This window comes from Demequina sp. NBRC 110057 (genome assembly GCF_002090175.1).
Taxonomy (GTDB): Bacteria; Actinomycetota; Actinomycetes; order Actinomycetales; family Demequinaceae; genus Demequina.
Genome location: NZ_BBRN01000003.1, coordinates 285265 through 397695, shown reverse-complemented (window position 1 = coordinate 397695; position 112431 = coordinate 285265). Strand labels below are relative to the sequence as shown.

The 112431-nt window shown below is 69.5% G+C and carries 105 protein-coding genes and 2 tRNA genes (2 of these 107 cut by a window edge); 56 read left to right on the top strand and 51 right to left on the bottom strand.

The features are described from left to right. Both ettA and B7K26_RS01825 read left to right on the top strand, forming a co-directional pair. Positions 1–263, top strand: the 3' portion of a protein-coding gene (gene ettA / locus B7K26_RS01830) for an energy-dependent translational throttle protein EttA (protein WP_084076977.1). It extends 1420 nt beyond the left edge of the window; the window shows 263 of its 1683 coding nt (coding positions 1421–1683); its start codon lies beyond the left edge, outside the window; it ends in the stop codon at positions 261–263. A 182-nt stretch (positions 264–445) separates the two neighbouring features. Then, positions 446–949 (top strand): thioesterase family protein, encoded by a 504-nt coding sequence (locus B7K26_RS01825; protein WP_084076976.1) that lies wholly within the window; start codon positions 446–448, stop codon positions 947–949. A gap of 148 nt (positions 950–1097) precedes the next feature. Here B7K26_RS01825 and B7K26_RS01820 read toward each other — a convergent pair whose 3' ends face one another. The 6 genes from B7K26_RS01820 to B7K26_RS01795 form a co-directional block, all read right to left on the bottom strand. Next, positions 1098–2015 carry a glycine betaine ABC transporter substrate-binding protein gene (locus B7K26_RS01820; protein ID WP_084076975.1) on the bottom strand — a complete coding sequence of 306 codons (918 nt, stop codon included), beginning with the start codon at positions 2013–2015 and terminating at the stop codon, positions 1098–1100. Between the two features lie 142 nt (positions 2016–2157). After that, entirely contained in the window at positions 2158–3102 is a 945-nt protein-coding gene (locus B7K26_RS01815; protein WP_084076974.1) for a proline/glycine betaine ABC transporter permease, read from the bottom strand. Beyond that, on the bottom strand, positions 3102–4373 hold the full coding sequence (locus B7K26_RS01810) for a glycine betaine/L-proline ABC transporter ATP-binding protein (RefSeq protein ID WP_084076973.1): 1272 nt from the start codon (positions 4371–4373) through the stop codon (positions 3102–3104). The genes B7K26_RS01815 and B7K26_RS01810 overlap by 1 nt, the downstream gene beginning before the upstream one ends. A gap of 377 nt (positions 4374–4750) precedes the next feature. After that, entirely contained in the window at positions 4751–5635 is an 885-nt protein-coding gene (locus B7K26_RS01805) for an acyl-CoA thioesterase II (protein ID WP_084076972.1), read from the bottom strand. Beyond that, the gene (locus B7K26_RS01800; protein ID WP_084076971.1) at positions 5635–6072 is read right to left on the bottom strand and encodes a globin; all 438 of its coding nucleotides are present in this window, start codon (positions 6070–6072) and stop codon (positions 5635–5637) included. The genes B7K26_RS01805 and B7K26_RS01800 overlap by 1 nt, the downstream gene beginning before the upstream one ends. Positions 6073–6088: 16 nt before the next feature. Then, a complete protein-coding gene (locus tag B7K26_RS01795) occupies positions 6089–7222 on the bottom strand; it encodes a mechanosensitive ion channel family protein (RefSeq protein WP_084076970.1) in 1134 nt (377 codons plus the stop codon). A gap of 83 nt (positions 7223–7305) precedes the next feature. On the opposite strand from B7K26_RS01795, the gene malQ reads away from it, so the two are divergent. Next, a complete protein-coding gene (gene malQ, locus B7K26_RS01790; protein WP_084076969.1) occupies positions 7306–9447 on the top strand; it encodes a 4-alpha-glucanotransferase in 2142 nt (713 codons plus the stop codon). 18 nt (positions 9448–9465) lie between these two features. Here malQ and pepN (B7K26_RS01785) read toward each other — a convergent pair whose 3' ends face one another. The 3 genes from pepN (B7K26_RS01785) to B7K26_RS12780 all read right to left on the bottom strand — a co-directional run bounded on the left by pepN (B7K26_RS01785) (position 9466) and on the right by B7K26_RS12780 (position 15380). Then, a complete protein-coding gene (gene pepN, locus B7K26_RS01785; RefSeq protein WP_084076968.1) occupies positions 9466–12009 on the bottom strand; it encodes an aminopeptidase N in 2544 nt (847 codons plus the stop codon). Between the two features lie 123 nt (positions 12010–12132). Beyond that, positions 12133–14721 (bottom strand): aminopeptidase N, encoded by a 2589-nt coding sequence (gene pepN / locus B7K26_RS01780; protein ID WP_084076967.1) that lies wholly within the window; start codon positions 14719–14721, stop codon positions 12133–12135. Positions 14722–14795: 74 nt separating this feature from the next. Continuing rightward, positions 14796–15380, bottom strand: coding sequence for a DUF3558 family protein (locus B7K26_RS12780; protein WP_143340412.1), 585 nt, complete (start codon positions 15378–15380; stop codon positions 14796–14798). Between the two features lie 146 nt (positions 15381–15526). Between B7K26_RS12780 and B7K26_RS01775 the strand changes: the two genes are divergently transcribed. Further along, a complete protein-coding gene (locus B7K26_RS01775; protein ID WP_084076966.1) occupies positions 15527–16909 on the top strand; it encodes an MFS transporter in 1383 nt (460 codons plus the stop codon). 13 nt (positions 16910–16922) lie between these two features. On the opposite strand, the gene B7K26_RS01770 is transcribed toward B7K26_RS01775, so the two are convergent. The 3 genes from B7K26_RS01770 to B7K26_RS01760 form a co-directional block, all read right to left on the bottom strand. Continuing rightward, a complete protein-coding gene (locus B7K26_RS01770; protein ID WP_084076965.1) occupies positions 16923–17408 on the bottom strand; it encodes a MarR family winged helix-turn-helix transcriptional regulator in 486 nt (161 codons plus the stop codon). A gap of 103 nt (positions 17409–17511) precedes the next feature. Then, positions 17512–17982, bottom strand: a complete 471-nt coding sequence (locus B7K26_RS01765; protein ID WP_084076964.1) for a tRNA (cytidine(34)-2'-O)-methyltransferase — start codon at positions 17980–17982, stop codon at positions 17512–17514. A gap of 4 nt (positions 17983–17986) precedes the next feature. Then, entirely contained in the window at positions 17987–18922 is a 936-nt protein-coding gene (locus B7K26_RS01760; RefSeq protein ID WP_143340411.1) for a hypothetical protein, read from the bottom strand. Positions 18923–18996: 74 nt separating this feature from the next. On the opposite strand from B7K26_RS01760, the gene B7K26_RS01755 reads away from it, so the two are divergent. Both B7K26_RS01755 and B7K26_RS01750 read left to right on the top strand, forming a co-directional pair. Continuing rightward, positions 18997–20922 (top strand): ABC transporter ATP-binding protein, encoded by a 1926-nt coding sequence (locus B7K26_RS01755; RefSeq protein WP_234998652.1) that lies wholly within the window; start codon positions 18997–18999, stop codon positions 20920–20922. Between the two features lie 3 nt (positions 20923–20925). Further along, the gene (locus tag B7K26_RS01750) at positions 20926–22641 is read left to right on the top strand and encodes an alpha-glucosidase (protein WP_084076961.1); all 1716 of its coding nucleotides are present in this window, start codon (positions 20926–20928) and stop codon (positions 22639–22641) included. Here the strand turns inward: B7K26_RS01750 and B7K26_RS01745 are convergent. Continuing rightward, on the bottom strand, positions 22638–24401 hold the full coding sequence (locus tag B7K26_RS01745) for a chloride channel protein (RefSeq protein WP_200810920.1): 1764 nt from the start codon (positions 24399–24401) through the stop codon (positions 22638–22640). The two genes, B7K26_RS01750 and B7K26_RS01745, sit on opposite strands and share 4 nt — an antisense overlap. A gap of 70 nt (positions 24402–24471) precedes the next feature. Here B7K26_RS01745 and B7K26_RS01740 point away from each other — a divergent pair, with 70 nt between their 5' ends. Beyond that, positions 24472–24924, top strand: coding sequence for a MarR family winged helix-turn-helix transcriptional regulator (locus B7K26_RS01740; protein WP_159449576.1), 453 nt, complete (start codon positions 24472–24474; stop codon positions 24922–24924). Between the two features lie 285 nt (positions 24925–25209). Here B7K26_RS01740 and B7K26_RS01735 read toward each other — a convergent pair whose 3' ends face one another. Then, positions 25210–27147: a M13 family metallopeptidase gene (locus tag B7K26_RS01735; protein ID WP_084076959.1), complete on the bottom strand. Its 1938-nt coding sequence runs from the start codon at positions 27145–27147 to the stop codon at positions 25210–25212. Positions 27148–27225: 78 nt separating this feature from the next. Here B7K26_RS01735 and B7K26_RS01730 point away from each other — a divergent pair, with 78 nt between their 5' ends. Next, positions 27226–27675, top strand: coding sequence for a ribose-5-phosphate isomerase (locus B7K26_RS01730; RefSeq protein ID WP_084076958.1), 450 nt, complete (start codon positions 27226–27228; stop codon positions 27673–27675). Positions 27676–27760: 85 nt separating this feature from the next. Here B7K26_RS01730 and eis read toward each other — a convergent pair whose 3' ends face one another. The 3 genes from eis to B7K26_RS01715 all read right to left on the bottom strand — a co-directional run bounded on the left by eis (position 27761) and on the right by B7K26_RS01715 (position 30927). Next, a complete protein-coding gene (eis, locus tag B7K26_RS01725; RefSeq protein WP_159449575.1) occupies positions 27761–29032 on the bottom strand; it encodes an enhanced intracellular survival protein Eis in 1272 nt (423 codons plus the stop codon). Between the two features lie 82 nt (positions 29033–29114). Continuing rightward, complete coding sequence (locus tag B7K26_RS01720; protein WP_084076956.1) at positions 29115–30380, bottom strand: GNAT family N-acetyltransferase; 1266 nt, start codon at positions 30378–30380, stop codon at positions 29115–29117. 37 nt (positions 30381–30417) lie between these two features. Continuing rightward, positions 30418–30927 carry a CoA-binding protein gene (locus B7K26_RS01715; RefSeq protein WP_084076955.1) on the bottom strand — a complete coding sequence of 170 codons (510 nt, stop codon included), beginning with the start codon at positions 30925–30927 and terminating at the stop codon, positions 30418–30420. Between the two features lie 122 nt (positions 30928–31049). Between B7K26_RS01715 and B7K26_RS01710 the strand changes: the two genes are divergently transcribed. Continuing rightward, on the top strand, positions 31050–31529 hold the full coding sequence (locus B7K26_RS01710) for a Dps family protein (RefSeq protein WP_143340410.1): 480 nt from the start codon (positions 31050–31052) through the stop codon (positions 31527–31529). A 210-nt stretch (positions 31530–31739) separates the two neighbouring features. Here the strand turns inward: B7K26_RS01710 and cysE are convergent, their stop codons facing one another. Together cysE and cysK are read right to left on the bottom strand one after the other, a co-directional pair. After that, positions 31740–32393: a serine O-acetyltransferase gene (cysE, locus tag B7K26_RS01705; protein WP_084076953.1), complete on the bottom strand. Its 654-nt coding sequence runs from the start codon at positions 32391–32393 to the stop codon at positions 31740–31742. Positions 32394–32411: 18 nt separating this feature from the next. Continuing rightward, on the bottom strand, positions 32412–33347 hold the full coding sequence (cysK, locus tag B7K26_RS01700; protein WP_084076952.1) for a cysteine synthase A: 936 nt from the start codon (positions 33345–33347) through the stop codon (positions 32412–32414). 408 nt (positions 33348–33755) lie between these two features. Between cysK and B7K26_RS01695 the strand changes: the two genes are divergently transcribed. The 3 genes from B7K26_RS01695 (at position 33756) to B7K26_RS01685 (ending at position 35661) form a co-directional block, all read left to right on the top strand. Next, positions 33756–34220 (top strand): SRPBCC family protein, encoded by a 465-nt coding sequence (locus B7K26_RS01695; protein ID WP_084076951.1) that lies wholly within the window; start codon positions 33756–33758, stop codon positions 34218–34220. Positions 34221–34222: 2 nt separating this feature from the next. Continuing rightward, complete coding sequence (locus B7K26_RS01690) at positions 34223–34642, top strand: DUF1761 domain-containing protein (RefSeq protein WP_084076950.1); 420 nt, start codon at positions 34223–34225, stop codon at positions 34640–34642. Between the two features lie 68 nt (positions 34643–34710). Beyond that, entirely contained in the window at positions 34711–35661 is a 951-nt protein-coding gene (locus tag B7K26_RS01685) for an aldo/keto reductase (protein WP_084076949.1), read from the top strand. A 132-nt stretch (positions 35662–35793) separates the two neighbouring features. Here the strand turns inward: B7K26_RS01685 and B7K26_RS01680 are convergent. Beyond that, positions 35794–35864 (bottom strand) — tRNA-Gly (locus B7K26_RS01680). Between the two features lie 67 nt (positions 35865–35931). Then, on the bottom strand, positions 35932–36315 hold the full coding sequence (locus B7K26_RS01675) for a DUF1304 domain-containing protein (RefSeq protein ID WP_159449574.1): 384 nt from the start codon (positions 36313–36315) through the stop codon (positions 35932–35934). 57 nt (positions 36316–36372) lie between these two features. On the opposite strand from B7K26_RS01675, the gene B7K26_RS01670 reads away from it, so the two are divergent. Beyond that, positions 36373–36446 (top strand) — tRNA-Pro (locus tag B7K26_RS01670). Positions 36447–36662: 216 nt separating this feature from the next. After that, positions 36663–37358, top strand: a complete 696-nt coding sequence (locus B7K26_RS01665) for a hypothetical protein (RefSeq protein ID WP_143340409.1) — start codon at positions 36663–36665, stop codon at positions 37356–37358. 97 nt (positions 37359–37455) lie between these two features. Here B7K26_RS01665 and B7K26_RS01660 read toward each other — a convergent pair whose 3' ends face one another. The 3 genes from B7K26_RS01660 to B7K26_RS01650 form a co-directional block, all read right to left on the bottom strand. After that, the gene (locus tag B7K26_RS01660) at positions 37456–37833 is read right to left on the bottom strand and encodes a tyrosine-type recombinase/integrase (RefSeq protein WP_234998651.1); all 378 of its coding nucleotides are present in this window, start codon (positions 37831–37833) and stop codon (positions 37456–37458) included. A gap of 50 nt (positions 37834–37883) precedes the next feature. Continuing rightward, positions 37884–39139 (bottom strand): IS3 family transposase gene (locus B7K26_RS01655; protein WP_143340408.1). Its coding sequence is split into 2 segments (ribosomal slippage): positions 37884–38869 and positions 38869–39139, totalling 1257 coding nucleotides; the frame shifts between segments, so codons are not numbered across the junction. A 189-nt stretch (positions 39140–39328) separates the two neighbouring features. Then, positions 39329–40336 carry a tetratricopeptide repeat protein gene (locus B7K26_RS01650; RefSeq protein ID WP_084076945.1) on the bottom strand — a complete coding sequence of 336 codons (1008 nt, stop codon included), beginning with the start codon at positions 40334–40336 and terminating at the stop codon, positions 39329–39331. 691 nt (positions 40337–41027) lie between these two features. Here B7K26_RS01650 and B7K26_RS12905 point away from each other — a divergent pair. Continuing rightward, positions 41028–41435 carry a winged helix-turn-helix domain-containing protein gene (locus tag B7K26_RS12905; protein WP_159449573.1) on the top strand — a complete coding sequence of 136 codons (408 nt, stop codon included), beginning with the start codon at positions 41028–41030 and terminating at the stop codon, positions 41433–41435. 138 nt (positions 41436–41573) lie between these two features. Here the strand turns inward: B7K26_RS12905 and B7K26_RS01640 are convergent, their stop codons facing one another. Then, positions 41574–42287 carry a TIGR02391 family protein gene (locus B7K26_RS01640; RefSeq protein WP_084076943.1) on the bottom strand — a complete coding sequence of 238 codons (714 nt, stop codon included), beginning with the start codon at positions 42285–42287 and terminating at the stop codon, positions 41574–41576. Positions 42288–42506: 219 nt separating this feature from the next. Between B7K26_RS01640 and B7K26_RS13215 the strand changes: the two genes are divergently transcribed. The 10 genes from B7K26_RS13215 (at position 42507) to B7K26_RS01595 (ending at position 52263) form a co-directional block, all read left to right on the top strand. Continuing rightward, positions 42507–42788, top strand: coding sequence for a CFI-box-CTERM domain-containing protein (locus B7K26_RS13215; protein WP_375537570.1), 282 nt, complete (start codon positions 42507–42509; stop codon positions 42786–42788). A gap of 518 nt (positions 42789–43306) precedes the next feature. Further along, the gene (locus B7K26_RS01635; RefSeq protein ID WP_200810919.1) at positions 43307–44044 is read left to right on the top strand and encodes a tyrosine-type recombinase/integrase; all 738 of its coding nucleotides are present in this window, start codon (positions 43307–43309) and stop codon (positions 44042–44044) included. Between the two features lie 109 nt (positions 44045–44153). After that, complete coding sequence (locus B7K26_RS01630) at positions 44154–44690, top strand: hypothetical protein (protein WP_084076941.1); 537 nt, start codon at positions 44154–44156, stop codon at positions 44688–44690. Beyond that, positions 44687–45550 carry a nucleotidyl transferase AbiEii/AbiGii toxin family protein gene (locus B7K26_RS01625; RefSeq protein ID WP_084076940.1) on the top strand — a complete coding sequence of 288 codons (864 nt, stop codon included), beginning with the start codon at positions 44687–44689 and terminating at the stop codon, positions 45548–45550. Before B7K26_RS01630 ends, B7K26_RS01625 begins: the two co-directional genes overlap by 4 nt. Positions 45551–45674: 124 nt before the next feature. After that, positions 45675–46625, top strand: coding sequence for a toll/interleukin-1 receptor domain-containing protein (locus B7K26_RS01620; RefSeq protein ID WP_084076939.1), 951 nt, complete (start codon positions 45675–45677; stop codon positions 46623–46625). A gap of 216 nt (positions 46626–46841) precedes the next feature. Then, entirely contained in the window at positions 46842–47534 is a 693-nt protein-coding gene (locus B7K26_RS01615; RefSeq protein WP_143340406.1) for a DUF6338 family protein, read from the top strand. Between the two features lie 313 nt (positions 47535–47847). Beyond that, the gene (locus B7K26_RS01610) at positions 47848–48585 is read left to right on the top strand and encodes a hypothetical protein (RefSeq protein WP_084076937.1); all 738 of its coding nucleotides are present in this window, start codon (positions 47848–47850) and stop codon (positions 48583–48585) included. Between the two features lie 88 nt (positions 48586–48673). Then, on the top strand, positions 48674–49612 hold the full coding sequence (locus tag B7K26_RS01605; RefSeq protein ID WP_143340404.1) for a hypothetical protein: 939 nt from the start codon (positions 48674–48676) through the stop codon (positions 49610–49612). A 141-nt stretch (positions 49613–49753) separates the two neighbouring features. Next, positions 49754–51028: a hypothetical protein gene (locus B7K26_RS01600; protein WP_084076935.1), complete on the top strand. Its 1275-nt coding sequence runs from the start codon at positions 49754–49756 to the stop codon at positions 51026–51028. Next, complete coding sequence (locus tag B7K26_RS01595; protein WP_143340403.1) at positions 51025–52263, top strand: hypothetical protein; 1239 nt, start codon at positions 51025–51027, stop codon at positions 52261–52263. The genes B7K26_RS01600 and B7K26_RS01595 overlap by 4 nt, the downstream gene beginning before the upstream one ends. Before the next feature lie 304 nt (positions 52264–52567). On the opposite strand, the gene B7K26_RS01590 is transcribed toward B7K26_RS01595, so the two are convergent. Beyond that, positions 52568–53500 (bottom strand): aldo/keto reductase family oxidoreductase, encoded by a 933-nt coding sequence (locus tag B7K26_RS01590; RefSeq protein ID WP_084076933.1) that lies wholly within the window; start codon positions 53498–53500, stop codon positions 52568–52570. A 130-nt stretch (positions 53501–53630) separates the two neighbouring features. Between B7K26_RS01590 and B7K26_RS01585 the strand changes: the two genes are divergently transcribed. Continuing rightward, positions 53631–54149, top strand: coding sequence for a universal stress protein (locus tag B7K26_RS01585; RefSeq protein WP_084077523.1), 519 nt, complete (start codon positions 53631–53633; stop codon positions 54147–54149). Here the strand turns inward: B7K26_RS01585 and B7K26_RS01580 are convergent. From B7K26_RS01580 to B7K26_RS01570, 3 genes are read right to left on the bottom strand one after another with little or no spacing between them, the layout of a single operon-like run. Then, entirely contained in the window at positions 54146–54571 is a 426-nt protein-coding gene (locus B7K26_RS01580) for a hypothetical protein (RefSeq protein ID WP_084076932.1), read from the bottom strand. The genes B7K26_RS01585 and B7K26_RS01580 overlap by 4 nt on opposite strands. Before the next feature lie 24 nt (positions 54572–54595). Then, the gene (locus B7K26_RS01575; protein ID WP_084076931.1) at positions 54596–56008 is read right to left on the bottom strand and encodes an FAD-dependent oxidoreductase; all 1413 of its coding nucleotides are present in this window, start codon (positions 56006–56008) and stop codon (positions 54596–54598) included. Beyond that, positions 56001–57176: an MFS transporter gene (locus B7K26_RS01570; RefSeq protein ID WP_084076930.1), complete on the bottom strand. Its 1176-nt coding sequence runs from the start codon at positions 57174–57176 to the stop codon at positions 56001–56003. Before B7K26_RS01570 ends, B7K26_RS01575 begins: the two co-directional genes overlap by 8 nt. 165 nt (positions 57177–57341) lie before the next feature. Here B7K26_RS01570 and B7K26_RS01565 point away from each other — a divergent pair, with 165 nt between their 5' ends. Beyond that, a complete protein-coding gene (locus B7K26_RS01565; RefSeq protein ID WP_084076929.1) occupies positions 57342–57941 on the top strand; it encodes a TetR/AcrR family transcriptional regulator in 600 nt (199 codons plus the stop codon). Positions 57942–58023: 82 nt separating this feature from the next. Here B7K26_RS01565 and B7K26_RS01560 read toward each other — a convergent pair whose 3' ends face one another. Then, positions 58024–59625, bottom strand: coding sequence for a xylulokinase (locus B7K26_RS01560; RefSeq protein WP_084076928.1), 1602 nt, complete (start codon positions 59623–59625; stop codon positions 58024–58026). Positions 59626–59867: 242 nt separating this feature from the next. Here B7K26_RS01560 and tig point away from each other — a divergent pair, with 242 nt between their 5' ends. Next, positions 59868–61184, top strand: coding sequence for a trigger factor (tig, locus tag B7K26_RS01555; protein WP_084076927.1), 1317 nt, complete (start codon positions 59868–59870; stop codon positions 61182–61184). Between the two features lie 142 nt (positions 61185–61326). Here the strand turns inward: tig and B7K26_RS01550 are convergent, their stop codons facing one another. From B7K26_RS01550 to B7K26_RS01540, 3 genes are all read right to left on the bottom strand, one after another. After that, a complete protein-coding gene (locus B7K26_RS01550; protein ID WP_084076926.1) occupies positions 61327–61788 on the bottom strand; it encodes a DUF4190 domain-containing protein in 462 nt (153 codons plus the stop codon). Positions 61789–61903: 115 nt separating this feature from the next. Further along, positions 61904–62194, bottom strand: a complete 291-nt coding sequence (locus B7K26_RS01545; RefSeq protein WP_143340402.1) for a hypothetical protein — start codon at positions 62192–62194, stop codon at positions 61904–61906. Positions 62195–62247: 53 nt separating this feature from the next. Beyond that, a complete protein-coding gene (locus B7K26_RS01540) occupies positions 62248–62511 on the bottom strand; it encodes a hypothetical protein (RefSeq protein WP_143340401.1) in 264 nt (87 codons plus the stop codon). Positions 62512–62660: 149 nt separating this feature from the next. On the opposite strand from B7K26_RS01540, the gene B7K26_RS01535 reads away from it, so the two are divergent. The 4 genes from B7K26_RS01535 to B7K26_RS01520 all read left to right on the top strand — a co-directional run bounded on the left by B7K26_RS01535 (position 62661) and on the right by B7K26_RS01520 (position 66333). Further along, complete coding sequence (locus tag B7K26_RS01535) at positions 62661–63239, top strand: ATP-dependent Clp protease proteolytic subunit (protein ID WP_084102878.1); 579 nt, start codon at positions 62661–62663, stop codon at positions 63237–63239. Next, positions 63236–63958, top strand: coding sequence for an ATP-dependent Clp protease proteolytic subunit (locus tag B7K26_RS01530; RefSeq protein ID WP_084076922.1), 723 nt, complete (start codon positions 63236–63238; stop codon positions 63956–63958). Before B7K26_RS01535 ends, B7K26_RS01530 begins: the two co-directional genes overlap by 4 nt. 155 nt (positions 63959–64113) lie before the next feature. After that, complete coding sequence (clpX, locus tag B7K26_RS01525) at positions 64114–65373, top strand: ATP-dependent Clp protease ATP-binding subunit ClpX (protein ID WP_084076921.1); 1260 nt, start codon at positions 64114–64116, stop codon at positions 65371–65373. Positions 65374–65382: 9 nt separating this feature from the next. Next, a complete protein-coding gene (locus B7K26_RS01520; RefSeq protein WP_084076920.1) occupies positions 65383–66333 on the top strand; it encodes a hypothetical protein in 951 nt (316 codons plus the stop codon). An 89-nt stretch (positions 66334–66422) separates the two neighbouring features. Here the strand turns inward: B7K26_RS01520 and B7K26_RS01515 are convergent, their stop codons facing one another. Continuing rightward, positions 66423–67358 (bottom strand): hypothetical protein, encoded by a 936-nt coding sequence (locus B7K26_RS01515; RefSeq protein ID WP_084076919.1) that lies wholly within the window; start codon positions 67356–67358, stop codon positions 66423–66425. A 201-nt stretch (positions 67359–67559) separates the two neighbouring features. Further along, positions 67560–70373, bottom strand: coding sequence for a valine--tRNA ligase (valS, locus tag B7K26_RS01510; protein ID WP_307188074.1), 2814 nt, complete (start codon positions 70371–70373; stop codon positions 67560–67562). A 130-nt stretch (positions 70374–70503) separates the two neighbouring features. Here valS and B7K26_RS01505 point away from each other — a divergent pair, with 130 nt between their 5' ends. After that, complete coding sequence (locus tag B7K26_RS01505; protein WP_159449571.1) at positions 70504–70920, top strand: carboxymuconolactone decarboxylase family protein; 417 nt, start codon at positions 70504–70506, stop codon at positions 70918–70920. Between the two features lie 87 nt (positions 70921–71007). Next, the gene (locus tag B7K26_RS01500) at positions 71008–71802 is read left to right on the top strand and encodes a CPBP family intramembrane glutamic endopeptidase (protein ID WP_084076917.1); all 795 of its coding nucleotides are present in this window, start codon (positions 71008–71010) and stop codon (positions 71800–71802) included. A 3-nt stretch (positions 71803–71805) separates the two neighbouring features. Here the strand turns inward: B7K26_RS01500 and B7K26_RS01495 are convergent, their stop codons facing one another. Together B7K26_RS01495 and B7K26_RS01490 are read right to left on the bottom strand one after the other, a co-directional pair. Next, the gene (locus tag B7K26_RS01495; protein WP_084076916.1) at positions 71806–72759 is read right to left on the bottom strand and encodes a hypothetical protein; all 954 of its coding nucleotides are present in this window, start codon (positions 72757–72759) and stop codon (positions 71806–71808) included. Continuing rightward, positions 72756–73091, bottom strand: coding sequence for a PadR family transcriptional regulator (locus B7K26_RS01490; RefSeq protein ID WP_084076915.1), 336 nt, complete (start codon positions 73089–73091; stop codon positions 72756–72758). The genes B7K26_RS01495 and B7K26_RS01490 overlap by 4 nt, the downstream gene beginning before the upstream one ends. Positions 73092–73250: 159 nt before the next feature. Here B7K26_RS01490 and B7K26_RS01485 point away from each other — a divergent pair, with 159 nt between their 5' ends. Next, positions 73251–73637: a phage holin family protein gene (locus B7K26_RS01485; protein ID WP_084076914.1), complete on the top strand. Its 387-nt coding sequence runs from the start codon at positions 73251–73253 to the stop codon at positions 73635–73637. Between the two features lie 81 nt (positions 73638–73718). On the opposite strand, the gene B7K26_RS01480 is transcribed toward B7K26_RS01485, so the two are convergent. Next, complete coding sequence (locus tag B7K26_RS01480) at positions 73719–74132, bottom strand: hypothetical protein (protein WP_084076913.1); 414 nt, start codon at positions 74130–74132, stop codon at positions 73719–73721. Positions 74133–74180: 48 nt separating this feature from the next. Continuing rightward, complete coding sequence (ybaL, locus tag B7K26_RS01475) at positions 74181–75821, bottom strand: YbaL family putative K(+) efflux transporter (RefSeq protein ID WP_084076912.1); 1641 nt, start codon at positions 75819–75821, stop codon at positions 74181–74183. Positions 75822–75934: 113 nt separating this feature from the next. On the opposite strand from ybaL, the gene B7K26_RS01470 reads away from it, so the two are divergent. The 4 genes from B7K26_RS01470 to B7K26_RS01455 are packed head-to-tail and all read left to right on the top strand — an operon-like array spanning position 75935 to position 79588. Further along, positions 75935–76591 carry a heme oxygenase (biliverdin-producing) gene (locus B7K26_RS01470; protein ID WP_084076911.1) on the top strand — a complete coding sequence of 219 codons (657 nt, stop codon included), beginning with the start codon at positions 75935–75937 and terminating at the stop codon, positions 76589–76591. Between the two features lie 2 nt (positions 76592–76593). Next, entirely contained in the window at positions 76594–77733 is a 1140-nt protein-coding gene (locus B7K26_RS01465; protein WP_084076910.1) for a hemin ABC transporter substrate-binding protein, read from the top strand. Beyond that, entirely contained in the window at positions 77733–78812 is a 1080-nt protein-coding gene (locus B7K26_RS01460; RefSeq protein WP_084076909.1) for an iron ABC transporter permease, read from the top strand. The genes B7K26_RS01465 and B7K26_RS01460 overlap by 1 nt, the downstream gene beginning before the upstream one ends. Then, positions 78809–79588 carry a heme ABC transporter ATP-binding protein gene (locus B7K26_RS01455; protein ID WP_084076908.1) on the top strand — a complete coding sequence of 260 codons (780 nt, stop codon included), beginning with the start codon at positions 78809–78811 and terminating at the stop codon, positions 79586–79588. Before B7K26_RS01460 ends, B7K26_RS01455 begins: the two co-directional genes overlap by 4 nt. Before the next feature lie 160 nt (positions 79589–79748). Here the strand turns inward: B7K26_RS01455 and B7K26_RS13185 are convergent, their stop codons facing one another. Together B7K26_RS13185 and B7K26_RS01445 are read right to left on the bottom strand one after the other, a co-directional pair. Continuing rightward, positions 79749–85379 (bottom strand): HtaA domain-containing protein, encoded by a 5631-nt coding sequence (locus tag B7K26_RS13185; RefSeq protein ID WP_084076907.1) that lies wholly within the window; start codon positions 85377–85379, stop codon positions 79749–79751. Positions 85380–85927: 548 nt separating this feature from the next. Next, a complete protein-coding gene (locus B7K26_RS01445) occupies positions 85928–87664 on the bottom strand; it encodes an alpha/beta-hydrolase family protein (RefSeq protein WP_159449570.1) in 1737 nt (578 codons plus the stop codon). 181 nt (positions 87665–87845) lie between these two features. On the opposite strand from B7K26_RS01445, the gene B7K26_RS01440 reads away from it, so the two are divergent. From B7K26_RS01440 to B7K26_RS01420, 5 genes are read left to right on the top strand one after another with little or no spacing between them, the layout of a single operon-like run. Then, complete coding sequence (locus B7K26_RS01440) at positions 87846–88913, top strand: sulfate ABC transporter substrate-binding protein (RefSeq protein ID WP_084076905.1); 1068 nt, start codon at positions 87846–87848, stop codon at positions 88911–88913. Then, positions 88910–89773 carry a sulfate ABC transporter permease subunit CysT gene (gene cysT / locus B7K26_RS01435; RefSeq protein ID WP_084076904.1) on the top strand — a complete coding sequence of 288 codons (864 nt, stop codon included), beginning with the start codon at positions 88910–88912 and terminating at the stop codon, positions 89771–89773. Before B7K26_RS01440 ends, cysT begins: the two co-directional genes overlap by 4 nt. Beyond that, positions 89766–90656 (top strand): sulfate ABC transporter permease, encoded by an 891-nt coding sequence (locus B7K26_RS01430; protein ID WP_084076903.1) that lies wholly within the window; start codon positions 89766–89768, stop codon positions 90654–90656. Before cysT ends, B7K26_RS01430 begins: the two co-directional genes overlap by 8 nt. After that, entirely contained in the window at positions 90653–91660 is a 1008-nt protein-coding gene (locus tag B7K26_RS01425) for a sulfate/molybdate ABC transporter ATP-binding protein (protein WP_084076902.1), read from the top strand. The genes B7K26_RS01430 and B7K26_RS01425 overlap by 4 nt, the downstream gene beginning before the upstream one ends. Before the next feature lies 1 nt (position 91661). Continuing rightward, entirely contained in the window at positions 91662–92153 is a 492-nt protein-coding gene (locus B7K26_RS01420) for an Rrf2 family transcriptional regulator (RefSeq protein WP_307188073.1), read from the top strand. 18 nt (positions 92154–92171) lie between these two features. On the opposite strand, the gene B7K26_RS01415 is transcribed toward B7K26_RS01420, so the two are convergent. Then, positions 92172–92558 carry a VOC family protein gene (locus B7K26_RS01415; RefSeq protein ID WP_084076901.1) on the bottom strand — a complete coding sequence of 129 codons (387 nt, stop codon included), beginning with the start codon at positions 92556–92558 and terminating at the stop codon, positions 92172–92174. A gap of 40 nt (positions 92559–92598) precedes the next feature. Continuing rightward, positions 92599–93855, bottom strand: a complete 1257-nt coding sequence (locus B7K26_RS01410; protein WP_200810917.1) for an arginine deiminase — start codon at positions 93853–93855, stop codon at positions 92599–92601. Positions 93856–94031: 176 nt separating this feature from the next. On the opposite strand from B7K26_RS01410, the gene B7K26_RS01405 reads away from it, so the two are divergent. The 3 genes from B7K26_RS01405 to B7K26_RS01395 are packed head-to-tail and all read left to right on the top strand — an operon-like array spanning position 94032 to position 98099. Then, complete coding sequence (locus B7K26_RS01405) at positions 94032–95072, top strand: pyridoxal-phosphate dependent enzyme (protein WP_200810915.1); 1041 nt, start codon at positions 94032–94034, stop codon at positions 95070–95072. Next, on the top strand, positions 95069–96685 hold the full coding sequence (locus B7K26_RS01400; protein ID WP_159449569.1) for an FAD/NAD(P)-binding protein: 1617 nt from the start codon (positions 95069–95071) through the stop codon (positions 96683–96685). Before B7K26_RS01405 ends, B7K26_RS01400 begins: the two co-directional genes overlap by 4 nt. Next, positions 96678–98099: an alanine racemase gene (locus B7K26_RS01395; protein WP_234998650.1), complete on the top strand. Its 1422-nt coding sequence runs from the start codon at positions 96678–96680 to the stop codon at positions 98097–98099. The genes B7K26_RS01400 and B7K26_RS01395 overlap by 8 nt, the downstream gene beginning before the upstream one ends. On the opposite strand, the gene B7K26_RS01390 is transcribed toward B7K26_RS01395, so the two are convergent. Continuing rightward, complete coding sequence (locus B7K26_RS01390) at positions 98084–98461, bottom strand: PH domain-containing protein (protein ID WP_084076899.1); 378 nt, start codon at positions 98459–98461, stop codon at positions 98084–98086. The two genes, B7K26_RS01395 and B7K26_RS01390, sit on opposite strands and share 16 nt — an antisense overlap. Positions 98462–98544: 83 nt before the next feature. Between B7K26_RS01390 and B7K26_RS01385 the strand changes: the two genes are divergently transcribed. Together B7K26_RS01385 and B7K26_RS01380 are read left to right on the top strand one after the other, a co-directional pair. After that, on the top strand, positions 98545–98940 hold the full coding sequence (locus tag B7K26_RS01385) for a ribonuclease E inhibitor RraB (protein ID WP_084076898.1): 396 nt from the start codon (positions 98545–98547) through the stop codon (positions 98938–98940). After that, positions 98919–99449: a GNAT family N-acetyltransferase gene (locus B7K26_RS01380; RefSeq protein ID WP_159449568.1), complete on the top strand. Its 531-nt coding sequence runs from the start codon at positions 98919–98921 to the stop codon at positions 99447–99449. The genes B7K26_RS01385 and B7K26_RS01380 overlap by 22 nt, the downstream gene beginning before the upstream one ends. A 244-nt stretch (positions 99450–99693) precedes the next feature. On the opposite strand, the gene B7K26_RS01375 is transcribed toward B7K26_RS01380, so the two are convergent. The 6 genes from B7K26_RS01375 to B7K26_RS01350 all read right to left on the bottom strand — a co-directional run bounded on the left by B7K26_RS01375 (position 99694) and on the right by B7K26_RS01350 (position 104354). Then, positions 99694–99927 (bottom strand): TM2 domain-containing protein, encoded by a 234-nt coding sequence (locus B7K26_RS01375; RefSeq protein WP_084077516.1) that lies wholly within the window; start codon positions 99925–99927, stop codon positions 99694–99696. Between the two features lie 40 nt (positions 99928–99967). Beyond that, positions 99968–101344, bottom strand: a complete 1377-nt coding sequence (locus tag B7K26_RS01370) for an MFS transporter (RefSeq protein WP_234998649.1) — start codon at positions 101342–101344, stop codon at positions 99968–99970. Between the two features lie 16 nt (positions 101345–101360). Next, the gene (locus B7K26_RS01365; RefSeq protein ID WP_084076897.1) at positions 101361–101951 is read right to left on the bottom strand and encodes a short chain dehydrogenase; all 591 of its coding nucleotides are present in this window, start codon (positions 101949–101951) and stop codon (positions 101361–101363) included. 84 nt (positions 101952–102035) lie between these two features. Then, positions 102036–102653, bottom strand: a complete 618-nt coding sequence (locus tag B7K26_RS01360; RefSeq protein WP_084076896.1) for a hypothetical protein — start codon at positions 102651–102653, stop codon at positions 102036–102038. Positions 102654–102669: 16 nt separating this feature from the next. Continuing rightward, positions 102670–103323 carry a hypothetical protein gene (locus B7K26_RS01355; protein ID WP_084076895.1) on the bottom strand — a complete coding sequence of 218 codons (654 nt, stop codon included), beginning with the start codon at positions 103321–103323 and terminating at the stop codon, positions 102670–102672. 380 nt (positions 103324–103703) lie between these two features. Beyond that, entirely contained in the window at positions 103704–104354 is a 651-nt protein-coding gene (locus B7K26_RS01350) for a DUF6318 family protein (RefSeq protein ID WP_084076894.1), read from the bottom strand. A 134-nt stretch (positions 104355–104488) separates the two neighbouring features. On the opposite strand from B7K26_RS01350, the gene B7K26_RS01345 reads away from it, so the two are divergent. Both B7K26_RS01345 and B7K26_RS01340 read left to right on the top strand, forming a co-directional pair. Further along, entirely contained in the window at positions 104489–105733 is a 1245-nt protein-coding gene (locus tag B7K26_RS01345; RefSeq protein WP_159449567.1) for a DUF2254 domain-containing protein, read from the top strand. Positions 105734–105760: 27 nt separating this feature from the next. Beyond that, entirely contained in the window at positions 105761–106120 is a 360-nt protein-coding gene (locus tag B7K26_RS01340) for a hypothetical protein (protein ID WP_084076892.1), read from the top strand. A gap of 42 nt (positions 106121–106162) precedes the next feature. Here B7K26_RS01340 and B7K26_RS12900 read toward each other — a convergent pair whose 3' ends face one another. Continuing rightward, entirely contained in the window at positions 106163–106717 is a 555-nt protein-coding gene (locus B7K26_RS12900; protein ID WP_159449566.1) for a nucleoside 2-deoxyribosyltransferase, read from the bottom strand. A 553-nt stretch (positions 106718–107270) separates the two neighbouring features. On the opposite strand from B7K26_RS12900, the gene B7K26_RS01330 reads away from it, so the two are divergent. The 5 genes from B7K26_RS01330 to B7K26_RS01310 form a co-directional block, all read left to right on the top strand. Beyond that, positions 107271–108290 carry an ABC transporter substrate-binding protein gene (locus B7K26_RS01330; protein WP_084076890.1) on the top strand — a complete coding sequence of 340 codons (1020 nt, stop codon included), beginning with the start codon at positions 107271–107273 and terminating at the stop codon, positions 108288–108290. A gap of 72 nt (positions 108291–108362) precedes the next feature. Continuing rightward, complete coding sequence (locus B7K26_RS01325) at positions 108363–108950, top strand: hypothetical protein (RefSeq protein WP_084076889.1); 588 nt, start codon at positions 108363–108365, stop codon at positions 108948–108950. Then, on the top strand, positions 108947–109759 hold the full coding sequence (locus B7K26_RS01320; RefSeq protein WP_084076888.1) for an ABC transporter ATP-binding protein: 813 nt from the start codon (positions 108947–108949) through the stop codon (positions 109757–109759). The genes B7K26_RS01325 and B7K26_RS01320 overlap by 4 nt, the downstream gene beginning before the upstream one ends. Beyond that, positions 109756–111369: an ABC transporter permease gene (locus tag B7K26_RS01315; protein WP_084076887.1), complete on the top strand. Its 1614-nt coding sequence runs from the start codon at positions 109756–109758 to the stop codon at positions 111367–111369. Before B7K26_RS01320 ends, B7K26_RS01315 begins: the two co-directional genes overlap by 4 nt. Positions 111370–111444: 75 nt before the next feature. Beyond that, positions 111445–112431, top strand: the 5' portion of a protein-coding gene (locus tag B7K26_RS01310) for a mechanosensitive ion channel family protein (RefSeq protein ID WP_084076886.1). The gene runs 183 nt beyond the window's last position; the window shows 987 of its 1170 coding nt (coding positions 1–987); it begins with the start codon at positions 111445–111447; its stop codon lies off the right edge, out of view.

The following is a 112431-nucleotide window of genomic DNA, read 5'->3' as shown; positions in this document are numbered from 1 at the left end:
ACCTCGACGTCGAGACCCTCGGCTCGCTCGAGAACGCGCTGCTCGAGTTCCCCGGCTGCGCCGTGGTGGTCAGCCACGACCGCTGGTTCCTCGACCGCGTCGCGACGCACATCCTCGCCTACGAGGGCACGGAGGAGAACCCCGCGAACTGGTACTGGTTCGAGGGCAACTTCGAGTCGTACGAGAAGAACAAGGTGGAGCGTCTGGGCGCCGACGCCGCTCGCCCCAGCCGCCAGACGTACCGCAAGCTCACGCGCGACTAAGCGCCGCCGCTTCCTCAGGAGCCCTCGCCGTCCCGCGGCGGGGGCTCCTGTGCGTGTGGCCGATCGCGGCCCACCCACTCAACCCTCCCCCCAACTCCTGGCGGTAGATACACGGCGGGGCTGAGGCGACGTCGCAATCCTGGCGGTCGCTCAGCGGTGAAACGCGACGCTAGCGTGAGGCTATGAGCCGACTCCACGTTCCCATCTCGCTGCGCTGGTCCGACATCGACGCCTACGGGCACGTCAATAACGCCGAGATGCTGCGGCTTCTCGAGGAGGCACGCATCCGCGTGTTCTGGGCGGACGATGCCGGGGTCGAGGAGTCGGCTGACGCTGAGGCGCCGACGGCCTCACCCGCCGCGGTGCTCGCCGGCGGCCCCGGCGCCGAGACCCATACGCTGATCGCGAGCCAGCAGATCGAGTACCTGGCACCGGCCCCGTTCCAGCGGCGTCCCCTCGACGTCCAGCTGTGGATCGGACGGCTCGGGGGAGCGAGCCTGGAGATCTGCTACGAGGTGCGCTCACCTGGTCGGCCCGAGGGTCAGGAGCAGACGGTCTACGCGCGAGCGGCGACCACGCTGGTGCTGGTGGACGCCGCATCGGGCCGTCCTCGGAGGCTCACCGACGAGCAGAAGGCGGCGTGGCAGCCGTACGTGGACGCCCCGGTGGAGTTCCGTCGGCGGTGACCGCGAGTCTGCGCCGTGGCGGGACATGGGGGCCGCTTTCGGCCCGGCATCGACCCCCATGTCCCGCCAGGATGCGTTGACATCCCAGAGACGCGACAGCGCCGGCCGCCCCGCGAGGGGACGGCCGGCGCCGTGAGTGAGGAGAGTCTTACGCGGTGAGCGAGTCGACCCACTCCTGGTTCGCGGCGACCCAGTCGCTCACGACCTGCTCGTAGTCGCCCTCGGACGCCTCGTTGAGCTGGTTCTCAAGGTCGTAGAGGTGGTCGGAGTCCATCGTGAAGCCACCGAACCACTCGGCGACCTCGGGGAACTCCTCGGTGAGGCCGGTGCGGCCGTAGGTGACGATCTCCTCGGCCTCTCCCATGACGCCCTGGGGGTCCTCAAGGTTCTTGAGGTCGTAGGCGCCGTAGGCCCAGTGGGGCTCCCACAGAGTGACGATGATGTTCTCGCCGTCCGACGTCGCGGAGTCGAGCTCCGAGAGCATCGCCGGGGTGGAGGACGTCACGAACTCGAAGTCCGACAGGCCGTAGGCCTCGATGGCGTTCTCGGTCGCGGTGGTGAGGCCGGCGCCGGGCTCGATGCCGACGATCTTGCCGCCCATCTCGTCGACGTACTCGGGGAGGTCCTCGAGCGAGTCGACGGGGGCGTCGGCGTTCACGGCGATGGTGAGCGCGGCGGAGTCGAACCAGGCGCCGAGCTCCTCCATGTCGTCGCCGTACTGGTCGATGTAGTCCGCGTGCGTGAGGGGCAGCCACACGTCGGTGACGATGTCGTAGTCACCGTCGGCGACGCCCTGGAAGGCGACGGCGGCATCGGCGTACTCGAGCGAGACGTCGTAGCCCTTGCCCTCGAGGACGTGCTGCCACAGCAGCGACGAGGCGAGCGACTCGTCCCAGCCGTTGAACACGGCCAGCGTGAGCTCGCCGCCAGCGGCCTCTTCGGTGGACTCGGCGCCGGTGGTGACGGCGTCGGTGGTCTCCTCGGTGTCGTCCGCGGACGAGCAGCCCGCGAGGACGATGCCCGCGGTCGCGGCGACCGCGAAGGCGGAAGCAGTGCGCTTGAACATGTGTCTTTCCTTTCTCGGCATGGGGATCTCCTCACGCCGGGGAAGCACCCGCCCGCTTTGTGGGGCGGGATGCCCACGGCCGCTCAGCGCAGCCGCGAAGTCTTGCGATCGGGCATCGGCGAGGGCCGATGCGGTGGTCGGGTTAGGACGGGGCGCCCGCGGAACGGATGGGGTGGCCGACCTCGAGGTGCTCGGCGTCGACGCGTGCCTGCTCCACGTCGGACTTCTTGGCGCGGCGCTTCTTGGCCCACGTGGCGTACAGGCCCATGCCCTGGCCGAACGAGGCGGTGAAGCGGTCCAGCAGGATCGCGAGGATCACCACGGAGATGCCGGCCTCTGCACCGATGGCGATGTCGAGGGCGGAGACCGCGCGGGTCACCTGACCACCCAGGCCACCGGCGCCGACCATTCCCGCGATGACGACCATCGACAGCGACAGCATGATGACCTGGTTGACGCCCGCCATGATGGAGGGCATCGCGAGCGGCAGCTGAATCTGGCGCAGGATGCGGCGCGGGGAGGCGCCGAACGCCTGACCGGCCTCGACGACCTCCTGGTCGACGCTGCGGATGCCCAGTTCCGTGAGGCGCACGCCGGGGGCGATGGCGAACAGCACGGTGGCGAAGATGCCGGGGGCGACGCCGACGCCGAAGAACGCGATGGCCGGGATCAGGTACACGAACGCGGGCATGGTCTGCAGGAAGTCCATGATGGGCTTCACGATGTTGGACACCGTCTGGTTGCGCGCGGCCCAGATACCCAGCGGGATTCCCGCGAGCAGCGCGAGGAAGGCCGCGACGAGGACGAGCGAGAGGGAATCCATCGAGTTTTCCCACTGGTCCACGCCGATGATGAACACGAGGCCCACCACGGCGCCGACGGCAAACTTCCAGCCGCGGGCGAGCAGTGCCGCGAGGGCGAGCGCGATGATGATCGCGATCGCCGGCGGGGTGGCAAAGATCCAGTTGACAGCGTCGTACAGGCCGGTCCACAGGTTGCCGAGGAACTCCAGCAGCCAGTCGAGGTTGTCCTCGATCCAGTCCTTGCCGGTCTCGACCCAATCGCCGAAGGGAATGCGGAACTCCATTACAGGTCTCCCTTCGTCGCGGCGGCGTCAAGCACCTTGTCCACGACCTCGGTCGGAAGCGGCTCGATGACGGGTTCGGCGGAGGTGGCGGCCTCGGGCTCGCCGCCGAGGGTGGCGAGCAACGTGACGCGCGGGATGACTCCCACGAGCCGGTCGCGCTCATCGGTCACGGCCAGCGCGAGGGCCGCCTCGAGCGAGGGGATGAACAGGTCTACGAGCGGCGTGTCCTGGGACACCGCGCCGTGGTCGGTCTGGATGGCGGGCGCAAGCGACTTCTCGCCCTTGCGCACGAGGTCCATGACGTCGCGGTCGCGCACCCATCCGACGATGGTGCGGTCGCGCTTGGTGACGTAGAGCGCCGAGATCTCGTTCTCGCGCATCGCGGCGAGCGCCGCATGCGGGCCCGAGCCCTCGTGAACCGTGACGCGCGGCTTGCGCATGACGGAGTCCGCCGTGAGCACGCGCGACCGGTCGACGTCCTGCACGAACTGTTCGACGTAGTCGTTGGCGGGGTTGGTGAGGATGTCCTCGGGCGAGCCGATCTGGACGATGCGGCCGTCACGCATCACGGCGATGCGGTCGCCGATGTACATGGCCTCGTTGAGGTCGTGCGTGATGAAGATGATGGTCTTGCCCAGCTCCTGCTGGAGCTCGAGCAGCTGGTCCTGCATCTCGCGGCGGATCAGCGGGTCGAGCGCGGAGAACGCCTCGTCCATGAGCAGCACGTCGGTGTCGGCCGCGAGGGCACGGGCGAGGCCCACGCGCTGCTGCATGCCACCCGAGAGCTCGGAGGGGTACTTCTCCTCCCAGCCGCCCAGGCCCACGATGTCCGTGACCTTCGCGGCGCGCTGCAGGCGCTCGGCCTTGCTCACCCCCTGGATCTCGAGCCCGTACGCGACGTTGTCGATCACGGTGCGGTGGGGGAGCAGGGCGAAGTGCTGGAACACCATGGAGACGCGCTTGCGGCGGATGTCGCGCAGCTTGGTGGGGGAGACGCCGGTGATGGAGTCGCCGCCGACCTCGACGGTTCCCGCGGTCTGCGGGTGGAGGCCGTTGAGCATGCGGATGAGCGTCGACTTGCCCGAGCCGGACAGGCCCATGACGACGAAGATCTCACCCTTCTTGACCTCGAACGAGGCGTCGATGACGGCGGCGGTGGCGCCGCCGAGCTCGTCGCGAGAAGCGCCCTTGCGAAGCTTCTTCACGGCGTCGTCCGCTCCGCGGCCGAAGACCTTATACAGGCCCTCCGCCTTCAAAACGATGTCGTTCACTGAATTCCTCAGCTGCCCCCGCGTCGGTGGGGCTCAGTTGCGGCCTCGAACAGGCGAGGGGGCTCGCAGCCGTCGGACGGCAGTCACGGGCCCACGGGCACCCTCATCGGGAGGGGTCCACGCTCGCCTGGGGCGCTGCCGGGGAACGGCGCAGCCACGAGGCCTGGGCTGGTCATTGGCGACTCGGTCGTGACTGACGCGGACCCCGAGACGGCCCGATGACGCTATCCAGGCGTGGCCATGGATTTCAAGCGAGCGTGCGGGAATAACGTCCCGACACGCCATGAGGCGTTGGACGTTATCCCTGGTAAATGCGTGACATCGGAAATCGTGTCACGATTTGGTAAAGGCGGGGTCTTGACTTGTCCTGATCATGCTCAGTCGTCGAGCGGGAGCCGGAACATGCCCTCCTGGGCGGCCGACGCGACAAGTCTGCCATCCTCGGAGAAGATCCACGTGCCGCCGAGGCCGCGGCCGCCCTGAGCGGTCGGCGCGTCCTGCAGATACAGCAGCCACTCGTCGGCTCGCGCCGGACGATGCCACCACATGGCGTGGTCGAGGCTGGCGAAGTTGAGGCCGGGGGTCATCCAGGACGCGCCGTGGCGGCGCAGCAGCGGCTCGAGCATCACCTGGTCGCAGCCGAACGCGAGCAGCGCCCGGTGGGTGAGGTCGGAGGCCTCGATGGGCTCGCGCAGCCTGACCCAGGTGGTCTGATACTGCTTGGGACTCTTATCCGGCCTGAACAGGAGCGAGCCCTCGATGTGGCGCAGGTCGAAGGGAGTGCGCTTCAGCCAGTAGTCGGCGCGCGCGTCGCCCTCGAAGGGCGCGAGGATGTCGAGGCCGGAAACCACCTCGTCCGGGCGCGGCACCTCCGGCATGGTGACCTGGTGCTCGGGCCCCTCCTGGGGCAGCTGGAACGACGCGATCATCGACAGGATGGGCTTACCGTCCTGGAAGGCGTGGGTGCGCCGCGCGGAGAAGGAGCGTCCGTCGCGCAGCACCTCGACCTCGAAGGTGATGGGGCGCGAGGCGTCGCCCGGGCGCAGGAAGTACCCGTGCATCGAGTGCATGTGGCGCTCGTCGTCGACGGTGTGCCCCGCGGCCAGCAGCGCCTGCGCGAGCACCTGCCCGCCGTAGGCGCGCCCGCCCGGCATCGGCAGGGAGTCGGCCTCGAAGGACGTATCGCCCAGGCGCCGCAGGTCAAGCACCTGCATGCCCGATGCGACGGCCTCGCTGGCCCAGATGTCCTCGGCGTGCTGCATTAGGCCTCCTCGGCCGTGGAGCCAGGCGTGGGCTCGAACGTGTTGATCATCGAATGCGCGGCGCGCTCGAGGTAGTCCATGAGCGTCACCGCGTGCAGCGGCGACAGGTTCTCCGCGGCGACGGCGTCGCGCATGAGCTCAACCCAGTGGTCGCGCGCCTCGGGGTTCACGTGGAAGCCGTGGTGGCGCATCCGCAGGCGCGGGTGGCCGCGCTGATCGGAATAGGTGGTGGGCCCACCCCAGTACTGCTCGAGGAACGCGGTGAGGCGCCACTCGGCGCCCTCCATGTCGTGACTCGGGTACATGGGGCCAAGGATGGGGTCGCTCGCGACGCCCTGGTAGAAGCGGTGGACGATGCGGGCGAACGTGTCGTGGCCACCGATCGCCTCGAAGAAGGACTGGCCCTCCTCCTGCGTGGGCCCGGAGCCCACGTTCATGCCGGGAGTCGTCACGTCAGTCCGACTCTCCGTCACCGTCGACATCGTCCGACGGGGGAGGCAACGGCTTGCCGTCGGCGTCCGTGGGCTGTTCGGCCCCGCGCTTGCGCGGCGAGTCGGGCGGTAGGAGGTCGTCGGTGTCGCGGGCGTGGCTGTCGACCACCATGGCGTCGCCCGGCACCGCGAGGCGGATGCCGCGCTCGGCGAAGATGCGGCGCATCTCGCGGCGCACCTCGCGCTGCACGTCCCATTGCATCGCAGGGTTGACCTGGCACATGAGGCGCAGCATTACGGCGTTGTACTCGAGCGATTCGATGCCCGCGACCTCGGCGTCGCCCAGCAGGGCGGCGGCGACGGACTCGGACTCGCCCGCGGCGGCCGTGACCGCGTCGATCATTGCGTCCTTGGCCGCCTCGACGTCAGTGTCGTAGGCGAAGCGCACCTCGATCATGACGCGGCTCCACAGGCGCGTCATGTTTCCCACGCGCGTGATCTCGCCGTTGGGGATGTACCAGACGGTGCCGTCGAGGGCGCGCAGCCTGGTGCAGCGCAGGCCCACCTCCTCGACAGTTCCAGCGGCCTCGCCCAGGTCGACGACGTCGCCCACGCCGTACTGGTCCTCGATGAGCATGAAGATGCCGGCCAGCACGTCCTTCACGAGCGACTGCGCGCCGAAACCGAGGGCGACACCGAGGATTCCGGCGGAGGCGAGCATCGGCCCCACCGGGACGCCCAGGACGCTCAGCACCGTCATCAGCAGCAGGATCACGATGACCAGGGCGAGCGCGGAGTCGAGCACGCGCTTGATGGTGTGCGCCCGCTGACGGCGGCGCTCGGCCTCGAGCCGCGCCTCGGTCTCGTCGGCCTCGGGGACGCGGATCCGCGCCTTCTTGAGTGCTGCGAGAGTCTTGGGGTCCGCGATTTGCGTGCCACGCTCGATCGAGGCCGCGAAGGCCTTGATGAGGTAGTGGCCCACGAGCCACACCACGATCGCGATGATCGCGGCGGCCCCGAGACCGGCGGCGCGCTCCTCGACCCCGTCGAACCAGGTCGAGATCTCGTCAGTGCTGGGGAGATCGACGGTTCCCGGCGTGGGGGTGGTCGACGGGTCGGGTGACGTGGACGCGAAGATGAGGTTCAGGGCAGTCACACCTCCCAGGGTAACCACGGATGCGGGAAGCGACGATGCCCGTGACGATCGTCACCGTTGAAAATGGGCCTGAACCTGGCAGGATGGACGCCGTGGAGACCACTGCTGAGGACGCCGCCCCGAGCGAGGCGCTTGCCGCGCTTGCCCGCGCGTGCGGCGTGGCGCTGACGTACACCGGCTGGGACGGCTCGCCTCGCTCCAGCTCGACGGCCGCCGTGCGGGCCGCGCTTGCCGCGATGGGCGTCGCCGCCGAGGACGACGAGCGCTGCCGCGGATCCCTCGCCGCGCTCGAGGACCTGCCGTGGGCCCGGGTGGTGCCTCCCGTGACGGTGCTGCGCGCGGGGCACAGCCGCCAGCTTCCCCTCCACGTCCCGCACGGCGAGCCGGCCGCCGCGACCCTGCTGCTCGAGGACGGGTCGACTCGCGGCCTGCGCCAGCTCGACATCCTCGTGGAGCCGCGCCAGGTCGGCACACGCCTGATCGGCCGCGCCACCTTCGAGATTCCCGCGGACCTGCCGCTCGGCTGGCACCGCGTCGAGGCCTCCACCACCGGGGTGAGGGCGCGCGGCTACGTGGTGGTCACCCCAGAGCGGGCCCCGCTTCCGGCCGACGTGCGCGCCCGCCGGCCGTGGGGCCTTGCCGCCCAGATTTACTCCGTGCGTTCCGAGCGCTCGTGGGGCATCGGCGACCTTGCCGACCTGGCGGACCTTGGCGCGCTGTCCGCCGCCGCCGGCGCCGACTTCCTCCAGATCAACCCGCTCCACGCGACCGAGCCCGCCACGCCCATCGAGCCGTCGCCGTACCTGCCGACGTCGCGGCGCTTCCTGTCGCCGCTGTACATCCGCGTCGAGGACATCCCCGAAGTGGCGTACCTGCCCTCGCAGCAGCGGGCCGTGCTCGAGTGGGAGGCGGAGAAGCCTCGCCGCATGAACGCGTCGACCGACAGGATCGACCGCGACACCGTGTGGCGCCTCAAGGCCGCCGCGCTCGAGAAGGTCTACGCCGCGCCGCGCTCCGCGGGACGCCAGGCAGCGTTCGAGGCCTTCTGCCTGCGCGAGGGCCGCTCCCTCGAGGACTTCGCCACCTGGTGCTCGATCGCGGAGGCCCACCGCGGCGTCCCGTGGCCAGACGAGCTGGCCAAGCGCCTTCCCACCGCCGTCGACGCGTGGCGAGAGGAGCACTCCGACCGGGTGCTCTATCACGCGTGGCTGCAGTGGGTCTGCGACGAGCAGCTGGGCGAGGCCCAGCGCGCCGCGACGGACGCCGGCATGAGCATCGGCCTCATGACGGACCTCGCGGTCGGCGTGCATCCCCAGGGGGCCGATGCCTGGGCGCTGGGCCGCGTGCTCGCCTCGGGCATCGCCGTGGGCGCGCCGCCGGACATGTACAACCAGCACGGCCAGTCGTGGTCGCAGCCTCCGTGGCAGCCGCGCGCCCTGGAGTCCGCGGCGTACCTGCCGTTCCGTGACGTGGTGAGGGCGGCCGTAAGGCACGCCGGCGCGCTGAGGATCGACCACATCCTGGGGCTGTTCCGGCAGTGGTGGGTGCCCGAGGGGCACTCGCCCGCGGACGGCGTGTACGTCCACTTCGACCACGAGGCGCTCATCGGGATCCTCGCGCTCGAGGCCGAGCGCGCGGGCACCATCGTCATCGGCGAGGACCTCGGCACCCTCGAGCCGTGGGTCTCCGACTACCTCAACGCTCGGGGGCTCCTGGGTACCGTCGTCGCGCTCTTCGAGAAGCAGCACGACGGTTCCCCCACGCCGCCCGAGCACTACCGTGCCGATGCGCTCGTGTCGGTCACGGTCCACGACCTGCCGCCCACGGCGGCCTACCTGGCAGGCGAGCACATCCCCGTACGCCAGGAGCTGGGCCTCATCGACGACGTCGAGGGGGAGGCGGCGAAGTCCGCCGCGGAGCGCGCGAGCATGGTCGCCTACCTACGGGAACGCGACTGGATGATCGAGGACTGGGAGGAGGAGGACCTCGTCGCCGGTGTCCACCGCCTCGCCATGCACACGCCCGCGCTGCTGACCGCCGTGGCTCTCACCGACGCGGTGGGGGAGCGACGCTCCCAGAACCACCCCGGCACGCACACCGAGTACCCCAACTGGCAGGTGCCGCTGGCCGACGCCAACGGGGTGGCGGTGCTGCTCGACGACATGTTCGACCACCCCCGCCTGAACCGCCTACTTGAGGCGGTGCGCGCCGCGCGCCAGTCCTGACGCGCGGCGCGCCCTCGCTTAGCCCGCCTGTTGGGCGCGCAGCGAACGACGGATCTCGTCGAGGCCCTCGGTGACCACCTTGATGAGGGTCGAGGGGGCGTCGGCGTTGTCCGCGAGCCAGCGCTCCACGCGCTGCTCGAGGCCGTCCACGCGGCCCGCGAGGACCGACGGGAAGGCATAGTTGGCGGTGCGCAGCGCCATGAAGGACGACATCGACTCGTACATGGGCCGGAGGCTCGCGAGGATGTCGTCCAGCAGCGGCTCGAGGTCCTCGGGGCGGTGCGAGCGGCCGAGGCCGAGGGCCGTGGCGAACGCGATCGCGTTCGGCGGCACCGCGCCCTGCGGGTGCGCGATGGAGTCCCACGCGCGGCGCTTGGCGTCCGCCCCGGCGAGCGCGGCCCGCGCGCCTGCCGCGCGGCGCTGACCCGCGGTCGAGTTGTCCACGGCGAGCCGCTCGTCGATGCCGGCGTCGTCGATCCGTCCGGTCTGGGCGAGCGCCGTCACGAGGTCCCACGCCAGCTCGGAGTCGATCTCGCGACCCTCGATCGCCGTGGTGCCGTCGAGGAGTTCCGCGGCGATCTGCGCCTGCGCGTCGGTCGTGGCAAGGGAGGCAAAGCCGCGCAGCAGGTGCAGCTGCGCGTCCGAGCCGGGCACCGCCTCGCCCAGCAGCTGCCACAGGCGCTGCGCGGTGGCCCCGGCGAGCTCCTCGCGGGCGGTCGGCGGAGCGTAGCGGCGGATCGCCGTGCCGATGGTGGTGAGGTGAGCGCCGAGGACCTCCGAGTTGGCGAGGGTGCCGGCGGCCTCGAGGACCACACCCACATAGCGACGCGCGGGCAGCACCCCGTCTCGGCACGCGTGCCACAGCGAGTCGAGCACGAGGTGCTGCGCCATCGGGTCCGCCAACTCTGCGATGTGCGCCTCGACAGTCGCCAGCGAGCGCGCGTCAAGGCGCACCTTCGCATAGGTGAGGTCGCCGTCGTTCACCAGGAGGAGGTCGGGGATGGGCTTGCCCACCGCCTCGGAGATGGCGGTGGACTCGCCAGCGACGTCGGCAGCGATCCGCCAGGCCCGCGTGAGGCCCTCGTCGCCCAGGACGTAGCCGCCGATGGCGAGCCGATGCGGGTGGTGGATGGCGCCCTCGGGCACCTCCTCGGTGACGATCAGCGAGGACACGGCGCCGGCATCGTCCGCCGTCACCTGCGCCGTGAGCGTCGTGACGCCCGGCGTCTCGAGCCAGGCCCGCGACCAGCCGGACAGGTCCCTGCCGGAGGCGGACTCGAGCTCGGCGAACAGGTCGGACAGTGTCGCGTTGCCGTGGTGGTGGGCGTGCACGTAGGCGGCGACGCCCGCGAAGAACACCGGCAGGTCGAGCGTGGCCGCGAGCTGACGCAGCGCCGACGCCCCCTTGGCGTAGGTGATCATGTCGAACGTGCCGGTGACGGCCTCGACGGTGGGCACGTCGCCCAGCACGGGGTGCGTGGTGGGCAGCTGGTCCTGGACGTAGCCCACGGACTTGCGGCCCGCGCCGAAGCTCACCCACGCGTCGGCGTATTCGGTCACCTGGGTCGCGGCGTGCGTGGCCACGAAGTCGGCGAAGGACTCGTTGAGCCACAGGTCGTCCCACCAGCGCATGGTGACGAGGTCGCCGAACCACATGTGAGCGAGCTCGTGCAGCACGGTGACGGTGCGGCCCTCGAGCTCCGACTCCGACACCTCGGTGCGGAACAGCAGCCGGTCCTCGGAGATGGTCACGCAGCCGGCGTTCTCCATGGCGCCCCAGTTGTACTGCGGCACGTAGATCTGGTCGTACGAGTCGTAGGGGAACTCGGTGGCGAAGATGCGCTCGAACAGCTCGATTCCCGCCTGCACGTCGGCAAAGAGGCGCTGCGCGGCGAGGTGGTCGCGCACCTCGGAGCGGCCGTAGACGCGCGCGGGGATGTCGCCCTTGGCCGACTGCAGCACCGTCTCCTCGAACACGTACGGGCCGGCGACCACGGCGGCCGCGTAGCACGGCAGCGGCACCGTGGGAGTGAACTCCCAGGTCAGCGCCCCGTCACCGGCATCGGCCGGCCGGGGCTGCACGGTGTTGGAGATGACCTGCCACGTCGCGGGAGCGGTGACGGTGAACTGAAAGGTGCCCTTGATGTCGGGCTGGTCGAAGACCGCGAAGGCGGCGCGGGCATCGTCCGTCGCGAACTGGCTGTAGAGGTACCACTCGTCGGTGACGGGGTCGATGAAGCGGTGGATGCCCTGGCCAGTGGTGCGGTAGTCGCACTCGGCCTCGACGGTGACCTCGGTGGGTCCGTGGAGGTCGCTCAGGTGGATGCGGTCGTCGACGTGCGCGGTCGCGGGGTCGAGCGCCTCGCCGTTGACGGTGATGCTGACCGCGCGGCCCACGAGGTCGAGGAACGTCGACGAGTCGCGCGCGGCGTCGAACATCACCGTCGACGTCGACCGGAACGTGTCACCCCCACCCGTGAAGTCGAAGGTGATGCGGTACTCGGCGGACGACAGCACGGCGGCCCGCGCCGTCGCCTCGTCCCTCGTCAGGGTGGTGGCCATGCGGGCCAGTCTTTCACGCCGGGGTGGGTCGCGCCGCGCGCGTGGCCGATGCGGGGGCCGGGGACGCGCGAAGGGGGCGGCCCGTGCGGGCCGCCCCCTTCGCGGTGGTGTGGGTCGCGTGACTTAGTAGTCGCGCTCCTGGTTCTTCAGGGCGCGGCGCACGCCGTCGCGGCCCTCGATGATGAGGCGCTTCAGCGCATCGTGCGCGTCAGCGTTGTCGGCGAGCCACGCATCGGCCTTGTCCTGCAGGTCGGCGACGCGGCCGGCGAGCTCGGCGGGGTAGAGGCCCTCGATGAGGTTGGTCGCGATCTCGTTGGTCTTGTCCGCGTAGATACGGCGGACGCACGCGAAGTACTCGTCGATGTACGGCTCGAGCAGCGCGGTGTCATGCACGTGCGCGAAGCCGGCCGTCGCCTCGTACTGCAGGGCGTTGGGCATGTCCTTCTCGGCGTTGACGAGCGAGTCCCACGCGGCGCGCTTGCCCTCGACCGTGGGGATCGCCGCCTTGGCGTGGGCGGCGCGGCGCTGGCCGGAGGCCGAGCCGTCCTTGGCGAGCTGCAGCTCGATCGCCACCTCGCCGGCGCGACCGCCGGCCACGAGGCCGGTGAGCAGGTCCCACTGCAGGTCCTTGTCGATCGCGAGGCCCTCGAGGTGGAGCTTCTCGTCGATGAGGCCCTGGAGGTTGTCCAGGTGCAGCTCGGACTGGGCGTGAGCGGCGAAGGCGCGCACGAACTGGAGCTGGCTGTCCGAGCCGGGCTCGGCCTCGATCGCGAGCTTCCACAGCTGCTCGGCGACGTGCTGCGCCGCGTCTGCCTCGTGCACGGGGTGGACGTACAGCGCGAGCGCCGTCGACAGCTGGCGCAGCAGCACCATGACGGTGGTGGACTCGGACTCGCGGCCGATGTTCTTCAGCACCAGGTCGATGTACTGACGGGCCGGCATCTCGCCGTCGCGCGTCATGTCCCACGCGGCGGTGAGGACCATCGAGCGGGCCAGCGGGTCGGCGAAACTTCCCACGTGCTCCACGGCGGTCGCGAGCGACTGCTCGTCGAGGCGCACCTTGGCGTAGGCGAGGTCGCCGTCGTTGATGAGCAGCAGCGCGGGGCGGTGCTTGCCCACCAGCTCGGAGACGTCGGTGCGCTCGCCGCGCACGTCGATCTCGACGTGCATCGACTGCTCGAGGCGAGTCACGCCCGTCTCGTCGACGATCACGTCGTAGCCGCCGATGCCGAGGCGGTGCGGGCGCTGCGTGGGCCACTCCTCAGGCACCTCCTGCAGCACCGCGAACGCCGCGATGTCGTCGTTCGAGTCGACCTCGATCTCGGGGCGCAGCGTGGTGATGCCGGCCTTCTGCAGCCACACCTCGGACCAGGCGGACAGGTCGCGGCCGGAGGTCTCCTCGAGCTCGACAAGCAGGTCGCGCAGCGTGGTGTTCGAGTGGTGGTGCTTGCGGAAGTACTCGGCGACGCCGGCGAAGAACTCGTCCTCGCCCACCCAGGCGGCGAGCTGGCGCAGTACGGAGGCGCCCTTCGCGTAGGTGATGCCGTCGAAGTTGACCTCGACGTCCTCGAGGTCCTTGATGTCGGCCATGATCGGGTGCGTGCTCGGCAGCTGGTCCTGACGCGCCGCCCACGTCTTTTCGAGGGCGTTGAAGGTGACCCAGTTGTTCTTCCACTTGGTGGTCTCGACCGTCGCGACCGTGGACGCGTACTCGGCGAACGACTCGTTGAGCCACAGGTCGTTCCACCACTTCATGGTGACGAGGTCGCCGAACCACATGTGGGCGAGCTCGTGCAGCACCGTCACAGTGCGGCGCTCGACGCGCGCCTGGGCGGGCTTGGAGCGGAACACGTAGTCCTCGAGGAACGTCACGCAGCCGGCGTTCTCCATCGCGCCAGCGTTGAACTCGGGGACGAAGATCTGGTCGTACTTCTCGAAGGGGTAGTCGTACTGGAACTTGTCCTCGTAGAACGTGAAGCCCTGCTGGGTGTCGTCAAGGATGACGTCGGCGTCAAGGTAGGGCGCGAGGGCCTTGCGGCAGTACACGTTGGCGCGCAGCTCGCCCTTGCGCGACGTGACGGTGCCCTCGACCTCGTGATACGGGCCGGCCACTAGCGCGGTGACGTAGCAGGGCAGCTTGACGGTCTCGGTGAAGTCCCAGCGCAGCTTGCCGCGCTCGGTGCCGGCGATCTCGATGGTGCCGTCGACCGGGGTCGACGCGCCGGGGTTGTTGGACAGCACGTGCCAGTGGTCGGGCGCGGTGACGGTGAAGGTGAACGCTGCCTTCAGGTCGGGCTGCTCGAACACGGCGTACATGCGGCGCGTGTCGGCCACCTCGAACTGGCTGTAGAGGTAGACCTCGCCGTCCTCGGGGTCCACGAAGCGGTGGAGGCCCTCGCCGGTGTTCATGTAGGCGCACTCGGCCTCGACGATGAGCTCGTTGCTCTCCGTGAGGTCGGGAAGCGAGATGCGGCTGTCAGCGAAGTGCTCCGCGGGGTCCAGTTCCACGCCGTTCAGCACGATGCGGTGCACGGTGGGCGCGATGAGGTCGATGAAGGTCGACTCGCCGGCCGTGGCGGCAAAGCGCGCCGTCGTCGTCGAGCGGAACGTCTCCTCGGAGGTGGTGAGGTCAAGCTCGACGGTGTACGTCTCGGTGGAGACGATGGCGGCGCGGGCCTCGGCCTCGGCGCGCGTGAGGTTGGTACCAGGCATGAGGGGATCCTCTCACGGGGTGGACGAATGGCGCGCATTGGGCGACTCGGCCCAAAGCGAACGGCGAGGAGGCCTCATTCGGCCTCAGCGGCGACGACGGCGCGGGCGAGTTCCTGGGCGGCGGCGAGGCGGTCGTCGTCGCTGGGGGCCGCGTAGAGGACCTGGTGCACCACGCCGGCGATGACGACGGCGACCGCGGCGAAGTCGTCGCTCTCACCGCCGAAGGCGAGGTCGGCTCCGTCGATGGCGAGCGCGGTCACCGGCTCGCCCGCGGCGTCGGCGTCCGCGCTGGCTTGCGCGTAGAACGCGTCGATGTCGGTGATGGTGGGGTCGATCATGACCGACACCTCGTGGCCGTCCTCGTCCGCCCACCGGCAGCCGGTGAGCCCGGCGGTGTGGGCATCGGCCGTGGGCAGGTCGAGCGGCGCGCGCTCGAGCGTCTCGCCCGTGGCCTGGGCGATGGTGTCCGCGTCGAGCAGGCCGCACGGGTCGATGTCGACGGTCGCCGCGCGCGCAGTGCCGACGGGTGCCGCGGTCGCGGAGGTGGGGGTGGCCGGCTCAAACTCTCCCGGGCCCTGGAGGCATCCGGCGAGGGCGCCGACGGCGACGACGGGCACGGCGAGACCCGCGACGCGGGTGCGCCACGACGAGCCGTGCATCGGCACCTCCCCCTCCGACCGTCATCGGCCGGTGCCACTCAGGGCTTCAGGCTAGGGCTGAACGCCCCGTTTGTCGCGCGCCGACGCGCGCCGCGGCCGGGCGGCCTCGGGGGAGGGGCGATTCATGCCTGCCATAGACTTCGCCGGTGAGAGCCGAGCAGCCCGGATCCGAGGACGCAGGCTCGCCCGTACCGGCACGCAAGCGGCGGCTCGTCGACCTCGCCCCGCTGAAGCAGTCGCCCGCATTCGCACGCCTGTGGATCGGCGGCACCGTGTCGGGCATCGGCGCCCAGATGACCGTCGTCGCCGTCGGGCTGCAGATCTACGAGATCACCGAGTCGACCTTCGCCGTGGGGCTCGTGGGCGGCCTCGCGCTCGTGCCGATGATCGTCGCTGGCCTGTGGGGCGGCATGCTCGCGGACGTCTTCGACCGCCGGCGCCTCGCCATCGTGTCGTCGCTCGTGGCCTGGGCGTCGACGTTCACGCTGGTGGCGCTCGCGCTGTGGGACGTGTCGCGGCACGCCGACGGTGGCCACGCCCCGGTGTGGCCGTTCTACGTGGTGACGACGGTGAACGCCGTCGCCGCGACCATCTCGAGCACCACGCGCGGCTCGGTGGTGGCCCGCATCCTTCCCCCGCACCTCGTGTCCCGCGCGACCGCGCTGAACGGGATCGCCTTCGGGGCGAGCCTCACGCTGGGACCGGCGCTCGCGGGGGTGCTCGCGTCGTCGGCCGGGCTCGCGTGGACGTTCGCGATCGACGCGGTGTTGTTCACGGCGGGCTTCCTTGGCGTGTGGTCGCTGCCGCCGCTGCCGCGCCTCAGCGGCGGCGGGGTCGTCGGTTGGGGGATGCTGCGTGAGGGGGCGGGCTTCCTGCGTCGCAGCCCCAACATTCGGATGTCGTTCGTTGTCGACGTGGTCGCGATGACGTTTGGCCGTCCCTACGTCCTGTTCCCCGCGCTCGGGGCGACGGTGGTGGGCGGGGGATCGCTGACGGTCGGCGCGCTGACGGCGGCGGGGGCGGTGGGCACCATCCTCGTGTCGCTGTTCTCCGGCCCGGTGGCGCACGTGCATCGCCACGGCGTCGCGATCGGGCGCGCCATCACTGTGTTCGGCGGGTTCGCGGTGCTGTTCGGGGTGGTCGTGCTGGTCATGAGCGGGGTGGACCACGTCGCGGCGCCCGGCTGGGGAGGCATCTTCTGGCCGGCGATGGTGCCCCTCGCGATCGCGATGGCCGGGCTGGGCGCCTCGGACGAGGTGAGCTCGATCTTCCGTCAGACGATGATCATCCAGGCGTCTCCCGACGAGATGCGCGGCCGACTCCAGGGCATCTTCGTCGTGGTGGTCACGGGCGGGCCACGCATCGGCGACATGTATGCGGGCATCCTCGCGACAGCGGTGGGGCTGTGGTGCCCGCCGCTGCTCGGCGGGCTCGCCATCATCGGCCTCATCGCCGTGCTCACGCGCCTGCGGCGCTCGCGGACGGGGCAGACGTTCCGCGAGTACGACGACCGCCACCCGGTGCCCTGAGCACCCCGGTTGGCTACGGCATCGGACCCTTGCCTCGCTCCCACCGCCACAGCGCCATGCCGGACTCGACGTAGGTGTCGAGCGAGACGGTGCCCGCAGCGTCGGGGTTCCCGCCGCCGCGCCAGCGGCGGTCCTCGCTCGCGACCATGCGCAGCACCCAGTCGTAGTCGGCGAAGCCGCGCTCGGTCGGCACGACGAGCCGTGTGCGTTCGTTCAGCGGGTGCCGTTCGATCGTGACGAGTCGCTTGAGGACCATGCGCCCGACCATCTGGGAGACGGCGGGGGCACTGGTGTTCACCCGCTCGACGAGGGTCGCCTGGGGCAACCCGCCTGGCGCCCTCGCGAGGTGTTGAAAGAGGAACGCCTGGTGCAGCGTCATGAAGGAGAAAGGGTCGGGCGCCGCGATGGCGGCGACGTCCCGCATGCGCGCCTCGAGGAGCCGCACTGCCTCGACGAGCGGGGCGCGCTCGCTCAGGCTCGGAGCTCTCTCGTCGTCCATAGTGAAGACGTTAACGATGGGGCGAGAGAGAACGTCGATGCTGCCAGGCAGGGTGAAGACGGCCGATGCTGCGAAGGGCCTGGGGACGACGCCGCGCCCGGGGTTAGTCGGCGGCGAAGCCCGCCTGGCGCCATGCCTCGTAGACCACCAGGGCCGACGAGTTGGACAGGTTGAGCGAGCGCCGCCCCGGCAACATAGGAATCCTCACCCGGTCGGTGACGCGTGGGTGCGCCATCGCCTCCTCGGGAAGGCCCGTGGGCTCGGGGCCGAAGAGCAGCACGTCGTCGGGCCGGTAGGCGATGTCCGAGTAGAGGGTCTCAGCGTGCGCCGTGAACGCGAAGACCCGCGAGCCGGGCATCGCCTCGAGGAACGCGTCGAACGATGGATGCACGGTGACCGACGCGAGGTCGTGATAGTCCAGCCCCGCGCGCTTCAGCTTGGGCTCGCTCAGGTCAAACCCCAGGGGCTCGATGAGGTGCAGAGGCGAACCCGTCACTGCCGACTGGCGGATCGCCGCGCCAGTGTTCTCCGGGATGCGCGGCTCGTAATAGGCAATGTGCGGTGCGGCAGACATGTCTTCAGTGTCCCGCACGTCGCGACAGCGTCCGGCACACCGCCCACGTCACCACCGCCACCGCGACGGCAACGAGGAGTCGCTGGGGCGCCCCGCCGTCGGTCCCCAGCGCCAACCGAAACACCTGCGCCGCCGCCGGCACTAGCTCGGCCGGATTCTGCAGGTAAACGCGCGACCCCACCGCATACGACAGCGCTGTCGCGAAGGCAGGCAGCACCCACAATCCCAGCAGGGACGCCACGGCACCCAAGGCCCGCCGCACGGTAGACACGCCGCAGACCCCCACCGCGATCCCCGCGACGACGCTCGGGGTCCACGTCGCGACGGCGAACACCCACGCCGGCGGGCTGCTCGCGACCCCCGCGAGCGCCGACGCCAGCGCCGCCACCCACATCCCCAGCGCGATGCCGCCGGCCGTCGCCGCCATGGCCCCGGCCGCCGGACCGCCGCCGGCGATCCCGCGCTGCACCAGCACCGAGACGCCGACGCTGACGACGGCAGCGAGCGCCAGGCCCGCGAGGTACACCGACGCCCGGGAAGAGTCCTCGATCCCGGCCTGGGTCACCACCGTGGTCTGCGCGACGCACACCAGCTGAGTCGCCGCGAGCCCGACCGTCACCAGCGTGCGCCGGCCGAGGCCGCGCCGGGCGAGCAGCCACCGCTCGGCCGCCCCGGCGACGGCGCCACCCACGACGAGCATCGCCGCGATCGTCGTCAGCGAATACTGACTGAACGGCAGCAGTGCCAGCGGCATGTCCTCGGGCAACGCCTCGGTGGCCCACACGTTCTGCAGCGGAAGCCGGGCGCCCTCCACGAGCCAGGGAAGGATGCCGAGCGCCGCCGCGAGCACGCCGCAGAGTGCCGATGCGGTGGCGGTGGCGGTGGCGGAGGCGGTCGCCGAGGCCGGCGGACGTGCGGTGTCGGGATCGGCGTCGCTCACCCGGGCAGGCTAGCCGCAGCGCCGCCCGCGCGCAGGGGGAAGGCGGCCGCCGCCCGCCGAACTAGGCTCGGCGCATGAGCATGCCCGCCCCGCCAGGATCGCGCCGCGCCGCCCTCGGCGGCCACGGTCCCGGCCGCGGCGTTTCGGGCAGGGACGAGGCAGCGCAGCGTGCCGCCAACGCCGATGCCCCCGAGATCCCCGACCTGTGGCGCCGCGTCCTCGCGCTGTTCCGCCCGTACCGCGGGGCGCTCGCGCTGACGGCCGCGCTCGTGGTGGTCACCGCATCGGCCGGCGTGATCCCGCCGCTCATCATCGAGCGCATCTTCGACAACGCGCTGTTCCCGTCCGACGGCTCCGCTCCCCACCTCGCGCTGCTGGGCGAACTGGTGGCGCTCGTCATCGTCATCTTCATCGCGACCGCCGCACTCGGGGTGTGGCAGACCTACGTCACCTCGTCCGTGGGCAACCGCGTTACCGGCGACCTTCGTACCCGGCTGTTCGACAAGTTGCAGTCGATGGACCTGGCGTTCTTCACGCGCACCAAGACGGGTGTGATCCAGTCGCGCCTGCAGAACGACGTGGGCGGCGTCTCGGGCGTGCTCACCACGTTCGTGTCGTCCATCATCGGCAACTCCGTGACCGTCCTCGCGTCCCTGGTGGCGATGATCCTGCTCGACTGGCGACTGACCCTGGTGGCGGTGGTGCTGATGCCCGCCCTCGTCGCGGTGCAGCGGCGCGTGGGCCAGGTGCGGGCCCGCCTGGCGTCCCGGACACAGGAGTCGCTGTCCGAGATGACGGCGATCACGCAGGAGACACTGTCCGTGAGCGGCATCCTGCTGTCCAAGGTCTACAACCGGCAGCGCCTCGAGTCCGAGCGCTACCGCGCCGAGAACGCGAACCAGATCGACCTCCAGGTAAGGCTGTCGATGTCGGGCCAGTGGTTCTTCGGGCTCGTCACCGTCATCATGAGCTCTGTCCCCGCGGTGATCTACCTGGTCTCTGGCCTCCTCATCGCGCACGCCACCGGCCAGGGCCTTGAGCCGACTATCACCGCGGGCACTGTCGTCGCGTTCACCGCGATTCAGGGGCGGCTGCTGTTCCCCCTGATGGCGCTCATGCGGGTGGCGCTCGAGGTGCAGACCTCCAAGGCGCTGTTCGCGCGCATCTTCGAGTACCTCGACCTCACGCCGGCGATCCAGGACGCGGCCGATGCACGCGACGCCGCCGCCGCTCCGGGCCCCATGGGCCGGGTCGAGTTCCGCGACGTCACCTTCCGCTACCCCGATGCGGGTGCCGAGCGCCGCGCGACCCTCGACGGCGTCTCCTTCACCGCCGAGCCGGGCCAGACGGTGGCGTTCGTGGGGCCCTCCGGCGCGGGAAAGACCACCATCGTCTACCTCGCGGCGAGGCTCCACGAGGTGTCCGGCGGCGCGGTGCTGTTCGCCGGCGAGGACGTGCGCCGCCTCACCCACGAGTCGATCGTCGAGCGCGTGGGAGTGGTGAGCCAGGAGACCTACCTCTTCCACGCCTCCATCGCCGAGAACCTGCGCTATGCCCGCCCCGACGCGACCGACGCGGAACTCGTCGAGGCCTGCCGCGCGGCGAACATCCACGACCAGATCATGACCTTCGAGGACGGCTACGACACGGTGGTGGGCGAGCGGGGCTATCGCCTGTCCGGGGGCGAGAAGCAGCGCATCGCGATCGCGCGCGTCATCCTCAAGGACCCTCCCGTGCTGCTGCTCGACGAGGCCACGAGCGCCCTCGACACCGTCTCGGAGCGGGTGGTGCAGGCCGCCCTGGACCGCGCCGCCGAGGGGCGCACCACCCTCGTCGTCGCGCACCGGCTATCCACAGTGGCCGATGCCGACGTCATCCACGTCGTCGACGGCGGCCGCATCGTGGAGTCGGGCTCACACGCCTCGCTCCTCGCCGCCGGCGGGCTGTATGCGAGGCTGGCATCGGACCAGAAGGACAACGAGGACCTGCCGAGGAGGTAGCCGATGCCCACGATGCTGAGCGGGCCGCAGTGGTGGAAGAGCGCGGTCGTCTATCAGATCTATCCGCGCAGCTTTCAGGATTCCGACGGCGACGGCATCGGCGACCTGCCCGGCATCCGGCAGCGCCTCGATCACCTCGAGCGACTCGGTGTCGACGTCCTGTGGCTGTCGCCTATCTATGCGTCCCCGCAGGCCGACAACGGTTACGACATCTCCGACTACCGCGCCATCGACCCCGTCTTCGGCACGCTCGACGACCTCGACGCGCTCCTCGACGACGTGCATTCCCGCGGCATGCGCCTCGTCATGGACCTCGTGGTCAACCACACGAGCGACCAGCACCCGTGGTTCCTCGAGTCGCGCTCGAGCACCGACAACCCCAAGCGCGACTGGTACTGGTGGCGGCCAGCCCGTGACGGCTTCGCGGCCGGCGCGCGCGGCGCCGAGCCCACCAACTGGCGCTCGTTCTTCTCCGGTCCCACCTGGGAACTCGACGAGGCGACGGGGGAGTACTACCTGCACCTGTTCGACCGCTCGCAGCCGGACCTCAACTGGGAGAACCCCGAGGTGCGCGAGGCCGTCTATGACATGATGCGCTGGTGGCTCGACCGCGGCGTCGACGGCTTCCGCATGGACGTGATCAACCTCATCTCCAAGGACCTCGCGCTTCCCGACGCCGCGGTGGGCGAGGGGCCCGGCGGCCTGGGCGACGGCTCGCGCTTCTACACGTGCGGGCCGCGGATCCACGAGTTCCTCCAGGAGATGCACCGCGAGGTGTTCGCCGGACGCGACGCCGACCTCATCACGGTGGGCGAGATGCCCGGCGTCACGGTCGACGAGGCGCGCCTGTTCACCGACCCCGCGCGGCGCGAGGTCGACATGGTCTTCCAGTTCGACCACGTGGACCTCGACCACGGCCCGGGCGGCAAGTTCGATCCAGTGCCGCTGGACCTGCGCGACCTCAAGGCGGTGCTGGGCCGGTGGCAGGCCGGCCTGGGCGAGGTGGGCTGGAACTCGCTGTACTGGGACAACCACGACCAGCCCCGCGTCGTGTCGCGCTTTGGCGACGACGGCGAGCACTGGGCGGCTTCCGCGACGGCGCTCGCGCTCGTGCTTCACCTTCACCGCGGGACGCCCTACATCTATCAAGGCGAGGAGATCGGCATGACGAATGCCGGCCTCGCCTCCATCGCCGACTATCGCGACGTCGAGTCGCTGCGGTGGTGGGACGAGGCCGATGCCGCGGGCATCCCTGCTGAGCAGCGCCTCGCCGGGCTCGCGGCGATGAGCCGCGACAACGCGCGCACTCCCGTCCAGTGGGACGCCTCGCCCCATGCGGGTTTCACGACGGGGACGCCGTGGCTTCCCGCCACCGCGAATCACACGTGGCTGAACGCGGCGGCCCAGGGCGACGACGAGGGGTCGGTCCTCGCCTTCTACCGGCGCCTCATCGCGCTGCGCCACTCCGACCCGGTGGTGGTTCACGGCGACTTCACCATGCTCGACGAGGACAACCCGCAGGTCTACGCCTTCCGCCGCAGCCACGAGGGGCGCACGCTCACCGTGGTCGCGAATCTCTCGGGGGCCGATGCCGTGGCCAGGGTCGACGTGGGCGGCGAGGTGGCGCTGGAGAACATGCCGGCCGGGGAAGCGCCCGCGGACGGTGAAGTCAGGCTCGCGCCGTGGGAGGCGCGCGTCTACGCGGGCCGAGGCGCCTAGGTCGCGGCGCCCGTGGCGACGGCGCGCAGCACCACCTCGTGGCGCAGCCAGCCGACCACGCGCCCGTCGTCGTCCAGCACCGGGAGGCCGTCGGGTGCCGAGCCGTCCAGCATGGTGTCGAGCACGGAGTCGATCGTGTCGTCTGGACCGATGTGCTCGCGCCACTGGGACACGTCCGCCACCACGAGGTCATCGGCGTCGTCGTCATCGGCGAGCGCCCTGGCGGCCGCCGACGCGCTCACCACGCCCACGTAGTGGCCGTCGTCGCTCACCACGGGAAGGCTCGGCCGGCCGGCGTCGAGGATGAGCCGCGTCGCGGTGGTCGCGAGGACGCCTGTCGCCAGGGTCGGGGGAGCGGCCGCCATGAGCTCGCGCACCTGGACGTGTGCGAGGCCGGCGGTGCGCGACGTGTGCCGCGTGAGGTCGATGCCGCGGCGGCGCAGCTTCTCCGTGTAGATGGTGTCCCGGCTGAGGACGGAGGACGTGGCCGTGGCGACCACGACGGCGAGCATGAGCGGCAGGATGATCGAGTACTCGCCGGTGAGTTCGAACAGGATTAACACGGCCGTGATCGGGGCGCGCGACGAGCCGGCGAAGACGGCGGCCATTCCCACCACGGCGTACGCGCCCGGGCTGACGCCCAGCCCCGGCGCGACCGCATCGATCGCCTGGCCCGCGGCGGCGCCCAGCATCGCGCCGAGGAACAGCGAGGGCGCGAAGACGCCGCCCGAGCCGCCGATGGCGATGGTGAGGGAGGTGGCGATGACCTTCGCCACGAGCAGGAGCAGCAGGAACGGCACCAGGTAGTCGCCGACGACGGCGTTCTCGAGCACCGGGTAGCCCACGCCGTACATCTGCGGCAGCACCAGCAGCAGGAGGCCGAGGAGGAGTCCTCCGGCTGCGGGACGCAGCCACTCGGGCCCGCGCCACACCTTGTCGGCCATGTCTTCGAACCAGTACAGGACCTTGGAGAAGCCGATGCCGACGCAGCCGGCGAGCAGGCCGAGCGCCACGAACAGGCCGTACTCGGCGAGGTGGTGGACGCTTAGCTCGGGCAGGACGAGGAACGCCTCGTTGCCCAGGATGGCGCGCGCGATGACGGATGCCGTGACGGAGGCCAGAACCACCGCGGCGAAGGAGCCGACGGCAAAAGAGCCCAGCAGTAGCTCGAGCGCGAAGAACACTCCGGCGATGGGGGCGTTGAACGTCGCCGCGATGCCGCCCGCCGCGCCGCACGCGACAAGGAGCGGCAGCTGGGAGCCGGGGATCCTGGTGACGCGTCCGAGCGAGGACGACAGCGCCGAGCCGATCTGGACGATGGGCCCCTCGCGGCCCACGGAGCCACCCGAGCCGATCGTGACCGCGGACGCGATCGCCTTCACGAAGGCGACGCGTCCGGCGATCCTGCCGCCCTTGCGCTGGATCGCGTACATGACCTCGGGGACGCCGTGCCCGCGCGCCTCGCGGGCGAAGCGGTGCACCAGAGGTCCGTAGATGAGGCCGCCGACGACGGGCACGAGGACCACGAACCAGCCCCCGAGGCCCGGCAGCCACGGGTGGGCGGGGTGGTCGGTGGTGCCCGCGTAGTCGTCCTGCCCGGAAAACAGCAGGGTGGCGTGCTCGACGAGCCAGCGGAAGGCGACGGCGCCGAAGCCGGCCATGATGCCGGCGACGACGGCGAGGGCGAGCATCGTCGCGCGCTCGGAGCCGGCGATGAGGAGGGTGGGGCGCCACTGGAGCAGTCGGCGGGGAGGGGTCACGTCACGTCCGAAAGATTGGCTATAGACAACTGTTGCACCCTATCAGGGCGGCCTGCGTACGATGTTCCGCATGGAACCGCAGGCCGATGCGACGATGCGCGCCTCCCGCGCCCTCCTGGGCCATGTGGCCCGCTCCCTCCAAGGCGCCCTCGAGCACGTGACGCTCGGGCAGTACCGCGTGCTCGTGGTGCTCGCCTCGCGAGGCCCGCAGCGTATGGGGGAGCTGGCCGAGGCCGTCGGCGTCCACCCGTCGACGCTCACGAGGACCGTCGAGCGCCTCGTCGCCGGCGGCTACGTCAGCCGCGAAATCGCGGAGGCCAGCAGGCGCGAGGTCATCATCGGCCTCGACGAGGCCGGAACCGCGCTCGTGGAGGACGTCATGCGCCGCCGCCGCGACACCGTGACCGCGACTCTCGAACGCCTCACCGACGACGAGAGGGCCGCCGTGCTCACGGGCATGGAGCTGTACGCGCAGGCCGCCGACGAGCCCGCGGCCGCGGACCTGCTGACGCTCGGGATGTAACCCGGCGCCGGCATCGGCCGCCCGGAGGCTCCGCACGGGGCCGGAAACGCCGAAAGGCGGGACCGGATCTCAAGGATCCAGCCCCGCCTTCCGGGTCTCGAAGGTTGCGGGTCGACTAGTTACCGCAGCCGCAGCTTCCGCCGCAGCAGCCGCCGGTCTTCTCGGCGGCCGCGTCATCCGCGGTCACGTCGATCAGGTCGATGTTCGTCTTCTCAGCCATAGGTGGCCTCCCGTCTCGCGGCAACAGCCCCACCGCGGGGCCTGGCACCACTGTAAACCTGGTGGCTACCAGATGGACACCCGCTCCTCGGGGGCGAGGTAGAGCTCGTCGCCCTCGGCCACGCCGAATGCGTCGTACCAGGCGTTCATGTTGCGCACGATGCCGTTGACACGGAACTCGCTGGGGGAGTGCGGGTCCATCGCGATGCGCGTGATGAGCGCCTCGGAGCGCACCACCATGCGCTCGGTGAGCGCGTAGCCGATGAAGAAGCGCTGCTTGGCGGTGAGGCCGTCGACCTCGGGCGCCTCGTCGATGGGGTGACCCAGCTTGATCTCGTACGCCTTGAGGGCGATCTCCACGCCCGCGAGGTCACCGATGTTCTCGCCGACCGTGAGCGCGCCGTTGACGTGGTGCGAACCGTTCAGCTGCTTGGGCGAGTAGCCGTCGTACTGGGCGATGAGGGCGTTCGCGCGCTCCATGAACGCGCTCCTGTCGTCCTCGGTCCACCAGTCCTCGAGCGCGCCGCGGCCGTTGTACTTGGAGCCCTGGTCGTCGAAGCCGTGGCCGATCTCGTGGCCGATCACGGAGCCGATGCCGCCGTAGTTGATCGCGTCGTCCGCCTCGGGGTGGAAGAACGGCGGCTGCAGGATGGCCGCGGGGAACACGATCTCGTTGGCCATCGGTAGGTAGTAGGCGTTGACCGTCTGCGGCGTCATGAGCCACTCGGTGCGGTCCACAGGCTGGCCGATCTTCGACCACTCCCAGTCCTCCTCGAAGGCCGACGAGGCGCGCACGTTGCCCACGAGGTCGGTGGGGTCGGCGCTCAGTGCCGCGTAGTCGCGCCACTTTTCCGGGTAGCCGATCTTCGGGGTGAACTGCTGGAGCTTCTCGAGTGCGCGCTCGCGCGTGGCGGGCGTCATCCACTCGAGCGACTCGATCGACACGCGGTAGGCCTCGATGAGGTTGGCCACGAGGCGGTCCATGTGCTGCTTGTGGTCCGGGGGGAAGTGCTCCTTCACGTACTCCTGGCCCACCACCTCGCCGGCGACGGCCTCGACGAAGCCCACGCCGCGCTTCCAGCGCTCGCGCTGGGTGAGCGCGCCCGACAGCACGGTGCCATAGAACTCGAAGTTTGCCTTCGAGATCTCCTCCGTGAGGTACGCGGCGCGCGAGTTGACGATGCGCCACGCGAGGTAGCGCTTCCACGTGTCGAGGTCGGTGGCGCCCCACAGCTGGCCGATCGCCTCGACGTAACTGGGCTCGCCGACCACCAGCAGCTCGTGCGCCGAGGCCGGCATCTGGATCGCGTCGGCCCACGCCGCCCACGGGAAGCCCGGGGCATCGGCCGCGAGGCCGGTGAGGGTGGTGGGGTTGTGCGTCAGCTCCGCCTCGCGCGACTTCACGACGTCCCAGTGGTGCTTCGCGATGGCCGTCTCGAGCGCGAGCACGTCGGCGCCCGTGAACGACTGGCCGGTGAGCTCCGCCATGCGGTCGATGTGGGCGACGTACTTGTCGCGCACCTCGGCGTAGGAGTCCTCGCGGTAGTACGCCTCGTCGGGAAGGCCGATGCCGGACTGGCCAAGGTAGACCACGTTGCGGTCGGGGTCGATCTTGTCGGCGAACACGTAGTAGCCGACGAGGCCGGACACTCCCGCGCGCTGCAGGCGGCCGATGGACGCGGCGAGCGCGTCGTGGTCGGCGGCGCCGGACACCTCGTTGAGGTCGGCGGTCAGCGGCTGCGTGCCGAGCGCGCCCAGGCGGCCCACGTCCATGAACGACGCGTACAGGGCGCCCAGCAGCGAGTCCTTCGGCGCCGCCTCGATGATCGCGCGCGTGTGCTTCTCCGCCTCGTCGCGCAGCGTGTAGAAGCTGCCGTCGGCCGAGCGGTCGTCGGGGATGACGTGCGCCTCCTCCCACGGGCCGGAGACGTAGCGGAAGAAGTCGTCGCCCGGACGGACCGTCGGCGAAAACTCGTCAGTATCGATGCCGGAATGCAGTGCCATGACCTCACCCTAGGGGCGGGGCCCGACACCGGTGGGGCCGTTTCGCTCTGGGCGTGCGCCGTGCGGCATGATGGGCGCATGCGCATCCACATCGCCGCGGACCACGCCGGGTACGAGCTCAAGGAGCACCTGAAGAAGCACTTCGCCGACGGAGGCTACGAAGTGGTCGATCACGGCGCCCACGAGTACGACGCCCTCGACGACTACCCGTCGTTCTGCATCGACGCCGCGGAGGCGGTGCTGGCCTCGGCCGGCGACCTCGGCATCGTCATCGGCGGCTCGGGCAACGGCGAGCAGCTCGCCGCCAACCGCGTCGCGGGCATCCGCGCGGCGCTGATCTGGTCCGAGGAGACCGCGCGCCTTGCCCGCCAGCACAACGACGCGCAGATCGGCTCGATCGGCGCCCGCATGCACTCGCTGGACGAGGCAGCAGCGATCGCCGATGCCTTCATCCACGAGCCCTTCAGCGAGGACGAGCGCCACCAGCGCCGCATCGACGAGATGATGGCCTACCGCCCGCAGCAGTAGCGCCGCCGCGTCTCCTGGCGGGACATGAGGGCCGGAATCGGGCGATCGCCGACCCCCATGTCCCGCCAGGAGCGGGACGAGTCGCTTAGAAGTCCCAGTTGGTCAGCGGCGCGACGGGGGAGAGCATCGACACCGCGAGCTCGCGCGCCTGGCCCGGCGTGTGCTCGTGCACCAGGCCTGCGGCGGTGAGCGCCTCGACCGAGGTGCCGCCCAGGTAGACCGTCGACAGGTGACGCGCGTCCATGGACAGGTCCGCCTCGCCGTGCGGGTCGTCCGAGACCTTGGTGACCTCGGCATCGGCCCCCCGCACCTCGATGCGCCACACGCCGGCGTTGGCCGGCACGTGCTTGTCGGTGAGGGCGAACGTCACCGAGCAGTCGTGGAAGTACTCGCGCGCCTCGAGCGCCGTCTTCACGTCGAGCAGGCGCACCCACAGGTTGTCGATGACCTTGGAGCGGATGCCGCGCGAGTCCTTCAGCTGGTACAGCAGCGGGTCGTCGGTCGCGAGGTTCTCGGTGTAGGTGGTGCCCACGAGGTCGAAGTCGGTGAGGGTCGCCCACAGCTTCTGCGCGGCGGCCGGGGTGAGCGAGCCGTGCTCGCGCACCTGGCACACGCCGTCGTGGATGCCCAGCTCCGAGTCGGGCTTGCGGCGGAAGAACGCGTAGGCGACGGGCTCGCCGTGGTCCTCGACGATCGCGATGCGCCACTTCTCGTAGCCGTGGCGGTTGCCCACGGGGTCGGTGAAGCGGGCGTTGCGGCCCGAGCCGACGGGGTTGAGGATGGTGGCAGGGCGCGTGAGCTTGGCCTGGAGGTCGGCGACAAGCTGGTCGTGCGTGTCGAAGTCCGCGCGCTCGAGCCGGACCGTGAGGTCGTCGGCGCCGTCCACCGACCACATGCGCGAGCCGCGCGGGATGGACGCCTTCACGGTCTGCGAGGCCATGCCGTAGCCGAAGCGGGAGTAGATCTCCGCCTCCATCGCGTACAGGGCGCTCACTGCCTCGCCGCGCTCGAGGCAGCGGGCGAAGTGGTCGTGCATCATCGTCGTCATGAGGCCGCGGCGGCGGTGCGCGGGGTGCACGCCCAGCCACGACAGGCCGGCGGTCGGCACGCGGCGCCCGCCCGGCGTGACCATCTCGGTGCCGAAGCTTGCGTGTACGGCGGCGAGCTCGCCCACGGTGCCGCGGCGCTCGTCCGTGACCTCGAGGGCGCGGGCGCGGTCGCCGGGGATGGCGTCGACGTAATCCTGCCGGTCCTCGCGCAGCCATTCGCCGACGAAGGCCCACTGGACCACCTGGAAGAGATCGTCGAGTCGGTCCTCGGGGACGGAGATGGACTGGTAACCCTCTGCCTTCTTCATGCCTTCTACCATTTCAGGTTTTGGCTCGGTCAAGAAATCGTGTGGACTTTCCCGCGTTCGGGAATACGGCCGATGCTGTGGCTCAGAAGTCCAGATTGCACAGCGGTGCGCGGTCGGAGGCCATGGCGCGCGAGAGCTCGCCGGCCGCACCCGCGCGGCGCTCGGACACGAGCCCGGCGCTCGCCAGGGTGCTGACGCTCGTGCCCCCCAAATAGGCGGCCCCGAGCTCCTGAATATTCATCGCGAGGTCCGCCTCGCCGTTGCCCGTCACGCGAGTGATGGTCGCCTCTCCGTCCCGCACCGCCACGCGCCACACCCCGGCGTTGTCCGGCAACTGCGCGTCGGCAATGTCCACCGTGACGTCACAGTCGGCGGCGTACCCGCGGCCCTCGAGCGCCGCCTTCACGTCGAGGACGCGCACCCACAGGTTGTCGAGGATGGCTTGGCGTGCGCCGCGAGGGTTGGCGAGCAGGTGAAGGATCTCGTCGTCCACCGGTACATGGCCGATGGCCGCCTTCGACATGAGGTCGAAGCTGGTGAGCACCTTCATGAGGCGGGCCGTCGCCCGTGCCTCCACCGAGCCCCACGCCTTCACCGTCACCTTGCCGTTGGCGCCGAACAGTTCCCATGCGCCCTTGCGGCTCAACAGGGCCCACGCCAGCGGCTTGTCTTCGTCCCGCACCACGACGATGCGCAGCTCCTCAGCGCCCTCACGCTCGTACTCGAGGTCAAGGAAGGCCTCGGCGACCGTGACCTCCTCGAAGTCGACGATGGTGCCGGGGCGCGTCATGCGCGATTGGACGTCGCGGAGGATCCCCGCGTGCTTGTCGAACGATGCGGAGTCGATCTCGACGATGAGGTCATCGGAGCCGGCAATGTCGCGGAACGTGGTGCCGTTTGCCAACTCGATGACGCCTGACCGGGAGGCGAGGCCATAGCCGAAGCGCTGGTAGATCTCGGTTTCCGAGGCGTACAGCGCACTGATGGGCTCGCCGCGCTCGAGGGATCGCGAGAAGTGGTCGGCGATCATCGTCGTGAGCAGCCCACGTCGGCGGTGGCCGGGGTGGACCGAGACCCAGGTCAGCCCCGCGGTGGGAATCGCACGGTCGCCCGGCACGGCCAGGCGGAAGCGGAAGGACGTGTGCGCGGCGGCGAGGGTGCCCACGGAGCCGCGTGACGCATCGGCCACCTCGAGTGCCCGGCCTGCCTCGAACGGGTAGATCCGCGTGACGAAGTCGGCGTCCTTGACCGGGGGAGTGAAGGCGAAGGCGAACGACGTCACGTGCAGCACCTCGGCGGCGCGGGAGACGTCGGTGGAGACCAGGCGGTAGCCGGCGGGGATGCTCATGCGGCGATTCTCGCACCGCGGCGCCGGGTGCGGCGGCTCAGCCCGCCATCGTCTCCTCGATGTCCGCGCGCAGACGGTCGTATTCGACCTTGAGGCAGCGGTTCTGCACCACGGTGAGCCCGGCCTCGTGGGCGACGCGGCCGGCCTCGTCGTTGACGACGCCGAGCTGCATCCACAGCACCGATGCCTGGGCTGCCACGGCCTCGGCGGCGACGGGGCCCACGTGCTCCGAGCGGCGGAACACGTCGACGATGTCGGGCCGTACCGGCAGATCCTCAAGCGACGAGTAGAAGGCGTGACCCCTGATCTCCTCGCCGACGGCGACGGGATTGACCAGGTAGACCTCGTACGGGGTGTGCTCCATGAGCCACACCGCGATCGCGTACGACGTGCGGTGGTCGCTGGGAGAGGCGCCCACGACGGCAACGGTGCGGGCCTCCGCGAGGGCCGTCACCAGCGCCTCGTCGTCGGGCAGATGGCCGGGGGCGGGCGCGGGGCACGCGTCGGCGCCCTCGAAGGACACGGGTTCGATGCCGAAGGTGCTCATAACGCAAGAAACCGTACCCCGGCATCGGTCATTCCCGTCGTGTTGGCGCGGCCGGAATATCCCGCGGCCGTCCCATCGTTATGAGCCGTGACAGTGCCAGTGACACACGAAGGAGAGCTGACATGACTTCCGAGACCACCCCCGCCATCGGCATCGACGAGAAGGCGCTGAAGGACATCAACGCCGGGCTCGCCCAGACCCTCGCGGACACCTTCACCCTGTACCTGAAGACCCACGGCTACCACTGGAACGTCACCGGCCCGCACTTCCGGTCTCTGCACCTCATGCTCGAGGAGCAGTACCAGGCGCTCTTCGAGGCCACGGACGACCTCGCCGAGCGCATGCGCGCCCTCGGCGACAAGGCGCCCGGCTCCATGGCGGAGATGCTCGAACTCGCGACGATCACCGACCGCGAGCCCACCGACGACGCGATGCAGATGGTGAAGAACCTGCAGCGCGACCACGAGGCGATCGCCTCCACCATCCGCCCGCTGTCCGAGGCTGCCGACGAGGCCGGCGACGGCGCGACGGCCGATCTTTACAACGCCCGCCTCGACTTCCACGAGCAGACGGCGTGGATGCTGAGGTCCTTCGCCTCGTAGCGTCCCCGACACGACAACGGGCCCCTCGCCGCAAGGCGAGGGGCCCGTCGTCGTTGGCGCGGCTGAGGGGGCGCGCCACGGGTGCGTCCACGGCGGTCCTGCTGTGCCGTGTCCTGCCGTCACCCTAGCGATCGATGCCGCGGTTTGTCAGGGAGGATGCACTCCGGTGTGACGAATCCGTCTGGCGGCGCGGTGAACGACGCGTGAACGTCAGATGTAGTACATGGCGGGTTCGCGCTGCTCGGCGCGCTCCGGGACGGCGTCCGGGTCCGGGTGGACGTGCGAGTCGCCGGCGTCCACCGACGACGCCGCGGTGCCGGCCTCGCGCTCGTTGGGGTGCTCCCTGATCTTGGCGGGGATGCCGACGGCGGTGGCGCCGTCGGGGATGTCCTTGACCACGACGGCGTTGGCGCCGATGCGCGCGTCGCACCCCACGTGGACGGGACCCAGCACCTTGGCGCCGGCGCCCACCACCACGCGGTCACCCACGGTGGGGTGGCGCTTGCCGGGGCTCATCGTGGTGCCGCCGAGCGTCACGCCGTGGAACAGCAGGACGTCGTTGCCCACCACGGCGGTCTCGCCGATGACCACGCCCATGCCGTGGTCGATGAACAGGCGCCGCCCGAGCGTCGCACCGGGGTGGATCTCGATCCCGGTGCGACGCCTGGCGTGCTGCGACCACAGCCGGCCGTAGGTCTTCAGACCGTGGGTCCACAGCCAGTGGGCAATGCGGTGATGCCACACGGCGTGGACGCCCTGGTAGGACAGCGCGATGACGAGGGCCGAGCGCGCCGCGGGGTCGCGGTGGTGCGCCGTCCGCACGTCCTCGAGTGCCTGGGCCAGGGGGCCGATGCGATCAGTCATGGGGGACGGTGACTCCTCTTAGTCCATGAGGTCGGCGTACAGCACCGACGACAGGTAGCGCTCGCCGAACGACGGGATGATCGCGACGATGGTCTTGCCCTTGTTCTCGGGGCGCTTGGCGACCTCGATGGCGGCGTGCAGGGCGGCGCCGGACGAGATGCCGACCAGCAGGCCCTCCTTGCGGGCGGTGGCGCGGGCCGTGGCGATCGCGGTCTCGGAGTCGACGTCGAAGACCTCGTCGTAGATCTCGGTGTTGAGCACCTCGGGGACGAAGTTGGCGCCGATGCCCTGGATCTTGTGCGGGCCGGCCTCGCCGCCGTTGAGGATGGCCGACTCCTTCGGCTCAACCGCGATGATCTGCACCTCGGGCTTCTTGGCCTTGAGGACCTCGCCCACGCCGGTGATGGTGCCGCCGGTGCCGATGCCGGCGACCACGATGTCGACCTCGCCGTCGGTGTCGGCCCAGATCTCCTCGGCGGTGGTCTTGCGGTGGATCTCGGGGTTGGCCTCGTTGGCGAACTGGCGGGCGAGGATCGAGCCGGGGCGCTCCTCGGCGATCTTGTTGGCGGCCTCGACGGCGCCCTTCATTCCCTCCGGTCCGGGGGTGAGGACCAGCTCGGCGCCGAACGCGCGCAGCAGCGCGCGGCGCTCCTTCGACATGGTCTCGGGCATCGCGAGGACCACGTTGTAGCCGCGAGCCGCGCCCACCATGGCCAGGGCGATGCCGGTGTTGCCCGACGTGGCCTCGACGATGGTGCCGCCGGGCTTCAGGGAGCCGTCCGCCTCGGCGGCGTCGACGATGGCCACACCCAGGCGGTCCTTGACCGAGTTGGCTGGGTTGTAGAACTCGAGCTTGCCGAGCACGGTCGCCTCGACGCCCTCGGTGAGGGTGTTGATCTTGACGAGCGGGGTGTTGCCGATGAGGGCGGTGGCGTCCTCGTAGATCTTGGCCATGGATCTCTCTTCCTGGTGATGTGGCGGGCCCCACGGCGGGGCGGGCACAGGGTGGAAACGCGGTGAGAAGAATCTCGATTCCGCGCGGGGCGAGCGCTGGCGGCTTGTGAGCGTCCGGGGCCTTCGTGGCCGCGGCGCCGTTGCCAGCGCTCTACAGACAGCAGCCCTCGCAGCACATGCGGCAGCACATGCTCGAGGGCTGGGGGCACATCGGGGCGGCAGAGGACAGCGTCGAGGCGACGCCGCTGCCGTTGCTCATGGTGAGTTCCCTCCGAGTGCGTGTGCGGTCAGGCTAGCGCCGATGCGCGCCGCGCGGCAAGACCGGGGACGGCTCCCGCGTGCGCGTGGGCTCGCGCGCTAGGGTGGGCGCGACGACAATGGGGTCGTCTCATGAGGGGAAACACACGTATGAGTGACGAGAAGATCGAGGTCTCCAAGGAGATTCTCGCGGCGCCCGAGGCGGTCTGGCGCGTCATCACCGATCTTGACGCCGCTGCCAAGGTGATGCGCAAGATCGTGTCGGTCGAGCGGGTCGAGGGCGAGGGCTACGCGGAGGGCGTGCGGTGGCGCGAGACGCGCCGCATGTTCGGCAAGGACGAGACCGAGGAGATGTGGGTCGCCGCGGTCGACGAGCCGCGCAGCACCACCGTCCGCTCCCGTGCCGGCGGGGCGCTCTACACCACGGTGTTCACGCTCGAGCCGTCCGATCTTGGCGTCACCCTCGACGTGTCGTTCTCCGCAGCGACGGAGGACCCGGGGCTCGGACAGCGCCTCATGCTCGCGGTGTTCGGCAAGACGGCGATGAAGGCGACGAAGAAGGCCCTCGCCGAGGACCTCGACGACATCGCGAAGGTCGCGGAGGGAAGGGGCTAACCATGGAGTGGCTCTCGTTTGACGGTGTGCCGTGGTGGGGCGTGCTGGTGGCGTTCCTCGTGACGTTCGTGTTCGGGTGGTTCTACTACTCGCCCGCCGGCCTGTTCCCCCTGTGGAGCCGGCTGGGGCGGATCGAGCAGAAGGACGTCGAGAACGCGCCCATGGCCGTCGCCTTCGGCGGCACCATCGCCGCGAACGTGCTCGGCGTGATCCTGCTCGCCGTGCTCATGGTGGGACTCGGGATCGACGACTGGGGAGCGGGCCTCGCGTTCGGCGCCGTCGTCGGCCTGGTATTCCGCGGCGGCGCGCACGCGCTGCACAACGGCTTCGCCGCGCGCCACCCCGGCGTGACCGCGCTTGACGCGCTCCACGACACGGTCGCCCTGGGCCTGTCGGGACTGGTGCTCGCGCTCTTCATGTAGCGGACCCGACCCGCGGTCAGGTTGAGGATTCAAGGAATCCGGCGGGGGCATCGGCCGTTGAGACGGTCATGACAGCGATCACGCACACCTCGCCCGCGCTCGGATCCCTCGACCTCACCGGCGCACCGCTCGCGCTCGGCGGTAACGTCCTGGGCTGGACGGCCGGCCGTGACGACTCGTTCGCCGTGCTCGGCGCCTTCGCCGATGCCGGCGGCCGGCTGATCGACACCGCCGACGTGTACTCGGCGTGGGCGCCGGGCCACTCCGGCGGGGAGTCCGAGGAGATGATCGGCCAGTGGCTCGCCGCGAGCGGCAGGCGTGACGACGTGCTGATCGCGACCAAGGTGAGCCAGCACGCGGACTTCCCCGGCCTCTCGTCGGCGAACGTGCGTGCCGCGGCCGAGGCCTCGCTGAAGCGTCTCGGGACGGACCGCGTCGACCTGTACTACGCCCACTTCGACCACGACGAGGACATCGCGGAGACCGCCGCGGCCTTCTCCGCGCTCGTGGACGACGGCTTGGTGCGCGAGATCGGCATCTCGAACTTCTCCGCGGACCGCATCGACGCGTGGATGGACGCGGTGGCCGCCGACGGGCTGCACCGCCCCGTCGCGCTCCAGCCCCACTACAACCTCGTGGAGCGCGCCTACGAGGGCGAGCTGCGCGAGGTCGCCCAGCGGTACGGGCTTGGCGTGCTGCCGTACTGGGCGCTCGCGAGCGGCTTCCTCACCGGCAAATACCGCGACGCCGAGCAGGACACGCACAGCCCGCGCGCGCCCGAGGCGCTGAAGTACCTCGACGAGCGCGGCCGGCGGGTGCTGGGGGCGCTCGACGAGGTCGCCGCCGCGCACGACGTGCCCGTCGCGTCCGTGGCTCTCGCGTGGCTCAAGGCACAGCCCACCGTGGTGGCGCCGATCGCGTCGGCGCGTCACGCGGGACAGCTCGAGGCGCTCGTCACGGCCATGAGTCTCGACCTGACTGCCGACGAGGTGCGGGCGCTCACCGACGCGTCGGCGTAGTCCTCCGGCGCCCTGGCGGGACATGAGGGTCACTTTTGGGCGATTCGTGACCGCCATGTCCCGCCAGGGAACACGCTGCGAGAAACACGAGAGCCCGGGCCCCTTGGAGGGGCCCGGGCTCTCGTCGCGCGGAGCGGGTGACGGGAATCGAACCCGCGTAATCAGTTTGGAAGACTGAGGCTCTACCATTGAGCTACACCCGCATGCTGGCTGACCAGCGCACCTAGAGTAGCCGAGTCGGGGGCCGATGCGGTAACCGGCCCGCCGCCGTCACAGCATCGCGATGGCGAGGGCCACGAGCGCGAGCGCGGGGAGCGTTCCCTGCTTGAGCGCTGCCGAGACGTACTTCCTGTCCGAGGCCACCAGCACGAGCGCCGCCGCGGCCATCGACCCGCACCCGGCCGCCACAAGGGCGGCGCCCACGGTATCGGCGTCGCGCGCGAATGCCACGATGCCCGCGGCCGTCACGATCGCGAGGAACAGGTTGTAGAACCCCTGGTTGTAGGCCATGCCCCGGGTGGCGGCGGCCTCCTCCTCGGTGGTGCCGAACGCTGCCCGCGTGGCGGGACGCGTCCACGCCACGGACTCGAGGAAGAAGATATAGACGTGGATCGCGGCCGCAAGGCCGGCGAGGACGAGCGCGAGGGTGAGCATGGACCCGAGCGTAGCCCCGCGCATACTAGAGTGGGCAGGCCCCGAGAGGGGCAGTCGCGGGGTGTAGCGCAGCTTGGTAGCGCATCTGCTTTGGGAGCAGAGGGTCGCAGGTTCAAATCCTGTCACCCCGACTTTTACCAGGGGGTTTAACTCCCTGCATGTTCGGTGAAGTGTCCCTTGGGACATTTTGGGGACATTTTGGGGACATTGAAGTGGGCTAGCGCTGGCCCTGGAGCAAGTATTGCGTGCCGCGGAGCTGGGTCACTGGGAAGTTGCGTACCAGGCAATGCTGGGAATGTCACAGGTCATTGACGATGCTCCAGGAGGCTGGGACGGTATCAGCCATCATGGCTTTGGAATACAGGATCGGTTGCGTACTGCTGGCAGCTGTAGCGTGCGCGCTAGGACTCGCAGGCTGCGCCGGATACAGCTCCACTCCTCAATCGGGCGTCAATGACGCGGACCAGGCTCGCAGTAACACGGTGAGTTGTTCTCAACTCCTGGAGTCGGCTGTTGCCCTTAGTCGTTCGGACCTCAGCTCCAACCAGCTCAACAACGAGGTTGCTGCGCTTAGCGAGCAGTGCAGTCGTGAGTATGGGGTATTTACCGACTACGTCTCGTCGGTGGCCTCGACTGAAGCGGCGGGCGTGACCACATGCCGGTCGTGGACGCAGTACATCGTGGACGACGCCATCGCACTGCTCCGTGAAGACGGCTTGTGTACCGATGGTGATGGAAGCGGTGAGGTCGCTGCCTCCTGGCCCGACGGCGGCCTCGGTTGGGATGAGGCGAGCGACCATGTCGGGACAACCCAACGGGTATGTGGGCCGCTGAGGAGCCTTAGGAATACGGAGGACGGTGCGTTCCTCAACCTAGGCGTTGACTACCCGTCGCCCGAGCGATTTACCTTCATCATCTGGGGCTACTACGTGGATCCCATCGAGGTCGGCCTGACCGTTTGTGGCTCAGGCAGTATCTACCTCTATGACGGTGTGACTCAGATCGAGCTGAGTTCGCCAGAGACCATCGAGATCTGGCAGTAAAGCTCGGGCCACCACGCTGGGTTTAGAACGAGTCACAAAGTGGCACTATTTCGTCGGGCGAGGCGCAGATTGCGGTGCAGTCGAGCCTTCGCGACGGCTAATCGCGGCTGATCGCGTCTCTTCGTGCTACCTCGGCCCGCTGCAGGCTCGCCGAGCGTGCGGCATCGAGGGCATCGGCGATGGTGTCGAGTTTGTCGGGCCATAGGTGTGCGTAGGTGTTGAGCGTTTCTGACGCATCTGCATGTCCGAGCATCTGCTGGACGACTTTGACGTCGGCTCCTGCCGCGATGGCCATGCTGGCGGCGGTGTGCCGAAGCTTGTGCGGCGTCAATGTGCTGGGCACCTCGGCACCGGCGCGTGCGGGGTTGAATGCGCGGGCGCGCCAGTTGTGGTCAAGTATCGGGCCGCCACGGGCGGCGGTGAAGAGGTACTCGTCGGGGTCGCGCCCGCTCGTGATCGTCGTGAGGTCTGCCACGAGGAATCGCGGGACGGGGACTTTGAACCGTCCCCGGTTCCTTGCCGCTTCTATGCGGGTGCCAGCACCGGCGGTGCGGGCGTGGTGATGTCAGCGTAGTAGGCGGCCTCGAACTCGTCGGGCGGGACGTCGCCCAGGCGGGAGTGCAGGCGGTGCTGGTTGTACCAGTCGACCCACGCAAGCGTGACCCACTCGACGTCTTCCAGACGTCTCAGCGGGCCGTCACGGAATGGTGAGTCGTCGCGGATCGCTTCGTTCTTGAACAACCCGATTGAGGACTCTGCCAGGGCGTTATCGTAGGCATCGCCGATGGACCCGATCGAAGCTGCGATGCCTTCGAGAGCGAGAGTCTCGGCGAAGGACACGGACGTGAACTGGCTTCCGGCATCAGAATGATGCACCAGACCGTCGCCTGCAGGGTGGCCGGCGCGGTCGCGCCGCCACAGTCCCATGCGCAGCGCGGTCGTCACCAGCGGCGTCGTCTTCGACATCGACGCATGCCAGCCGACGATCGCCCGCGAGTAGCAGTCGATGACGAACGAGACGTAAGCGAAACCCGCCCAGGTGCGCACATAGGTGAAGTCCGCGACCCAGCGAATGTTCGGGGCCGGCGCGGTGAAGTCCCGATCGAGCAGATCCGGGGCACGCTCAGCATGGCGATCAGCGATCGTGGTGCGCACACCGCGGCCACGCACACGACCGTTGAGTCCCAGGTCTCGCATGAGGCGATCGACCTGTCGGGCCGAGGCCGGCAGGCCCTGGCGGCGCAGGTGGGAGACCATCTTGCGACGCCCGTACATGCCCTCGGGAGTGCCCGTCGTAGCCAGTAGCGCGTCGATCACGACCGCATCGCCGCGGTCCCGCAAAGACGCATCGCGCGTCTTGAGAGACCGGTAGGTTCGTGCGGCGATCTGGACTCCCTGGCCTCGCAGGACGGCGCAGATCGACTCGACCGCACGACCCTTGGTGCGCTGCTCGTCGATGAATGCGACGATCAGCGTCGACGGGGGTCGAGTTCCCCGGCGAAGAAAACCGCTGCGTCCTTGAGGATCGCGTTGGCCTCCCGCAGTTCGCGGTTCTCACGCTCGAGCTTGCGGATCTTCTCGGACTCGGACGTCGTCACGCCCTGACGCTCACCGGCATCGACCTGCGCTTGGCGCACCCATCGGCGCAGCGACTCGGCTCCGAAGCCGAGTCGTCCAGCGACCGTCTGGCACGCGACGGTGAGGTCCGGGTACTCATCGAGATGGTCCAGGACCAGCCGCACTGCACGCTGCTTGGTCTCCTCGGGAATCCTCTTCGGCATGGGCTCTATCTTCCTTCCAGACTCGAAAGGAAGCGGCATCAAACCGGGGACGGTTCATCGCGAGATACGCGGGCGCGGAGCCTGCGATGAGATGCGGCACAACTCGTCGCACGCGGGCAGATGCATCGGTCACTACTTCGTCCGTGGCCGGGATTGTCTATCAGATAGCACGGGCCAGTCCACGGGACGTCATCCCCAACGGATGTTGTAAGTTTCGCCGAGAAGCATGTTGACCTCGTCCTCCAGCGCCGCTTGTTCCTCCACCATGCCTTCGGTCTCGTAGAGTCGGTACAACTCGTTGACGGCGTCGGAAAGTCGGTCCCGCGCGGCACTCTTCGTCAGGGTGACGCCACTCTCCATCTCTTCCCGCGAGATGTGGCCCTCTTCTCGAAGCCTTGGCAGCAGTTCTTCGAGCGTGCTGATGCGGTCGAGTGAACCTGGGTTCGCGTTGGGGATCCGCCCAAGGAGCTCGAGCGTGTCGGTCAGCAGCGGCTGGAAGAAACCTGGATCTCGCATAACCAGCAAGCGGTACATTGCTTCTGCCTCGCGCAGCGGGGGCTCGGCTTCTACGAACCGAGATGCGTCGAGGTAGGTCTCCCCCAAAAGGTTGAGGCACAGTGCAAGCTTGCTCTGAAACTGGTCGCGGTCTGTCCTCACAAGCCTACGAAGGATCGGAATTGCCTCGTTGAGTGGGTCGAGCGCTTTAGCGGCCTGTTCCTCCGACATCAATGTCATGGTTCCAATAGGCCAAGCGCCGTTCCTCATGCGGTCAACCCGGTGTGCCCGCATCTCATCTGCATCAAGCAATGGCACTTGACCCGCCGGGGCGTATCCGACGGGGCCACGGTAGGCCTTGGCGAGTTGGAGCAACATGACGGGAAATTGTTCTTCAAGTGAGGGCTCCGTCGAAACGACTTGTCGCCCCATGTCGACAGCGACCTCCAGGTGGGGTATCGCCTCGGGTGCCGCGCTGAGCTTAAAGAGGGTGAGCCCGAGCTGGAAGCGCGCGACCGAGTGTGACCAAAGAGTGTCGGGGCGGGCCTGAATCTGGATCATCATTGCGCTGAGTTCAACGGCTTCTTCGAGCAACTGTTCGGCATCTGCTAGGCGATTCTGCGCAAATGCCCCTTGTGCACCCCTCAAGAGCTCGTTGAAGCGACGAAGAATCGCCGCGCCCCGTTCCATTGCCTCGTCCATGAGCCCACGTCCTGTAGTAGTTGCCATTCTCCTCGACGGCGTAGTCGATTGATCTCACCGTACCGGCGACCTGAACAACTCCCATGCCGAATCGCGACGATCAGTGCCGCATTTCATGCGCAACCTGGCTTAAGGCGGCCTTTGCTGTGAGCTAGCTCGGCACCTAGCGTCATAGGGGCGATAGACCCATGTCGGAATCGGGTACTTGGTGCCGTGTACCTCGTTAAGGGTCGTTAGTAGTGGTGTGACGTTGTCTCGGGCAGTTCGGAAAACGGCCGCTGCTTCGGTGACGTCTCCAACATCGAGGTGGTCACGTGCGCGGTCAAATAATTCTTCAAGCGTTGTGACCTGCGCGTAATAGGCAGATTCGTGACGCCCGGCGGCATCCCATGAGAATGCGCGTCGTCGAGTGCGCCAGATGCGCACCTATTGGACGCGTCAGATTCTCCAGCGCACAACAGATAGACGGTCCGTCCCTACAGACGTCAGATTCGTGGAGGCCTTCCTCCAGACTGCACAGGATCTGGGCCGGCTCTCGATAGGCATGTCGTATCGCCAGGTCGGGGAACTCCCTGGACTCGCTGGGCATGGCACCGTGGCCGCAAGCCTCCAACGCCTCCGAGACGCAGGATTTATCGCGCGTGGTCTGACTACGCGCGCTCACGACCGGAGGGAGGGAGTTCTCGACGACATGGCGATGGCGCGCCGCTACTTGCTGGACCCGGAAGGCCGCGCGAGCGAGTCAGAGCCAGAGGCCGAAAGGTGCCAGATCCTGCTCGGTGACACCTTCAGGAATGGCAGTGGCCTGGGAGGGGGTGCAGCCGTCGTGTATGAGGTGCTGGTCGCCCTCGGTGGTCGTGCCACCGTGGAGGACATCGCAGCAAACACCGGCATGTCTGTGAGTGCAACGCGTCGTCACCTCGAGCGGCTCTCGAACAAAGGCGGGCTCGTCGCCCGGAACGGTCGGCACTGGATGCTCACCGACAAGCGTCCACACGACGGGATGATCGAGACGGCTTCTGCCGCAGCTCGTAGAGATCGTGTTCGGCACGAAGTGGAGCGCGAGGCGTTCAATGAACACGTGAGGCGCAAGTCTTAGAGATCAGCGAGTGGTCGTGGTTCCGAGTAGCGGCGTCGAGTTCTTACCAGTCTTCTCCCACTCACTGGGGGGGGTGTACCCCGAATGGTACGAACTGCGTCGTTTAGTCGGTTGTGTGCCGAGTACTGGGTGAACTCTTCACGCACTCCGGCGCTCGACAACTCGAAGCAGTAGGTCTGCGAGTTGGATGATCTCTGCTACCTCCAGAGGATCGTCAAACGAAACGGTGCGGTGGCTCGACGGGTTCTTGAATGCTCCTATTGCGCCCGCGAACAGGTCCATAGTCGCTTGCTGTTCACCGGCCTCGGCCTCGGTATCAGTCAGCGCGCCTTTGCCTGAGACGCCAAAGGCGGTGCGCATCAGCGGAACGCCTACCAGCGAATTTGGCAGCCCCGCTGAATCGCGAACCGCCACTTCAACGGCCTTCATCGCGGAGAATGCGGCGGTCTCGTACTCGCCCATGGCTAGGTTGATCTTCGCGGTGGAGAGTGCTGGCGATGTGACCCCTAGTAGACGGTCCTCGGCCCAGACCTTTGCGACTGCTGCGTCGTCTTCCGCGAAGGCGATTCCGGACTGCGTCACGCGCACGTGAGGGTTCCCGCCCGGCGTTAGCTCCGGTCCTAGGAAGCCGTGGGCAGCGAGCCACGCCCACGCATCAGATAGCCTCGTCAACAAGACCTCGGTATCTGACGGCGCGTCGGGCTCGCTGGCGGCCACTTTCGCTCCCGCGAACACATTGTTGGCGATAATCGATCGTCCCCCTCCCTTAACGAGCTGTCGTACGAGGAGGTGTGCCAGGGCGTCGGTGCCCGCTGTGCGCAGGGTCTCCCAGGGAATCAAGGGCTTGTACATGGAGACGACAGTACGTCGGTGTGGAGTCCCGTGTGGAGATCGCTCTTGGCTGGGGCGGTTCTATCGCCGCCGAGGTGTATGTCGAACCGACCTCCTCGTGGACGGTGTCACACTGGCTCGACCGTTCCTGGCACGTTTCCCAGACTGGTTTGTTCGGGTGGGAAGCGTCGCCGACACTGCTGCGGCGTCTACGGGTTGCTGTGATGGGTCCACCGAAGTCTGCCGCCGGGGCACTTCCATCGTGCTCGGCGGGCATCGGCGACCACTCGGCAAGGCTGCTACATCGCCACCGCCGCCTATGGTTCATACGACGCACCGGAGGTGCGTGTCCGCAGGCGCTTCCGAGACGACCGGTTGCGGAAGAGTCCCGTGGGGCGGGCGTTGGTAAGTATGGACTACGCAGTGAGCCAGCCCGTGGCCGACCGCCTCCGTGGTGCGCGCCGGACTAACGCTGCACTGCGGCGCATCCTCGACGGTGTGGTTGCACACTTGTCCGTGTAGGCGTAGTACACCTCTCGTGGCGTCCGCCGTCCATGCCCTGATGTACATCGGGGATGGAAGGTGTTGAGCCGATCGTCAATGGGCAAGTCGAGCAAGTCACTTACCCAGATACAGAGTGCACCGGCGAGCCCAACGAGCTTCTCTACCCGAGGGTGAAGGCGTGGCGTCGAGACTTCTGGAACGCCCGCGCGGCGAGGCATACAACGTGGCGAAAGCACAGAAACGGGTCTTTGTGACGACTACCGTCGCCCTGCTGGCATGCCTGCATGACTCCATGGCTGACAGCAGACGAAGACTTCCCAAGAGCCCTCCCCGCAGGGCTGACTCCCGCGGACGTAGCACGGATCGACGCAGCGGTTGCGGCCCATCACGCGCCGTCGACGCTCACCACCTACGCCTCGGCGTGGCGAGGCTTCGCATCATGGTGCGAAGCGCGCGGCTCCACAGCGCTGCCCGCCGCACCTGAGGTCGTCTGCGCCTACATCACCTCCCAGGCAGAACGTGGGCTGACTAGCGGCATGGTCTCCTGCACGCTTGCCGCCATCTCCCACCGCCACCGAGTCGCAGGCCTGGACGACCCCACCGCCAGCGAGCTGGTCACGCGCGTCCGCCGCGGCCTGCGCCGCATCCTCGGCGTCGCACCCCGCCGCCGCGCACGACCGCTGCTGGTCGAGGACATCCGGGAGATCCTCGCCGCCATCGACCGCACTACCGCGATCGGCAAGCGCGACGCCGCGATCATCCTGCTCGGCTTCGCCTCGGCCATGCGCCGGTCCGAGCTCGCCGCACTCGAGGCGGCGGACATCGCGCGTGCGCAGGGCGGGCTGCTGATCACCGTGCGCCGCTCCAAGGGCGACCCCCACGGCCACGGCCAGACCGTCGCCATCGCCCACGGCCGGTCGCTCGAGACGGATCCGGTCGAAGCGCTGGACGCATGGCTGCGCACTCGCCCGAGCGGGGCCGGGCCCGTCTTCACCCAGGTCCGCGCCAACGGCACAGTCTCGAGCCACCCGATCAAAGCCGCATCGGTTGTGCGGATCGTCAAGACCCGCGCCCACGCAGTCGGATTCACCGGAGACCGCATCACGGCCCACTCCCTACGAGCCGGACACGCCACGTCCGCCGCGATGGCCGGTGTGTCGCTCGACCGCATCGCCGCACAGACCCGCCACCGCGATCTCGCGATACTGGTGAACTCGTATATCCGCCCGATCACGTCGATGCGCACCACCTCGAGCCAGCACCTGGGCCTATGAGCCGTGCACGTTTCTCGACGCCGGAGGGTGCCGGATGCCTGGTGTAACGAAACGCATACTGCTAATCTCATCTGTAGACATTTTGTTACTTCGAAAGGCGGAGGTAGCCATGGTTGGCGCGACGGGCGCAGCTCGCACCCGAACGCATCGTGCTCTCCAGCGTGGGCAGCTGCGCCGGATCGCGCGCGGCATCTACCTACCCGCCCATGCCTCCGCAGGCGACTGGGATCAGATCGAAGCAGTCACCCGCAGGCCCGAGGCGACCATCTGCCTCATCTCCGCACTGGCGCACCATGACCTGATCGACGACATCCCCGCCCAGATCGACATCGCGATCCACCGCGGCGCACGGATCCCCGCCGGCGACGGCGCGATCGCATGGCACACCTTCGATCGGGACACCTTCGACATGGGCCGCACCCAGATCGAGATCCCAGGCACCGACCTGACGATCGGCCTGTACTCCCCGGAGCGGTCCATCGCCGACGCGTTCCGCCTGCGCGGGCAGACCGGCTACGAGACGGCTCGCGACGCGCTCAAGGAGTGGCTGCGTCGTGGCGGCAAGCCAGCCGCACTGCTGCCATATGCGACGGCGCTTCCTCGCGCGAAGAAGCCGCTGCTCGACGCACTGGAGCTGCTCGCATGACCGGCGACCAGACCTACGACCGCCTCCAAGCCGAGGCCCGCAGGGCTGGCGGCGCGACAGGGAAGCAGCCGCCCACCGCGGAGTACGTCACGCGCCACGTCCTCGAGTCGTTCCTGCATCGGCTCACCCTCACCGAGCACGCCAACGACTTCGTCCTCAAAGGTGGAATCCTCCTCGCCGTCTACAGCGCACGTCGCCCCACCAAGGACGTCGACATGAACGCCGTCAGCAGCGACGTCACCGCGGACAGCCTCGCCGACGTGTTCGCGGCGATCGCAGCAGTGGAATCCGACGACGGCGTCGAGTTCGACCTCGCCACGCTCCGGGTCCAGGAGATCAGGGAAGGCGGCGACTATCCCGGACTACGGTTGAGAGTCGATGCGACGGTCGGACGCGCCCGCGCTGTCATGGCGCTGGACGTTTCGACAGGTGACCCGATCGTGCCCGCACCGCGCAGGATCGTGGTGCCACGCGTCATCGGTGAGCCGATCGAGATGCTGGGCTACGCCAAGGAGACCGCGATCGCCGAGAAGGGCGTCACCATCCTCGAACGCGGCATCACCAGCACCCGCTGGCGCGACTACGTCGACATCGTCCAACTCTGCGAAGGCGGGTACGACGCCGACGAACTCCTCCGCTCAGCGCGCGCCGTCGCCCGCTACCGGCAAGTGACCCTCGAACCCGTGACGCCACATCTCACGGACTACGGCGCGATCGCGCAGCCCAAGTGGGCCGCGTGGCGACGCAAGCAACAACTCGAAGAGATCTGCGAGGCCAACCTGGACCACCAGGTCGCGCGAGTCGCTGAGATCCTCGACCTGGTCTTCGCGCACGGCCCGGACAATCATGAGGAGTCCTGACCGTTCACAACGAGGTGCGGGTCGGGTGCGGTCCTAGTCTCGCGCCGCTCGATAGCACCCGATATCGAGACGAGACGCGGCGCGCCGGGCTCGTGCGTCGCCGCCCAGACGCGAAGATCGCGTCATGGAAGCCCCGCGCGTCTTCATCAGCCATGCATCGGAGGACAAGGAGCGCTTCGTGCTGCCGTTCGCGAAGCAGCTGCGCGAGCTCGGCATCGACGCGTGGGTCGATCAATGGGAGATCCAGGCCGGAGACTCGCTCGTGGCGAAGGTCTTCGACGATGGCGTCGACCGCGCCGATGCCTTCGTGGTGGTGCTGTCCCATGTCAGCGTGATGAAGCCCTGGGTTCGTGAAGAGCTCGACGCCGCCGTGATCCGGCGGATCCAGAGCGAGCGAGCCAAGCGGATTATGCCGATCCTGCTCGACGATGATGTCCGGGTTCCTGCCGCGCTGAAGCACTTGAAGTGGTCCTCGGTGCCGCGCGATGGTCTCGACAGTGTCGTCCACGACGTGACGGCTGCGGTCTACGGCGCCGTGTCCGCGCCGGCGCTCGGCATGAGGCCCAACTACGCGTCGACCCCGCTGAAGTGGACTGATGACCCTCAAGACGAGACGGTCTTCAGCCTCGTGGTCGACGAGATGCGAAACCACGACGGTCCCGGCCGGATGATCTTCTCCAACGACGTGCAGGCGCGCGCTGCGGCGACAGGTGTTTCCGCTGAGCAGTTCGCCGAGTCGATGACGGTGCTCTCCGAAACGCGCCGCATCAACGTCACGGCAATGGCCGGCGGCGTCCGCTGGATGCTGCACCCCTTCTCCGACCGGATCTGGCTCGACCTCGAGGCCGAGCGAGGGCTCGATGTCGATGCCGCCCGCCTCGATGTCCTCTCGGCCGTGGTGAACGGCGGGCAGAGCCAGTTCTCCGCCGGGGACTGCGGCCTCGGATGGCATGCCCTCGGCGCCGTACTGAGGAGCCTTCGCGCCGAAGGTATGTTCAGCACCTTCCATGAGGTGAGCGGCGGCTATTACATCGTCTCGGGAGTGAGCCCGCTGGCCCGCAGGGCCTTGCGGTAGAAGGCGCGTCCAACGAGCACGCCGCCGATCAGGGGAGGCACGCACCGGTTCATGCGCGTGGAAGTCTGCGCGGGGTGACGAGGCGCCCGAGTGCGCGCACCGCAGAAATCCACGCAGGTGCGAAATAGTTGGTGCGGGTACTTCAAAGTGGCTCGTATTCACGCGTGCTAGCGTCGTGCGCGTGGTGCCGGCGATGTCAGCGCGAGGGGGGGATAGGTGGGATTACCGACAAGCAGTCTTGCGATCGCGGTCTTCGTCGTAGTGGCTCTGCCGGGCTTCATTCAGGCCGGCGTCCGGCGCTGGGCACGTGGCGAGACCGCAAGTGATCGTGAACTAGGTCTGTCCATCGCTCGCGGTGCGGCTTTCGCAGTGGCTTTGACAGCCGTGTACTTGATGATTTGGGGCGAGCGGCTCGTCGCCGGGATCAGTGCGGGTGACGACGCCGACGCGCTCAAGATCACCGACCCTCGCCACGTCGGCACGACGGTCTTGGTGCTCTATCTCATGGTCCCGGTTGCACTCTCGGTGCTACTCCAGTGGCAGCACGTTAGGTGGGAGAAATCGGAGACGGTCGGCTGGTTTCGCGCTCCGCGTTCGAAGTACGGCTACACGCTGACGCCCACTGCGTGGGACCACGCTGTCCGCGATGTGCAGCCAGCGTGGATCAGGGTAAGGCGTGCCAACGGCGAATGGGTGGGCGGCTGGTTCACGAAGGGGTCGCAGGCGTCCACGTATCCCGAACCGCGGAGTCTTTACATCGCGCAACAATTCGAGATTGATCAAGACGGTCAGCTCGGCGACGCGGTTCCCTCGACCGGTGTTTACATCACGATCAACGACGACGACCTCGTGTTCTGGGGGCGTCCGCAGGCTCAACCGTACGAGAGCGCTTCTGAGGAGGGGCAATGAGCAAGGACAACGACCAGAGCGGGCGAACTTCGAAGGAGTCCTCCGCCTTCATCGAGCACTCCGCAGGTCCGACAAAATACGTTCCACCACCGGCGCCCCCGAAGACGCCGAAGAACGGTGGAGTTGGCAAACCACAGGATTCCAAGTAGGTGGCAGGTGGTGACGAGGTGAGCAAGGAGGCCGGCGGGGACAAGGGTGGTCGGCGCAAGTCTCTGACGGGCTCGGCGGGTCCGGCGAAGTTTGTGCCACCGCCGAAGCCGCCCAAGTCCCCGAAGAATGGCGGCATCGGCGAAGCTAGGAAGTCTAAGTAGCTATGGGAGAACTCGAAAGGGCTCTGCCTGAGACTTCCTTCAGGTCCGATGCGATTGGTGCACTAGCTCAGGGCGCGGTGGGGTCGATCCCTCTGGCGGGACCTATCGCTGCGGAGGCGTTGGGGCTTGCGCTGACTCGGAGGCGCGCCGCACGCGACCAGGAGTTCAACCGCCTGGTGGCCGAGGGCCTGGACCAGCTGCGCGAGCGGTTGGACGCGATGGAGCGGTCGATCGCCATCGATGCGGACGAGTTCGTGGCGCTCGCGACAAGGGCCCATCGTGAGGCCGCAGAGACAGCATCTGAAGCGAAGCGGAGGCGCCTGGCATCTGCAGTAGTAAACGGAGGCAGTTGGGCGCCCTTCAATGCATCCGAGCGGGAACAATTTGGGCGGCTCGTCGCGCAACTCGATGAGCTGCACGTCTTCCTGCTGCATTTCTTCGTCGACCCGCGAGCATGGCTGGAAGCTCATGGACTAATGGGTGCGCAATCGAACGTTCTGATGGGGGGCATCAGCGGGCCGTTGACCTCCGCTCTGGGCGTACCGGAGACAGTCTGGGGGGAACCGATTGCGCAGGCCGTTCGGGATCTCGAGGACGCGGGACTCGCCGCGATCCCGCTGCGGGTGACCATGACCGCGTCGGGCATCCTCCAGGAGCGAACCTCCCCCAAGGGCCGCCGCTTCCTGGAGTTCATCAACGAGGTTCACTCGGCCGACGTCGCCGCTCCGGAGCTCGACTGAGGTCCAGCGAAATGCAGGGTGACTTCGCATGCAGGCCCACAGTGCCCTCCGCGAAGCACCATGATTCGATTCCCTGAGGGCGGCCATGATGCCAGACAAGAAGACCGTAGAACTCGCGTATGCGGAGCGGGTGCGGGAAGCGATCGGCGGGATCCGAGTCAATCCACGCGAGAAGCCCGACTTCGAACTTGTCATGCCTGACTCGAGAACCTGGGGGCTCGAGGTAACCGAGGCATTCCTCTCGGAGACTCACGCGCGTTCCGTTAAGCACCGTGACTTCCTCCGCCGCACACACCACGGGCGACCGTTGAGCAAAGACGACCGAAAGCAAACAGAGGAAGTGGAAGTCGTTGTCACGAGTCCTACCGGCGGGCTACCCATGCACCAGGCTCGCGGCCTGGTAACTAGCAACTCGGCCAGCGCTGATCCGTTCCAGGTGACCGAGTCCGAGCACGCGCTCACGATCGCGCGGGCTATCGAAAAGAAGACGGACAAGGCTCCGAGCTACGACCACTATCCCGCCTATCTCCTCGGGGTGGCGACGCACCTGTCGTTCGGGCCGATGACTGGTGCAGCCTCGTTTCCACCGGCGCTTCGCGAGGCACTCGCTTCATCACCGTTCGCCGAGATCTACGTTATGGAACACGCCCGCGAGTCAGGATTCTCGCCCCTACGCCAACGCATGCTCGAGCTCGACTACCTCAATGTGCGTTCGCTGGTCCAGCGCGACCTACCGCCTCGTGCCCGAGGCCGCCGACCCGAGTGGTGGTGGGTTGAACGTGTACTCGAGGGCATCGGGCACCGGGGGGTTCACGTGGACAAGTCCTTGCGAGGCGCCTCAGTCATAGTTGGCGAGGCATCCGTGGGCACTGCGCCGCGTGGGGAATACCTCGCCTCGGCGCCGCCGAGTGACCGCGAGCAGGCGGTCCTCAACCAGTTGGTGGAGCAGGCGATGGAGACCATGATGTGGGTGGCCCTTAGAGATGGCAGGCGGGCACTGGCCCCCGTTTCCGTCCTGAACGAGTAGCGCTCGAGTTGGTGAAGCGTGTGGTGCACGAATAGTCGTCGTGACCACCCGATTCGACTCCACTTAGTCGGCAACGACGAGGGTCTCTACGGATTTTGGGGCGCATCACTCAGGTAGCATCAGGCCTGAACTGGGGGCTAAATGGATACGTTTACCGAGGGGCTTCGTTGTCAGGACGTTAATGCCGGACTGCGCAACCTCCATCCGAGTGACGCTGTCTTGGGCGATCTGAGCGAAACTCAGCGAGTCGGGATGGCCGCAGGTGTTGCGGCGCTCATTCGGGGCCGAGATGTCATCGAGGATGCACCGAATCTTCGCGCTATCGTTGCCGACCAGCTCGACATTCCGACGATCGCTTTCGACTCCGTAGTCGCGACGCTCGAAGAGGCTGGCCTTGTTAGCGACGTCAAGCGGTCTGGCTCCAGGATCACGTCCTTCAGCGAGAACGTGCCGTTCTATGGTGACTTGTACCCGAGACTCGGTAGGGCCTGGCGTGCGGCATCACCGAGCGAACTCGAACAACAGGTAGTGACGTTGGTCGACGGACTCGCCAAGGCACCGATCGCCCGCGACGAAGTCGTCGTTAAGCTCCAACTAGACGAAGCCGATCTCCCGATGCTTCTCGACATCGCGACTGAGGCCCAGCTCGTGCAGACGATCTCGCTGGGGAGCGACGATGTCCTCTACTCGCCGTTCCTTGGCTTCGAGCAGCCGCAACTCCTGGCGGATGCTGTCCGAGATCACGGCTCCCACGAACTGGCCGACGCATTCGAGCTTGTAAGAGGGGAACAGGGCATTCCGGTCTCGCGCGCGGGAGGCGTCATCGAAGATGCCGTCGCTCGAGGGCTCATCCTTGCACCTTCGGTGCAGTTGCCGGGCGGCAGGTTCGAGTCGTTCGCGGCCTTGCCTTACAGCGTCAACAGCGAACTACTGACAACGCGCAAACCGGTTCTCGACAAGGCCCTCGCTGTCATCGCATGCCTCAGGACTGGCCAGTACTTCGGCGGGTACTCGAGCCTGTCACCTGGGGCGCTGGTCCTCGCGATCGAGAAACTGCTACGCGAAGGATCCATCGCCCCCCACTCCTCGTCAGCGCGACAGTACCGACTTCTCAACCGCGCTGGCGTCATTCAGTTTGGCAACGACCCCATGCCAGGAGGAACCTGGGTGGTGCCCACCCTCATCGACACCGAGGACAACCGCGAAGCCCTCGCCTTGGCCCGGGACCTCCTCGTCCACGGCGAAGCGCTCTCCGCTCGCACCACCAATCAGCCGGAAGCGCTCAGGCTCCTCGAGAGTGACGATCGATTCGCCGCCCCACTCAGGACCGTGCACCGCCTGCGTGACAAGCGGCACATGAGTGACAAGAAGTGGCAGGCCGCGGTGGACAAAATGATGGGGCACAGGCACTCATGACTGAAAAGGACCTCGGGCAGAAGGTAGCCGCGCGCCGACTTCTATGGCGCATGGGGTACTCGACGCGCATTGACGTCGTGCTGCGTGCGGTCGAGTTGGCGAATCCCGGACGCGGGCACGCGTCCGCCACTCCGGCGTCATTCACAGACCTCGACGTGCTCGGAGTCGCGGTGACACCCTCTGGCGAAGTGCAGACGTGCATCGTCGACTGCAAAACAGGGAACAGCAGCATCATCGGGCGCATGTTCTGGGTGCGAGGGCTAGTCGAGTTGTTCGGGGCTCATGCCTCTTACATGGTGCGTGACCGCCCAATCAGTGCGGACGCGAAACAACTCGCTGCGAGGCTGGGAATCACGGCGCTGAACGAGGTAGACCTGACGCGCCTTGAGGAGCTGATGCCAACGGAAGTTCCGCTCGACTCACATCCACTGACGGGCTTGTTCGACGCTGCGACAGTCACTGAGTCCATGAGCAGATACACCACGATGGACCGTGGCCTGAAGCCGCTCCTCGACTTCCGACAGTTCAATTATTGGGTCTACCCCGACCACCGGAACCTCATCGAGCTGCCTGACACGCTGCTCTCCGTCGCATCCACACTGAAGGCCAACAACCCACAGCACGTCGGTCTTCTCCTGGACTGTGCGTGGTTGTACACATTGTCGCTTGCGCGTTGCGTAGGAGCGCTCCGTGGCAATCACATCGCCGACCTCAACTACGGTCTGAGCGAGTACCTGGTCGGCGGGCCCACACAGTTAAAGCAGCAGCACGAGATCGCTACACTCCTCGTTTCGCTCCAGGAGGCCGGGCAGATACCGACAAGCACGAAGGTGACTGTCAACCCGAGATTCTTCGAGCAACTCCTTGAACTCGTCGTGCGCCTGCTGCGTCGAGGGACATCGCTTAACGCCACGCTGCGACTACTGGAGTTCCAGTCGGAGTCGGCCATGCTTGGGAGGCGACACGCAGCTTCCACGGCCTTTGGCGCTGTGTACGATCGCACGGCAGCCAAGATCGCTGTTGACGTGGTCGAGTTCCTCGTGAGCGCCGCGAACCTCGACCCGCACTTCGTTGCGGTCGCCAGGGATGTGCTGACGAGCGTCGAAGGACCGGGATCTAAGACTTCGGCTCCGGCTGTCGCGGGAGCGACGACGGCGCCACTTGACGGTAACGGTGCACAGGCAACCGATGCGGCACCGGCAGGGCCGAGTGGCCTCAAGGAAGGCGAAAACTAACGAGTCTGGCGCACCGACAGCGCTCGCGCGTCGCGAGCTGTATGGCTCAGCTGCAGCGATTGGTGCCAGGCGGCGTCGCTTGAGAGCCCATCAGGAACCCATCAGATTCAGCCGTGACCAACCGTAAGCATCCGGGTACAGTCGGAATGAGCGAACCGCCAGCTTCCCTCACTTCACCAGGGAACTCGCGACTTCCCTGGACAACCGTGAAGGTCTGGAAATTGGCCGGATCCTACAGAGGGTCGCAGGTTCAAATCCTGTCACCCCGACTCTAGGTCGGGCCCGCGTGGCGACGCGCCGCGCCTTACGGCACGGTGTGCCCTGCCGCGCGGAACATCTCGTACCACTCGGCGCGCGTGAGCACCACGTCGGCGCCCTGCGCGGCGGCCTCCACCCGCGCCGGCGTCGTCGTTCCCAGCACCACCTGCATCTGCGCGGGGTGGCGCGTGAGCCACGCGACAGCGATCGCCTCGGGCGCCACGGAATACTGACCGGCCAGGCGGTCGATCACCGCGTTGAGCTCGCCGTAATTGGGGTTGCCCAGGAACGGCCCATCGAAGAACCGCGCCTGGAAGGGCGACCACGCCTGGAGGGTGATGTCGTTGAGGCGGCAGTAGTCGACCACGCCGTTGTCGCGGTCGATCGACTGGTCGAGGTCGCCCATGTTCGCGGCGATCCCGCTCGCGATCGAGGGCGCGTGGGTGACCGACAGCTGGATCTGGTTGGCCACCAGCGGCCGCTCGACGCTGCGCTTCAGGAGCTCGATCTGCCCGGGGGTGTGGTTCGAGACGCCGAAGTGGCGCACCTTGCCTGCCGCGTGAAGGTCGTCGAAGGCGCGGGCCACCTCGTCGGGCTCCACGAGGGCATCGGGCCGGTGCAGCAGCAGGATGTCGAGGTAGTCGGTGCCCAGCGCCTCGAGCGACGCGTTCGCCGACTCGACGATGTGCTCGTACGAGAAGTCGAAGTACGGCCCCGGCTGGCGGATGCCGCACTTGGTCTGGATGGTGAGGGCCTCGCGCTCGGCCGGCGACAGGCTCAGCGCCTCCGCGAACCTCCGCTCGCACCCGTGATACGGCGGGCCGTAGAGGTCGGCGTGATCCATGAAGTCGATGCCCGCGTCCATGGCGGTGCGCACCAGCGTGCGAACCTCCTCGTCGGACTTGTCCTGGATGCGCATGAGGCCCAGCACCACGGCGGGAGCGGTGATGTCGGTGCCTGGCAGCGTGAACGTCTTCATGGGTGGGCTCCTCGTCGAACTCGGGGGACTGGCACCACGGTAGTCCCGCCTCGCCGTGCGCCGCGACGCCGTCCGCGCGACACTGGAGGTGGACGCGCGAGCGTCGCGCGTCGTGTCGAAGGGGACCGCCATGACCGCCACCGCCCACGTCGTCGTCGGGGTCGTGCCCGGCCAGCCCGATGCCGTCGTCACCACGGCGGCCAGCCTCGCCAGGCTCCTGGGCGCCGAGGTCGCCTGCGCCTGGGTGGACTCGTCTCGCCTCGCCATCGAGCGCCGGCTCGACGGCTCCGTGGTCTCGGTCTCGATGAGCGTCGAGATCAACGACGCCATGGTCGAGACGATGGACCCCGAGCTCGAGCATCACCTGGGTGAACTCCTCGACGGCGCGGGCGCCCCCTGGACGGCGCACGCGCTCGCGGGCCTTCCCTCGCAGCAGCTGGGCGACCTCGCCGACGAGCTCGATGCCGCCATGATCGTGGTCGGCACCCGCGAGCCCGGGCTGAGGGGAAGCCTCCACGAGTTCTTCTCCGGCTCGGTGGCCGCGCAGCTGTCCCACCGGCAGCATCGGCCCGTCCTGGTGGTGCCGCTGGCGCCCGTGGGGCTCGACGCGCCGCTGCCGTGGGAGCCCGACGAGAACCCTTCGCCTTAGGCGTCCACGCTCTCCGCGAGCGCGTTGCCGACCACGAGGCCCATCACCTCGGGAAGCCCGGCGGCAATTTTGCGGCCCGCCACGAGCCAGTACAGCCAGCCGAGCGGGCCGGTGCCCTGGACTCCGTGCCTCACGCGCAGCCCCTCGGCGCTGGGGGCCATGTGGTGCGGGAAGCGCAGCGCCCCGAGGGGAAGCACGATCTCGAACGTCATCTCCTCGCACTCCTTGAGCTCGAGGAAGCGGATGCGTTGCGTGCCGCCCGAGACCAGGGTGCCGCGGGCGCCCACGGTCGGCGGCGTCGGGAAGTCGCAGGCGTCCACGCCCGGGTCGTCGGTCACCCAGTCGGCCGGCGTGGTCCAGCGCCTCCACACGGAGGCGGCCGATGCGGTGGTGAGGACGGTGTGGGAGCGGCTGAGTGCCATCGGGGTCTCCTTGGTGGCTAGGGGTCAGGCGGGGACGGCCGCCGGCGCGGCCTCGTGGCGGCGGGCGAGGGAGGCGCGCGCCTCACGGGCGGCCCGCTCTCCGGCGCGGACCGCGCCGTCCATGAAGCCGGTCATGGTCTGGGCGGTCTCGGTGCCCGCCCAGTGCAGCGGGCCGACGGGGGTGGCCACTGCCGCGCCCACCGTCGTCCACGCGCCGGGACCGGGCACTGCCGTGGGCCCGCCAAGGATCCAGTCCTCGCGCGCCCACCGCTGCTCCGCGTAGTCCAGCGGTGCGAGCGCGTCGGGCCCGAACACCTCGGCGAACGAGCCGAGCGCTCGCGCGCGCCGCTCGGCCGGGGGGAGCGCATCCCAGGCCCGCGCGTCGTCGCCGCCGATGAAGCCCAGCAGGACGCCGCGACCGTCGTTATCGGGGCTCGCGTCGAAAGTCGCGCACACCGGGCCGGACGAGGACTGGGACTGGCCAGACAGCGGCGTCCGCAGCCCGGCGCCGGAGGCGTCGCGCCAAAACGGGCGGTCGTAGACGGCGTAGGCCTTGGACAGGGTGCCCTGAGGCCACGCGTCGGCGAGCGAGGCCCACGGCTCGGGAAGCGCGGGGGAGAAGGCGAGGCGGCCGCGCGCGGCCGGCGGGACTGCCACGATCGCCGCGCGCGCCTCGACCACGAGGCCGTCGGCCCTCACCGACACTCCCTCGTCGCCCCAGGCGACCGAGTGCACTGGCGAGTCGAGCCTCACCCTGTCGCCCAGCGCATCGGCCATCCGCTCGCTGATCGCGGCCGCGCCGTCGTGGAAGTGGCGCTCCTGGAGGCCGCCGGTGGTGCCGAGCAGCGGCCACAGGCCCCCGGCCTGACGCGCGTAGTGGAGGACGTGAAGGAAGGAGATCTCGCGCGGCTCGCAGCCCCATGACGTGCGGGTGACGAAGGAGAACAGGGTGACGAGCAGGTCGCCGCCGCCGCGCGAGCGTAGCCAGTCCTCGAGGCTCAGCGCGTCCCACTGGGCGGCGCGCGGCGCCCTCCATGGCGCCCCGCTCGGGACGGTGGCGGCAAGCCTGTCGATCGTCGCCATCACCGCCCCGAGCTGGGCCAGGCGCAGGGGGCCGATCGGGAAGGCCGACCCCCGGTACTCGCGCCTGCGGGTGCCCACCGCCATCACCTGGGCGCCCTCGTCGTAGGTCGGAAACGTGGTGAGTCCGAGCTCCGCGGCGAGGGCGACCACGTGATCCTGGCCGGGCCCCACGAAGGTCCCGCCCAGGTCGACGTTGAGGCCGGCGACCTCGTGGTTGCGCGTGCGACCCCCGACGCGTGAGGTCGCCTCGAGCACGATGGTGTCGACGCCGGCCGCGGTAAGGCGACGCGCTGCCGTGAGCCCCGACAGGCCTGCGCCGATGATGACGACGTCGGTGGTGAGAGTGTCAGTCATGGTCTCCTCCAGGGATGGCGGGCGTGGGGCGCGGGGCGCGGTACGCGCGCACGGCGAGAAGGGCGGCGGCGACGAGGACGGCGGGCATGACGATCGCGGCGCGCAGCCCGAGGCCGTCGGCGATGACTCCCGTCGCGCCCGAGCCGATGAGGACGCCCAGGTAGTTGAAGAGGTTGAGGCGGGAGACCACCTCGTCCTGGTGGTCGGGGGAGAGGTCGCCGGCGGCCGAGAACGACAGGGGTGCCATCAGGCCGATGCCGAGTCCCGCCGCTCCGAAGGCGGCGACAGCGATCCACGGCACCGGGGCCGCGGCGGCCACACCGAGCGCGCTCGCGGCGAGGATCGTCGCGCCCGTGAGCACCGGCGCGCGGCCGAGCCTCGTCACCAGGCGGTCGCCCGTGAGCCGGCTCACGAGCGAACAGGCCTGGTAGGCGGCGTACCCGAGCGGCACCACCACGGCGAGCGCGTCGAGCTCGCGGTCGAGGAACACCGAGCTCCAGGTGCCGATGACGGAGTCGCCCACGTAGGACACGGCCACGACGGCGCCGAAGACGAGGATGCCCGACCACGGTAGCGGAGGCCGCTCGGTGGGCGCCTGCGCCGCCTCGGGGTCGGGAGCGAGGCGCCCGCGGATCGCGACCGCGATGGCCAGCCCCGTGACGGCGGCGACGCCATAGGCGACCTCGAAGGGCGCCTCGAGGCCCGCGACCGCGGAGACGAGCAGGGCGCCGGCGATCGCGGCGGTGGTCTGCACGGCGTAGAGCGACGAGATGAGGGAGCGTCCCGCGAGCCGCTGCAGGGTGAGGGCCTGCATGTTGTTGCCGGCGTCCGCGAGGCCCACGCCGAGCCCGAACAGGGCGAAGATCGGGAACAGGAGTGCCAGCGGGGCATCGGCCATCGCGAGGCCCACGGCGACCGACTGCACCGCGAACGCCGGCGGCAGCAGGGCGGCCGAGCCCCAGCGGGTGGCGAGCGCGCCAGCCCACACCGAGCCGACCCCGGCGAAGACCACCGTGCCGAGGATGACGAGGGAGACCTCGGTCTCGCCGATGCCCGTGCGCTCCTCGATGCCGGGAAGGCTCGTGAGGATCGCGGCCATGAGCAGGCCCTGGGCGAAGAAGCCGGCGGCCACCCAGGGGCGGGCGGCGGGTGTGGCGGTGGCGGTCATGCGTACCTCTCCTGAGGCGCCGGGGACGTTACTCAGGTTATGGAGCAACTGATCTAAAAAGGTTGCCGCCACGTAAAACCTGTGTTTCGCCCGTCCGGGCCTGCGTGCCGGACACCCGCCCCGTTGCGGGTGACTCGGATACCATCCTGGCCTCAGGGAGGTGTCATGCCGCGCATCGTCGACCACGCCGCGCGCCGCGCCGCGGTGCACGAGGCGCTGTGGCGCGTCATCGGCAGGGTGGGGCTGGAGAGCGCCTCCACGCGCGAGATCGCGCGGGAGGCGGGCCTCTCGCTCGGCGCGCTGAATCACTACTTCGCCAACAAGGACGAGCTGCTCATCTCCGCTCACGAGCTGGGCTTCAGGCGCGCCAGGGACCGCATCCTCGAGACGGGCAGGGGCAAGCGCGGCATGGCGGCGCTGCGCCACGCCCTCGTCGAGTCGTTGCCGCTGGACGAGGAGCGTCTCCTCGAGGCGCACGTCGACGTGTCCTTCTGCGCTCACGCGGTGACGAATCCGCGGCTCGCGCAGGCGCGCCGCGAGTCCCACGTGGAGCTCCGACGGCTGCTCTACGGGGTGATCGCCGAGGCCCGCGAGGACGGCGAACTGCGCGAGGGGCTGGTCGATGCGGAGATCGTGGACGACTGGGTGACCCTCGTCGACGGCGCCTCCGTGCAGGCGCTCATGGAGGGCGCGAGCGACGCGCTGCGCGCGCGCCAGGAGGCCCAGGCCGAGCGCTTCCTCGCGCGGCTCGCGCGGGGCGCTTAGGCGTTCCAGGGCTCGGGGCAGTCACGCAACGAGGCCGCCCCTCCCGGCAGGGAAGGACGGCCTCGCGGACGGGGGAGTGGTCCTAGTGGATCGCCTCGGTGGCGGCGTGCTCGATCGCGAGGCCGGCCTCGTACGTGGTGAGCCACGCCTCGTAGCCCGCGACGTCGGCGGCATCGGGCTCTGCGACGGTGAGGTCGGCCCCCGCAAAGACGCTCTCGGCGAGGTAGGCATCGAGCGCGCGACCCTCGCCGGCACGCACGTGCTCGGCGAGCACCGCGATGCCCCAGGCCCCGCCCTCGGAGGCCGTGTCGCCCACCGTGACGGGGGCGTCAATGGCCGCCGCGAGAAGGCGCTGCGCCACTCCAGCGGTGCGGAACATCCCGCCGTGCGCGAACATCGAGTCGAGCTCGACGCCCTCGCCGTGGAGCACCTTCATGCCCAGGCTCAGCGTGCCGAAGGCGGCGTAGAGCTGCGTGCGCATGAAGTTCGCGAGCGTGAGGCGGCTACCCGGGGTGCGCACCACGAGCGGGCGGCCCTCCTCGAGACCCGTGATGGGCTCGCCGGACAGGTAGTTGTACGCGAGCAGGCCGCCGCCGTCGGCCTCGCCCTCGAGCGCGGCGGCGAACAGGGCGCCGAACACGGACCCGGAGTCGTCCTTGCCGCCCACGGCCGTGGCGAACTCGGTGAAGACCTGCGCCCACGTGCCCAGCTCGGAGGCGCCGTTGTTGCAATGCACCATCGCGACAAGGTCGCCTGCGGGGGTGGTGACGATGTCCAGCTCCTCGTGCACCGACTCGAGCGGCTTCTCGAGCACCACCATCGCGAAGATGGACGTGCCTGCCGAGATGTTGCCGGTGCGCGGGGCCACGGCGTTGGTGGCGACCATGCCGGTGCCGGCGTCGCCCTCCGCGGGGGCCAGGGGAGCGCCGGCCTGGAGAGCGCCCGTCGGGTCGAGCAGCGCCGCGCCCTCGGCGGTCAGCGTGCCTGCCTCCTGCCCCGCGACGAGCACGCGCGGCAGCAGGCCCGCGACGTCGATGCCGGGGTGGCGCGCATCCACGAGGCCCTGGAAGCGGGCAAGCATGGCGGCGTCGTAGTCGCGCGTGGCGGGGTCGATGGGGAACATGCCGGACGCGTCGCCCACGCCGAGCACCTTCTCACCGGTGACCTTCCAGTGCACGTAGCCCGCGAGAGTGGTCACGAAGGCGAGGTCCTTGACGTGCGGCTCGTCGTCGAGGATGGCCTGGTACAGGTGCGACGCGGACCAGCGCAGCGGGAAGTTGAAGCCCAGCTCCTCGGTGAGGCGCGAGGCCGCGGCGCCGGTGTTGGTGTTGCGCCAGGTACGGAAGGGCACCAGCAGGCGGCCCTCGGAGTCGAAGGCGAGGTAGCCGTGCATCATCGCCGAGAATCCCAGCGCCCCCACGGCGGTGAGGTCGGCGCCGTGGCGCTCCTTGGCATCGGCCATGAGGGCGGCGACCGCGCCCTGCAGCCCCGCCCAGATGGCCTCCTCGGAGTAGGTCCACAGGCGGTCCACGAACTGGTTCTCCCACGCGTGCGAGCCGGTGGCGAGCACCTCGTGGTCCGGCCCGATCAGGCAGGCCTTGATGTTGGTGGACCCCAGCTCGATGCCGAGTGAGGTGGTGCCCGCGGCGATGGCCGCGGCGGCGGTGGTGGTCTGCTCCGTCACCGGTGCTCAACTCCCTTGCGATGGTGCGCCCGCGCCGATGCGGGCGTCGTCATGTGAACGTTCACCAACGAGTCTAGGTGGTGCCCTCCCGCCGCCGCGACCCCGAAGGTCCCGGCCCCGTGCATCGGCTGTGAGCGAACTGATTGGGCACACGGGGCACGCCGCACTAGACTCGTGGGGTTGCCCGACTGCGGTGTATCCGCATACGGCGAGGCCAGAACCCCAATCCAGGAGCACATCCAGTGACCAGCGCCCTCGAGAAGATCGACGCCACGACCGTCAAGCTGACGGTCACCCTCACCGAGGAGGACCTCAAGCCCTCCATGGACCACGCCTACGAGCACATCGCTCAGGAGGTCCAGATCCCCGGCTTCCGCAAGGGCAAGGTGCCGCCGCGCATCCTCGAGACCCGCGTGGGCAAGGGCGCCATCATCGAGCACGCCGTCAACGACGGCCTGCCCGGCTGGTACTCCGAGGCCGTCGAGGAGCAGGGCATCCGCCCCTTCGGCCAGCCCGAGGTCGAGGTCGTGAAGATCCCCGGTTCGGAGGAGGGCTTCGAGGGCCTCGAGTTCACCGCCGAGGTCGAGATCCGCCCCGAGGTGGAGCTCCCCGCCGCCGACTCGCTCACCCTCGAGGTGGACCCCATCGAGGTCTCCGACGAGGACGTCCAGGAGCGCCTGGACAACCTGCGTGAGCGCTTCGGCTCGCTGAAGACCGTCGAGCGCCCCGTCGCGGACGGCGACTTCACCACCATCGACCTCGCCGCCAAGCTCGACGGCGCGGACATCGACAACGTGCAGGGCACCTCCTACCAGGTGGGCTCGGGCAACATGCTCGAGGGCCTCGACGACGCGCTCATCGGCCTGTCCGCCGACGAGGAGACCACCTTCGAGGCGCCGCTGGCCGCCGGCGACAACGCCGGTCAGGTCGCGCAGATCACCGTCAAGGTGACCGCCGTCAAGGAGCGCGAGCTCCCCGAGGTGGACGACGACTTCGCCCAGCTCGCGAGCGAGTTCGACACCGTCGACGAGCTCAAGGAGGACCTGAAGGCTCAGGTCACCAAGATCAAGACCAACAACCAGGCCGTCCAGGCCCGCGAGAAGCTGATCGACGCCCTCAAGGACGCGACCGACTTCGAGCTGCCCAAGAAGGTCATCGAGAACGAGGTGCACTCGCACCTCGAGAACGAGAACCGTCTCGAGGACGACGAGCACCGTGCCGAGGTCACCGAGGAGGCGCACAACGCCCTGCGCGCGCAGATCCTCCTCGACCAGCTCGCCGAGGACCTCGACATCGAGGTCCAGCAGAACGAGCTCCTCGACTACCTGCTGAACCAGTCCCGCCAGTACGGCATGGACCCCAACACCTTCATCCAGCAGGTCGAGCAGGCCGGCCAGATCCCCGCGATCGTCGCCGAGGTTGCCCGCTCGAAGGCCACCGCCTTCGCGCTGCGCCGCACCACCGTCAAGGACACCGCGGGCAACGCGGTGGACCTGTCCCCGGTGATCGGCTCGGTCGAGGACGAGAAGACCGAGGAGTCGGAGGAGTCGGCCGAGTAAGGTCCTCCCCACCCACGACGAAGGCCCCGTCTCCCGTGAGGGAGGCGGGGCCTTCGCTTTGGCATCGGCGGATGATGGCGGTCGGCCGATGCCGCGGTGACCGCCGCGCCGGGGTACGGCCGATGCGGTGGTCGGGTCTGGGTTACAGGCCTGCGCCGGTCACGGCGGCCCAGGCGTCGGAGGTCGTGGAGTCCGTGCACCAGCTCGCGGGGGTGTCGCTCGTGCACTCCTCGACCACGCCGGTGAAGACGGTGGCGAAGAACACCACCGCGAGGATGGTCACGATGATGCCGAGGCCGATGATCACGTAGCCCGTGATGAGGCCCGCGAGTCCCAGCGAGCGGTTGTCCGCCTCGCCGCGCTTGACCGCGCTGAGGCCGAGGTGGCCGAACACGATGCCGGCGATCGCGGTGAGCCCACCCGTGACGAGCCCCCCAAGCGACAGCGCCAGCGACGTGATGTTCATCCAGTTCTTCTCGGTGCCGGGCCGCTGCCCCTGCGGGGCGCCCGGCTGCGCGTACTGGTACGGCGGCTGGTGCTGGGTCTGGTGCTGAGGAGCCGCGTACTGCGGCTGCTGCGGATCGTTCTGAGGCTGGTCGGTCATGGCGTCTCTCCCCGTGAATGCCTGATGTCTCGAGCCTAGGGACGGGGACTTCGCCGAGGCATCGGCCGTGGGGGCGAACCGCACCCCAGGGGAGTCCCCGAGCCCCGTCTCAGGGTCAGCCGCCCAGCCCCGAGTCGATGGCGGCGGCCAGGAACGGGATCGCCGCCCCGCCCACGATGCCCAACGCGAGGCCCACGGCGCCGATCCTGCGGTCGGAGGCGCGCTCACAGCGCGCGATCGCCATGCCGCCGAACGCCACTGCCGCGAGGTCGAGGCCGAGCAGGAGCGGCCAGGCGGCAAGGAGACCGAGCCCGAGCGTGGCGGTGCCCGCGACCCCGAGCGCCCCGGTGACGAGCGAGATCGACGCCCATCGCGCCACCCTGATCCGCTGTGCTGCTGTGCTCATGCCGCGAATGTAGCGGGGCGTGGGCGTCGCGGGGAGCCCACACTTGTGCGGGCTCAGTCGATCGTGCCGACGCTCTGGCGCCAGGAGTAGCCGAGCCATCCCCACACCAGCAGCGCCACGACCCCGAGCGCCCCTCCGACCCACGCCGCCGTCCGGCCCGGGCCGCGCGTATCGCGCCACAGCGCGGCGACAGCAAGCCCGAGCGGAAGGGGAGCCAAGATCGGCAGGATGAGTGCCGCGAGCCCCGTCCCCACAGCGACAAAGCCGAGCCACGAACGGTCGGTGACGGGCGCATCGGCCACGGGTTCTTCCGCCATGAGTGAACCGTAGCGCCGCGCCGTTCACCCCGTAGCGAAACGGGGCCGCAAACGGCAATGGCGCGTGGGGTGAGGGCGTTAGGGTCATGCAAGACGTTCGATCAGGAGGAAACGTGAACGACATCACGGCACGAGCCGACGGACCCGGCATGGGGCTGAGCGACTCGATCTTCAACCGGCTGCTGCGCGAGCGCATCATCTGGCTGGGCGACGAGGTTCGCGACGACAACGCCAACGCCATCTGCGCGCAGATGATGCTGCTGGCCGCCGAGGACCCGGACAAGGACATCTACCTGTACATCAACTCGCCCGGCGGCTCGATTACCGCGGGCATGGCGATCTACGACACGATGCAGTACATCAAGCCCGACGTCGCCACCGTGGCGATGGGCATGGCAGCGTCGATGGGGCAGTTCCTGCTCTCGTCCGGCGCGCAGGGCAAGCGGTTCGCGACCCCGCACGCCCGCGTCATGATGCACCAGCCCTCGGGCGGCATCTACGGCACGACGACGGACATCCGCATCAACGCCGAGCTCATCATGCACATGAAGAAGACGCTCGCGACGCTGACGGCCGAGCAGACGGGCAAGTCGCTCGAGCAGGTGACCAAGGACGCCGACCGCGACCGCTGGTTCACCGCCGAAGAGGCGCTCGAGTACGGGTTTGTCGACAAGGTCATCACGCACGCTGCCGAGACCGGCGACGCGTCGCAGGGAGGCAAGGCATGAGCGAGATCTACCAGGCCATGCAGGCCGGTGCGCGCACCGCGGGCTTCGGAGGAGCGGCGCCGACGGGTCCCTCGTCGCGCTACATCCTTCCGTCGTTCGAGGAGCGCACCGCCTACGGCTTCAAGCGTCAGGACCCCTACGCGAAGCTGTTCGAGGACCGCATCATCTTCCTCGGCGTGCAGATCGATGACGCCTCCGCGGACGACGTGATGGCGCAGCTGCTCGTGCTCGAGTCCCAGGACCCGGACCGCGACATCACGCTGTACATCAACTCGCCCGGTGGCTCGCAGACCGCGCTCACCGCGATCTACGACACGATGCAGTACATCAAGCCGCAGGTGCAGACAGTGTGCCTGGGCCAGGCGGCCTCCGCGGCTGCCGTGCTGCTCGCAGCCGGTTCGCCCGGCAAGCGCCTCGCACTTCCCAACGCCCGCGTGATGATTCACCAGCCCCGCATCGAGCAGGGTGCCCGCGCGCAGGCCTCGGACATCGAGATCTACGCGGAGGAAATGATCCGCATGCGCGAGTGGCTCGAGTACACGCTCGCCAAGCACACCGGCCAGACGGCGGAGAAGGTGCGCGAGGACATCGAGCGTGACCGCTTCCTGTCCGCGCAGGAGTCGCTCGAGTACGGCCTGGTGGACCAGGTGCTGGCGTCCCGCAAGGGAGTCGACACCGTGGCCCCCGAGGACCGCGCCCTGGGCAAGGCTGAGGGCTAAACCCACGCTGCCGAGCGGCCGTCTCCCCTCGGGGAGGCGGCCGCTTCGCTGTGCGCGGACTCGCGGTGTGTCGCTGAGCGCGTGTCAGGGGGCCTAGGTAGCCTGAATGAGTACGGCCCGCACAGATGGCGTGGGGGTGCGTGGAGGGAGATCCGATGACTCGACCGGCAGACAGCGGCGACCTGCTGAAGTGCTCGTTCTGTGGCAAGACGCAGAAGCAGGTGCGCAAGCTCATCGCCGGCCCCGGCGTGTACATCTGCGACGAGTGCATCGAGCTGTGCAACGAGATCATCGAGGAGGAGTTCGCGGAGGCGGCCGAAGCCGAACTCACCGAGCTGCCTCGCCCCCGTGAGATCTTTGACTTCCTCGGCCAGTACATCGTGGGCCAGGACTCCGCCAAGCGTGCCCTCGCGGTCGCCGTGTACAACCACTACAAGCGTGTGCGCGCAGGCGAGGCGTCGCCCAAGGCCGGCGAGGACCAGGTCGACATCGCGAAGTCGAACGTCCTGTTCATCGGCCCCACGGGTACCGGCAAGACCTACCTCGCGCAGACCCTCGCCCGCATGCTCAACGTGCCGTTCGCGATCGCCGACGCCACCGCGCTGACCGAGGCCGGCTACGTGGGCGAGGACGTCGAGAACATCCTCCTGAAGCTGTTGCAGGCCGCCGACTACGACGTCGAGAAGGCCCAGCGCGGCATCATCTACATCGACGAGATCGACAAGGTTGCCCGCAAGGCCGAGAACCCGTCGATCACGCGCGACGTGTCCGGCGAGGGGGTCCAGCAGGCGCTGCTCAAGATCCTCGAGGGCGCGCAGGCGTCGGTGCCCCCGCAGGGCGGGCGCAAGCACCCGCACCAGGAGTTCATCCAGATCGACACCACCAACGTGCTGTTCATCCTCGGCGGCGCCTTCGCGGGGCTCGAGGAGATCATCTCGTCGCGCGTGGGACGCAAGGGGATCGGCTTCGGTGCGCAGCTGAAGGAGGCCGACAACTCGGACCTCTTCGCGCAGGTGACGCCGTCCGACCTTCACAAGTTCGGGCTCATCCCCGAGTTCATCGGCCGCATGCCGATGATCGCCACGGTGTCGCCGCTCGACGTCGACGCGATGGTGTCGATCCTCACGGAGCCCAAGAACGCGCTCGTGAAGCAGTACCAGCGCATGTTCCAGATCGATGGCGTGGAGCTCGAGTTCGAGAAGGACGCCGTCGAGGCGATCGCCGAGCAGGCGCTTGAGCGCGGCACCGGTGCGCGCGGCCTGCGGGCCATCATGGAGGAGGTCCTCCAGGAGACCATGTTCGACGTGCCTGGGCGCGAGGACATCGGCCGCGTGATCGTGACCCGCGAGACCGTGATGGAGCGCGTGCTTCCCTCCTACGTCGCGCGCGAGGAACGCCAGGAGGGCGCGGCCTAACCTCCCGCGATGCAGCAGTTCTCCTACGCCGCGCTGAAGGGTGTGGTGTCGGTACTCCTCGCTGGGGTGCTGACCTCGGTGCTTGTGCTGTTGGCGGTCGTTGAGGATCAGCCGCTCGTGCTCTTCGCTGTCGCGCTGGTGTGGGCGATGGTCGCGCTCAGGCTCATCGCACCGTTCCGGAGGGCCTCTGCCAGCCGCCATGATGTGTGCGAGCCGGGCTGGGACTACGAGGTGTGGGGGCCCGCGGCTCGTGCGTACGACGCCGCGGTGCCGTTCGGGGGTGCTGCCGGAGCCGTCATGAGGCGGTCGACGATTCCGGTCGCCATCGACGACGAGACGGTCCTGTGTGAGCGCGTCGACCTGCCCTCAGGCGTCGTCGTGGGTGCGGACATCTTCGTCGAGTGCGTCCACCTGCCCTACCGCTTCCCGACGACGGTTTTCGACTGGGTGCCGCGACGCGCCTCCTCGAGCACCGATGATCTGGTGGCGCAACTGAGTGTGGGCCTCGAAGCCGCCGTGCGCGGCGAGGACGTGATGTTCGCCCACCAGTGGATGACATCCGAGGTGAAGGAGACGCTTACCGAGATCTTCGAGTTCGCCCCTCACGTGGCTCTCAGCGGGGCGACGCTGTCCGTCTGGGGGCACAAGCGCGGCGTCCCCGACCCGCGTCTCCAGGAGCTCCTGCTTCGCCTCGCGGTGACGCTGAGGCCTGGGCTCGTCAAGGAATACGGGAGTCCCGTGACCGCCCCGGTACCGCCGGCCGGTGCACGTCATCACGGTACGACTACCCTTCCTGCTGTCGCCGCGATGTCTCTCGTGGTCGCCCCAGTGGCGGCCGTCGTCCTGGGGCTCACGTCCATCCCTGCGTATCCCACTCGCCGGTGGGCGCAGGCATTGCTGGTGTTGGCCATCGTGGGTGGGACCGCCGGGACCGCACTGATGCTGGGCCTCGTCGGGTAGGTGCGCTCCGGCCTCCGCCCGCACCCGGCCACGGGAGCCAGTGGGCACTGAGGGCGCGATTCACGAGGTCGGCGCGTCCCAGTGGGCGCTCAGGGCGCGCGCGACTTCGACCGAGCCGCCAACACGAGCCCGACCACCTCGCGGCACCACTCCGGCCGGCCCACCACGTCCCAGTAACTCAGCCTCACCGTCTGGATCCCCACGCTCGCCAACGCGGCGTCTCGCCCGATGTCGGCCTGCCTCTGATCGGGCCCCGCATGAGTCGCGGACCCGTCGAGTTCGATCGCGGTACGTGTTTCCGGGTCGTACAGGTCCAGGCGGAATCGCCTCCCCGAGCACACCACGGTGTGCTGGCGGATCAGGCGCGCGAACTCCCGCGTATTGAACACCTGGAAGAGCCCCTGCTCCTCAAGCCAGCTCTCGGCCCCCTGGGTTGCGGCGGTGGCGATCCGGGTCAGCCGACGCCGGTCGGTCACGCGCGGCATCGTGGCGAGCGCCTGGCGCAGCTCGGTCACCCGTTGGGGTCCGCGGCGCAGGACGGAGTAGGCCGTCTCTGTCCTCCCGCGCGGCTCGAGGGTGCCGAAGGCCTGGGCCAGCGCGAAGCCTGCGCAGGCAACGGGCATGCCCGCGATCCGTGACGTCGGGAGATCGTAGGAGATCCGGGTGAGCGCTATCCAGGGCGGCGGGCGCAGGCGGGTGTCGCGCGGCACTGTCAGTGCGATGCGCGGTGGGGGCGTCTCGAGCATCCGATGCAAGCAGAGCGCAGACGTGCCGGCGATGACCGCGCCCGCGCCCGCCCAGGTGAGGGCGGCATCGGCCCTTGCCCAGAAGGACTCGGCGTGTGCCGCGGCGACGTAGCAGTCGGGCAGTAGCCGGACAACCTCGCCACTGTCGACGGCCCGGCGGAGCCGATCGCGTGACGCGACCGCGATCAACTCGCGCGAGGTGAATGCTCGGGGGCGTGCCGTGACGGCTTCGTGCAACGAGGTGGCGTTGCCGGCGGGAAGCGCGCGGAGGGGTCGCATGGCACCGAGACCACACCCTTGCGCGGTAGCGCTGGCGGCCCGAGCGGGCCCCAGGGGAGAGGCGGCGCATGGCGAGCGGGCTGGGGACGACGGTGCGAGACCTGCGTGAATGCCCACCAGGAGACCCCTGCGACCGAAAACGCGCCCTGAGCGTCCACAGGGACGCTCAGGGCGCGATGGCGGGTGCCGGGTGCCGGGTGCTTAGGCCTCGGCGAGCACCACGTTCTCGGTGCGCATGACGGTCGGGTCCGCGATCTCCGTGGCCGAGCCATCCGAGTCGCCGCCGTCCACCGACGCGTCGAGCGCCGCGACGGCGTCGACGATCTGCATCGCCTTCACGCGGCCCGCGGACATGATGTCGGCGCGCGCCGCGTGCACGGCAGCGACCTTGGCCTCGGGGACCAGCAGGTCGACGGTCTCGATCTCGGTGCGCTGCGACACCTTGGCCTCGGACTTGATCTTGCGGATCACGGCGAGCGCCTCGCCCGCGTCTCCCACGAGCGACGCGTCGGCGCCCGCGGCGGCCAGGCGCAGCGGCTCGGCCGAGGGCCACGCGGCACGGTGCACGGTGCCGGGACGGAACCAGGACCACACCTCCTCCGTGGCGAACGGCAGGAACGGCGCGAACAGGCGCAGGAACGAGTCGAGCGCGATGACCAGTGTCGCGCGCGCCGAGGCCGCTCCGGGGGAGCAGGGCGCCAGCGGGTCGATGTCGGCGCCGGGCGCCGCACCGTCGTACGCGCGGGCCTTCACGAGCTCGACGTAGTCGTCGCAGAACGTCCAGAACAGCGTCTCCGCCTGCTCGAGCGCACGGGTGTGGTCGTACGCCGCGAACGCGGCGGTCGCGGTGTCGACCACCTCCGCCAGGGCCGCGAGCAGCGCGCGGTCAAGCGGGTCCGTCACCACGGAGCCGGAGGCGTCCATCGCTGCGGGGTGGGAGTCGCCCGCGGCGCCTCCGCCCAGGCCGTCGAGCACGCCGCCCGTGACGTGGGCGGTCGCGGCGATGCCGGCCTCGAGCGACTCGTTGGCCGCGGTGCCGATGCCGGTGGCGCCCAGCGCGAACTTCGACGCGTTGAGGACCTTGTTGGCGAGGCGACGACCGATCTTCATCTGGCCCTCGTCGAAGGCGGCGTCGGTGCCCAGGCGAGCCGAGGCCGCCCAGTAGCGCACGGCATCGGACCCGTGCTGTTCGAGCAGACCCAGCGGGGTGACGACGTTGCCCTTGGACTTCGACATCTTCTTACGGTCGGGGTCGAGGATCCAGCCGGAGATGGCGGCGTGCTTCCACGGCAGCGCGTCGTGCTCCAGGTGCGAGCGCACCACGGTGGAGAACAGCCACGTGCGGATGATGTCCTGGCCCTGGGGGCGCAGGTCCATGGGGAAGGTCTTCGCGAACAGCGCCGCGTCATCGCGCCAGCCGCACACGATCTGCGGCGTGAGCGACGATGTCGCCCACGTGTCCATGATGTCCTTCTCGCCGGTGAAGCCGCCGGGCTGGTCGCGCTGCGACTCGTCGTAGCCCGGGGCGGCGTCCGCTGACGGGTCCACGGGAAGCGACTCCTCGGACGGCACGATGGGGGAGTCCCACACCACCTCGCCGGCCTCGTCGAGCGGGTACCAGACGGGGATCGGCACGCCGAAGAAGCGCTGGCGCGAGATCAGCCAGTCGCCGGTGAGGCCGTTGACCCAGTTCTCGTAGCGCTTGCCCATGTGCGAGGGCACGAACTCGAGCTCCTCGCCGCGGCTCAGCAGCGCGGTGCGCAGGTCGGCGTCGCGGCCACCGTTGGAGATGTACCACTGGCGCGACGTGACGATCTCGAGCGGCTTGTCGCCCTTCTCGAAGAACTTCACGGGGTGCTGGATGGGCTTGGGCTCGCCCTCCATGACGTCCGCCTCGCGCAGCATCTCGACGATGCGCTTCTGCGCGGAGAACACGGTCATGCCGGCGATCTCGGCGTAGGCCGCCTGCGCCGCCTCCGACTCGAGGCCGGCGGGGGCCTCGGGAAGCACGCGGCCGTCGCGGCCCAGGATGGAGCGCATCGGCAGGTTCAGCTCGCGCCACCAGATCACGTCGGTGACGTCACCGAACGTACAGATCATCGCGATGCCGGAGCCCTTGTCGGGCGAGGCGAGGCGGTGGGGAACCACGGGCACCTCGACGCCGAACAGCGGGGTGCGCACGTGCGTGCCGAACAGCGGCTGGTAGCGCTCGTCGTCGGGGTGCGCCACGAGCGCCACGCAGGCTGCGAGCAGCTCGGGGCGGGTGGTCTCGATCCACACCGACTCGAACGAACCGGTGACGGCCTCCATGTCGGCGCACGGCTCGAACGCGAGGCGGTGGTAGGCGCCGGGACGCTCGCGGTCCTCGAGCTCGGCCTGCGCCACGGCGGTGCGGAAGGTCACGTCCCACAGGGTGGGGGCCTCGGCCTGGTAGGCCTCGCCGCGGTTCAGCGAGCGCAGGAAGGCCTGCTGAGCGACGGCCTGCGAGGACGGCGCGATGGTCTGGTAAGTGCGCGACCAGTCGACGGACAGGCCGAGGCGACGCCACAGGTGCTCGAACTGCTGCTCGTCCTCGGCGGTGAGGCGCTCGCACAGCTCGATGAAGTTGCGGCGCGAGATGGGCTGCTGGTCGGCGGCCTTCGAGGACTTGCCGTCGCCACCCACGAAAGGCGGCTCATAGTTCTCGACGTAGGGGAGCGTCGGGTCACAGCGCACGCCGAAGTAGTTCTGCACGCGGCGCTCGGTGGGCAGGCCGTTGTCGTCCCAGCCCATCGGGTAGAACACCTCGCGGCCGGTCATGCGCTGGAAGCGCGCGACCACGTCGGTGTGCGTGTAGGAGAACACGTGGCCCACGTGCAGCGAGCCGGACACGGTGGGCGGAGGGGTGTCGATCGAGTACACCTGCTCACGCTCGACGGAGGCGTCGAAGCGGTACGTGCCCTGGTCCTCCCATACGGAGTTCCAGCGGTCCTCGAGTCCGTCGACGGTGGCCTTCTCCGGGATGCGCTGAGTCATGGGGGTCATTGTTCCAGAACACGCGGGTAGCGCCGCAATCCTGGGTGGCCGATGCCGGTGCGGGCTCCGTACGTCGCGCGCCCCGCGCGTCACGGCGGTCGCGTCGGCGCAGGTTGATAGCGTCCGTGACGTGAGTGAGGCGAGGCTGCGCCCGGAGTTCATGAGGGCGCTGGAGGACTTCGACGCCCAGGTGGGTGCGTCGCTGAAGCCGCGCTTGCGCGACATGATCCGGCTGCGGTGCTCCCACCTCAACGGCTGCGCCTTTTCGATCCGCCTGCACTCGGAGGCGCTCACGGCTCTCGGCGAGCGGCCGGAGGTGATCTCCGCCCTCGCGCGCCCGGTGCGGGCCATGCGGGAGGGCCTCGTCAGCGAGGGTGACGAGGCCGCGCTGCGCTTCGCCGAGATCCTCACGGACCCGCCGCGCGGGCTCGAGGGCGAGGCGCGCGACGCCGCCGCCCAGTACTTCACTCGCCAGCAGCTGGGCGCGATCGTCGAGACGGTCGCGGTGGTGAATGCCTGGAACCGGGTGCTGCGCGGAATCGACTGACCGCGGGTCGCGCGTTTCGCACCCGTGCCAGCCGCTAACGTGAGCGCCGAGGGCGGCGAAACCCTCCTTGGCGTAGGGGAGAACATCATGACGGACACGGCGACGCCGCGGGTGAAGCCCGCGCTCTGGATCGGCATGGCGGTCTTCGTCGCCTATGCCGCGATCATCTTCGTGATGTGGACGGTCAACGACGTCGACTACGCGGGGGTGCAGGACTCGACCGAGCAGGCCGTCGACGGCGTCGTCATCCCCGTCGGCATCGGCGCCGTGTTCCTCATCGCCGTGACCACCTGGCTCGGCTGGTGGCATCCCGTCCTGCGCGAGCGCCGCCGCAACGCTCCGCGCTGGATGCTGCTCGCGCCCCTGCTGTTCGGCCTGGGCGGCCTCCTCACGGTGGCGGGCTCGGACCTCGGCGCCATCCCGGCAAGTCAGATCACCGCGATCCTCGTGGGCGTCGCGCTCGTCGGCTTCGCCGAGGAGATGGCCGCCCGAGGCGTGCTGCTGACCGGCGTGCGCGGCGCGTACGGCGAGGTGATGGTGTGGTTCGTGACCTGCCTCATGTTCGGCCTGCTGCACGCGATGAACGCCGTCTTCGGCCAGGGCCTGGGGCAGACCGCGGTGCAGGTGCTGATGGCCTTCCTGTTCGGGTCCGTCTTCTACGTCGCCCGCCGCGCCACGGGGACCATCGTGGTCGGCATGGTGATTCACGCCCTGTGGGACGCGGGGTCACTGCTGTCCGATGCGACGGACAGCGCCGATGCCGTGGGTCCGTCGCTCGGCGGGATCCTGGGCCCGCTGGCCATGATCCTGGCCGTCGCCGCGCTGTTCACGATCTTCCGCTACGACCTGGACGGCAAGAAGAAGGACCTGGCGGCCGCCTAGGTCTTACCGGGCTCGCCGCGCCTTGCGGTAGGAGTCCACGATGTCCCACACGGCGACCGCGGCGACGATCGCCAGGGTTCCCCACTCGAGGTTGGCGATCGTCAGATCCGTCGCGGCATCGGGCCACCCGATCTCGGCGAACAGCTCGCGGTTGAGCCACTCGCCACCGACCACCGGAACCGCGACGAGGGCCACTCCGGCGACGTTCACGGCCACGTTCAGCCACCAGTCGCGCATGGTCCAGTGGCCCCGCATCTGGCGCGCGATGGCCGCCGCGAGCTCGATGCCCATGACGACGAGCAGCGCGGGAAGGACGAACGTCCACAGCGAGGGGTCGAGCAGCGGCAGGCCCTCGCCGTCGGCGGTGCGGGCCCACGGCCACAGCTGTTGCCACACCAGCGCCACCGTGGTGAGCGCGATGACCACCACGGTGCCGGCGGTGTCGCCCCACGTCACCGTGGCGTCCCGCTGCTCGGGCAGCCGGTCCACCGTCCACGGCTCGGTGACGTCGCTGGCCTTCACTCGACCCCGCTCGATCGCGGCGAACACGAGCGTCACCCAGAACACCAGGTGCACGCCGACGGTCAGGGTCCCGCCCACGGTGGTGCCGAGGATGGTTGCCCAGCCGTCGCCGTCGATCCACCCGCCGAGCGGGATCAGCACGGCCATGATGGGCAGCACGATCCACAGCAGCAGGACGGTCAGTCGCTTCCACGCGAGGAAGTATTCGGGGCCGATGAGGAACAGCGAGCGATCGGCGTAGGACGCCGCGAGCCGCTCGGGGTCGCCCATCTCATTCAGCACGTCCCGCTCGGCCTGGCCGGCCGGGACACCCGCGTCGATCCGGTCATCGACGGCGTCGCCGATGGCTTCCCTGAGCTGGGACTCGACATCGGAGCGCTGGTCCTCGGCGAGGCGGGAAAGCGTCGCGGTCACGTAGCGGTCGGTGAGCGTCATGGTCGGTCCATCCGGTCGAGAGCCTCGGTGAGGCGGTTCCAGTCGGCGCGCAGCAGCGAGACGAGCTCGATGCCGGCGGGGGCGGTCGCGTAGACCTTGCGGGGGCGGGCCTCGGAGGTGTCCCACTCGAAGCTCAGCAGGCCCTGCTTGTCGAGGCGGCGCAGGAGCGGATACAGGGTGTTGGCCTCGACCTCGAAGCCCAGGTCCGCCAGGCGGCCGATGAGCCGATAGCCGTAGTCGGGGGTCGCGGCGAGCAGCGCGAGGCACGCGAGCGAGGTGGTGCCGCGGCGCAGCTCCTGGCGGTGCTGCGCAATGAGGTCGGGGTCAAGCATGTCTCACACGATACTGTGCGTCGCACACTATGGCAATCGCGCGCAGTATCGACGTGCGCCGGCCGGGCCGCGTCGATCCCGCCCCGCCGTCCCCGCTTTCCCGCGTGTCGCAGGGGTTTTACCGTGCGTCGCGGTGCGCGGCGGAGTAGCGTCTGCCCCATGGTGCGATTCATGTGGAACCTGGTGGTCACCCTCATCGCCGCGGCGGTGGGCCTCTGGCTGACCTACTTCATCCTCGGTGCGGACGACTTCGACATGAACGTCAGCGGCTTCCTGCTGGCGCTCGTGATCTTCGTCGCGGCGCAGGCGATCCTCTCGCCGTTCATCCTCAAGCTCTCCGTCAAGTACGCGAACGCGCTCACCGGCGGTGTCGCGCTCGTCTCGACGTTCGTGGCCCTGCTGCTCGCCAACATCTTCTCGGACGGCCTGGACATCAAGACGCTCACCGGCTGGCTGGTGGGCACCGTCCTGGTGTGGCTGCTGAGCGCCATCGCCGGCTGGCTCGTGGGGGCGTTCGTCCTCAAGAGCAAGCTCGAGAAGGACTGACCGACTCCACGTACGACGAGGGCCCCGGCACCGTATGGTGCCGGGGCCCTCGTCGTCGGGGTGGCCGATGCCGCGGCCGGCTCACCGGCCCAGGTTGCCGATCATGCGGCGCAGCACGTCGGCGGCGATCGCGTAGTCCTCGTCGCTGACGCCCGCCACGGCGGCATCGTGCAGCGCGGCGACCTGGCCCTCCAGCTCGGCGTAGGCCTCGCGGCCCTCGTCCGTGGCGACGCGGCCGCCGTCCTCGTCCGCCACCCAGCCGCCAGCGGCGAGCCCCTCCCACGCGTCCGCCGCGGCGGCGGGAGAGGGGTGGCCGGGAAGCCTCGCCTCGAGGGTCTCCCACGGCATCGGCCCGTCGGCGTGGACGAGCAGCGATAACATGACGAACTCGCGCTCGGTGGTGGAGCGGTCGGCAAGCGCGTCGCGGAACGCGGCGCTCAGCGCCTGGTCGAGCATGCGGGCGAGGGCATCGATCCTGGTGGCGGCGTCGCTCATGCTCGCCACCCTACGCCCGGGCGCCGACGGGGCGCCCGGGCGATCGCGCTAGTGGGTGCCGGTGGTCTCGTCGAGCACGTCGGCCGCCATGAGGTCGGCGACCTCATTGACCCCCACGAGGACCCGGTCGGCGCCGAGCTCCGTGAGGTAGGCCACGTCGGTGTCGTTCTGGCCTCGCGTCAGCACGCGCACGTGGGGCGACAGGCGCTTGATCTTCGCCGTGATGGCCCCCGCGTTGAGGGGGTCGGGGATGGCGATGATGACGGTGGTGGCCTGGTCGATGCCCGCGGCGCGCAGCACCTTGGAGCGCACTGCGGAGCCAAGGATCGCCTCGCGGTCGTCCTCGCGCAGCGCCTTGACCTTGTTCTCGTCGTCGTCGATCACCACGGTGGGGACGTCGGCGTGCCACAGCGCCATCGCGGTGCGGGTTCCCACGCGCCCGAAGCCCACGAGGATCACGTGCTCGGAGCCTGTGTAGGTGACCGTCGCGTCGTCGTCCTGATCCTGCGGGTCCTCCGCGCCTTCGCGGTAGAAGCGCGACACGAAAGTGAACAGGAACGGGTTGATGACGATGGACAGGATCGCGCCGCCGAGCACCAGGTCCTGGGCCTCCTGCGAGAGGATCTCGAGGTCGCCTCCCAGGGTGACGAGGATGAAGGAGAACTCGCCGATCTGCGCGAGCGCCGCCGCGACCACCAGGGACATGCGCTTCGAGTAGCGCAGCGCGCGTACCAGGCCGAACGCGACCGCGGACTTGCCGACCACGATGACGAGGGTGGTGACGAGCAGGGCAAGCGGCGCCTCGATCACGACGTGCCAGTCGACGAGCATTCCCACGGAGACGAAGAACAGCACCGAGAAGGCGTCCCGCAGCGGCAGGGAGTCCTCCGCGGCGCGGTGCGACAGGTCCGACTCGCGCATGATCATGCCGGCGAAGAACGCGCCCAGGGCGAACGAGACGTCGAACAGGTACGCGGCGCCCACCGCGACGCCCATGGCGATCGCAAGGATGCTGATGGTGAAGAGCTCGCGCGAGCCGGTGTCGGCCACCTTGGCCAGCAGCCACGGGATGGCCCGCTTGCCCACGACGAGCATGAGCGCGACGAACACGGCGACGCGGACGATGGTCCACGCAAGCTCGCCGGCGATGGCCCCGGCGCCGCCCGCATCGGACGCGAGTACGGGGATGACGACGAGGGCGATCACCATCGCGAGGTCCTCGACGATGAGCCAGCCGACGGCGATGTGGCCGGCGCGGGTGTCGAGGAGCTGCTTGTCCTCGAGCGCGCGCAGCATGACCACGGTCGAGGCGACCGACAGGGCGAGGCCGAACAGCATGGACGCGCCGAGCGACCAGTCGAGCCACAGGCCCACGCCCGTGCCGAGCGCGGTGGCGGCGACCATCTGTAGGACGGCGCCGGGCAGCGCGACCTTCTTGACGGCGAGGAGGTCCTTGATGGAGAAGTGGAGGCCGACGCCGAACATCAGCAGGATGACGCCGATCTCGGACAGCTCGTAGGCCACGTCGGTGTCGCCGACGAATCCAGGGGTGAAGGGCCCGATGAGGAGGCCCGCGGCGAGGTACCCAACGATGGGGGACAGGCGCAGCTTCTGTGCGAGGAAGCCGAGCGCAAAGCCCATCACCAGACCCACGGCCATGGTCGTGAGGAGAGGTGCATGGTGCAGCATTCAGACATTCTACGTGGCGCTTTGTGACCAACAGGTGTCCGATGCCTTGAGTGGCGGTTCTCGGGCTCAGAATTTGTGTGACAGGCACCTTGCGTAATTGGTACGCTCTCGCCATGACTCACGCTGAGGAAGCCCCGGGCCTCGCCGCGCGACTGCGCGACGCCACCGCCGTCGAGCACAAGGACACCGAGAACCGGTCCTTCATCACGCGCCTCATGGGCGGAGAGCTGGACCTCGAGGCCTACACCCGCTACCTCGCTCAGTACGCGTACGTGTACCGCGCCCTCGAGGCCAGGACCACCCAGCCCGGCGACCCCGCCTTCCTCGCCGACCCCGCGCTCCCGCGCTACGCGTCGATCGTGTCGGACCTCGAGCACCTGGGCGCCGCCGACTGGGAGTCGCGTCACCCCGCGCACCCCGCCACGCAGGAGTACGTCGACCACCTGCTCGCGATCGCCCCGGCGGACGTGGCGCGCTACCTCGCGCACCACTACACGCGCTACCTGGGTGACCTCTCGGGAGGCCAGGCCATCGCCGCGCTCGTGGGCCGCCACTACGGCGCCACCGACGCGCAGCTCGCGTTCTACCGCTTCGAGGACATCGACTCGCCCGTGCGCTACAAGCGTGCCTACCGTGACCAGCTGGACGGACTGAGCTTCACCGAGGAGCAGGAGCAGGCGCTCTTCGCGGAGGCCAAGGGCGCGTTCCACTTCAACGCCGCGATCTTCGAGGCGCTGGGCGAGGCCGAGCCCGCGCCCGTGGCGTCCTGACCGTGTCGCGCCGTGGTGCCTGGGCGGGCGCCGCGGCGCTCGCGGCGGCGCTCGCCCTCACGGGCTGCGTGCCGCTGACGCCCGAGGCCTCGTCCTCGTCGCAGGCGGCGACCACGGCATCGGCCGCCGCCGTTGCCGGGCAGGAAGGGCAGGCGGCGGCGACCCGCGTGGCGCTCGCCGACCTCGACCTCGTGGATCCGCACACCTATGAGGGCCCGTCGACCGCGACCCTCGCGGACGCGACGGTCGAGGTGATGGACCCCGCACCCACTCCCGAGCTCCCCGCGACGGTGACCTCCCACGCCCGCGACGGCGACGTCGACGTCGAGGTGGCGGACACCTCCCGCGTGGTGGCGTTCGACATGTCCGGCTCGATCGCCGCGACGCTGTGGGCGCTGGGCCAGGGCGAGTCGCTCGTGGGCCGCGACGTGGCCGCCGAGTTCCCCGGCACCGAGGACATTCCCGTCGTCACCGGGTCCTCGCACACCATCAATCCCGAGGCGGTGCTCGAGCTCGAGCCGACGCTCGTCATCACCGACGGGTCAATCGGCCCCACGGACTCGGTGCAGCAGATCGCCGATGCCGGCGTGCCCGTCGTCTACGTCGACAACGAGTCCTCGTTCGAGGGCGCTGGCGAGCTCGCCCGTCAGGTCGCCGCGGCGCTCGGGGTGGCCGATGCCGGCGAGACCCTCGCGGAGCGCATCGCGAGCGAGGTAGACGCAACCGAGGCCGAGATCGCGGACATCGCTCCCGACGAGGGGCTGCGCATCATGATGCTTTACCTGCGCGGCGCCTCCGGCATCTACTACATGTTCGGCGAGGAGTCCGGCGCCGACCAGCTGGTGAATGGCCTGAGCGGCGTGGACGTGGCGGCCGAGATCGGCCTGGACGGCATGAAGCCGCTGACCGACGAGGCGATGCTCGCCGCCGACCCCGAGGTCATCCTGGTGATGAGCCACGGCATCGAGTCGGTGGGCGGCGTCGACGGCCTGCTTGAGGCCAAGCCCGCCATCGCGCTGACGACGGCTGGCCAGCATCGGCGCATCGTCGACATGGCCGACAACCAGCTGCTGGCCTTCGGGCCGCGCTCGGCAGACATTCTCGACGCGCTCGCGCGCGCCGTCTACGCCCCGGAGTCCTGATGGCCGATGCAGTGGCGGCGCCCGTGAGGGCTTCGGTGGCCCGGCCGCGGGTGCGCGCCGTCGTGCTGTTCGTGGCGCTCGCGGTGCTGCTCGTCGCGGGAGTCATCGCCTCCGCCGGCGTGGGCCAGCTGACGGTGTCTGTCTCGGAGGTGATCGGCGCGCTCCTGCGCGGCCTGGGCATCGACACCTCCTGGGCGCCCGCCTCCGACGTGACGTACGAGGCGCTGTGGCAGATCCGCTTCCCGCGCGTCGCCATGAGCATTCTCGTGGGGGCGGCCCTCGCCGTCGCGGGCGCCGTCATGCAGGCGATCTTCGGCAACCCGCTCGCCGAGCCCGGCGTGGTGGGGGTGTCCTCCGGTGCTGCCCTGGGCGCCGCGCTCGGCATCGTCTCCGGCGGCGTACTCGCGGGAGTGCTGGGTACGGCATCGATGGCCTTCATCGGCGGCGTGGGCGCCACGCTGCTGGTCTACTTCATGGCGCGCGCCGGGGGCCGGACGGAGGTCGTGACGCTGCTGCTCACGGGCATCGCCGTCAACGCCTTTGCGGGCGCCGGTCTCGCGCTCGTGATCTTCGTGGGGGACTCCGCCGCCCGCGAGCAGATCGTGTTCTGGCAGCTGGGGTCGCTCAACGGGTCGCGCTGGAACGAGGTCGCGGTGGTGGCGACGTTCACCGTCGTGGCCACGGCTGTCGCGTTCGCCTTCGCGCGCCGGTACGACCTGCTGGCGCTGGGGGAGCGCACCGCGGGGCACCTGGGCCTGCGCGTCGAGCGCCTGCGCGTCGTGTCGATCATCCTCGTCGCGGTCCTCACCGGTGCAGCAGTGGCGTTCGCCGGCATCATCTCCTTCGTGGGGCTGGTGATTCCGCACGCCGTCCGCATGGTGCTCGGCCCCGCCCACCGCATGCTCCTGGCAGGGTCGCTGCTGGGTGGGGCCGTGCTCATGGTGTGGGCCGACCTCTTCGCGCGCACGGTGGTCACCGGCGCCGAGCTGCCCATCGGCCTCCTGACATCGCTGATCGGCGGCCCGTTCTTCTTCTACCTGCTGCGCCGCGCGCGCTCGCGCCAGGGAGGCTGGGCATGACCGCCCCGCCGACGGCCGCCTTCCACGCCGACCGGGTGAGCGTGCGCATCGGCCCAGCGACGCTGGTGGCCGACGTGTCGCTTGACGTCGCTCACGGCGAGGTGGTGGCCCTGGTGGGCCCCAATGGCGCGGGAAAGTCCACGCTGCTCGGCGTACTCGCGGGCGACCGCGCGCCGTCCGCCGGCGTCGCGGCCTTCGATGGCCGCGACATCGCCGACTGGTCGCCGGGCGACCTCTCGCGCCGGCGTGCGGTCCTCACCCAGGACAACCAGGTCGCGTTCCCCTTTAGGGTGCGCGAGGTGGTCGAGATGGGGCGAGCGCCCTGGCAGGGCCGCGCCGAGCAGGACGCCGACGACGAGGCCGTCGACCAGGCGCTCGCCACGTGCGACGTCGCCCACCTCGCCGACCGCACCTTCACCTCGCTGTCCGGGGGAGAGCGCGCGAGGGTCTCCCTCGCGCGCGTGCTCGCGCAGCGCACCGCCGCGGTGCTCCTGGACGAGCCCACCGCCGCCCTCGACCTGAAGCACCAAGAGGACGTGCTGCGCGTCGCGCGGGGCCTCGCCCGCGATGGCGTGGCCGTCGCCGTGGTGCTTCACGACCTCTCTCTCGCGGCCGCCTACGCGGACCGCATCGCCGTCATGCGGCGGGGGAGTGTGGCGGCGGTGGGGGCTCCCGCCGAGGTGCTCACCGCCGCGCTCGTCGAGGACGTGTACGGCGTTCCGGTGCACGTGCTCGACGGCCCCGACGGCACGCCCCTCGTGGTCCCGCAGCGCTAACCCCCTGGCGCAAATGGCCGCATTTGCGGCTCGAAGCGCGTCGTCGTGCCGCAAAACGGGCCACCAGGAGAGTCGGAGTGCGACGGCGGGGAAAAACAGCCAGAGACGCCGAGGGGCGGCCGACCCGTAGGTCGACCGCCCCTCGGCGTCGGTCTGCCCTTTACCTGCGGCGGATGGCCACTACCGTGGCGCCACCCGCAGCGACCATCAGCAGGCCCAGGACGATCCACACCCACGTGGTGGACGAGGACTCCTCCACGGGAGCCTCGGCTTCCGTGGTGACTGCTTCCTCCGTGGGGGCCGCCGAGGGCTCCTCGGTGGGCTCCTCCGCGGCCGTGGTCGTTTCACCCGCGAGGACCGCGATGCAGCCGTCCTCCGAGGTCAGCGCCACCGTCACCGGGTCGAGCGCCTCGCCCTCGGGGTAGGTGCCGAACGCCGCGGCGCCGTCGGCCGTGAGGGTGGCAGGGATCGCCGCGAGCGTGACGACGTCACCCTCCGAGCTGATCTCAGCGGCCTCGAGGTCGAGCTCGGCGAAGCGGATGCCGGTCGAGTCGACCGAGGAGCCATCCTGCGTCTCGCCGGACACGTCCAGCAGCAGGTAGGCGCCGTCCGCGGACAGCTCGAGCACCGGGTTGGCGATGGTCGTGTCGAGCGCTCCGTCGTGGCCGGTGAACTCCACCGCTCCCGTGAAGCTCACGGTGCCGGTGGTGTCCGAGCCATCAATCGCGGCCTCGCCGTCCGCCCAGGTGAAGAGGCCACCCTCCTCGGTCGCGCCATCGAGCGTCCACTCGCCGTTGGCGATGGTCGACTCGATGTACGAGCGGAAGGACTCCTTGAAGCCCCAGGTGAGGGTGGCATCGGCCACACACACGCCCTCGACGGTCGCCGGGATGTCGAGCACGATGCCCACATCCTGCGAGCCCTGGAAGGTCAGCGTGTGCTCGCCCGTGAGCGACGCGGGAAGCGCGCCGGTCCACGTGGCGACGCCGTCGGCATCGGCCGAGATCTCGGCGAGCAGCGTGGGCGTCGAGTAGACGACCACCTTGATGCCCTCCTCGTTCGGCTCGAAGCCCGGCACGGAGACCGTGACGACCTCGCCGGCGAGCAGCGCCGCCAGCGTCTCGTCGTCCAGCTCGATGCCGGTGGTCGCGGGCGCGGTGGCAGGGATCTCGTCCTCGGTCGTCTCGACCTCGGACGCGGTCTGCACCACGCGAGTGCCGCCGGCCGATGCGCTCGACGACCCGACACCGAAGGTGACGGTCACGGGGTCGATGCCGAGGCTCTGTCCGCCGGGGCCCGTCAGCACGCCGCTGCCCGCGGAGGTGAGGGTCGCCGGCACGCCGGTGAAGCGGACCGCGTTGTCGAGGGACGTGCGCGTGCCGAACGCGAGGTTCAGCGTCGCGAAGTCCATCCGCGAGCCGTTGACGGACACGCTGAGCACGGCGGTGCTCGGCGAGGTGAGGCGGACCTGCGGGTTGGCGAACGTGTAGTCCAGCGCGCCGCCGTGGCCCGTGTAGCGAACCGATCCCGCGTAGGTGGCGGTGCCGGAGCCAGCCGCCACGTCGGGGTTACCGGCCGACTGCACGAAGGTGAAGGTGCTGCCGTTGGAGCTGGCGCCGGTCACCGAGATCTGGCCCTTCGAGATGGGGCCCGTCACGTAGGTGTTGAAGGCACTGCTGATGCCCCAGGTGAGGCGACCCACCACTGCGGTGCTGGTCTCGGGCTCGTCGGTGACGACGACTCCGCCGTTGCCCCCGTTCGAGCCGCTTCCGCCGGTGCTTCCACCGGTGGAGCCCGTGCCACCATTCGAGCCGCCGGCGTTGCCGCCGGTGGTGCCCGAACCGTCGCCGCCGCCCGAGGAGGGCTTCGAGGACCCGAGGGTGACCTTGAGGTTGTCCAGCGACTGGCCCGTCTCGTAGAACCCGCCGAAGGCCGCCGCGCCCGCCGTGGTGAGCGTGGCGGGGACGGAGGTGAGCGTCACCGAGCTCGCGTTGGCCGTGCGCGGGGAGGCGCCCAGGTTCAGCGAGGCGAAGTCGACGCGCTTGCCGTCGACCACCAGGGACAGGACCGCCTTCGTCTTCGAGGTCAGGCGGATCTGCGGGTTCGCCATCGTCATGTCGATGCCGTGGGCGGAGTACTCGAAGCGGACGGAGCCCTTGAACTTCGCCGTGCCGCTACCGGTGGCCATGTTGGCGTCACCGCCGTTCGCCTTGAAGGTGAACGCGGAGCCGTTGTTGACCGCGCCGCCCGACACCGAGATGCCGCTCGCGCCGATGTAGTTCAGCCACGAGGACTTGATTCCCCACACGAGGTCCCCGCTCTTGGGGTCGACGGGGGTCACCGGGTCGGTGGGGTCGGTGGGATCGGTGGGGTCCGTGGGATCCGTCGGGTCGACCGGGTCCACGCTCACCACGGCGCCCTCGTAGGACACCGTCGCGTCGTCGAGCGCGACGCCGTTGTAGTTGGTGAACACCGCCTGGGTGCCGGCGGTGCCGGTGGCGGGGATGTCGGCGATGGTCGAGAAGCCGTCCACCGTCGTCGCCGTGCCGCCCAGGACGTCGAGGTCCGCAATCACTACCTCGCCGAGCTCCTCGCCCTGCGACACGGAGGTGGCAGAGATCTCGCCGCTGCCGTCCTCGTGGACGGTGACGACGGGGTCCGAGATGGTGATCTCGATCCCGTGAGCGGGCTTGGCGAACGTCACCGCGCCGCTGTAGGTCACCGTTCCCACGCCGTTGTCGTCGAGGTCGACGCTGGCGACGGGGAAGGTCGTGGCGGCGCCGTCGTCCGTGGCTCCCTCGGTGGCGGTCACCGTGCCGACCGGGACCCCGGACGGGAACGGCGACGTGATGTAGCTGCGGAAGGACGACTTCACGCCCCACACCAGCGAGGCCGCCTGCGGCTCCACCGGCTCACCCTCGTAGGTGAACGTGGCGGGGTCGAGCGCGGTGCCGACGGCGTAGCTGGCGGAGAACACCGCGGGGGTGCCGGCCAGCGCTGTCGCGGGAGCTCCCGTGTACGTGGTGTAGCCGTCCTCGGTGGTGACCTCCGCGGCGGTGAGGTCGAGCTCGGCCAGGTCGACGGACTCGCCGCCGTAGGTCGCCGAGATGACCGCCGTCGAGGCGTCGGTGACGGTCACGACAGGGTTCGACAGGGTGATGTCGATGCCGTGGGCGTCCTTGAAGTACCGCACGGCGCCGTCGTAGGTGGCGGTCGTCGCGGTCGCGTTTGTCGTGGTGGTGGCGTACGGGAAGACCGTCACGGTGCCGTCGTCGGTCGCGCCACCGGTGGCCTCGATGCCGAAGGCGGAGGTGCCGTTCCAACCCGACAGGTACGTGCGCCACGACTGCTTGAAGCCCCACTCCAGGCCCACCGGCGTCGCCGGCGCGGTGAAGGTCACGGGGATGAACTGGTCGAGCGAGTAGTTGCCAGGGAAGGTGTGGGCAAGGCGGATGAACACTCCGCACTGGTCCGTCGCGTCCGCCGAGTCGGCGCACACGTGCTCACCGAAGGTGTCGGGCACCACGACGTCGCTGGAGAAGGTCCACACGCCGTCCTCGACGGTGCCGGTCGCGGGAACCATGCCCCCGTACTGCGAGACGGAGGACAGGAACTGCTGCGAGCCGCCGCAGTCGTCGCCGGTGAGGCGACCCTCGGCGGTGCCGACCTCGGCGTCACCCTCGGCGCACCACATGACGTACACCGACGTCGCGGTGCCATCGATGGTCGCCGGAAGGCTGGCGTTGACGGTGACAGTGTCACCGGCCGCCACGTCGGTGTCAGGGGTGACGGTCACGCCCAGCTCGGGCGCCGCGAAGGACACCGGGATGAACTGGTCGAGGCTGGTCGACGACTCTCCGGTGTGGGTGTGGTCAAGGCGGACGAACACACCGCACTGGTCCGTGGCATCGGCGCGGTCGTCGCAGAGGTGCGCGCCGAACGCGTCGGTGACGCTCATCTGCGCCTCAAACGTCCAGACGCCGTTCTCGACGGTGCCCGTCGCGGGGACCATGCCGCCGTACAGCGGGACCGAGCTGAGCGCGGCCTGGTAGTCGCCGCCGGCGCAGTCGGCGCCGGTGAGGCGGCCCTCGCCCTCGGCGCACCACATCGCGTAGATGGAGGTGGCCTTGCCGTCCACGGTGGCGGGAAGCACGCCGCTCACGGTGACGGTGTCGCCATCGGCCAGATCGGACGACGGCGAGACGACGATGCCGTAGTCGGGGGCGGCGAAGGTGACGGGGATGAACTGGTCGAGCGAGTAGTCGCCCGGGAAGGTGTGGGCCAGGCGGATGAACACACCGCACTGGTCCGTCGCGTCCGCGCGGTCGTTGCAGGCGTGGTCGCCGAAGCCGTCGGGCACCACCACGTCCGTCGAGAACGTCCAGGCGTTGCCGGACACGGTGCCGGTGGCGGGGACGGAGCCGCCGTACTGCGAGACGGAGGACAGGAACTGCTGCGAGCCGCCGCAGTCGTCGCCGGTGAGGCGGCCCTCGGCGGTGCCGACCTCGGCGTCACCCTCGGCGCACCACATGACGTAGACCGAGGTGGCGGTGCCGTTGACGAAGGCCGGCAGCGTCGCGTCGACGGTCACGGTGTCGCCCGCGGCCACGTCCGTGTTCGGGGTCACGGTGACGACCGGCTCCACCGGGGGAGCGGCGAACGTCACGGGGATGAACTGGTCAAGCGAGTAGTTGCTGCCGTGCGTGTGGTCCAGGCGGATGAAGATGCCGCACTGGTCGGTGCTGTCGGCGAGGTCGCCGCACACGTGGGTGCCGAACTCGCCGGGGACGGTCAGCGTGGTCTCGAAGGTCCACACGCCGTCGGTCACGGTGCCCGTGGCGGGCTGGCCAAACGAGGAGGTGTGCATGACCCAGGCCTGCGTGGTCCTGCCCGCGCAGGCATCGCCCGTGAGGCGGCCCTCGGCGGTGCCGGGCTCGACGTCACCCTCGGCGCACCACATAGCGTAGAAGGACGTGTTGGTGCCGTCGATCTGGGCGGGAAGCGTGCCGGAGATGGTGACGGTGTCGCCGGCCTCGAGGCCGGTGGTCGGGGAGACGGTGATCTCGGGCTCGACAGGCTCGGTCGGGTCGGTCGAGGGGTCCACGGACGGCTCCTCAGTCGGCGTCGCCGAGGGCTCGACGGACGGCTCGACCGACGGCTCCTCGGTGGGCTCCTCGGTAGACGTCACCGAGGGCTCGGGGGTCGGCTCGACGACGACGGGAGCGGGGTAGGACAGCGACAGGGTGTCCATCGCGGTGTTGGCGTAGTTGGTGAAGACCTGCTGCGCGCCGTCGGTGCCGGTCGTGGCGAGCCCCTCGGCCGACACGATGCCGTCGGCCTCGGTGGTCGCCCACGCCGCGATGGTCGCGATGTCCACGCGGCCAAGGTCACCGTCGGTGGTGACGGCCGCGAACGACAGCGTCGCGCCGCCGGCGCCGGTGATGGCCACCGCGGGGTCGGTCAGCGTGATCTCGATGTTGTGGCTCGGGACGGTGTAGGTGACGGATCCCGTGTACTGGACCGTGCCGGCGCCATCCTCGTCGACGTCGGCCGACGTCAGGGGGAAGGTGACGACGCCCGCGTTGACGGACGCGCCGCCCGCGACGGTGGTGGTGCCGCCGAAGCGCTCGACGTAGGACCGCCAGGTGTCCTTGACGCCCCAGGACAGGGACGAGGAGGAGGTCTCGGCTGCGACCGCGGCCGGCGCGACCAGCAGCGATCCTGACAACAAGAACAGAAGGACTGCCGCTATCCAGGCGGCGGGACGCACGGGTGTGCTTCGCAATGTCACGGGGACTCCATCGTGGTGGTGGCGCGAGTGAACAGGACTCGGCGGGCGCCTCAGCTGGCGAACCTACGGTGGAGACTATCGGCGAAGCGGCGATTTACGCAATTACGATGTTGCGTTGTTACGAAAATAAGAATGGCAGGTGAAATGCCAACGGGAAGCGGCCCATGTCCCGTAGGCCGCTTCCCGCCGAGCGATGGGTGTCGAGGTGACTCCCAGGGAATCCCGCCACACCGGAACGCGACGACGACCCGGGGCGCGAGGCGGGCCGCGGTGAGCGGCCCGTGGACAGCCTAGGGGCGCCGGGGCGTTTAACGCAATACCTTCGTTGCGAAAAGCGCTCCGATGCGCGCGCAGGGCCCGCGGGCAGCAAAAAGCCGGGCCGCGACGGCTCCCTCAGCTCGGCGTCGCGGCCCGGCAAGGTGCACCCGGCTGCGCGGTCGCGATGGCATCGGCCGCGCGCACGTGGCGCACCTCTTCACCATACCTCGGTGACCCGATTTGCCGGACTCTTGTGACCGTTTCGTGACGTGACCTGCGTTGCCGCACCTCTAGGAGGAGGACTCGAGCTCCGCCTCGATGGCATCGGCCCGCCGCTCGAGCGTGTCGGCCAGCGACGCCACGTCGCCATCATCCAGGGGCGAGCCGGTGACCGCGTTCCACGCCTGCAGGTTGGCGGTCACGGTGTAGAGGTGCCCGAATCCCTCGGGCACCGATCCCGCCGCCGGCATGTCGAGCAACACCTGCCACAGGGTGACGAGCGGGTACCAGGCCATGGTCGCTGACACGTCCGGCGCACGCTCGCCGTCGATGAGCCAGGCCGGCGACTCGAAGGCGAGCTGCTGGTTGAACCACACCACCGGGTCGGAGCCGTGCTGGAGGTAGAGGAGCCGGGTGGAGCCCCACGGTGCGGTGTTGCCCGCGACCACTCCCGACTCGTCGGCGAACCTCACGGTGCGGCCCGCGTTGAGCAGGGGGAGCGCCGCCGTCGATCCGTCGTCGCGGGCGCGCGTGATCTCGTAGTGCATCTCGTTGAGGAAGGGCGGGCCCGTCATGAGGGCTCCGTCGATGGGCTCGTTGAGGATGTCCACGCTCGACAGCACTGCCTCGACGCCCGTGGTGCCCAGCGACAGCCCGTACAGGTACAGCTGCGGGCGCGAGCCGTCGGGAAGCGTGGACCAGTAGTCGTGGATGGTCCGGAACACCACCCTGCTCGTCTCCTCCACCTCGGCCTGATCCGCGAGCAGCGAGATCCAGCTGGGCAGGTAGGAGTACTGGACGCCCGCGATGGCGGTGTCGCCGTTCCACAGGTACTCGAGGGAGTCCACGCCGTGGGGGTCGAGGTAGCCGGTGCCGGTCGTGGTGGCGACCACCAGGATCTCGCGGTCGAACGCGTCGGTGCGGACCAGCTCGTCGAGGAGCAGCTGGGCGCGCTCCTCGAGCGAGTCGGCGCTGCGCAGGCCCACGTACGCGCGGATGGGCTCGAGCGCCCCGCCCGGCCCCGCCTCGTCGAGGTCCGATGCGGTGGGCCCCGTGGACACGAAGGAGCGGCCCTGGCGGCCCAGGTCGTCCCATTCCACGGCCGATGCCGGCGAGCCCGATTTCTCGGCGAGCTCGGGCTGGGTGGCGCCGGGGTTTGTTTGAAGGTCGCGCCCCGAGAATGTCCAGTTGGAGAAGGTGAAGAAGGCGTTGACGAACGCGCCCGATGCGACCCACCAGATGAGGGCGGTGAGCACGACGCCGACGAGGGCGACCGCGAGCCGGCGCGGGAGGAAGCGGATGGCGAGGGCGTCGCCCCATCGGAAGAGGCGGCGCACCAGGCGCGCGATCACGAGCAGGAGCGCCGCCGTCGCCGCCGCGACAGCCACGATGACGGGCCACACCAAGGGCGACAGCGGGCTCATCCCGAAGCTCAGGCGTGTGGCGTTCTGCCAGCCCACATAGGCCCAGATGGTGAACGAGGCCTGGACGGCAATCGCGCCGAGTGAGACGACGAGCAGCGCCGCGCGCACGCGGCCCCGTGCCGGGGGGACGGTGAAGAAGCGGGCGACAGCGTAGAGCCCGGCGCCGATGCCGTAGCCGACCATGAAGCTCACGCCCGACTCGATGCCCTGCACCCAGCCCTCGCGGGGCAGGAGTGAGGGGGTGAGGGACAGTGCGAAGAACGACAGCCCCACCACGAGGCCCACGGCGGAGAACGAGAGTTCGACGATGCCGGGCGCGCGGCGTCGCGGTGGCCTGGGCTCGTAGAGCCGGTCCCGCGCACGGTCCAGCACTCCGGTTGTCATCATTCCCGCTCCGGTCGGTGTCGCGCCCCTCGCCTCGAGGTTATCTGACGGACCCGATGCGTCGGCCCAGGCTTCTGGCCGCGCCGCCCTTGACATCGGGCGCGCTCCATCCCTAATCTCTATCAAGCCGATAGGAAATAGGGCTGACGATCGGCGCGGCCCCTCGACGCAAGGAGACGACATGACCAGGACGACGTGGCTGAAGGCGGGTGGAGCGGTGATCGTGGCGATGGTGGTGGCCGCGTGCGCCCCCGCCGAGACGGCGTCCTCGCCGACCGCCAGCGCCGCGGCCGGTGGCGGCGACGCCGCCGCTGCCGAGGAGACCAACCTCTCGCTCGTGGGCTTCGCGGTTCCCAAGGCCGCCAACAATGCGATCCAGGAGCTGTGGTCGCAGACCCCCGAGGGCGAGGGAGTGACGTGGACCGAGTCCTACGGCGCCTCGGGCGACCAGAGCCGGGCCGTCGAGTCCGGGCTGGAGGCCGACTACGTGCATTTCTCCCTCGAGGGGGATGTGACGAGGCTCGTCGACGCCGGCCTGGTGGACGAGGACTGGAACCAGGGAGAGTACGGAGGCATCGTCTCGCAGTCCGTGGTCGTGTTCGCGGTACGCCCGGGCAACCCCAAGGGCATCGAGGACTGGGACGACCTCATCGCCGAGGGCGTCGAGATCGTGACCCCCAACCCCGGCTCCTCCGGATCTGCGCGGTGGAACATCCTCGCGGGATGGGGGCAGGCCATCGCGGAAGGCGGCTCGGAGGAGGACGCCAAGGAGTACACCACCGAGCTGTTCGAGCACGTGGTCGCCCTCCCCGGCTCCGGACGCGACGCGACCAGCGCCTTCCTCTCGGGCACTGGTGACGTGCTGCTGTCCTACGAGAACGAGGCGATCCTCGCCAAGCAGGAGGGCGAGGAGCTCGACTACGTGGTGCCCGACACGACGCTGAGGATCGACAACCCCGGCGCCGTGCTGAAGGACGCCGATCCCAAGGCCGCCGACTGGCTCGAGTTCCTCTACACGCCCGAGGCGCAGGGAGAGTTCGCGAAGCTGGGCTTCCGTCCCGTCGTTGACGGGGTCGAGGTCTCCGAGGTCGAGGGGGCCAACGACCCCGCGGACCCGTTCCCCACCCCGGGGACGCTCCTCACGATCGACGACGACTTCGGCGGCTGGGAGGTCGCGGGGCCCGAATTCTTCGACACCGAGGACGGCATCATCACGCAGATTCAGGTCGATACGGGGAAGTCGTCGTGACGTCCCTCACCGACACGGCCGCCCCGTCGCCCCTCACGGGGCGGCGGGCGGCCGCCCGGCCGCACCGCCCGCGATCCACCCTCACCAGGGGTGCGGGACTCGCGCTCGGCGTCTCCGTCCTGTGGCTGTCGATCCTCGTGCTCATCCCACTCGGGGCGGTGGTCGCGGCCGCGGCCTCGGGCGGCTGGGCGGGCTTCTGGGCGGTGCTGACCAACCCGCAGACCGTCGCCGCCATCACCCTAACGGTGTCCCAGGCGGCCCTCGTCACGGCGCTCAACGTCGTCATCGGCACCGCCATCGCGTGGGTGCTGGTGCGCGACTCGTTCCCCGGCAAGCGCGTCATCGAGGTCATCATCGACGTGCCGTTCGCGCTCCCCACCATCGTCGCGGGCCTCGTGCTGCTGGGCCTGTATGGCCCGCGCAGCCCCGTGGGGGTCGACGTCGCCAACACCAAGGCGGCGGTGTTCCTCGCGTTCGCGTTCGTCACCCTGCCGTTCGTGGTGCGCGCCGTCCAGCCCGTGCTCGAGCAGCTGGACCCCGACGTGGAGCGCGCCGCGCGCAGCCTCGGGGCGTCGGGCACCCAGACCTGGACGCGGGTGCTCCTGCCGGCGCTCGCCCCGGCGATCGCCGCCGGTGCCGCCATGTCCTTCGCCAGGGCGGTCTCCGAGTACGGAGCCCTCGTGCTGCTGTCGGGCAACCTCGCGCTGCGCACCGAGGTCACGAGCGTGCGCATCCTCACCTACGTCGAGAACGGCCAGCTCGCCCAGGCCGCCGCCGTCGCGACGGTGCTGCTGGTGATCGCGTTCCTCGTGCTCGTCGCGCTTGACCTCATCCAGCGACGGGTGGCCCGCCGTGGTTGACATCGCCTCGCCCCCCGTGGCGCCGCGGCGGCGCGAGCCCCGCGACGCGGCGACGCTCGGCCGCCCGGCCGGACGGCGCATCGGCCCCCTGATCCTGCGCGCCGTCGTGATCGTCTACGTGGGCCTGCTTGTAGCGTGGCCTGTGGCGCTGGTGTTCTGGAACACCTTCGCCGATGGCCTCGCACCGGTGATCGAGACCTTCACCGACCCGCTCGTGCTGGCATCGCTGCGGCTCACCGCCATCGCCGCGGCCGCGTCCGTGGTGCTGAACGTCGTCTTCGGCGTCACGGTATCCCTGGTGCTGGTGCGCTACGAGTTCCCCGGCAAGCGACTGCTCAATGCGATCCTCGACCTGCCGCTGTCGGTGTCGCCGGTGGTGGTGGGCCTGTCGATCGTGCTGGTCTACGAGTCGACCCGCGGGATCTTCGGCGTCCCCCTCGCGGCGGCCGGCATCCAGGTGCTGTTCTCTACGCCCGGCATCATCCTCGCCACGACGTTCATCGCGATGCCCCTCGTGATCCGCGAGATCGTGCCGGTCCTGACCGAGGTGGGAACCGAGCAGGAGCAGGCGGCGCGGTCGCTCGGCGCGAGCGGACCGCAGACGTTCTGGCGCATCACCATCCCCGCGATCCGGTGGGGCCTCACGTACGGCGTGGTGCTGTGCCTCGCCCGCTCGATCGGCGAATTCGGCGCGGTCAAGGTGGTCTCCGGCAACCTCATCGGCCAGACCCAGACCGCCACCCTGATGGTCGAGCAAATGTACTTCGACTTCGACCAGGAGCAGGCCTTCGCGGTCGCCGGGCTGCTCGCCTCCATCTCCATCATCGCGATCGTCGTGGTGAGCGTGCTGCGCTCCCGCGCCGAAAGGAAGGGCACCTCATGAGCATCGACATCCAGGCAGTGGGCAAGCGCTTCGGCAGCTTCGTCGCGCTCGACGACGTCAACCTGTCCCTACCCACCGGGCAGCTCACGGCGCTGCTGGGCCCCTCGGGCGGCGGCAAGTCCACGCTGCTGCGCATCATCGCGGGCCTCGAGACGGCCGATGCTGGACGCATCCGCATTGAGGGCCGGGACGCCACCGACCTGCCGGCGCAAAAGCGCGGGGTGGGATTCGTGTTCCAGCACTACGCGGCCTTCGCACACATGAGCGTCGCGAAGAACGTGGCCTTCGGGCTCGAGATCCGGCACCGTCCCAAGGAGGAGGTCCGCGCGCGCGTCGACGAGTTGCTCCGCCTGGTGCACCTCGAGCAGTTCGGACACCGGCTGCCGTCGCAGCTGAGCGGTGGCCAACGCCAGCGCATGGCACTAGCCCGCGCGCTCGCGGTGGAGCCCACCGTGCTGCTCCTCGACGAGCCGTTCGGGGCGCTCGACGCCCAGGTGCGCAAGGAGCTGCGCCAGTGGCTGCGGCGCCTTCACGACGAGGTCCACGTCACCACAGTGTTCGTCACCCACGACCAGGAGGAGGCGCTCGAAGTGGCCGACCAGATCGTCGTCATCAACGAGGGCCGCGTGGAGCAGGTCGGCACACCCGACGACCTGTACGACCGGCCCGCGAACGACTTCGTCATGAGGTTCCTCGGCCCCACCACGACCCTCGCGGGGCTGGTGGTGAGGCCCCACGACATCGGGGTGGTGGCGCTCCCCGTCGCGGGGGCCATCCCCGGCACGGTGCGCGTGGTGCAACGTGTGGGCTTCGAGGTGCGCCTCACGGTGCAGACCAGCGAGGCGCGCGACCCCGCCACTGTCACGCTCCCGCGCTCGCGCTACCTCGAGCTGGGCGTGGACGTGGGCGACCCCGTGTGGCTACGCCTTCCGGCCGATGCTGTGCGCGCCCCGGCGACCGCGGCATCGGCCGTGCTCGAGGAGGCGACGTCCGGCTCGCACTAGCATGACCACCATGCATGTGTCGGCGAAGGGTGACTACGCGGCCAGGGCCGTCACGGCCCTGGCCGCGCGCTACCCCGACCGCGCCTCGGCGCAGGCGCTCGCGGACGCGCACGACCTACCCCGCAAGTTCCTCGAGGCGGTGCTCGCGGACCTGAAGCGCGCCGCGATCGTCTCGTCTACCAGGGGAGCGGACGGCGGGTACGCGCTGCGCCGGCCGCCGGCGGAGATCACGCTGGGCGAGGTGCTACGCGCCATCGACGGACCGCTCGCCGACGTCCACGGGCTGCGGCCCGACGAGGTCACGTACCCCGACGCGTTTCAGCACCTCCAGGAGGTGTGGGTCGCGGCGCGCGCCTCGGTGAGGCTCGTGTTCGACGAGGTGACGCTGGACCAGTTGGTCTCGGGGGAGTTCCACGAGGACGTGTTGCGCATGCTCGCGATCACCGACGCGTGGGACCCGCGCACGGGGCCGCAGGCGCCGCGTACGCGCTGACGCCGGGGGGCGTGAGGCTCAGGCGCGTGGCGGCTCGATGAGGTCCCACGGCGCGCCGTAGAGGTCCTCGAAGATCGCGACGGTGCCGTAGGGCTCGTGCCGGGGTTCCTCGCGAAAGTGCACGCCGTGCGCGGTCATGCGCGCGTGCGCAGCGGCGAAGTCGTCGGTCTCCAGGAAGAACGCGACGTCCGCGCCCGCCTGGGAGCCGACCGGGGCATCGGCCGCCGCCCGCGCCAGCACCAGCACCAGACCAGTGTCGCCCTCCGCGGGGCCCACGACGACGCGGCGCCAGCCGCCGTCGAACGTCTGGTCCTGGCGCACCTCGAAGCCGAGGGCGTCGACGAAGAAGCGCAGCGCCTCGTCCTGGTCGCTTACCAGGTAGGTCACGTTCTGCAGGCGGATCATGGGGGAAGGCTAGCGGCCGATGCCGGGGCCGGGCGGGCGTTCAGGCGTCGCGCCGCAGGGGTTGCGTCATGCAGTGGGCTCCGCCGCGCCCGCGCCCCAGCTCGGCTCCCACGATCTCGAGCACCTCGATGCCCGCGGCGCGCAGGGCGGCGTTGGTGGTGGTGTTGCGGTCGTAGGCGACCACCACGCCCGGCTCGAGCGCGAGCACGTTGTTCGCGTCGTCCCACTGCTGGCGCTCGGCCGCGTAGCGATCGCCGCCGGTCTCGATGAGCCGCAGCGACTCGAGACCCATGGCTCGCGCGACCACCTCGGTGAACGGGCGCGTCTCGCGGCGCACGTCGAGGCCCAGTGGCTGAGGCGCCTCGTAGATGGAGAAGGTCTCGATGTCGTCGACGATCGCGGGGAAGATGGTCGCGATATCGCGGTCTGCCAGCGTGAACACCGTGTCAAGGTGCATCGCGGAGCGAAGCTTGGGAAGGCGCGCGACGATGACGCGTTGCGCCGCGCCGGCCGCGAACAGTTCCGCCGCCAGTTGCGAGATGGCCTGGCGGCTCGAGCGCTCGGACATTCCCACGAGCACCACGCCGTTGCCCAGCGGCATCACGTCGCCGCCCTCGAGGGTCGCTAGGCCGTGGTCAAGCTCGGGGTCGCCCCACCAGGTGGTGACCTCGCCGGCGAAGCGGGGATGGAACGTGTAGACGCACTTCATGACGAGCGTCTCGGCGTGGCGCGCGGGCCAGTACAGGGGGTTGAGGGTGACGCCGCCGTAGATCCAGCTGGTGGTGTCGCGTGTGTACAGCGTGTTGGGAAGCGGCGGCATCAGGTAGTCGCGCATGCCCGACTCCTCGCGGATGAGGTCCACCGTGGGAGGCGCGAAGTCGCGCGGGAGGTCGGCGACGGCGAGGCCGCCCAGCACGTCGCGCGCGAGCGACTCGCTGGGCAGCGAGTCGAGGTAGGCGCGGACGTCGTCGACGAGCCCGAGCCCCACCTCGTCCGGGGTGATCTTGCGGTCCAGGAGCCACGCGCGTGCCTCGGGGATCTCCAGCGTCTCCGCCAGCGTCTCGGTGAGTTCGACCACCTCGATGTCGCGGCCCGCCATGAGGGACACGAACTGGGCGTGGTCGCGGCGCGCGTTCTCGACCCACATGACGTCGTCGAACAGCAGCGCCTCCGCGTTGGAGGGCGTGAGCCGGTTGTGCGCGAGGCCGGGGGAGCACACCAGCACCGTGCGCAGGCGCCCCACCTCCGAGTGCACGCCGAAGCGGCGCGGTTCCGTGTCGACCAGGGTCTCGCTCACCGATGCCTCCTTGTCCCGGGTGGCTCGACGCTATCAAGCCAGCCGCCGCATCGGCCGCTGCGAAATCGCCGGAATGAGAAGGTGCGCGGCGCGGTTTGTCTCGACGTCGAGGGCGCCACCGCGCCCCAGACGGCGGCGGGCGCGGGCTCGCCGGCGGCGACCAAGGGAGGTGCGCAGTGACGACGACGAACCACGACGCTCGGATCCACACCATGCCGGGCCTGAGCGTGCACGAGGGTTATCTGCCGACGCCGATGACCCGGCTGACGCGGCTGTTCCCCGACAGCGACGTGGGACTGTACGCCAAGCTCGACCAGCTGCAGGTATCCGGCAGCACCAAGGAGCGCACCGCAAAGTTCCTTCTCGACGACCTTGAGCGCACGGGGGTGTTGCTGCCCGGCGGCGCCGTCGTGGAGTCGACCTCGGGAAACCTCGGCATGGCACTGGCCCGGCAGTGCGCGCTGCGCGGGTACACCTTCGTCGCCGTCGTGGACGAGCGCGCCAACGCGGCCGCCGTGCAGACGATGGCCGCGTTCGGGGCGCGCGTGGACCGCGTGCCCACCCCCGCGGACGGCAACCGGCTGCGCGCCCGCGTGGAACGTGTCGCCGAGCTGCTCGCGTCCCTCCCGGGCGCCGTCACGACCCACCAGTACGGCAACGGCGCCAACCCCGACGCCCACGCGAGCACCACGATGCCCGAGCTTGTCGCGTCCCTGGGCGCGGCTCCCGACCGCCTCTACGTGGCGATGAGTACGACAGGCACCCTGCTCGGATGCCAGCGCGCGATCAAGAAGCACGGCTGGCGCACGCGGCTGGTGGGCGTGGACTCCGCCGGCTCCGCGCTCTTCGGCGGCGAGGTGGGGGAGCGCAAGCTGCCGGGTCTCGGCGCCGGATTCGAGACCGAACTGTCCGAGGAGGCGCGCCCCGATGCTGTGGTGCGCGTGGCCGAGGCGGACATGGTCCGCGGTTGCCGGCTCCTGGCGCGCCGTGAGGGCATGCTCACGGGGGCGTCGACGGGGGCGATCGTCGCCGCCATCGGCGCCGACCTCGCGTCGATGCGACCGGGGGAGACCGTCGCCATGCTGGTGCACGACGGCGGCGGTGCCTACCTGCCGACGGTGTACGACGACGCGTGGGTGGAGCGCGAGTTGGACGGCGGCGCCGAGGCGCTGAGTTCCCTCGACGACGCCAACCCGTTCGCCGGCGGTCGGGCGTGAACGCCGCGAGGGTCGCTCCCGCCACGAGGCGGGACGACGCCGACCTCATCATCGTGGGCGCCGGGCCGCGTGCGCTCTACGCGCTCGCGGACCTCGAGGAGGCGCTCGCGGACCGTGGCCACGACAGGGGCGGGCCGGCGAGGCCGATGCGCGTGATGGTCGTGGATCCCGCCGCGCCGGGCGCGGGTGCGGTGTGGGACCGGGCCCAGGGTGAGCACCTGCTCATGAACGTGTCCTCGCACATCGTGGATGCCTCGAGCCCGTCGGTGCCGTGGACCTTCACGCAATGGCAGGAGCACGACGGCGAGGTAGAGACCTTCCCGGCGCGCGCCCGTGCCGGGCGCTACCTGTCGTGGGCTTTCGAGCGCCTGTCGGACTCGCCGTGGCTCGAGGTGCGTCACGTGGTCGGCTCCGTCGCCGACGTGACTCGTGACGGTGAGGCGTGGGTGTGCGCGGTGCGGGGCGAGGCGCCGGTCACTCTGCGCGCCACGCGGGTGCTGCTCGCCACGGGTCACGCGGGCGGCGCAGGCCTCGACCACGCCGCGATCGCCGATGCCTCGAGCGGGCCGGCGCCCGGCGAGCCCGTGACGGTGCACGGCGCCGCGCTCACCGCTTTCGACGTCGTCATGGACCTCACGGCCGCGCGCGGCGGCACCTGGGGCGAGGACGGCACCTACGCGCCGAGCGGCCGCGAGCCGTCGCTCATCACGCTCGTGAGTCGCACTGGCGAGCCGATGCTTCCCAAGCCCGTCTCCGCGCCCTCGTCCGTCATCGCCGCCGTGCGCGCGCGCACCGCGCGCTGGCTTCCCGACGCCGTCCCTCATGACGCGTGGTGGCAGGTCCTGGCCGATGCCGCCGTGGCCGCGGCGCTCGAGGCTGGGGTGCGCGTGACCCACGAGGAGTTGTGGGAACGGCTCGACTCGCCGACGCTCGACGGTGACCCGTCCGCGCGGTGGACGCGCGACATCGGCCGCGCCGAGGGCGACGTCGACGCCGATCCCGCCTGGTGGTGGGGCCGTGCCTGGTCGGCAGGGTACGCGGACGTGGTGCGCTCGCTCGAGCGCGGTCCTCGCGACGCCGACACCTGGCCTCGCTGGCGCCGGCGCGCCGCGATGCTGGAGCGGTGGGCCTTCGGGCCTCCGCTCGTCACCCATCGGCGCCTCGTGGCGTTGCGCGACGCCGGTCTGCTGCGCGTCGTGGCGGCGCCCGATGCCGTGGCCGGCGAGCCGGCCATCGACGCCTTCACTCGTGGCCCCGGCGTGCTTGAGGCGCCCCACCCGTGGGAGGGCGAGGCAGCCGCCGAGGCGACCGGCGCATCGGCCGACCGTGCGCCGTGGCAGGGGCTCATCGACGCTGGCGAGGTGACCGTCCGGGCGGGCGAGCGCGGCGTGCTCACCCGCGTCGACGGCGCGTGCCTGCGGCGCGACGGGAGCGTGGCGCACGGCCTTGCGGCGCTCGGGCGTCCTACTGAGGATCCGGTCATCGGCCACGACTCCCTGCAGCGCGGGCTCCACGACGATTCTCGTCGGTGGGCGCGGGCGCTCGCATGCGCGTGGGGAGAGGATGGGGACGCCGGCGAGCCGGCGTGCGAGGAGGTGCTCGCCCATGGCTGAGGTGCACGGAGTCTCGCCTCTCACCGGTCGCACGGAACCGTGGATGGAGGACCTTCTCGCGGACGCCGATGCCTGCGCCGCGCTGGTCGCCGAGTACGGGTCGCCGGTGAACGTGCTCGACTTCGGGCCGCTCGCGAGGAACGCCGCCGAGCTTGTCGACGCGGCCGCCTCGGAGGGCGTGCGGCTCGGCGTGTTCGTGGCGCGCAAGGCAAATAAGGCGCTGGGGTTGGTGCACGCCGCGCGCGAGGCGGGGCTCGGCGTCGATGTCGCCTCGCTCGCCGAGCTCACCCAAAGCCTCGACGCGGGGATGCCGGGGGAGCGGGTCATCGTCACTGCCGCGGTGAAGTCCAGGGCGCTCCTCGAGGCCGCCGTCCGCGCCGGGGCGACCGTGAGTCTCGACAACGCGGATGAACTTGCCGACGTGGTGGCCGTTGCCGCGTCCGTGGGCGCCCGGGCGCGCGTGGCGCTGCGCCTTGCCTCGAGCGATCCGGCGATCCCCCCGACCCGCTTCGGGATGGCGAGCAGGCAGTGGGACTCTGCCCTGGCATCGGCCCGCCTCACGGACGTGTCGATCGAGGGGATCCACTTCCATCTCAACGCCTACAGCGCCGAGGAACGCGCGGCGGTGCTGCGCGAGGCGCTGCCGTGGGCCGATGCCCTGCGTGAGGCGGGTCACGACGTCGGCTTCATCGACATCGGCGGCGGCATCCCCATGAGCTACCTCGAGGATCGTGCCCAGTGGCGGGCGTTCTGGGAGAGGCTCGCGCAGGACGCGCACGGGACGCTGACATGGCGCGGCGACCGGCTGGGCCTGACGGATCCGTCCGCGTCCAGGCCCTCGCCCTCGGTATATCCGTACTGGCAGCGCAAGGTCCGCGGGCCGTGGATGCTCGACGTGCTGCGCGCCCACGGCCTGGAGCGCAGGACCCTCGCGGAGGAGATCGCGGCGCGCGGGCTGGAGCTGCGGTGCGAGCCGGGCAGGTCGGTGCTCGACGGTTGCGGTTTGACGCTCGCGAGCGTGGCGTTCCGCAAGGCGACGAGCGACGGGATTCCCCTCGTGGGGCTGCACATGAACCGCACGCAGGTGAGGTCGACGTCGGCCGACTTCATGGTCGACCCGCGCTGGGTGCGGCCGTCCGGGGCGGGGGAGGCGAGCCCCGCCTTCGACGGGTTCCTGGTAGGCGCGTACTGCGTCGAGGACGAGCTCATCCTGCGCAGGCGCCTGCGTTTCCCCGACGGCGTGGCACGCGGTGACATCGCCGCGTTCGTCAACACGGGCGGTTACCTGATGCACATCCTCGAAAGCGCCTCCCACCAGCTGCCGCTCGCGGCCACCGTGGTGCGCGAGGGAGGCGACTGGGTGCGTGACGGGATCGACGGCGCGGTCGGGGCGGAGGATTACCGCAGCGCGTAGTGCGCGATCAGCTTGGAAATGTACGCAATGTTGACGTCACCTGCGAATTCGAATTTCACCTTGCCGATCGACGAGAAGTAGAGCTCCAACTCCGCGTCGCGGTCGAATGTGCCAGCAGTCTCGACCGACCAGGTCTGGATCTTCGAGTACGGCATCGAGGTGAAGTCCTGCTTGGAGCCCGTCAGGCCCTGCACGTTGCGGCTGATGATCCGCTTGGAGGTAAACACCACGCCGTCGCGCATGCCCTTGAACGCCAAGTAGATCTGCTCATCGTCTAGAAGGATGGCCGAGTAGCCAGCGTCGGCCGCCTCGGGGGTGATCTGGCGTAGTTTGACGAAGGTGCCGTTGGAGAAGTCGATCATGGTTGCCAGGGTAAAAGTGCTCCGACTCGTACTCGTGGAGCCTTGGTCCTAGGCGACCCCGGCGAGCGACTAGCGTGAGCCCCATGGGCCTGTTCTCACGCCGCCCCAAGAGGGTCGAGCCGTACCAGCTGTTCGCCGACGATCAGGAGCAGCTCGAGACGTTCCTCGCGCGTGGGGCCGATGTCGCTGCGCCCCGCGAGCTGGAGGTGTCCCTGACCTTCACACGCCAGGCGTCGGCGGAGGCCGCGGTCGAGACGCTCAAGGCGCGGCGCGCGTGGCACGAGCTCAGCGCCCCCAGCCACGACGTCCCCGAGTGGACCATCGTCGTGACGTCCCGTGGCGCGCTCGTGCCAGACCTGCTGAGGACCGCGATCGACCTGGGCCACGAGGTGGCCGACGAGCACGGCGGTGAGTTCGAGGCCTGGACCGCGATGTACACGGCCGAGGAAAAGGCCGCGTGGGGAGTCGAGCCGCTCTGAGCGCGCGCCTTGACCCCGCATCGGTCCGCCTGCGTCGCTGGACCGATGCCGACACGCCTATCCTCGAGGCTGCCAACTCGCCCGAGATGATGGCGCTGCTGGCCGGGCCCGAGGACGACTGGCAACTCCACCGGCGCCACGAGCGCTACCTGCGCGGCTGGGACGCCGGCACCCCGCGGATGTTCTCCGTGCGCGGGTCCCGCGGCGAGGCGATGGGCTCGGTGGGCTGGTGGGAGTCGCGCTTTGACGGCCGCGACGTGTACGAGCTGGGCTGGGTGACTCTTCCCGAGTTCCAGGGGCGAGGAGTCGCGTCGCAGGCGGCCAGGCTCGCGGTGGCCGATGCCATCGCACACGGCGACGGGCGTGACCTCATGGCGTGCCCGCCGGTGGAGAACAAGGCGTCCAACGGGGTGTGCGCGGCTGCTGGGTTCGAGATGGTCGCGTCGCAGGAGACGGAGTTCAGGGGCGTCGCGATGCTACTGAATTACTGGGTGCGGCCCGCGCACTGAGCGCCCACCAGGGTGCGTGGCGGTGCGAAAAGGCGCCCTGAGTGTCCATTGGCGAGCACCGGGCAGCCGGCGTCACCCAGTGGGCGCTGAGGGCGTCCCGGTGCGTCAGCGCTCGCAGGTGCAGCGGTTCTCGGTGGCGACGCCCGCGAGGGCCTCGTCGACGTGGAGGCCGCAGCCGGTCCAGGTGGTCTTGCCGCAGGAGGAGCACGCGATGGGGGAGCACATGGGTGTCAGTCTCTCACTCTCAACGGATGCCGACGGCGCGCTGCGCGTTCACGGTGCGCGTCTGCGAGGGAAGGGTGAACAGGTCGACCAGGAGGCCGATGCCGAAGATTCCCGCAGTGAACAGGTACAGCAGCCCGCGTCCGATCTTGCCCAGGTAGAAGTGGTGGATGCCGAAGACGCCGAGGAAGAACCACAGCACGTAGGCGACGAGCAGCGACTTGGGCGTGTAGACGTACACCGGTCCGTTGGTCATGGTCACAGCGTATGCCCGATGCCGCGGTCGCCGTGAGCGGTTAGTCCTCCGTGGGCGGGGCCGGGTTGCGGATGCCGAGCCAGGCGATGACGCCGCCACCGGCCATCAGCGCGGCGGTGGCGCCCATCGCCCGGTGGAAGCCTGCGAGGTCGAGCGCGCCGCCGACTATGGCCCCGACGAGGGCGATCGTGACGAGGCCGGCGACGCGGCTGATCGCGTTGTTGGTGGCGCTCGCGATGCCGGAGCGCTCGGTCTCGATGGCGCCGAGGATGGCGCTTGTGAGCGGCGACACGGTGACGGTGAGGCCCAGGCCGAACACGATGATGCCGGGGAGCAGCTGGGTCCAGTACGAGAAGTCGTCGGACACGGCGAGCATCATCAGGGAGCCCGCTGCCATCACGAGGGGCCCGGCTGTCATGAACAGGCGCGGTCCCAGCCGGCCGGCGAGGGAGCCCACCTTCGAGCTCAGCGCGATCATGATGAGCGTGAGCGGGAGGCTCGCGAGGCCCGCGGCCGTGGCGCTCAGGCCGGCGGTCTCCTGCAGGTAGACAGTGATGACGAAGCCGTTGAGCGACAGCGCGCCGTAGACCGTGAAGGTGGAAAGGTTGCCCCACGCGAAGTTGCGGGCGCGGAAAAGGCCCAGCGGGAGCATCGGCCGCTCGACGACCGCCTGCCGCCAGATGAAGGCGACGAACGCCGCGACCCCCAGCGTGCCGGTGAGCCAGACCTGGGGGTGACCCCAGCCGACGTTGGGCTCCTCGATGAGGGCGTAGACCATGCCGCCGAGGCCCGCCGCGCACAGGGCGGCGGAGATGGCGTCGATGTGGGCATCGGGCAGCCGGACGTCGCGCTGCGTGAGGCGAGTGAGCAGGTAGAGCGTGAGGGCGATGGGGATGACGTTGATGAGGAACACCAGGCGCCACGACCACAGGTCGATGAAGAGGCCGCCGATGACGGGTCCCGCGACCATCGCGCCACTCGTCGCCGCGGTCCAGGTGCCGATGGCGCGCCCCTGCGCCGGGCCGCGGAAGTTTGACGTGATGAGGGCGAGCGAACTGGGCACGAGCAGAGCGCCGGCGACGCCCTGGAGGAGGCGGGCGACGATCAGGACGCCCGCCGTGGGCGCCACGGCGATCGCGACCGAGGTGAGGCCGAAGCCGATCAGCCCCCAGCGGATGACGCGCAGCCTCCCGTACGTGTCGGAGACCGAGCCCGCCACGAGCATGAGCGCGCCGAGGGTGATGAGGTAGGCGTCGACCGTCCACTGCTGCGTGGTGATGCCGCCGCCGAGCTCCTCGACGATCGCGGGCAGCGCGACGTTCACGACCGTCCCGTCGAGGAAGCTGACGAAGCTCGCGAGTATCGCGATCCACAGGACGGTGCGCTGCTCGGGGGTGCTGGGCGCGATGGTGCTCACGCGCTCAGGCTACGACTCAGTCGACGATGTGGGTGCGTCCCGTCTGAACACCCTCGACGGCGCGGCGGTAGGCGTGGCCCACTGCCTCGTCGCTCACCGGCGGGAAGCCGGCGAACGCGCGGTGGTGCTGCGGCGACGACTCGAGGACCGAGGGGCTCACGGCGTTGAGGCGGATGCCGCGGGGCATCTCGGGTGCGGCGGCCATGACGTAGGTCTCGAGCGCGCCGTTGGCCATGGAGGCGGCCGCGCCGGTGCGGATGGGCTCGCGCGACAGGACGCCGCTCGTCACGGTGAACGATCCGCCGTCGGTGACGTACGGCAGGCCGATGCGCACCACGTCGATCTGCGACAGCACCTTGCCGGCGATGCCCGCGGCGAAGTCCTCGTGCGTGAGGTCGGCCAGCGGCCTAAAGGGGACCTTGCCGGCGGTGGTGATGACGGCGTCGACCGTCCCGACCTGCTCGAAGAGGGCGGCGATCGACGGGGGGTCGGTGATGTCCACCGCGGGGGACGTGGAGCGGCTCGCCACGATGACCTCGTGGTCCGCCTCGAGCGCGGCGCGGGCGGCGCCTCCGACGTGTCCGTTGCCGATGATCAGGATCCTCATGCGCCCAGGGTGTCACATGCGCCCTGGTGGGACCTCACGGCGCGTTTCGGGACTTCGCCGTCTCCCAGTGGGCTCTGTGGGTGCTCAGCGCGCGGCGAGCCAGGCGCTCCAGAAAGCCTTCCACGGCTCGCAAGCACCGAGCCCGGGGAGCTTCTCGTGGGTGACGGTGAGGCGTTGGCCCTTCGTGGTGGGGTCCACCGTGAACGTGACCTGGCCGAGCGGCGCGGCGCTCGCGGCATCGGCCAGCGTGAACCGCGGCGTCTTGACGCCGGCCTTGGACGTCCGGGTGATGCGAGCCTGGGGGAGCGAGGCCTCGAGGAGAGCCTGGTCCTCGTAGGTGAGGGACGCATCGGCCGACTGAAGGCTCCGCGAGCGCGAGACGGTGAAGGTGCCGTCCTTCATCTGTCCGGGCAGGCGCAGGCCGGTGATGCGCTCGTAGCCGACGGTCACGTTTTGCGCCCACCACCAGCTGACGATGTCGGTCTCGGCCTTGACCCAGTCCGCGATCTGGGTGTGGCCGAGACCGCGCGCAGGGCCCGCGTCGATGATCGCGACCCACTCGTCCCAGCCGCGGCCGGTGGCCTCGCGCAGGGTGTCGTCGCTCGTCTCCGGCTCGCTGACCCAGCCAGGGTGCTCGGCCGGTGCGGGGGCCGGCTCGGGTGCGGTCGTGGCGGCGACGGCGGCGGTCCAGAGGTCGTTCATGCGTTCATTGTTGCGCTCATCCTCGCGCGGCAAGGTAGGCGTCGATCTGGTCGTCCGGGACTGTGTAGTTGTCGGTGCCGTCGGCGTCGGGGTCGAGGAGGCTGGGTGAGGGCGCGGCCGTGGCGGCGTTGCCCGAGTCGCAGTGGCCGCTGAGGTCGCAGTCCACCAGGCGCGAGCGCGGGTTGTACAGGTGGACGCTGGTGGTGGCCGATGTCGTGGTCGCCGTACCGGGCGCGTCGATCCAGGTGGTGCCGCCGTTGAGCGAGAACTCGCCCGTCCACGTGGTGGCAAGCGTGAGGTGAATGCGGCGCTCGCCGGGGTCGAAGGTGTGCGGCTCGCCGCCGTTGGCGTAGGTCGCGCCGGGGTCGGTCGTGGTCCATGCCTCGCCGTCGTCGGTGGACCAGGTGAAGTCGGCGGGCGTGGCGCGCAGTTGGACGTCGGTGCCCAGCAGGGTCACCGTGCGGGTCTGCGGGGATCCGTCGGCGACCGGCACGATGCCGAGGGTGGTCACCGCGTAGCCCGTGTTGGGCTGGAGGTCGTAGGAGGTGGGGGTGATCTCCATCGAGCGCCAGGCCGCGATGGCTGCGTCGTAGAGGGGGTCGGTGGTGCAGGAGTAGTCCGACGCGATCTGCCATGGCCCGAAGGTGCCGTCGGTCTGTTCCCGGCTCACCCAAAGCGGTTCCAGTACGACCTCGCCCGCTGGGCAGAAGTCTGCCGGCATCTCCCGTGCTGTGCCGCCGCACGCGGGAATCGTCCCTTGGAATGCGAAATCGAACCACAGAAGTGCGCCCGCATCCTCAAACCACTCTTCGCACAACGGGTGTCGCATGTAGCGGTCGCTGCTCGTTGCCGCTTCGCTGTCGCTGGCAGCCTCGGACGAGCCTACGGTGCCTCCAACTGCGTCGATAGAGGTCCCGCACGTAGCTGCGCCCCAATCCCCGCTGGGCGACGACGTTTCGCACCGGTCGCCTTCGGCAGGGGCGTTATGAGCGAACGCCAGCGGAAGCAGTAGCGCGATTGCGTGAACCACCGTGACGGTTAGAGGAGCCATCAGGTTTCCTCAGCCGCGACCTCGAGCAGTATCCAGGCGTCTTCGTTGTGTCGAAGCAGGACTCGAGCTTCGTAATCTGCCGCTGCAACCGTTTCGATTTCCTTGCCCTCGCCGTCGACGACCTCAACGCCGGGTACGTGGATAGGACCTTCCACGAGCCAAGTGCCGTCGCTTTGCAAGCCGCCGCTAGCTTCGGCGATATCCATGGTGATGGGCGGGCCGACGACACGCTGTCCCTTGGACTCGAAGTCGGCACTGGTCTCTAGACGTGACGAGCAGAATTCGCAGTCCGTGGCGCTAACGGCGCGGAAAAGGGCGGTGTCGAGGTCAGACATCATGGCTTGCGATTCGACAATGATGAACTCCGCGAAGTGAATGGCGCTTGCCAGGGTTTCGTCCTGTGCCTCCTCGGGAATCATCGCGAGCACCTCGTCCTCGCTGAGCGCTGTCGCGCTTGCGGACGGGGTGGCGCTGGCAGACGGCGATGCGGACGCGGTCGGGTCCACCGCCGCCACCGAAGACGAACTTGTCGGAGTCGTGGTCACGATGGGCTCGGGGTCGTCGGTGCACCCCGCGAGCACTGCCGCCGCACCGAGCGCGCATGCCCACGCGATCGCCCGCCGCGTCAGCTTCGCTTCGCTAGCCCCCATGCCTTGCGACCCTACCCAGCACCGCGCCGCTGCGTCGGGTGAAGCGAGAATCTGTGGACAGGCGTGCACCGAACCCCACGAAACGACCAGGCACAATGGCGCGAAGGCTCGACGACCCCGCAGTGGAGGCACCCATGCAGCGATGGCGCACGTTTCTGGGGCGACTGACCCGCCAGATCTGGTTCCGCGCCACGCTCTTTACCGCCGGCGCCGTCATCTTCGTCCTCGCGGCAGCGGCCGTCGGCCCCACGCTCCCCGCGGACCTCAAGCTCGGCGAGGACGCGGTGCAGAACATCCTGCAGATCCTCGCGACCTCCATGCTCGCCGTCACGACCTTCTCCCTGACGGCGATGATCACGGCGTTCGGCTCGGTCGCCACCTCCACCACACCGCGCGCCACTCAGTTGCTCATCGCGGACACCACCTCCCAGAACGCGCTGTCGACCTTCCTCGGCAGCTTCGTTTTCTCCATCGTCGGCATCATCGCGCTCAGCACTGACACGTTCACCGACCAGGCCCGGTCGATCCTGTTCCTGGGCACCCTCCTCGTCATCGCTCTCGTGTCGATCACCCTCCTGCGCTGGATCGCCCACCTCACGACGTTCGGCCGCGTGCCGGACATCATCGACCGCGTCGAACAGGCGGCGGCCGATGCCTCCTGTCACCACGCGCGCCAGCCTCACCTGGGCGGCGTGGCGCCCGTCGAGATCCCTCGCCACGCCGAGCCGATCACCGCATCGGCCGCCGGTGTCATCACGGGCATCGCTATCGACCAGCTCGAAGACTTCGCGGTGGACCACGATGCGACCGTGCACGTCGCGTGCCTTCCCGGCGCAGAGGTGGGCAGGGGAGAGCCGCTCGCCTACGTGGTTCGCGGCCGGCCGATGCGCGACGACGATGCCGCCCGGGTGCGTCTCGCGTTTCGGGTCGAGGAGCATCGGACCTTCGAACAGGATCCCCGACTGGGCTACGTGGCCCTGTCCGAAATTGCGAGCCGTGCCCTGTCCCCGGCCGTCAACGACCCCGGCACCGCCATCGAGGTGCTCAATGCCATCGATCGCGTGATGAGCGCGATGCTCGCCGAGGGGTCGGAGGAGGAGCCCGTCGCTCCCCACGTCCACGTTCCCCGCGCACGATTCGCGGACATGGTGGAGGACGCGTTCCGGCCCATCGCCCGCGATGGTGCCGGGATGGTCGAGGTCGCGCTCAGGCTGCAGCGGGTCATCGGTCACCTCATGCGAGACGCCGATGACGACACCCGAGCCGTCCTTAGGCGAGTGTCCGAGCGGGCGGAGGCGCGAACATCGGCCGCACTCAGTGACGCCGAGGATGCCGCCCTGGTGGCGGAGGCCGCCCGCGCCGCCCGTCACCCCGCCTGAACCGCATGGCGCGAGTAAGGTCGCGCCATGGGGGACTCGACGACGAGGCGCGGCGTACGCGCTGGGGTGTGGATCACCGCCGTGGTGGTGGCTGGGATCGGCCTCGCCGCGGCCCTCGTAGCGTTACTGCTTGAGCAGACCTACGTGCTGAGCTTCGCCGCCGACAGCGACACCCTGATCGTGAGCCACGCGCCGGCCGGCAGTTGCGACAGCGTGGTGTGGGAGCGCGTGACGGAGACCGCGACGACGGTCTCGATCGACATCCGCAGCATCGGTCCGATCCCTGGTATTCCCCGCAATGCGATGCAGGAGGAGTGCGTGGCGACGTTCAACCTGGACGCACCGCTGGGCGATCGCGAAGTGGTGACGGCGAACACCCTGCCATGATCCTGCGGTGATCGCCGCCCCCACGGCGCGGCGTGGTTACCGTCAGGCGTTCATATTGGCGAAGATGCCTGCCTTGAGGTCGCTGGCCACGCGCCGAAGCGCGGCGTCGAAGTCTCCGCTGATGACGACGGAAGCGGAGGACAGCATGAGGTTGAACGGCGCGCCAAAGTTCTCGATGGTGAGCCCGTCGTGGTCGACGGGGGTGCCGTCTGAACGGTGCGAGACGGGGCCGTAGAACCGCTCGACGCGCTCGACCGCGGTGGCGCCGTCGTGCGAATACACGTAGCAACGCTTGCCTTGCGCGAATCCGTAGCCCACCTCGAACGCGGTGCCGGGGTCGGGGTCTGGTCCGCGGAAATGAGTCAGGTTGGCGACCACCGCGTCGGCGCGCTCAATCATGGCGAGGTTGTTCGCAAAGATCACCTCGGCCATGGTGCGGTTCCCGACGGGCTTCCCGTCAAGGGGCTCGTCACCGGCATCCAGCGGTGAGATCGGACGCAGGCCATAGGCGGCGCATTTTTCACGCATGGCTTCGGCAAGTGCGGGCCCGTCCGGGTGAAAGACCTCGGGTCCGGCGAGATAAAGAGAGATAGTCATGGCTGAGTCCTTGTCGGTCGGCTTCGCGGTGAGTGAAGGTCGAAATCTCGCGATGCAGAGCGCAGGGAGCAGAGCTGTCGTATTTCCGTACCGATGAGCAGGTTGTCTGCTTTGTGAGTCGGCTGCGTTACGGCGAGTTTCGCGCGTGTAAAAGGTGTCGAATCTCGTCAAAGAGCGCCTTGTGGGGGTCGTAGTGTGGCGGTCACACAGGCATCCCGCCGCACCGAACGATGGGGAGAGACCGATGCTCGCCGACAGCTCTGAGGACCGCACCAGCGGCACCTGGCGCCGGTCGAACTCGCGCGCTCCGTCCGACGCCTGACTCGCTCTTTGAGCGGCCGCCGCCCGCGCCGACACCGCAACCGCGACTCGCGCCCGCATCGGCCACGTGGTCCCTTCCTGGGGGAGTGAGTCACCGCCGTGCAACCGCCGGCAGTGCTCATGCCTCCCTCCGCCCGCCTCGTGAGGAGGGCGGTCCACCACACTTCCGCACGTCGCCCCGGCGCGCTCCGCTGCGCTCGGCACCGACCTGCACCCTCATGAGAGAAGAATCATGTCCCCCCTTTCCCGTACCCGCCGGCTTGCCGCTCCCTCCCTGCTGGTCGCCGCCGCCGTGGCCCTTTCCGCGTGTTCAGAGTCGTCGTCCGAGCCGGAGGCCCAGACCGTTGAGGGCTCGCTTCAGCTCGGCTGGATCGCCAACGTCGAGAACATGGGTCCCTACGTGGCGGATCGCGATGGCAACTTCACCGATCACGGTGTCGATGTCACGATCACTCCTGGCGGCCCTAGCGTCACCGTGGAACCGCTGGTTCAAAGCGGCCGCGCCCTCGTGGGTTTGAGCAGCACCGATGTCATTGCGCGGGCGAACGCCGAAGGTGCCGACCTCGTCATTGTCGGCGCGACACTGCAGGTCAATCCGACCAGCATCATGTCCCTGGCGGAGAGCCCGGTCGAGACCCTCGGAGACCTTGTGGGCAAGCGCCTGTGCATCCAGACCAGCGGCGTCTCCGTCATGGATGGCGTGCTCGAGCAAAACGGTATCGACCCGGCCGACGTCGAGTACGTCACTGCCGAGTTCGATCCCTCTCCGCTCGTGACGGGCGACTGCGACGCCTTCGTGTCACTGCTCAATAACCAGCCCGTCACCCTTCAGCTCCAGGGCGTCGAGACCGAGTCCTTCACCCTGAACGAGTACGGGTACGAGGCGTGGGGAAACGTGGTCTTCACGACGCGTGCCGCCCTCGAGGATGACGCCACCCGTCAGGCTGTGCGTGGCATCGTTGCGGGCCTGCAGGACGGCTGGGCCACGGCGCTGGCAGACACCGACGGTGCTGCCGAGTACATGGTGGAGGGGCCGGGCGCGAGCCAGAACCTGGACCTCGAGCAGCAGGAACTCGCCGCCGCCGCGTTCGTCGAGCTCATCGCGACGCCGGACACCGACGAAGCGGGGCTGTTGGCGATGACCGACGAGGGCATCGCGGCGAACATCGCGACCCTCGAGGAGCAAGGGATCGAGGGTGACCTCGACGCGCTCTTCGACACCAGCATCCTCGACGAGATCGCGCAGTCGTAGGCGTCGATCCACACCCCTTTTCTCTCCAGATCCCGCGGGGCGGCACGCCCCGCTTCCCGAAACGAGACCTTCATGCCTGTTCACCATTCAGAAGACCCCTGGACCCACGTCGTCTCCAAGCGCGGCTATGCGGCGGACGAACTCATTTCCACCCTCCAGAAGAGCATCCGCCGCGGAGACACCCAACTGGCGATGCTCGTGGGCCGCGAGATGTACGAAACCAGCCCCGAGCTCGAGGGCATCATGTGGGCCCGCCTCAGCGTCATCTCGTGTGAGGACGTTGCCGACGGTTCGTGGCTCGAACCGGTAGTGCTCAACAGCCTGTTCCAGATGCACGAACGCATGGACCGCACCTTTGGGGACAGGTGGCTGTTTGCGACGCACGCCATCCGGTTCCTGTCCGAGCGGACTAAGGACCGCAGCAGTGATGAGTGGGCGAACATGACCATGCATCTCATGAATGCGCACGAGCCCCCGTTCGAGATTCCCGAGTACGCGCTCGACGTCCACACCCGGCGCGGCCAGGAGGCGGGGAGCTCGACCGACGACTTCTGGGGTGACGGCGGCGGATCGGCGCTTGTCAATGAGCGCCCGGGGCGCGACACGGCTCTGCGTGACGAGATCAATCGTCTGCGTGCTGCAGGCGACTGGAAGGCATGAGCGCCCGTATGGGCGAGCCGCAGGCCGGGGCAGCACGCTCCGGCCTGCGGGCCAACCGCCTCACCAAGTCCTTCGCCGTCAGCGGTGGCGAGCTCCTCGCTCTCGATGCGATTGACCTCGAGACGCGCGACGGGGAGTTCACCGCGCTTCTTGGGCCGTCCGGATGTGGAAAGTCGACTCTCCTGCGCATCTTCGCCGGCCTCGACACCGCTACCGCCGGCGTCGCCGAGCTGCACGGAGGCGAGCCCGACCGTGCGCGCCAGGAGCACCGCATCGGCGTCGCCTTCCAGGACTCCGCACTGCTGCCGTGGCGCAGCGTCGTGAAGAACATCGCGCTCGCATACGAGGTCTCGGGACGGGCAGTCGACCGCGCGGCGATCGCCGAACTCGTGGAGCTCGTGGGGCTCACGGGATTCGAACGCTCGACCCCCGCGCAGCTTTCGGGAGGCATGCGCCAGCGAGTGTCGCTCGCCCGCGCGCTCGCCATGGAACCCGAGGCGCTCATGCTCGACGAGCCGTTCGGTGCGCTCGACGAGGTGACCCGGCATCGGCTCAACCTCGAGCTCCAGCGGATCTGGACGGAGCGGCGCACCACGACGCTGTTGGTCACCCACAGCATCAGCGAGGCGGTCTTCCTCGCCGATCGAGTGGTCCTGATGGCCGCGCGGCCAGGCCGCATCGTCGAGGTCGTCGACATCGACCTGCCACGGCCCCGCACGCCGGAGATGATGCAGACGCCGGAGTTCCACGCCTATTGTGATCACCTCTCGCGGGGCCTCTTCGGCGAACAGGCGGCGGTGGGGGCATGAGCGCGCTGGTGCAGGACAGGGCGCGGAGAAGCGTCGCCGGTTGGTGGCGCGAGGTCGGCGGCTGGATTCTCCCCGTCGTGCTCGGAATCGCCGCGTGGGCCGTTATCGCGACCCTGCTTGCCGATCTCCGGGTGATCCCGACTCCGTGGGCGGTGCTCCAGGCGGTCGTCGGCGACCTCGGGGTACTTCCGACGAACGTGGGTGCGACGCTTTCGAATGCCGCGATCGGCTACCTGGTCGGAAACGTCGCAGCCATCGTTGCCGCCGTGGTGTTCGTCCAGGTTCCCTGGGCGGAACGTCTCCTGATGAGGGTCGCCGTGATGAGCTTCTGCGTGCCGCTCGTGGCGATTACGCCAATTCTCGTCGTGATCTTCCCCGGTGATGTGCCGAAACAGATCCTTGCCGGACTCAGCGTCTTCTTCACCACACTCATCGCCTGCCTCATGGGCCTTCGCTCTGTCAACGGCGCGACGGTCGACCTGGTGGTGTCGATGGGTGGTCGCTCGCGCACTGTCCTCGTCAAGGCGCGCCTCCAGGCAATGCTTCCGTCCCTCTTCGCAGGACTCCAGATCGCCGCCCCCGCCGCAGTCCTCGGCACCATCCTGGGTGAGTACCTCGGCGCGAGCCGAGGGCTCGGCGTGCAACTCGTCCAGGCACAGGCATCCTTCGAAGTGTCGCGTACCTGGGCCGTGGCGCTCGTGATGTCGGGTCTCGCGGGGCTTGTCTACGCGCTCGCCGGGTGGGTAGGTCGCCGCGCGGCTCCATGGATGGGGCGCGAGGTATCGACGGCCGTGGGACAGCCCACCGCGCCCACGAGTGACGGGCGCCGCACCCGCGGAACGCTCGCTGGCATCGGCGGCGTCCTCGGAACCGTCGCCATCGTCCTGGCGGGCTGGTGGGCGCTGATCGTCGTGTTCGACCTCGACCCGTACTTCGCCAAGACGCCGTTCGACGTCGTATCGCACCTCTTCATCGACGATGCTGCGGCCGAGCATCGCGCCACCGTCGCCGCTGGCCTCGGAGTCACGCTGCGCGATGCCGGAGTGGGGTACTTCATTGGCACCGTGGCCGCCTGCCTCGTCGCCGTTCTCATCGCCACGTCCCGACTCGCCGAGCGTTTCATCATGCCCGGAGCCATCGTCATGCGCTCCATCCCGCTCGTCGCCATGACCCCGCTCATTGCTCTCGTCTTCGGGCGTGGGCTCCTGGGAGTGACGGTCATCGTGTCGCTCGTCACCTTCTTTCCGACGCTCGTGACGGTGGCTGCGGCGCTGAGGTCGGCGCCGGTGATCGCCTGTGACGTGGTGCGTTCGATGGGAGGCGGCGACGCCGTGGTGACGCGCAAGGTGCGCATGCTCTACGCGCTTCCCGCCGTGTTCGCCTCGGCCCGCATCGCCGTGCCTGGCGCCATCGCCGGCGCCACCCTCGCGGAGTGGCTGGCGACTGGGGAGGGCCTGGGAAGCATGTTGGTGCGCAACTTCGCGGCGTCGCAGTTCAACGACCTGTGGGCGACGACGGCCGTCATTCTGGCGGTGTCGGTTGCGCTCTACGCGCTGATCGGAGTGCTGGAGCGGCCGGTGATCCGGCGCTACGGCACTGGCGCCGCCTAGCGGCCACGGGAACACCCCGCCCCCTGGTGAGCGTTCGTTTCGATATTCACCGACGAACCTTTCCGAGGGAGAACCATGCTCGATTCCTGGCTGGATCACGGCATCACGGCCGCCATCGCGGTCCTCTTCGCGGTGGCCGTCGCGGGCGCCGTAGAGGTGACGGTGCGCCTCATCGCGTGCCGCAAGGCCTGGGCGGCGGACCTCATGACCAAGGCCCGCAACCCGTTCTGGCTGCTGATCGTGGTGCTCGGTGCGTGGGCGGGGCTGCACGCCGCGGCCCCGGAGGGCACGTGGACGCCCGCGGTCTCGCGGGTGCTGTCGATCGCGGCCATCGGCGCGCTCGCGTGGCTGCTCATCGCCTTCGTGCAGTTCGGCACCGCTCAGGCGCTCGCCCGCAACCCCATCGACATGCGGGACAACCGCCTGGCCCGCAAGCTCCACACGCAGACGCTCATCATGCGCCGCCTCGCCATCGCGCTCATCGTCGTCGTGGCGGTGGGTGCGGCGCTGTTGACCTTCGACTCGGTGCGCGCCATCGGCGCGAGCGTGCTGGCATCGGCCGGTATCGCGTCCATCGTCGCCGGTCTCGCCGCACAGTCGGTGCTCGCCAACATGTTCGCCGGCATCCAGCTGGTGTTCTCCGATGCGCTGCGCGTCGACGACGTGATTGTGGCCGAGGGCGAGTGGGGAAAGGTCGGCGAGATCACGCTGAGCTACGTGGTGCTCGACCTGTGGGACGACCGCCGCCTGGTGCTGCCGTGCACGTACTTCACCACCACGCCGTACCAAAACTGGACCCGCCACGGCTCGGAGCTGCTCGGCTCGGTCGAGCTCGACCTGGACTGGCGCGTCTCCCCGCAGAGGATGCGCGAACACCTCGAGAAGATCCTCGAGGACACCCCGCTCTACGACGGCCGCGCCAACGTCCTCCAGGTCACCGAGGCCACGGGCGGCTACGTGCGCGTGCGCATCCTCGTCACCGCGGCCGATGCCCCCACGCTCTTCGACCTGCGCTGCTACGTGCGCGAGGCGATGGTGCTGTGGATCCAGTCGGTGCTACCC

Coding starts and splice junctions, on each gene's coding strand:
- B7K26_RS01825 (WP_084076976.1), top strand. CDS start 446: ATGAGCCGACTCCACGTTCCCATCTCGCTGCGCTGGTCCGACATCGAC.
- B7K26_RS01820 (WP_084076975.1), bottom strand. CDS start 2,015: ATGTTCAAGCGCACTGCTTCCGCCTTCGCGGTCGCCGCGACCGCGGGC.
- B7K26_RS01815 (WP_084076974.1), bottom strand. CDS start 3,102: ATGGAGTTCCGCATTCCCTTCGGCGATTGGGTCGAGACCGGCAAGGAC.
- B7K26_RS01805 (WP_084076972.1), bottom strand. CDS start 5,635: ATGCAGCACGCCGAGGACATCTGGGCCAGCGAGGCCGTCGCATCGGGC.
- B7K26_RS01800 (WP_084076971.1), bottom strand. CDS start 6,072: ATGAACGTGGGCTCCGGGCCCACGCAGGAGGAGGGCCAGTCCTTCTTC.
- malQ (WP_084076969.1), top strand. CDS start 7,306: ATGGACGCCGTGGAGACCACTGCTGAGGACGCCGCCCCGAGCGAGGCG.
- pepN (WP_084076968.1), bottom strand. CDS start 12,009: ATGGCCACCACCCTGACGAGGGACGAGGCGACGGCGCGGGCCGCCGTG.
- pepN (WP_084076967.1), bottom strand. CDS start 14,721: ATGCCTGGTACCAACCTCACGCGCGCCGAGGCCGAGGCCCGCGCCGCC.
- B7K26_RS12780 (WP_143340412.1), bottom strand. CDS start 15,380: ATGCACGGCTCGTCGTGGCGCACCCGCGTCGCGGGTCTCGCCGTGCCC.
- B7K26_RS01770 (WP_084076965.1), bottom strand. CDS start 17,408: ATGGACGACGAGAGAGCTCCGAGCCTGAGCGAGCGCGCCCCGCTCGTC.
- B7K26_RS01765 (WP_084076964.1), bottom strand. CDS start 17,982: ATGTCTGCCGCACCGCACATTGCCTATTACGAGCCGCGCATCCCGGAG.
- B7K26_RS01755 (WP_234998652.1), top strand. CDS start 18,997: ATGAGCATGCCCGCCCCGCCAGGATCGCGCCGCGCCGCCCTCGGCGGC.
- B7K26_RS01750 (WP_084076961.1), top strand. CDS start 20,926: ATGCCCACGATGCTGAGCGGGCCGCAGTGGTGGAAGAGCGCGGTCGTC.
- B7K26_RS01740 (WP_159449576.1), top strand. CDS start 24,472: ATGGAACCGCAGGCCGATGCGACGATGCGCGCCTCCCGCGCCCTCCTG.
- B7K26_RS01735 (WP_084076959.1), bottom strand. CDS start 27,147: ATGGCACTGCATTCCGGCATCGATACTGACGAGTTTTCGCCGACGGTC.
- B7K26_RS01730 (WP_084076958.1), top strand. CDS start 27,226: ATGCGCATCCACATCGCCGCGGACCACGCCGGGTACGAGCTCAAGGAG.
- eis (WP_159449575.1), bottom strand. CDS start 29,032: ATGAAGAAGGCAGAGGGTTACCAGTCCATCTCCGTCCCCGAGGACCGA.
- B7K26_RS01720 (WP_084076956.1), bottom strand. CDS start 30,380: ATGAGCATCCCCGCCGGCTACCGCCTGGTCTCCACCGACGTCTCCCGC.
- B7K26_RS01715 (WP_084076955.1), bottom strand. CDS start 30,927: ATGAGCACCTTCGGCATCGAACCCGTGTCCTTCGAGGGCGCCGACGCG.
- B7K26_RS01710 (WP_143340410.1), top strand. CDS start 31,050: ATGACTTCCGAGACCACCCCCGCCATCGGCATCGACGAGAAGGCGCTG.
- cysE (WP_084076953.1), bottom strand. CDS start 32,393: ATGACTGATCGCATCGGCCCCCTGGCCCAGGCACTCGAGGACGTGCGG.
- cysK (WP_084076952.1), bottom strand. CDS start 33,347: ATGGCCAAGATCTACGAGGACGCCACCGCCCTCATCGGCAACACCCCG.
- B7K26_RS01695 (WP_084076951.1), top strand. CDS start 33,756: ATGAGTGACGAGAAGATCGAGGTCTCCAAGGAGATTCTCGCGGCGCCC.
- B7K26_RS01690 (WP_084076950.1), top strand. CDS start 34,223: ATGGAGTGGCTCTCGTTTGACGGTGTGCCGTGGTGGGGCGTGCTGGTG.
- B7K26_RS01685 (WP_084076949.1), top strand. CDS start 34,711: ATGACAGCGATCACGCACACCTCGCCCGCGCTCGGATCCCTCGACCTC.
- B7K26_RS01675 (WP_159449574.1), bottom strand. CDS start 36,315: ATGCTCACCCTCGCGCTCGTCCTCGCCGGCCTTGCGGCCGCGATCCAC.
- B7K26_RS01665 (WP_143340409.1), top strand. CDS start 36,663: ATGGCTTTGGAATACAGGATCGGTTGCGTACTGCTGGCAGCTGTAGCG.
- B7K26_RS01650 (WP_084076945.1), bottom strand. CDS start 40,336: ATGGACGAGGCAATGGAACGGGGCGCGGCGATTCTTCGTCGCTTCAAC.
- B7K26_RS12905 (WP_159449573.1), top strand. CDS start 41,028: ATGGCGATGGCGCGCCGCTACTTGCTGGACCCGGAAGGCCGCGCGAGC.
- B7K26_RS01640 (WP_084076943.1), bottom strand. CDS start 42,287: ATGTACAAGCCCTTGATTCCCTGGGAGACCCTGCGCACAGCGGGCACC.
- B7K26_RS01635 (WP_200810919.1), top strand. CDS start 43,307: ATGGTCTCCTGCACGCTTGCCGCCATCTCCCACCGCCACCGAGTCGCA.
- B7K26_RS01630 (WP_084076941.1), top strand. CDS start 44,154: ATGGTTGGCGCGACGGGCGCAGCTCGCACCCGAACGCATCGTGCTCTC.
- B7K26_RS01625 (WP_084076940.1), top strand. CDS start 44,687: ATGACCGGCGACCAGACCTACGACCGCCTCCAAGCCGAGGCCCGCAGG.
- B7K26_RS01620 (WP_084076939.1), top strand. CDS start 45,675: ATGGAAGCCCCGCGCGTCTTCATCAGCCATGCATCGGAGGACAAGGAG.
- B7K26_RS01610 (WP_084076937.1), top strand. CDS start 47,848: ATGGGAGAACTCGAAAGGGCTCTGCCTGAGACTTCCTTCAGGTCCGAT.
- B7K26_RS01605 (WP_143340404.1), top strand. CDS start 48,674: ATGCCAGACAAGAAGACCGTAGAACTCGCGTATGCGGAGCGGGTGCGG.
- B7K26_RS01600 (WP_084076935.1), top strand. CDS start 49,754: ATGGATACGTTTACCGAGGGGCTTCGTTGTCAGGACGTTAATGCCGGA.
- B7K26_RS01595 (WP_143340403.1), top strand. CDS start 51,025: ATGACTGAAAAGGACCTCGGGCAGAAGGTAGCCGCGCGCCGACTTCTA.
- B7K26_RS01590 (WP_084076933.1), bottom strand. CDS start 53,500: ATGAAGACGTTCACGCTGCCAGGCACCGACATCACCGCTCCCGCCGTG.
- B7K26_RS01585 (WP_084077523.1), top strand. CDS start 53,631: ATGACCGCCACCGCCCACGTCGTCGTCGGGGTCGTGCCCGGCCAGCCC.
- B7K26_RS01580 (WP_084076932.1), bottom strand. CDS start 54,571: ATGGCACTCAGCCGCTCCCACACCGTCCTCACCACCGCATCGGCCGCC.
- B7K26_RS01575 (WP_084076931.1), bottom strand. CDS start 56,008: ATGACTGACACTCTCACCACCGACGTCGTCATCATCGGCGCAGGCCTG.
- B7K26_RS01570 (WP_084076930.1), bottom strand. CDS start 57,176: ATGACCGCCACCGCCACACCCGCCGCCCGCCCCTGGGTGGCCGCCGGC.
- B7K26_RS01565 (WP_084076929.1), top strand. CDS start 57,342: ATGCCGCGCATCGTCGACCACGCCGCGCGCCGCGCCGCGGTGCACGAG.
- B7K26_RS01550 (WP_084076926.1), bottom strand. CDS start 61,788: ATGACCGACCAGCCTCAGAACGATCCGCAGCAGCCGCAGTACGCGGCT.
- B7K26_RS01545 (WP_143340402.1), bottom strand. CDS start 62,194: ATGAGCACAGCAGCACAGCGGATCAGGGTGGCGCGATGGGCGTCGATC.
- B7K26_RS01540 (WP_143340401.1), bottom strand. CDS start 62,511: ATGGCGGAAGAACCCGTGGCCGATGCGCCCGTCACCGACCGTTCGTGG.
- B7K26_RS01535 (WP_084102878.1), top strand. CDS start 62,661: ATGGGGCTGAGCGACTCGATCTTCAACCGGCTGCTGCGCGAGCGCATC.
- B7K26_RS01530 (WP_084076922.1), top strand. CDS start 63,236: ATGAGCGAGATCTACCAGGCCATGCAGGCCGGTGCGCGCACCGCGGGC.
- clpX (WP_084076921.1), top strand. CDS start 64,114: ATGACTCGACCGGCAGACAGCGGCGACCTGCTGAAGTGCTCGTTCTGT.
- B7K26_RS01520 (WP_084076920.1), top strand. CDS start 65,383: ATGCAGCAGTTCTCCTACGCCGCGCTGAAGGGTGTGGTGTCGGTACTC.
- B7K26_RS01515 (WP_084076919.1), bottom strand. CDS start 67,358: ATGCGACCCCTCCGCGCGCTTCCCGCCGGCAACGCCACCTCGTTGCAC.
- valS (WP_307188074.1), bottom strand. CDS start 70,373: ATGACTCAGCGCATCCCGGAGAAGGCCACCGTCGACGGACTCGAGGAC.
- B7K26_RS01500 (WP_084076917.1), top strand. CDS start 71,008: ATGACGGACACGGCGACGCCGCGGGTGAAGCCCGCGCTCTGGATCGGC.
- B7K26_RS01495 (WP_084076916.1), bottom strand. CDS start 72,759: ATGACGCTCACCGACCGCTACGTGACCGCGACGCTTTCCCGCCTCGCC.
- B7K26_RS01490 (WP_084076915.1), bottom strand. CDS start 73,091: ATGCTTGACCCCGACCTCATTGCGCAGCACCGCCAGGAGCTGCGCCGC.
- B7K26_RS01485 (WP_084076914.1), top strand. CDS start 73,251: ATGGTGCGATTCATGTGGAACCTGGTGGTCACCCTCATCGCCGCGGCG.
- B7K26_RS01480 (WP_084076913.1), bottom strand. CDS start 74,132: ATGAGCGACGCCGCCACCAGGATCGATGCCCTCGCCCGCATGCTCGAC.
- ybaL (WP_084076912.1), bottom strand. CDS start 75,821: ATGCTGCACCATGCACCTCTCCTCACGACCATGGCCGTGGGTCTGGTG.
- B7K26_RS01470 (WP_084076911.1), top strand. CDS start 75,935: ATGACTCACGCTGAGGAAGCCCCGGGCCTCGCCGCGCGACTGCGCGAC.
- B7K26_RS01460 (WP_084076909.1), top strand. CDS start 77,733: ATGGCCGATGCAGTGGCGGCGCCCGTGAGGGCTTCGGTGGCCCGGCCG.
- B7K26_RS01455 (WP_084076908.1), top strand. CDS start 78,809: ATGACCGCCCCGCCGACGGCCGCCTTCCACGCCGACCGGGTGAGCGTG.
- B7K26_RS01445 (WP_159449570.1), bottom strand. CDS start 87,664: ATGACAACCGGAGTGCTGGACCGTGCGCGGGACCGGCTCTACGAGCCC.
- B7K26_RS01440 (WP_084076905.1), top strand. CDS start 87,846: ATGACCAGGACGACGTGGCTGAAGGCGGGTGGAGCGGTGATCGTGGCG.
- B7K26_RS01425 (WP_084076902.1), top strand. CDS start 90,653: ATGAGCATCGACATCCAGGCAGTGGGCAAGCGCTTCGGCAGCTTCGTC.
- B7K26_RS01420 (WP_307188073.1), top strand. CDS start 91,662: ATGACCACCATGCATGTGTCGGCGAAGGGTGACTACGCGGCCAGGGCC.
- B7K26_RS01415 (WP_084076901.1), bottom strand. CDS start 92,558: ATGATCCGCCTGCAGAACGTGACCTACCTGGTAAGCGACCAGGACGAG.
- B7K26_RS01395 (WP_234998650.1), top strand. CDS start 96,678: ATGGCTGAGGTGCACGGAGTCTCGCCTCTCACCGGTCGCACGGAACCG.
- B7K26_RS01390 (WP_084076899.1), bottom strand. CDS start 98,461: ATGATCGACTTCTCCAACGGCACCTTCGTCAAACTACGCCAGATCACC.
- B7K26_RS01385 (WP_084076898.1), top strand. CDS start 98,545: ATGGGCCTGTTCTCACGCCGCCCCAAGAGGGTCGAGCCGTACCAGCTG.
- B7K26_RS01375 (WP_084077516.1), bottom strand. CDS start 99,927: ATGACCAACGGACCGGTGTACGTCTACACGCCCAAGTCGCTGCTCGTC.
- B7K26_RS01365 (WP_084076897.1), bottom strand. CDS start 101,951: ATGAGGATCCTGATCATCGGCAACGGACACGTCGGAGGCGCCGCCCGC.
- B7K26_RS01360 (WP_084076896.1), bottom strand. CDS start 102,653: ATGAACGACCTCTGGACCGCCGCCGTCGCCGCCACGACCGCACCCGAG.
- B7K26_RS01350 (WP_084076894.1), bottom strand. CDS start 104,354: ATGGGGGCTAGCGAAGCGAAGCTGACGCGGCGGGCGATCGCGTGGGCA.
- B7K26_RS01345 (WP_159449567.1), top strand. CDS start 104,489: ATGCAGCGATGGCGCACGTTTCTGGGGCGACTGACCCGCCAGATCTGG.
- B7K26_RS01340 (WP_084076892.1), top strand. CDS start 105,761: ATGGGGGACTCGACGACGAGGCGCGGCGTACGCGCTGGGGTGTGGATC.
- B7K26_RS12900 (WP_159449566.1), bottom strand. CDS start 106,717: ATGACTATCTCTCTTTATCTCGCCGGACCCGAGGTCTTTCACCCGGAC.
- B7K26_RS01330 (WP_084076890.1), top strand. CDS start 107,271: ATGTCCCCCCTTTCCCGTACCCGCCGGCTTGCCGCTCCCTCCCTGCTG.
- B7K26_RS01325 (WP_084076889.1), top strand. CDS start 108,363: ATGCCTGTTCACCATTCAGAAGACCCCTGGACCCACGTCGTCTCCAAG.
- B7K26_RS01320 (WP_084076888.1), top strand. CDS start 108,947: ATGAGCGCCCGTATGGGCGAGCCGCAGGCCGGGGCAGCACGCTCCGGC.
- B7K26_RS01315 (WP_084076887.1), top strand. CDS start 109,756: ATGAGCGCGCTGGTGCAGGACAGGGCGCGGAGAAGCGTCGCCGGTTGG.